Annotated in this window: 100 protein-coding genes, 1 tRNA gene, 2 pseudogenes and 1 CRISPR repeat array (2 of these 104 cut by a window edge); of the genes and pseudogenes, 51 read left to right on the forward strand and 52 right to left on the reverse strand. The window is 56.3% G+C overall.

Translation table 11 applies throughout. The annotated features are described in order from the left end of the window. The 3 genes and pseudogenes from JJL52_RS09550 to JJL52_RS09560 form a co-directional block, all read right to left on the reverse strand. Positions 1-2,452 carry the 5' portion of a hybrid sensor histidine kinase/response regulator gene (locus tag JJL52_RS09550; protein WP_202052181.1) on the reverse strand. The gene continues 308 nt to the left of window position 1, outside the view, so the window shows 2,452 of its 2,760 coding nt (coding positions 1-2,452); it begins with the start codon at positions 2,450-2,452; its stop codon lies off the left edge, out of view. Then, positions 2,449-3,147 carry a GAF domain-containing protein gene (locus JJL52_RS09555; protein WP_202052182.1) on the reverse strand — a complete coding sequence of 233 codons (699 nt, stop codon included), beginning with the start codon at positions 3,145-3,147 and terminating at the stop codon, positions 2,449-2,451. Before JJL52_RS09555 ends, JJL52_RS09550 begins: the two co-directional genes overlap by 4 nt. 18 nt (positions 3,148-3,165) lie before the next feature. Beyond that, positions 3,166-6,350, reverse strand: a pseudogene (locus tag JJL52_RS09560) (chemotaxis protein CheB); the annotation flags it as partial. A gap of 840 nt (positions 6,351-7,190) precedes the next feature. Between JJL52_RS09560 and JJL52_RS09565 the strand changes: the two are divergent. The 13 genes from JJL52_RS09565 (at position 7,191) to JJL52_RS09625 (ending at position 16,275) form a co-directional block, all read left to right on the forward strand. Next, complete coding sequence (locus JJL52_RS09565; protein WP_202052184.1) at positions 7,191-8,501, forward strand: tyrosine-type recombinase/integrase; 1,311 nt, start codon at positions 7,191-7,193, stop codon at positions 8,499-8,501. A 20-nt stretch (positions 8,502-8,521) separates the two neighbouring features. Beyond that, a complete protein-coding gene (locus JJL52_RS09570) occupies positions 8,522-8,962 on the forward strand; it encodes a hypothetical protein (protein WP_202052185.1) in 441 nt (146 codons plus the stop codon). A gap of 79 nt (positions 8,963-9,041) precedes the next feature. Next, positions 9,042-9,320: a type II toxin-antitoxin system RelE/ParE family toxin gene (locus JJL52_RS09575; protein ID WP_202052186.1), complete on the forward strand. Its 279-nt coding sequence runs from the start codon at positions 9,042-9,044 to the stop codon at positions 9,318-9,320. A 9-nt stretch (positions 9,321-9,329) separates the two neighbouring features. Then, on the forward strand, positions 9,330-9,626 hold the full coding sequence (locus JJL52_RS09580) for a HigA family addiction module antitoxin (protein WP_202052187.1): 297 nt from the start codon (positions 9,330-9,332) through the stop codon (positions 9,624-9,626). Between the two features lie 97 nt (positions 9,627-9,723). Next, positions 9,724-10,287, forward strand: coding sequence for a hypothetical protein (locus JJL52_RS09585; RefSeq protein WP_202052188.1), 564 nt, complete (start codon positions 9,724-9,726; stop codon positions 10,285-10,287). 354 nt (positions 10,288-10,641) lie between these two features. After that, positions 10,642-11,460, forward strand: a complete 819-nt coding sequence (locus JJL52_RS09590; protein WP_202052189.1) for a PD-(D/E)XK nuclease-like domain-containing protein — start codon at positions 10,642-10,644, stop codon at positions 11,458-11,460. Continuing rightward, positions 11,460-12,248 carry a recombinase RecT gene (locus JJL52_RS09595; protein WP_202052190.1) on the forward strand — a complete coding sequence of 263 codons (789 nt, stop codon included), beginning with the start codon at positions 11,460-11,462 and terminating at the stop codon, positions 12,246-12,248. The genes JJL52_RS09590 and JJL52_RS09595 overlap by 1 nt, the downstream gene beginning before the upstream one ends. Further along, on the forward strand, positions 12,214-12,654 hold the full coding sequence (locus JJL52_RS09600) for a hypothetical protein (RefSeq protein ID WP_202052191.1): 441 nt from the start codon (positions 12,214-12,216) through the stop codon (positions 12,652-12,654). The genes JJL52_RS09595 and JJL52_RS09600 overlap by 35 nt, the downstream gene beginning before the upstream one ends. After that, complete coding sequence (locus JJL52_RS09605) at positions 12,644-13,774, forward strand: AAA family ATPase (protein WP_202052192.1); 1,131 nt, start codon at positions 12,644-12,646, stop codon at positions 13,772-13,774. The genes JJL52_RS09600 and JJL52_RS09605 overlap by 11 nt, the downstream gene beginning before the upstream one ends. A 165-nt stretch (positions 13,775-13,939) precedes the next feature. After that, positions 13,940-15,274 carry a DEAD/DEAH box helicase gene (locus JJL52_RS09610; protein WP_202052285.1) on the forward strand — a complete coding sequence of 445 codons (1,335 nt, stop codon included), beginning with the start codon at positions 13,940-13,942 and terminating at the stop codon, positions 15,272-15,274. Next, positions 15,271-15,477, forward strand: a complete 207-nt coding sequence (locus JJL52_RS09615; RefSeq protein ID WP_202052193.1) for a hypothetical protein — start codon at positions 15,271-15,273, stop codon at positions 15,475-15,477. Before JJL52_RS09610 ends, JJL52_RS09615 begins: the two co-directional genes overlap by 4 nt. Then, positions 15,467-15,889: a putative PDDEXK endonuclease gene (locus JJL52_RS09620; RefSeq protein ID WP_202052194.1), complete on the forward strand. Its 423-nt coding sequence runs from the start codon at positions 15,467-15,469 to the stop codon at positions 15,887-15,889. Before JJL52_RS09615 ends, JJL52_RS09620 begins: the two co-directional genes overlap by 11 nt. 233 nt (positions 15,890-16,122) lie before the next feature. Then, complete coding sequence (locus tag JJL52_RS09625) at positions 16,123-16,275, forward strand: hypothetical protein (protein ID WP_202052195.1); 153 nt, start codon at positions 16,123-16,125, stop codon at positions 16,273-16,275. A 317-nt stretch (positions 16,276-16,592) separates the two neighbouring features. On the opposite strand, the gene JJL52_RS09630 is transcribed toward JJL52_RS09625, so the two are convergent. Further along, positions 16,593-16,669: transfer RNA gene (locus JJL52_RS09630), tRNA-Met, on the reverse strand. Positions 16,670-16,783: 114 nt separating this feature from the next. Beyond that, positions 16,784-17,263 (reverse strand): SRPBCC family protein, encoded by a 480-nt coding sequence (locus tag JJL52_RS09635; protein WP_236994162.1) that lies wholly within the window; start codon positions 17,261-17,263, stop codon positions 16,784-16,786. A gap of 241 nt (positions 17,264-17,504) precedes the next feature. Between JJL52_RS09635 and rimO the strand changes: the two genes are divergently transcribed. Together rimO and JJL52_RS09645 are read left to right on the forward strand one after the other, a co-directional pair. Continuing rightward, a complete protein-coding gene (rimO, locus tag JJL52_RS09640; protein WP_202052197.1) occupies positions 17,505-18,815 on the forward strand; it encodes a 30S ribosomal protein S12 methylthiotransferase RimO in 1,311 nt (436 codons plus the stop codon). A gap of 191 nt (positions 18,816-19,006) precedes the next feature. After that, positions 19,007-20,056, forward strand: a complete 1,050-nt coding sequence (locus JJL52_RS09645) for a hypothetical protein (protein ID WP_202052198.1) — start codon at positions 19,007-19,009, stop codon at positions 20,054-20,056. Between the two features lie 67 nt (positions 20,057-20,123). On the opposite strand, the gene JJL52_RS09650 is transcribed toward JJL52_RS09645, so the two are convergent. Genes JJL52_RS09650 through JJL52_RS09660 form a run of 3 tightly spaced genes read right to left on the reverse strand, consistent with a single transcriptional unit; the run spans position 20,124 to position 21,999 of the window. After that, entirely contained in the window at positions 20,124-20,333 is a 210-nt protein-coding gene (locus JJL52_RS09650; protein ID WP_202052199.1) for a dodecin, read from the reverse strand. Continuing rightward, positions 20,330-21,010: an N-acetylmuramate alpha-1-phosphate uridylyltransferase MurU gene (gene murU / locus JJL52_RS09655; RefSeq protein ID WP_202052200.1), complete on the reverse strand. Its 681-nt coding sequence runs from the start codon at positions 21,008-21,010 to the stop codon at positions 20,330-20,332. The genes JJL52_RS09650 and murU overlap by 4 nt, the downstream gene beginning before the upstream one ends. Continuing rightward, on the reverse strand, positions 21,007-21,999 hold the full coding sequence (locus JJL52_RS09660) for an aminoglycoside phosphotransferase family protein (protein WP_202052201.1): 993 nt from the start codon (positions 21,997-21,999) through the stop codon (positions 21,007-21,009). Before JJL52_RS09660 ends, murU begins: the two co-directional genes overlap by 4 nt. Before the next feature lie 48 nt (positions 22,000-22,047). Here JJL52_RS09660 and JJL52_RS09665 point away from each other — a divergent pair, with 48 nt between their 5' ends. From JJL52_RS09665 to rnd, 4 genes are all read left to right on the forward strand, one after another. Continuing rightward, positions 22,048-25,062 (forward strand): LPS-assembly protein LptD, encoded by a 3,015-nt coding sequence (locus tag JJL52_RS09665; protein WP_202052202.1) that lies wholly within the window; start codon positions 22,048-22,050, stop codon positions 25,060-25,062. Positions 25,063-25,073: 11 nt separating this feature from the next. Then, positions 25,074-26,360, forward strand: a complete 1,287-nt coding sequence (locus JJL52_RS09670) for a peptidylprolyl isomerase (protein ID WP_202052203.1) — start codon at positions 25,074-25,076, stop codon at positions 26,358-26,360. Positions 26,361-26,407: 47 nt separating this feature from the next. After that, positions 26,408-27,031 (forward strand): DbpA RNA binding domain-containing protein, encoded by a 624-nt coding sequence (locus JJL52_RS09675; RefSeq protein WP_202052204.1) that lies wholly within the window; start codon positions 26,408-26,410, stop codon positions 27,029-27,031. A 62-nt stretch (positions 27,032-27,093) separates the two neighbouring features. After that, entirely contained in the window at positions 27,094-28,257 is a 1,164-nt protein-coding gene (gene rnd, locus JJL52_RS09680) for a ribonuclease D (RefSeq protein ID WP_202052205.1), read from the forward strand. Positions 28,258-28,414: 157 nt separating this feature from the next. Here rnd and JJL52_RS09685 read toward each other — a convergent pair whose 3' ends face one another. The 5 genes from JJL52_RS09685 to adk all read right to left on the reverse strand — a co-directional run bounded on the left by JJL52_RS09685 (position 28,415) and on the right by adk (position 35,106). Beyond that, a complete protein-coding gene (locus JJL52_RS09685; RefSeq protein WP_336885055.1) occupies positions 28,415-31,177 on the reverse strand; it encodes a motility hub landmark protein FimV in 2,763 nt (920 codons plus the stop codon). Between the two features lie 55 nt (positions 31,178-31,232). Continuing rightward, a complete protein-coding gene (locus JJL52_RS09690; protein WP_202052206.1) occupies positions 31,233-32,255 on the reverse strand; it encodes an aspartate-semialdehyde dehydrogenase in 1,023 nt (340 codons plus the stop codon). Between the two features lie 101 nt (positions 32,256-32,356). Continuing rightward, entirely contained in the window at positions 32,357-32,992 is a 636-nt protein-coding gene (gene leuD, locus JJL52_RS09695; protein ID WP_202052207.1) for a 3-isopropylmalate dehydratase small subunit, read from the reverse strand. Then, complete coding sequence (gene leuC, locus JJL52_RS09700; RefSeq protein ID WP_202052208.1) at positions 32,989-34,410, reverse strand: 3-isopropylmalate dehydratase large subunit; 1,422 nt, start codon at positions 34,408-34,410, stop codon at positions 32,989-32,991. Before leuC ends, leuD begins: the two co-directional genes overlap by 4 nt. Before the next feature lie 57 nt (positions 34,411-34,467). Continuing rightward, positions 34,468-35,106 carry an adenylate kinase gene (gene adk, locus JJL52_RS09705; protein ID WP_202052209.1) on the reverse strand — a complete coding sequence of 213 codons (639 nt, stop codon included), beginning with the start codon at positions 35,104-35,106 and terminating at the stop codon, positions 34,468-34,470. A 188-nt stretch (positions 35,107-35,294) separates the two neighbouring features. Between adk and JJL52_RS09710 the strand changes: the two genes are divergently transcribed. Beyond that, complete coding sequence (locus tag JJL52_RS09710; RefSeq protein WP_202052210.1) at positions 35,295-36,545, forward strand: HlyC/CorC family transporter; 1,251 nt, start codon at positions 35,295-35,297, stop codon at positions 36,543-36,545. Between the two features lie 94 nt (positions 36,546-36,639). Here JJL52_RS09710 and JJL52_RS09715 read toward each other — a convergent pair whose 3' ends face one another. Both JJL52_RS09715 and surE read right to left on the reverse strand, forming a co-directional pair. Beyond that, complete coding sequence (locus tag JJL52_RS09715) at positions 36,640-37,299, reverse strand: protein-L-isoaspartate(D-aspartate) O-methyltransferase (protein ID WP_202052211.1); 660 nt, start codon at positions 37,297-37,299, stop codon at positions 36,640-36,642. Beyond that, the gene (gene surE / locus JJL52_RS09720) at positions 37,296-38,054 is read right to left on the reverse strand and encodes a 5'/3'-nucleotidase SurE (protein WP_202052212.1); all 759 of its coding nucleotides are present in this window, start codon (positions 38,052-38,054) and stop codon (positions 37,296-37,298) included. Before surE ends, JJL52_RS09715 begins: the two co-directional genes overlap by 4 nt. A 76-nt stretch (positions 38,055-38,130) precedes the next feature. Between surE and JJL52_RS09725 the strand changes: the two genes are divergently transcribed. Next, positions 38,131-38,700, forward strand: a complete 570-nt coding sequence (locus tag JJL52_RS09725; RefSeq protein WP_202052213.1) for a Smr/MutS family protein — start codon at positions 38,131-38,133, stop codon at positions 38,698-38,700. A gap of 224 nt (positions 38,701-38,924) precedes the next feature. On the opposite strand, the gene truD is transcribed toward JJL52_RS09725, so the two are convergent. The 18 genes and pseudogenes from truD to JJL52_RS09815 all read right to left on the reverse strand — a co-directional run bounded on the left by truD (position 38,925) and on the right by JJL52_RS09815 (position 61,799). Next, positions 38,925-39,950: a tRNA pseudouridine(13) synthase TruD gene (truD, locus tag JJL52_RS09730; protein WP_202052214.1), complete on the reverse strand. Its 1,026-nt coding sequence runs from the start codon at positions 39,948-39,950 to the stop codon at positions 38,925-38,927. A gap of 167 nt (positions 39,951-40,117) precedes the next feature. Further along, positions 40,118-42,427, reverse strand: a complete 2,310-nt coding sequence (locus tag JJL52_RS09735) for a TonB-dependent receptor (RefSeq protein ID WP_202052215.1) — start codon at positions 42,425-42,427, stop codon at positions 40,118-40,120. Between the two features lie 101 nt (positions 42,428-42,528). Next, entirely contained in the window at positions 42,529-43,164 is a 636-nt protein-coding gene (locus JJL52_RS09740) for a response regulator (protein ID WP_202052216.1), read from the reverse strand. Positions 43,165-43,169: 5 nt separating this feature from the next. Next, a complete protein-coding gene (locus JJL52_RS09745) occupies positions 43,170-43,601 on the reverse strand; it encodes a hypothetical protein (protein ID WP_202052217.1) in 432 nt (143 codons plus the stop codon). A gap of 56 nt (positions 43,602-43,657) precedes the next feature. Next, the gene (locus tag JJL52_RS09750; RefSeq protein ID WP_202052218.1) at positions 43,658-44,317 is read right to left on the reverse strand and encodes a hypothetical protein; all 660 of its coding nucleotides are present in this window, start codon (positions 44,315-44,317) and stop codon (positions 43,658-43,660) included. A gap of 261 nt (positions 44,318-44,578) precedes the next feature. After that, a CRISPR array of direct repeats spans positions 44,579-47,355; the repeat unit is 36 nt; unit sequence GCTTCAATGAGGCCCCGGCATAAGGCCGGGGAAAAC. 357 nt (positions 47,356-47,712) lie between these two features. Then, positions 47,713-48,009 (reverse strand): CRISPR-associated endonuclease Cas2, encoded by a 297-nt coding sequence (cas2, locus tag JJL52_RS09755; RefSeq protein WP_202052219.1) that lies wholly within the window; start codon positions 48,007-48,009, stop codon positions 47,713-47,715. Beyond that, the gene (gene cas4g/cas1g / locus JJL52_RS09760; RefSeq protein WP_202052220.1) at positions 48,009-49,730 is read right to left on the reverse strand and encodes a CRISPR-associated endonuclease Cas4g/Cas1g; all 1,722 of its coding nucleotides are present in this window, start codon (positions 49,728-49,730) and stop codon (positions 48,009-48,011) included. The genes cas2 and cas4g/cas1g overlap by 1 nt, the downstream gene beginning before the upstream one ends. A gap of 190 nt (positions 49,731-49,920) precedes the next feature. After that, positions 49,921-51,120, reverse strand: a complete 1,200-nt coding sequence (locus tag JJL52_RS09765) for a hypothetical protein (RefSeq protein ID WP_202052221.1) — start codon at positions 51,118-51,120, stop codon at positions 49,921-49,923. A gap of 138 nt (positions 51,121-51,258) precedes the next feature. Then, complete coding sequence (locus tag JJL52_RS09770) at positions 51,259-51,609, reverse strand: HepT-like ribonuclease domain-containing protein (RefSeq protein WP_202052222.1); 351 nt, start codon at positions 51,607-51,609, stop codon at positions 51,259-51,261. After that, entirely contained in the window at positions 51,599-51,910 is a 312-nt protein-coding gene (locus JJL52_RS09775) for a nucleotidyltransferase family protein (protein ID WP_202052223.1), read from the reverse strand. Before JJL52_RS09775 ends, JJL52_RS09770 begins: the two co-directional genes overlap by 11 nt. A 78-nt stretch (positions 51,911-51,988) precedes the next feature. Beyond that, positions 51,989-52,213: an addiction module protein gene (locus JJL52_RS09780; protein ID WP_202052224.1), complete on the reverse strand. Its 225-nt coding sequence runs from the start codon at positions 52,211-52,213 to the stop codon at positions 51,989-51,991. 106 nt (positions 52,214-52,319) lie between these two features. Continuing rightward, positions 52,320-53,237: a type I-G CRISPR-associated protein, Cas3-extension family gene (locus JJL52_RS09785; protein WP_202052225.1), complete on the reverse strand. Its 918-nt coding sequence runs from the start codon at positions 53,235-53,237 to the stop codon at positions 52,320-52,322. Beyond that, positions 53,230-56,085 (reverse strand): annotated as a pseudogene (gene cas3g, locus JJL52_RS21775) (type I-G CRISPR-associated helicase/endonuclease Cas3g); the annotation flags it as partial. The gene JJL52_RS09785 and the pseudogene cas3g, both read right to left, overlap by 8 nt. A 103-nt stretch (positions 56,086-56,188) precedes the next feature. Then, positions 56,189-57,352 (reverse strand): type I-G CRISPR-associated protein Csb2, encoded by a 1,164-nt coding sequence (gene csb2 / locus JJL52_RS09795; RefSeq protein WP_336885059.1) that lies wholly within the window; start codon positions 57,350-57,352, stop codon positions 56,189-56,191. A gap of 11 nt (positions 57,353-57,363) precedes the next feature. After that, positions 57,364-57,903: a type I-G CRISPR-associated protein Csb2 gene (csb2, locus tag JJL52_RS21570; RefSeq protein WP_202052228.1), complete on the reverse strand. Its 540-nt coding sequence runs from the start codon at positions 57,901-57,903 to the stop codon at positions 57,364-57,366. Continuing rightward, positions 57,903-59,423 carry a type I-G CRISPR-associated RAMP protein Csb1/Cas7g gene (gene cas7g / locus JJL52_RS09805; protein WP_202052229.1) on the reverse strand — a complete coding sequence of 507 codons (1,521 nt, stop codon included), beginning with the start codon at positions 59,421-59,423 and terminating at the stop codon, positions 57,903-57,905. The genes csb2 (JJL52_RS21570) and cas7g overlap by 1 nt, the downstream gene beginning before the upstream one ends. 127 nt (positions 59,424-59,550) lie before the next feature. After that, positions 59,551-60,531: a helix-turn-helix transcriptional regulator gene (locus tag JJL52_RS09810; RefSeq protein WP_202052230.1), complete on the reverse strand. Its 981-nt coding sequence runs from the start codon at positions 60,529-60,531 to the stop codon at positions 59,551-59,553. Positions 60,532-61,178: 647 nt separating this feature from the next. Further along, positions 61,179-61,799 carry a TetR/AcrR family transcriptional regulator gene (locus JJL52_RS09815; RefSeq protein ID WP_202052231.1) on the reverse strand — a complete coding sequence of 207 codons (621 nt, stop codon included), beginning with the start codon at positions 61,797-61,799 and terminating at the stop codon, positions 61,179-61,181. 119 nt (positions 61,800-61,918) lie between these two features. On the opposite strand from JJL52_RS09815, the gene JJL52_RS09820 reads away from it, so the two are divergent. The 4 genes from JJL52_RS09820 (at position 61,919) to JJL52_RS09835 (ending at position 69,079) form a co-directional block, all read left to right on the forward strand. Continuing rightward, on the forward strand, positions 61,919-63,172 hold the full coding sequence (locus JJL52_RS09820) for an efflux RND transporter periplasmic adaptor subunit (RefSeq protein ID WP_202052232.1): 1,254 nt from the start codon (positions 61,919-61,921) through the stop codon (positions 63,170-63,172). Between the two features lie 2 nt (positions 63,173-63,174). Then, positions 63,175-66,375 (forward strand): efflux RND transporter permease subunit, encoded by a 3,201-nt coding sequence (locus JJL52_RS09825; RefSeq protein ID WP_202052233.1) that lies wholly within the window; start codon positions 63,175-63,177, stop codon positions 66,373-66,375. Beyond that, positions 66,372-67,832, forward strand: coding sequence for an efflux transporter outer membrane subunit (locus tag JJL52_RS09830; RefSeq protein WP_202052234.1), 1,461 nt, complete (start codon positions 66,372-66,374; stop codon positions 67,830-67,832). Before JJL52_RS09825 ends, JJL52_RS09830 begins: the two co-directional genes overlap by 4 nt. A gap of 446 nt (positions 67,833-68,278) precedes the next feature. Further along, positions 68,279-69,079 (forward strand): Aq_1264-related membrane protein, encoded by an 801-nt coding sequence (locus JJL52_RS09835; RefSeq protein WP_202052235.1) that lies wholly within the window; start codon positions 68,279-68,281, stop codon positions 69,077-69,079. A gap of 91 nt (positions 69,080-69,170) precedes the next feature. Here JJL52_RS09835 and JJL52_RS09840 read toward each other — a convergent pair whose 3' ends face one another. Beyond that, entirely contained in the window at positions 69,171-69,590 is a 420-nt protein-coding gene (locus JJL52_RS09840; RefSeq protein ID WP_202052236.1) for a cupin domain-containing protein, read from the reverse strand. A 76-nt stretch (positions 69,591-69,666) separates the two neighbouring features. Next, positions 69,667-69,981 carry a DUF29 domain-containing protein gene (locus JJL52_RS09845; protein WP_202052237.1) on the reverse strand — a complete coding sequence of 105 codons (315 nt, stop codon included), beginning with the start codon at positions 69,979-69,981 and terminating at the stop codon, positions 69,667-69,669. A 346-nt stretch (positions 69,982-70,327) separates the two neighbouring features. Here JJL52_RS09845 and JJL52_RS09850 point away from each other — a divergent pair, with 346 nt between their 5' ends. Beyond that, complete coding sequence (locus JJL52_RS09850; RefSeq protein WP_202052238.1) at positions 70,328-71,677, forward strand: cyclic 2,3-diphosphoglycerate synthase; 1,350 nt, start codon at positions 70,328-70,330, stop codon at positions 71,675-71,677. 111 nt (positions 71,678-71,788) lie between these two features. On the opposite strand, the gene JJL52_RS21780 is transcribed toward JJL52_RS09850, so the two are convergent. Genes JJL52_RS21780 through JJL52_RS09870 form a run of 4 tightly spaced genes read right to left on the reverse strand, consistent with a single transcriptional unit; the run spans position 71,789 to position 78,660 of the window. After that, positions 71,789-71,992 (reverse strand): alpha/beta fold hydrolase, encoded by a 204-nt coding sequence (locus tag JJL52_RS21780; protein WP_436231518.1) that lies wholly within the window; start codon positions 71,990-71,992, stop codon positions 71,789-71,791. After that, the gene (locus JJL52_RS09860) at positions 71,961-72,218 is read right to left on the reverse strand and encodes an alpha/beta fold hydrolase (protein ID WP_202052240.1); all 258 of its coding nucleotides are present in this window, start codon (positions 72,216-72,218) and stop codon (positions 71,961-71,963) included. The genes JJL52_RS21780 and JJL52_RS09860 overlap by 32 nt, the downstream gene beginning before the upstream one ends. A gap of 27 nt (positions 72,219-72,245) precedes the next feature. Beyond that, a complete protein-coding gene (locus JJL52_RS09865) occupies positions 72,246-73,313 on the reverse strand; it encodes a response regulator (protein WP_202052241.1) in 1,068 nt (355 codons plus the stop codon). A gap of 10 nt (positions 73,314-73,323) precedes the next feature. Continuing rightward, on the reverse strand, positions 73,324-78,660 hold the full coding sequence (locus tag JJL52_RS09870; RefSeq protein WP_202052242.1) for a PAS domain S-box protein: 5,337 nt from the start codon (positions 78,658-78,660) through the stop codon (positions 73,324-73,326). A 259-nt stretch (positions 78,661-78,919) separates the two neighbouring features. On the opposite strand from JJL52_RS09870, the gene JJL52_RS09875 reads away from it, so the two are divergent. Further along, entirely contained in the window at positions 78,920-79,135 is a 216-nt protein-coding gene (locus JJL52_RS09875; protein ID WP_436231521.1) for a transposase, read from the forward strand. 105 nt (positions 79,136-79,240) lie between these two features. On the opposite strand, the gene JJL52_RS09880 is transcribed toward JJL52_RS09875, so the two are convergent. After that, on the reverse strand, positions 79,241-80,041 hold the full coding sequence (locus tag JJL52_RS09880; RefSeq protein ID WP_202052244.1) for a putative bifunctional diguanylate cyclase/phosphodiesterase: 801 nt from the start codon (positions 80,039-80,041) through the stop codon (positions 79,241-79,243). A 207-nt stretch (positions 80,042-80,248) separates the two neighbouring features. On the opposite strand from JJL52_RS09880, the gene JJL52_RS09885 reads away from it, so the two are divergent. Next, positions 80,249-80,575 (forward strand): helix-turn-helix transcriptional regulator, encoded by a 327-nt coding sequence (locus JJL52_RS09885; protein WP_202052245.1) that lies wholly within the window; start codon positions 80,249-80,251, stop codon positions 80,573-80,575. Between the two features lie 565 nt (positions 80,576-81,140). Here the strand turns inward: JJL52_RS09885 and arcC are convergent. After that, entirely contained in the window at positions 81,141-82,073 is a 933-nt protein-coding gene (gene arcC / locus JJL52_RS09890) for a carbamate kinase (protein WP_202052246.1), read from the reverse strand. 477 nt (positions 82,074-82,550) lie between these two features. Between arcC and JJL52_RS09895 the strand changes: the two genes are divergently transcribed. The 5 genes from JJL52_RS09895 to JJL52_RS09915 are packed head-to-tail and all read left to right on the forward strand — an operon-like array spanning position 82,551 to position 86,502. After that, positions 82,551-83,522 carry a protoglobin domain-containing protein gene (locus JJL52_RS09895; RefSeq protein WP_202052247.1) on the forward strand — a complete coding sequence of 324 codons (972 nt, stop codon included), beginning with the start codon at positions 82,551-82,553 and terminating at the stop codon, positions 83,520-83,522. Next, entirely contained in the window at positions 83,519-83,896 is a 378-nt protein-coding gene (locus JJL52_RS09900; RefSeq protein WP_202052248.1) for an STAS domain-containing protein, read from the forward strand. Before JJL52_RS09895 ends, JJL52_RS09900 begins: the two co-directional genes overlap by 4 nt. Continuing rightward, positions 83,889-84,290, forward strand: coding sequence for an ATP-binding protein (locus JJL52_RS09905; protein WP_202052249.1), 402 nt, complete (start codon positions 83,889-83,891; stop codon positions 84,288-84,290). The genes JJL52_RS09900 and JJL52_RS09905 overlap by 8 nt, the downstream gene beginning before the upstream one ends. Beyond that, the gene (locus JJL52_RS09910; protein WP_202052250.1) at positions 84,278-84,895 is read left to right on the forward strand and encodes a SpoIIE family protein phosphatase; all 618 of its coding nucleotides are present in this window, start codon (positions 84,278-84,280) and stop codon (positions 84,893-84,895) included. Before JJL52_RS09905 ends, JJL52_RS09910 begins: the two co-directional genes overlap by 13 nt. Continuing rightward, the gene (locus JJL52_RS09915) at positions 84,892-86,502 is read left to right on the forward strand and encodes a PP2C family protein-serine/threonine phosphatase (RefSeq protein ID WP_202052251.1); all 1,611 of its coding nucleotides are present in this window, start codon (positions 84,892-84,894) and stop codon (positions 86,500-86,502) included. The genes JJL52_RS09910 and JJL52_RS09915 overlap by 4 nt, the downstream gene beginning before the upstream one ends. 86 nt (positions 86,503-86,588) lie before the next feature. Here the strand turns inward: JJL52_RS09915 and uvrB are convergent, their stop codons facing one another. Continuing rightward, on the reverse strand, positions 86,589-88,595 hold the full coding sequence (uvrB, locus tag JJL52_RS09920; RefSeq protein WP_202052252.1) for an excinuclease ABC subunit UvrB: 2,007 nt from the start codon (positions 88,593-88,595) through the stop codon (positions 86,589-86,591). Between the two features lie 212 nt (positions 88,596-88,807). Between uvrB and JJL52_RS09925 the strand changes: the two genes are divergently transcribed. Further along, positions 88,808-89,989: a pyridoxal phosphate-dependent aminotransferase gene (locus JJL52_RS09925; protein WP_202052253.1), complete on the forward strand. Its 1,182-nt coding sequence runs from the start codon at positions 88,808-88,810 to the stop codon at positions 89,987-89,989. Positions 89,990-90,413: 424 nt separating this feature from the next. Here the strand turns inward: JJL52_RS09925 and JJL52_RS09930 are convergent, their stop codons facing one another. From JJL52_RS09930 to JJL52_RS09940, 3 genes are all read right to left on the reverse strand, one after another. Continuing rightward, positions 90,414-91,388, reverse strand: a complete 975-nt coding sequence (locus JJL52_RS09930; protein WP_236994163.1) for a DUF3137 domain-containing protein — start codon at positions 91,386-91,388, stop codon at positions 90,414-90,416. 31 nt (positions 91,389-91,419) lie between these two features. Then, complete coding sequence (locus JJL52_RS09935) at positions 91,420-91,980, reverse strand: LemA family protein (protein ID WP_202052254.1); 561 nt, start codon at positions 91,978-91,980, stop codon at positions 91,420-91,422. Positions 91,981-92,107: 127 nt separating this feature from the next. Beyond that, on the reverse strand, positions 92,108-93,274 hold the full coding sequence (locus tag JJL52_RS09940; protein ID WP_202052255.1) for an EAL domain-containing protein: 1,167 nt from the start codon (positions 93,272-93,274) through the stop codon (positions 92,108-92,110). Between the two features lie 186 nt (positions 93,275-93,460). Between JJL52_RS09940 and JJL52_RS09945 the strand changes: the two genes are divergently transcribed. Beyond that, a complete protein-coding gene (locus JJL52_RS09945) occupies positions 93,461-93,904 on the forward strand; it encodes a ferritin-like domain-containing protein (protein ID WP_202052256.1) in 444 nt (147 codons plus the stop codon). Positions 93,905-93,993: 89 nt separating this feature from the next. On the opposite strand, the gene JJL52_RS09950 is transcribed toward JJL52_RS09945, so the two are convergent. The 3 genes from JJL52_RS09950 to JJL52_RS09960 are packed head-to-tail and all read right to left on the reverse strand — an operon-like array spanning position 93,994 to position 95,812. Beyond that, a complete protein-coding gene (locus JJL52_RS09950; RefSeq protein ID WP_202052257.1) occupies positions 93,994-94,857 on the reverse strand; it encodes an AAA family ATPase in 864 nt (287 codons plus the stop codon). Positions 94,858-94,873: 16 nt separating this feature from the next. Continuing rightward, positions 94,874-95,299, reverse strand: a complete 426-nt coding sequence (hemJ, locus tag JJL52_RS09955) for a protoporphyrinogen oxidase HemJ (RefSeq protein WP_202052258.1) — start codon at positions 95,297-95,299, stop codon at positions 94,874-94,876. A gap of 3 nt (positions 95,300-95,302) precedes the next feature. Further along, positions 95,303-95,812: a peroxiredoxin family protein gene (locus JJL52_RS09960; RefSeq protein WP_336885056.1), complete on the reverse strand. Its 510-nt coding sequence runs from the start codon at positions 95,810-95,812 to the stop codon at positions 95,303-95,305. Positions 95,813-96,023: 211 nt separating this feature from the next. Between JJL52_RS09960 and serA the strand changes: the two genes are divergently transcribed. The 16 genes from serA to ocd all read left to right on the forward strand — a co-directional run bounded on the left by serA (position 96,024) and on the right by ocd (position 110,900). Next, positions 96,024-97,607 (forward strand): phosphoglycerate dehydrogenase, encoded by a 1,584-nt coding sequence (serA, locus tag JJL52_RS09965; RefSeq protein WP_202052259.1) that lies wholly within the window; start codon positions 96,024-96,026, stop codon positions 97,605-97,607. Further along, positions 97,604-98,245 (forward strand): HAD-IB family phosphatase, encoded by a 642-nt coding sequence (locus tag JJL52_RS09970; protein WP_202052260.1) that lies wholly within the window; start codon positions 97,604-97,606, stop codon positions 98,243-98,245. The genes serA and JJL52_RS09970 overlap by 4 nt, the downstream gene beginning before the upstream one ends. 495 nt (positions 98,246-98,740) lie before the next feature. Then, positions 98,741-99,490, forward strand: coding sequence for a YebC/PmpR family DNA-binding transcriptional regulator (locus JJL52_RS09975; RefSeq protein WP_202052261.1), 750 nt, complete (start codon positions 98,741-98,743; stop codon positions 99,488-99,490). A gap of 6 nt (positions 99,491-99,496) precedes the next feature. Continuing rightward, entirely contained in the window at positions 99,497-100,024 is a 528-nt protein-coding gene (gene ruvC / locus JJL52_RS09980) for a crossover junction endodeoxyribonuclease RuvC (RefSeq protein WP_202052262.1), read from the forward strand. Next, positions 100,021-100,620, forward strand: a complete 600-nt coding sequence (ruvA, locus tag JJL52_RS09985; RefSeq protein ID WP_202052263.1) for a Holliday junction branch migration protein RuvA — start codon at positions 100,021-100,023, stop codon at positions 100,618-100,620. Before ruvC ends, ruvA begins: the two co-directional genes overlap by 4 nt. Continuing rightward, positions 100,620-101,651, forward strand: a complete 1,032-nt coding sequence (gene ruvB, locus JJL52_RS09990) for a Holliday junction branch migration DNA helicase RuvB (RefSeq protein ID WP_202052289.1) — start codon at positions 100,620-100,622, stop codon at positions 101,649-101,651. The genes ruvA and ruvB overlap by 1 nt, the downstream gene beginning before the upstream one ends. 124 nt (positions 101,652-101,775) lie before the next feature. Further along, complete coding sequence (gene ybgC / locus JJL52_RS09995) at positions 101,776-102,192, forward strand: tol-pal system-associated acyl-CoA thioesterase (protein ID WP_436231519.1); 417 nt, start codon at positions 101,776-101,778, stop codon at positions 102,190-102,192. Then, on the forward strand, positions 102,189-102,866 hold the full coding sequence (gene tolQ, locus JJL52_RS10000; protein ID WP_202052265.1) for a protein TolQ: 678 nt from the start codon (positions 102,189-102,191) through the stop codon (positions 102,864-102,866). Before ybgC ends, tolQ begins: the two co-directional genes overlap by 4 nt. Next, entirely contained in the window at positions 102,863-103,303 is a 441-nt protein-coding gene (tolR, locus tag JJL52_RS10005) for a protein TolR (RefSeq protein WP_202052266.1), read from the forward strand. Before tolQ ends, tolR begins: the two co-directional genes overlap by 4 nt. Before the next feature lie 5 nt (positions 103,304-103,308). Beyond that, positions 103,309-104,979 (forward strand): cell envelope integrity protein TolA, encoded by a 1,671-nt coding sequence (gene tolA, locus JJL52_RS10010; protein ID WP_202052267.1) that lies wholly within the window; start codon positions 103,309-103,311, stop codon positions 104,977-104,979. Between the two features lie 267 nt (positions 104,980-105,246). Then, a complete protein-coding gene (tolB, locus tag JJL52_RS10015; protein WP_202052268.1) occupies positions 105,247-106,524 on the forward strand; it encodes a Tol-Pal system beta propeller repeat protein TolB in 1,278 nt (425 codons plus the stop codon). A gap of 221 nt (positions 106,525-106,745) precedes the next feature. Next, a complete protein-coding gene (pal, locus tag JJL52_RS10020; RefSeq protein WP_202052269.1) occupies positions 106,746-107,327 on the forward strand; it encodes a peptidoglycan-associated lipoprotein Pal in 582 nt (193 codons plus the stop codon). Further along, on the forward strand, positions 107,328-108,230 hold the full coding sequence (ybgF, locus tag JJL52_RS10025; RefSeq protein WP_202052270.1) for a tol-pal system protein YbgF: 903 nt from the start codon (positions 107,328-107,330) through the stop codon (positions 108,228-108,230). It begins immediately after the preceding gene. Then, positions 108,227-108,868: a 7-carboxy-7-deazaguanine synthase QueE gene (gene queE, locus JJL52_RS10030; RefSeq protein WP_202052271.1), complete on the forward strand. Its 642-nt coding sequence runs from the start codon at positions 108,227-108,229 to the stop codon at positions 108,866-108,868. Before ybgF ends, queE begins: the two co-directional genes overlap by 4 nt. Before the next feature lie 6 nt (positions 108,869-108,874). After that, a complete protein-coding gene (gene queC / locus JJL52_RS10035) occupies positions 108,875-109,555 on the forward strand; it encodes a 7-cyano-7-deazaguanine synthase QueC (protein WP_202052272.1) in 681 nt (226 codons plus the stop codon). Positions 109,556-109,877: 322 nt separating this feature from the next. Continuing rightward, positions 109,878-110,900: an ornithine cyclodeaminase gene (gene ocd / locus JJL52_RS10040; protein WP_202052273.1), complete on the forward strand. Its 1,023-nt coding sequence runs from the start codon at positions 109,878-109,880 to the stop codon at positions 110,898-110,900. 399 nt (positions 110,901-111,299) lie between these two features. On the opposite strand, the gene JJL52_RS10045 is transcribed toward ocd, so the two are convergent. From JJL52_RS10045 to pabB, 4 genes are all read right to left on the reverse strand, one after another. Beyond that, a complete protein-coding gene (locus tag JJL52_RS10045; RefSeq protein ID WP_202052274.1) occupies positions 111,300-112,679 on the reverse strand; it encodes an L-serine ammonia-lyase in 1,380 nt (459 codons plus the stop codon). Positions 112,680-113,074: 395 nt separating this feature from the next. Further along, positions 113,075-113,776 carry a DUF2959 domain-containing protein gene (locus tag JJL52_RS10050; RefSeq protein ID WP_236994165.1) on the reverse strand — a complete coding sequence of 234 codons (702 nt, stop codon included), beginning with the start codon at positions 113,774-113,776 and terminating at the stop codon, positions 113,075-113,077. Then, the gene (locus tag JJL52_RS10055) at positions 113,769-114,320 is read right to left on the reverse strand and encodes an amino acid kinase family protein (protein ID WP_202052275.1); all 552 of its coding nucleotides are present in this window, start codon (positions 114,318-114,320) and stop codon (positions 113,769-113,771) included. Before JJL52_RS10055 ends, JJL52_RS10050 begins: the two co-directional genes overlap by 8 nt. Beyond that, positions 114,317-115,343, reverse strand: the 3' portion of a protein-coding gene (gene pabB / locus JJL52_RS10060; RefSeq protein WP_202052276.1) for an aminodeoxychorismate synthase component I. Its footprint extends 353 nt past the window's final position; 1,027 of the gene's 1,380 nt are visible here — the last part of the coding sequence; its start codon lies off the right edge, out of view — the gene reads right to left on this strand; its stop codon occupies positions 114,317-114,319. The genes JJL52_RS10055 and pabB overlap by 4 nt, the downstream gene beginning before the upstream one ends.

Here is a 115,343-nt window from a genome sequence, read left to right on the forward strand (position 1 = left end):
GTTTCGCATCTTCCAGTTCGCGAGCGAGCTGCGCCCGGCTTTCACTCAAGGCTTGCTTGGCTAAGATGGCGTCTTCCAGCACGTTAAGCGCGGCGCGGCGTGCATCGCGTTCCTCAAGCGCTTTTTTGTTTGCCTGCCGCATCTGCATCAGCGTGAGAAACGCGTCGACGCGGGTGAGCAGTTCGCGCGCGTTGAACGGCTTGATGAGATAATCGTCCGCGCCTGCCTGCAATCCTTCGACGCGCGCTTCTTCTCCGGCGCGTGCGGACAGCATGATGACGGGCGTGTCGCGGGTGCGGGTATCGGCGCGCAATTCGCTGAGCAGTCCGAAACCGTCGAGATGGGGCATCATCACGTCGGCCAACACCAAATCGGGCGGATTTTCGCGCGCTGCGGCCAGCGCCATGCGGCCGTCCGCCACCGCTTGGACCTGGTAGTGCGCAGATAACAAGCCGGAGACGTAATGCCGCATATCGGCGTTGTCGTCGGCGACGAGGATGCGCGGAGTTTGGCCCTTTTTACCTATGATTGTCGGGTATGGCGCGGGTGAGATCTTGTCGGCAACCACCGGAACGGCGGCGATCACGTCGCCTGGGTCAGCGTCCGGCAGCCACCGCAGAGCCTCCTCGACGAAGGGATTGTTTCCGGCGGGAACAGCAACGGCGGGGTCGCCTTCGACATCGTTGACTTGGTCCGCCGGCAGATGGGCGCGCCCGAACGGCAGTTTGACCGTGAACGTCGTGCCGCGTCCGGGTTCGCTTTCCGCCGTGATGTACCCCCCATGCAGTTTGACGAGTTCCTGAACCAGCGCGAGTCCGATGCCGCTGCCTTCGTGCGTTCGCCCGACCACGTGTTCGACGCGATGAAAACGCTCGAAAATGCGCGGCATCTCTTCGGCGGCGATACCGATGCCGGTGTCACGCACCGTCAGAACCGCGCAAGGGCCTGCCGCACGCATACCGACTTCGATCTCACCCTGAAGCGTAAATTTGAAGGCGTTGGAGATGAGATTCAAGACAATTTTTTCCCACATCTCGCGGTCGACATACACCCGTTCGGGCAGTACTTTACTGGTCACGATGAGACTCATTCCGGCGTGCTCGATGGCCGCGCGGAACACGCTGGCCAGATCCGTCGTGTGCGTAGCGAGATCGGTCGGCTGGTAGGTCGCCCGGACTCGCCCGGCCTCGATCCGGGAAAAGTCCAATAGCGTATTGACGAGCCGCAACAGCCGCAACCCGTTGCGATGGACGATCGTAAGCAGTCCTTTCGCCGACGGCGCAATCTCTGCATCGTTATGCGCGAGCAGTTCTTCCACGGGACCCAACATCAGCGTCAGCGGCGTCCGAAACTCATGGCTCACATTTGAGAAAAAGACCGTCTTGGCGCGATTGATCTCGGCAAGCGCCTCCGCGCGTTTGCGCTCTTCCTCGTAAGCTCGCGCGCTGGTCAATGCGTTCGTCACGCCGTCGCGAAGCGATTGATAAAACGTTCGATACGGCGCATCCAGCTCGCGGCGTGGACTCACGCCGGCCACCAGCAGTGCCAACGGATGCTTGAACCCGGAGGCGTGAATCGGCAACACAAAGGCTTGGCGCACGGATTCGGGATACGGCGGACACACGAGCGGCGGCTCGAACCGCGTGTCGAGTTCGTGCTCTTCGACGATTTGATGTTCTCTCGCCGCCTTTGCGAGCTGCCAAATCTGCGCCTCATCGTCGAGTCCCATAACGGACGGAGCGGCGACAGAGTCCGGTGCCAAGCCCGAAATCCCGGCCAGACGCGCAATTGTCCCTTCCGACTCAAGCAGGTACAGCAGCGCAAACGGCACATCGAGCGCATCATCGGCGAGCGATTGGGCAATGACCCGTCCGGATTCGGCGGTGGTTCTGGCTTCAGCCGTATCGTCGGCTAAGTCACGCACGACTTGGAGCCGTCGTTCGGCGAGCGTTTGCTGCGTCATCTCCGTGACCGGATGAAACACCCCGCCGATATTACCCATTTCGTCCCGAATCGGCGAAAGCGAAAAAGTGAAAAATGTTTCTTCCAGATACCCGTTGCGGTCAAGAAACATGCGTCGGTTGACGAGAAAATCGGTCTGCCCGCGGCTGGCGTTTTCAAACGGACCGCCGATCGCGTCCCACGCCGAAAACCAGCATTCTTTGTAATCCTGCCCCATTGAATGGGGGTGCTTATCACCGCAAATGGGCCAGTAGCCGTCGTTATAGATTTGGACGCGCCCCGGCCCCCAAATGATGTTAATCGGAAAGTTGGAATTGAGCGCGAGGCTGACCGTTGTCCGCAACGCGGGTGACCAGCCTTCGATCGAACCCAGCGGTGTTTTGGACCAGTCCTTTTCCCGAATCAGCTTGCCCATCTCGCCGCCCCCGGCGAGGAAATCGAACACCGCGTCCTGGGCGCCCTGCCGGCTCTTTTCGCGCTTCTTCGTCATTGGTGTTCATCTCCGTCTTTGGGAAGCTCAAATTCCAACGGGTAGCGCTGTTCGCCATCCAGCCGTCTCGACAAGTCGTTGACTTCCTTTTTCAATTCAATCATGCGTAATTCACGTCCGACGACGAGACTGTTGAATCTCGTCAACTCGTCCAGACTCCGGCGCAAACGTTCCTCGGCGCGGGCGCGTTCAATCGCCGCCCAAATTCTTTCGGCCGCTTCCTGCAGAATGGCTATCTCGTCCGGCCTCCATTGGCGAGGGCTGCCGTGATGAATGGCGAAAGCGGCAAGCCAGTGCCCCGCTTTGACAAACGGAATGCAGACGATCGAAACGATCTTGAGCGCTGCGAAAGACGCTAATTCGGCTTCGCTGTAACCGGATTGGTTTCTGATGTCCTCAACGACGAGCGTTTCTCCGCGCTGCAGAATTTTCACCGCGTTGCTGAAGCGGCGCATCGGAAATTCGCCGCTCAGTTTCGGAAATCCCCCTCGCGCATAGCTGTCGGCGATAATCATGGTTTCGTTGTCGATTTCGCCATACTGCACGCAATCCACTTTGAGATGCTCGCCGACGACGCGCATCGCCGCCTGTTGAATTTCAATCGGATCCGACAATGGACGTAACGCGTCGTTCAATTTCAGGAGAAATTCCTGCCGTTCTTCGTCGCGTTTTCTTTCCGTGATGTCAATGCTCACGCCGACGTGACCGAGATACGCGCCGTTTATGCCGAACAGCGGCTGCGCATGATTGTCGAACCATCGCCACTCGCCGTCGTAGCGGCGGATACGGTTCTGATTGTTCCAGGCGCGCCGCTCATGCCCGCCGCCAGATAGTCGGCGACGTAGGCGTCTCGATCGTCCGGGTGAACGAGCGTGTGCCAGCCGATGCCGCGGATCGCTTCGGCGAACATGCCGACGAAATCGAGGAAATGCTGGTTGACGGAAACATTTTCGCCCTGGGCATCGTTATACCAGATGAGCGCGGGAGCAGCGTTTGACAATGTGCGGAATTTCTCTTCCGAATTACGCAGCGCCTCCTCGGACCGCTTGCGCTCGGTGATGTCGTTGAACAGGACGCCGACGCGGTGAAGCGCCGGGTCTCCGATGCGGAAGGCGTAAACATCATAAAAACGTCCGAGTGCTTTGGCCTCGTTTTCAAAACGCATCGGCTCGCCCGTCTGGGCAATCCGCCCGTAAATCTCGAACCAGTGTGCTTCGTGCTGCGGCGCGATTTCGCGCATCAACCGGCCGGCGGCGTTGGCGATACCGGTTTGTCGCTCGAATGACGGGCTGACTTGCAAATAACGGTAATCCACCGGGCGCTCGTGTTCATCGAACAACACCTCAATCGTGCAGAAGCCTTCGTCTATCGACTCGAATAGCGTGCGGTATTGCTCTTCCGATTTGCGCAAAGCCTCCTCGCTCTCTTTCAGCGCCGCCTCGGCCCGCTTGCGCTCGGTGATGTCGGTGAAGGTCATCGCGGCACCATTGGCGGTTTGAGTCGGGTCGAGGTAGGGCCGAATCCGGCGCAAAAACCAGCGGCCGTCCCGATTAACCACCTCCCCCTCCGAAGGCTCGCCCGTACGCATCACGGCGTGTACCTCGCCAATAAAATGCGGGTCGTTGAATTTCGGCACAAAATCGGTGATCTCCCGTCCGATATCGGCGGGTCGAAGCGGAAACAGGGCGTTGATCGCCGCGGTGAACCAGCGGATACGTAAGCTATCATCCAGGAACAACGCCATCACTTCGCCACTGCTGAGCATGTTGCTCTGCGTTTCCAATTCCTCGATTTTGGCGCGCAGCTGCGCATTGACTTTGCCGACTTCTTCATTGCTGAAGTTCAGTTGATCATTGACGGTCCTGAGTTCTTCATTCAATGCCCGCAGTTCTTCACGTGAGCTTTCCAACTCTTCGATCGTAAACTGGAACCCATCGCTCCGCTTCTCAGCCGCTTCTCCCTGGGAGGTTATTGCCGGTTGGGGCTTTCGTCCCTCCTGGGCGCCGGAGGCAAGCGGTGTCGGCACGAACGAAATCAGCAGGCGGGAGCCTTTCTCATCCTCCGCGTCATTTTGGAGCGGGGTAATCCGCAGGCTGAATGGATGCTCTCCCGGTGCGCTGCCCTGAAGCCGATCCACGGTCACGGTCCGGCGCTTCGCGATGGTATCCTCGGCCGCGATGAGCAGATCGGCCACCAGCGCCGGTTGCACGACCTGCAGTAAGTTCAGCGTCGGTTCGCCCGGCGGCAGACGCAGGAAAGCGCGGGTGTCGCCGTAAACGCGCAGAATGTTGAATTGATCGTCGATCAGCACGGACGGCAGGTCGAACCTTTCCACCAGCGCCCGATGCGCATATTCGTCTGCAGCGGCTGTGTTCAACCTCACGTGCTGCGGGCGTCCCCGGTATTTCGGCGAACGGGTTTCGCTGTCTAGGGCAGGACCGGTTTTCCGGTAGATGCACCACGGTCGTGACACGACCTCGAAACCACTGTGCTTCGGAGGCAGGGCTTCTCCCCGCCCGAGGAAAAGATAGCCGCCCAGACGCAAGCTACCCTGTAGCAGCGTCAGCACCTGCTGCTGTGCGGAAGGCTCCAGATAGATCAAGAGGTTGCGGCAGGTGACCAGGTCCAGATCCGAAAACGGCGGGTCCGCGAGCAAATGTTGCGGCACGAACACCAGTTTCTCCCGGAGATGCTTTTTGACCCGATACTTGCCTGCATCGCCATCGAAGAAGCGTGCTAGGCGTTCCGGCGAGAGCGTCTCGACGGCCTTGGCGGAAAAAACGCCGCGGCCGGCGCGGGCGACAATGTCCGGCGACACGTCGGTCGCAAAGAGCTGGAAATCGGTCGACATGTCCCACTGCTCGGCCTGTTCGGCCAGCAGCATCGCAACCGAATAGGCTTCTTCGCCGGAGGAACACGCCGGTGTCCAGACCCGGAGCGGGCGGCCGCCGTCATGGTTCAGGACCAAAGGCGCAATCACCTCCCGAGCCAGTACCTCCCAGGCGTCGGGGTCGCGAAAGAATTCGGTGACATAAATGGGAATATTCCTGATCAGCGATTCCCGTTCGGAAGGATTAGCGCGCAAGAGCTCCGCATAGTCGCGAAAGCAGTCGATGTGGCAAGTATGCATGCGTTGCTGAATACGCCAAAGCAGCGGCGTCAGCTTATAGCCGCTCAAATCGAAGCCGGCCTGGCGGCAGATAAGGTTCACTATCTCCGCGATTTTTTCACTCTCTGCGCAATTGGATTTTGGACGGGGATAGGAAGGCGAGAGGCAGGCCAGCAATTCGGCAGCGATCGCTTCGATCGGCAAAATATGGCTCGCTGCCCCTGCCGCAATCGCCGCAAGCGGCATGCCATCATGCTGCGCAGTCAGAGGATCCTGCACGAAGACCAGGCCGCCCGCCTGCCGGACCCGTATTGCGCCGGCCGCGCCGTCGCTGCCGCTGCCCGAAAGCACGACCGCCAGGGCTTGCGTGCCTTGTTCGGCGGCCAGGCTTTCGAAGAAGGTATCGATGGTGTCGATGCCGGGGCGGACACTGCCGGAAAACGGACGGCTGCGTAAGCGGCCTTCTTCCAAGGCCAGGATCTCACCCGGCGCAATGACATAGACGTGATCGGCTTCCACGGTCATGCCGTCCCGGGCCTCGCAGACGGGCAGAACGGTGGCTTTTTGCAGCAGCTCGACCAGTCGGCTCGGCTGTTCGGGGAGCAGGTGCTGGATGACCGCAAACGCCAGACCGGTCCGATGCGGCAATGCCTTGAACAAGCGTTGCAGCGCTTCGATGCCGCCGGCCGAGGCACCGATGCCGGCGACGGGGAAGTCCGGTGCTTGCCGCCGAGTATTATCGGCCGCGGTCAGTGGAGCCTCGGAAGTCATATTAAGGCTGCTACCCATTGCAAACTGCCCATCGGGTTCCTCTGAGTATCCTCATGGAGCATGAGAGCGACTCGGAGCTACCCAGGGGCTGAAGATTTTTATCGTGAAGTATTTCTTAACTAATTACAAATATTAGCGCTTCGGGCGGAAAATCGCCCTTCGCTAAAGAAGGTCAATGAGAATCTCCTTCAAGAAGATAGGTTGCGGCTGAACTCCTATCCGCATTAGGCATCACGATTAATTAAATAGTTCTGAATATCTACCTTAAAAAGAGTAGTTACCCTAAGCCGATGAGCGGCAAGGATCTTTTTCGGTCTACCATCCATAGTGTAGCGATTGGCGGGTTATAATTTTGATGGCTGTCGTTGGCTGCGATAAATTTCACCGGCTGCAAGGAATCGAATTGAGACGATCAAAATTTAATATTCCTTTTGCCGTATATCCGGCGCAGTGAATAGAAGCCTTAGTATCACAAGGAGAGCGATCGGGCCGCCAAAAACCTAAGTTCTTTAGGGGGCGTTAAACTTGCTATGTATTCCCTAAATTTGTCTACAAAATGCCTATAATTTTTTTGCAGGCAAAAAAAAGGACTTGTGATTTCTCACAAATCCTTGATTTATTTAGTAGCGGGGGCTGGATTTGAACCAACGACCTTCGGGTTATGAGCCCGAACAACTATCATATTATTGCCGTTGACTGACGTTTATTAAAAATATTATTACTACTATTTTCAGCAATTTATTATCACTCACCAAGAGTCACAAATTCCCCAATATTGACAAATATTGACCAAATCGGGTTACATATGGGTTACACGAAACCCATGTAACTTACTCAACCGAACTTCGGGGGTGGTCAATGTCGAAGCTCAAATTCACCTCAGGCCGTATAAACGAGTTCGTCTGCCCGCCAGACAAGCATCAGGTTTTCATTTGGGACAGCGAATCACCCGGCTTAGGCTTACGCGCCACCAAAGGCGCTAAATCTTATATCTACCAAGGCAAACTCAACGGCAAGGCCATCAGGGTTACAATCGGCGATCCGAAGACCTGGAGCATCAAAGACGCCCAGGCCGAAGCACGTCGCCTGCAAACCCTGATCGATGAAGGCAGCGATCCGCGCCAGATCAAGGCAGAAAAAATCGCTCAAGCCGAGGCAGCGCGGGAGCAGGCCAAAGCCGAAGCGATGCGCAACAGCATCATGGTGCAATCGGTTTGGGATGAATACCTAAACCACCACCAATGCTATTGGGGCGACCGTCATTTCAAGGATCATCAAAACCTTTCGCAAGCCGGCGGCCTGCCCAAAAAGCGCGGCAACGGCGTTACCGTGCAAGGCGTTCTCTATCCCCTGCTCCAAATGCGCATGGTCGACGTCAGCGCCAGCGTTCTGAGCGATTGGCAAAAGCAGGAAGCCCAAACCCGCGCCAACAATGCCCGGCAAGGCTTCGAGCTGTTCCGGGCATTCTGGCGCTGGTGCGGCCAGCATAAGGATTATGCCGCTCTAATCGATGCCCAGGCGGTCGAGAATCAAGACCTCCGGAAGAAAGTTCCGAACCGGAAAACCAAAAAATTCGACGTGCTGCAGCGGGCTCACCTGGCGGAATGGTTCGGCGCGATCCGCGGCCTCAGCAATCCGGTGATCAGTGCCTACCTGCAAGGCTTATTACTGACCGGTGCCCGGCGTGAAGAATTGGGCGAGCTGAAATGGTCCGACGTGGATTTCAAACTGGGCGCCATGTGGATCAAGGACAAGGTGGACGCCGAAGGCCGGATGATTCCTTTAACCCCCTACTTGGCCAGTCTGATAAAAGCCCTGCCCCGCCGCAACGAGTGGGTATTCTCGAGCCCCACAGCCGCTGACGGCAAGCTGGCTGAGCCGCGCATTGCCCATACCCGGGCACTGGTAGCGGCCGGTCTCGATCACGTTACCCTGCACGGCTTACGGCGCACCTTCGCCAGCTTGGCCGAATGGGTGGAAATGCCGGTCGGCGTCGTGGCGCAGATCATGGGACACGCACCCAACGCCACCGCCGAACGCCATTACAAGAGCCGGCCGCTTGAATTACTGGCCATCTGGCATGGCAAATATGAAGCATGGATTTTGGAACAAGCCGGCGTGGAGTTTGCGCAGGCCGATCAGGCGCAGGGTTTGCGCGTTGTTAAATAACTTAAATCAGGGGATAAATCATGAGCGATAAAAAAATTAAGTTTGACCTGTCCGAAGACGGAGAGCTTCCTTTCATCAGCGGGAAAACGGGATTTGCTGACATCCTTTCGATTGGAGCATTAGCACACACCAAAAAGCGCGTTTATGAGCCCAATCGCGCCACCCTCCAATACCAAACCGACGAAGCCGGAATGGAGGGGATCATTCACACCACTGAACGGGCTTTAGAAACAATAAACGATATCGTCAATATTCTGGGGCTGCTGCTTGTTGGCGATCCAAACACCATTAACGAGCATGATATAAATAAAGCCGGCTGGTCTTTTGTGGCGCTCAGCGAATTGTCGGCGGCGCTCATCTTTGAAATGAATGAAATGCAATTTGCACAAAAAGGCCTTGCCGACGAAAAGGCAAAGCCCCACGCCGCTACAGTAACAGAGCTTAAAAAAGGGCGGCATTGATCAAGTTACAGCGGTTTTTCCCTGCGGCTGATGTAAAAAGCAGTATTGCAACCTGTAAAGCCTAAAGATACACTAAATCATGATCAAGAGCTTTCGCCATAAAGGAATTCAGCAGTTCTTTGAATCTGGTTCGAAAGCCGGGATTCAAGCAGAACACGCCGGCAAGCTGGCGCGGCAATTGATGGTGCTGAATGCGGCGAAATGTCCGCAGGAAATGGACGTGCCAGGCTGGCGGCTGCATCCGCTCAAAGGCGAGCTGGCCGATCATTGGGCCGTGAAGGTCAACGGCAATTGGCGGCTCACGTTCGCTTTCGAAAGCGAGGACGCGGTTCTTGTTGATTATCAGGATTATCATTGAGGTGTACAGATGACGATGTTCAACCCGCCCCATCCGGGCAGTATTTTGAAGGAAGACGTGCTTCCCGAGCTGGGCATCAGCGTGACCGAAGCGGCACAGCAATTGGGCGTATCCCGCGTGGCACTGTCCCGGTTGATTAACGGCAAAGCCGGCATCAGCGCCGACATGGCGATCCGGCTGGAAGCCTGGATGAAAGGACCGACCGCCGAAAGCTGGGTGCGCATGCAGGCCGAATATGATTTGTGGCAGGCCAGACAAAAACCGAAGCCAGACGTGACGCCGATCGATAGACCAAAGGCGGCATAACCTTTTGCCGCGCCTAGCCCGACGGGGCGAACGCCGGATTCCTTCAACCGGCTGGCGCGGCATCCCAATTGAAGGATTGACGTCTTGAAGGAGGCGCATGAAAAAGATAAAAAAGAAGGAATGGACACTAACGCTTTGTGATGGCAATGGGGCACCTAAACTTGTTGGCGACATGGTTGCTCATTGCGAAATTAATGGAGAGCTTTTATCACTGGGTACGATGTCCCATAACGGCAAATACATTGGAACTATCCAAACCAAATCATCTAATTTTTTACACAAAGACAAAAAACCTAAAACTCCAACTAAATCATTTGCATACGAACTTGCTCATCGTTTGGCAGTTGCTCACTTTACAAATAGAAGGGTAAACAAGGCTGATGAAATGGTCATGGAGCATTTTAATATTTCTGACAGTAAATCAATGAGAGCCGCCAGAAATAATAAAAATAAACCCCAACTCCCCGATTGGTCAGAGCTCCATCTTGTTGGGGGCACTTTGAAAAATAGCTGCATTGCCCTATTGGAGCAGCCAGAAAATTTAAAAATACATGGCGATTCCATTGAATATGACGGCAAAGGTATTGCCTGGATTGGTGCTTCAAACGAACTTATTCTGGGTGGCCTTTCTATCAAAGGCGAGTTAGGCGCGGCGAGCTAATTGCAGACTTCTCAATCAAAAAATTCACCACGGAAAAATAACTTTATCACGTAATATTTCCCCGGAAATATAAAATCAATTCTCAATATCTCCATTAGCAAGGGAAGAATTGATAAATATAGTAGGAATCTCTTTCATAACTTTGAGATAGATTCCTTATAAATTATTACCCACCACTGGACCAAGTAACAAGCCCAACGGTCACAACAGACCAAGCGGCTTTTTATTTGAACCGCAAACCGCAAACTCTCCGCAAACATGCCTGCCTGGAAAACGGCCCTATCCGCCCATCCGCATTAATGGCCGGCTGGCCTGGCGCGTGGCCGACATCAAAAAACTTGTCGGGGGTGCTGCATGAAGCCTACCTTCAAATTCAACCAACCCGAGACCGAATACCGCGCGGCCAAGCCGGAGCTTTCACAGTCCACTATCAAGACCATCCTGGCGCAATCGCCAGCCCACGCCCGCTATCAGCTCGACAACCCGACCGAATCGACACCAGCGCAAAAATTGGGCACGGCCGCCCATTGCCGCATCCTGGAGGGCGACAAGTTCGGCAAACAATACGCAGTCGCCCCGGCATGTGACCGGCGAACCAAGGATGGAAAAGCGATCTATGAAGCGTTTCAATCCGAACATGGCGGCAAACAGATCATCAGCGCCGACGATTTCGAACAAGTCGAAGTGATGGCGGCCGCGATCGATGCGCACCCGCTGGCCGGCGCTTTGTTTCGAGGAGGTTCGGCTGAGGTATCGGCATTCGGCTCAATTAATGGCGCACCAATAAAAGGCCGATTCGATTACCTGCACGACGCCGACGGCGTGATTATCGATCTCAAGACATGCCTGGACGCTTCGCCAGATGCGGTCCAGAAGTACGCGGTCAATTATGGGCTCCACATTCAGCAATACACTTATTCGGAAATTTACCGCAGCATTACCGGCAAAGCCCCTGCAGATTTCGTGTTTGTTTTGGTCGAGAAGAACCCACCGTTCGGCGTGGCGGTCGTCCGGCTTACCGTCGAAGCCGTGAAAGCGGCAAAAACTGAAGTGAACCGGGCGCTCGACCTCTGGCAGCAGTGCGAGAGGTCCGGCTTTTGGCCGGGATATGGCGACAATGTAATTACCGTTGACCTGCCCGCCTGGCAATACAAAAAACTGGAGGCCGCGTAATGAGCAGCGTACTCGAAAAACTCAATGCGCCAGCGACCCAGAAGCCGCAGACAGTCCCGGCCATGCTCAAGCAGCACCAAGGCCGTCTCAAATCGATTGCACCGGCTGGCGTCGATGTGACCCGGTTCAGCGCGGCATTGATGAGCGAGGTTCGCGCCAACCCGAAGCTGGCGGAATGCAGCCCGCTGTCGGTATTGGGTGCCTTTATCAAATCGACTCAGTTGGGGCTTGAGCCGGGCTCGACGCTGGGACAGTGCTATTTTATCCCCTACAAAGGGGAATGCTCGTTACAGATCGGCTACCGCGGCATGATCGAGATGGCATATCGTTCCGGCAAAGTCGCATCGATCACCGCCCGCACGGTTCACGCAAACGACCTATTCGAGTGGGAGCTGGGCACCGAGGAACGCATTACCCATAAACCCGCGTCTGGAGATCGTGGCGCCCTGGTGGCGGTTTACGCTATGGCGAAACTGACCACAGGCGGAGTTCATTTTGAAGTGCTGGACCTGGCCGAGATCGAGAAGGCCAAACGCGCCAGCAAGAGCAGCGGATTCGGCCCATGGAAAGACCACTTTGAAGAAATGGCGAAAAAAACCGCGATCCGGCGATTATTCAAATATCTGCCGATCGGTACGGAGCTAAGCCGCGCGGTTGCCTTGGATGAAAAAGCCGAGTCCGGCAAACAACAAAACGAGGTCGAGGCCGAGCTGGTGCTGGAAGGAGAGTTTCAAACGGCCGGAGGGGGCGGCGATGGCCAAACCCACAAAATTACCACCGTTCGGTAAGTTGCTGATCGAGCGCCAGCGATTCAAAAACCTGCCGTTTCTGGTCTTTATTTGTGTCGGTGCTGGCGCTTGGGAGGCCGCCAAAGCGAGAAATCAAGGCGGCGACACTCAGGCGTTGGTCATGCCGACAGAAAGCCCGGCCGGCGCTTATACGTGGCCGGTTCAGGGCTGTTTGTGCGTGGTCGAATGGCACCAGCCCGCACCCGATCAGATGATTGTCGAACTGGTAAAAGCGTTGCTCAGAGCTGGCGCGGAAAGCGTAGCAGTTTGGCCGCGTTGGGTGGATTACAGCAAACCCGGTATCGAATACGACGCCAGTTTGCCGGCCGGCCGGCGTTGGATACAAACTCGCGAGATGATACGCGTCTACCGGCCGCCCCGGAAGGAGGCCGCGCGTGCTGCCTGAGTCTATCGAAATCGATGCAGACGACCCACCGCCCGCATCGAAGCCCCCCTTCCCTTTAGTATCCGCCGATCAGCTTACCGTCCGGCCCGTTCAAATTCAATGGCTCGTTTCGAACATTCTCGAACGCGGCTCATTGAACCTGTTGTTCGGCGAGCCGGCCGCGGGCAAGTCGCTGTTTGCGCTGGACTGGGCGTTTTGCGTGGCGTCCGGTATCGACTGGCACGGCAACCGGACCGAAGTGGCCGATGTGGTGATTATCGCCGGCGAAGGCTTTGCCGGCATGGCCCGGCGTTTGAAGGCATTGGAGGTCAAGTATCAAGCGCCAGCGCCGGCCCGGTTATTCATCAGCCAGCGGCCGGCCAATCTGATCGACGGGAATAACGCGCAATGGGTGGCCGACAGTATCGCCGTCCTCTGTCCGCGTCCCGGCTTGATCGTGGTGGACACGCTCCACCGCAACATGGCCGGCGATGAGAACAGCAGCACCGATATCGCGCAGTTTGTCGCCAATCTGGACAACTTTCTGAAACCGTTAGGCGCCGCGGTGCTGATCGTCCACCACTCAGGACACAGCACCCAGCAGCGCAGCCGGGGCAGCTCGAGCATTCGAGCGGCGATGGACGGCGAATTCTCGGCCACCAAGGACGGCGGCAGCGTCGTCCTGTCCTGCACTGAATCGAAAGACTTCGAGCCCCTGAAACCGCAGCAGTTCAGCCTGAAACCGGTTGATTTAGGTTGGATCGACGACGACGGCGAGCCGATCACGTCGATTTATCTGGAACATGCCGGCGAAGCGCAGCCCATCACGACCCGGCGCAAATTATCCGCGCGTGATGATGCGATTCTGACGGCGCTCTCGGAAGCGATCGAGAAGCACGGCCTCGAGCCTACCGGCGAAATCAGAGAGAAATTTGCCGGTTTCAAGGGCTGGACCAATGGCGGACGGAAAATTGTTCACATCGACCATTGGCGCGAACGGGCTTACAAATCAATCACCGTTGATGCTGACGGTGAAGCAGCAGGGCCTGCCAAAAAAATGGCGTTTAAAAGATGCCGGGACCGCTTGCTGAATCAAGGCTTTACCGTCGAGTATGGCGGCTATTGCTGGCGCATTGATTAAGTAACAGGGTAACGAACGGTAACAACTGGTAACAGTGTTACGGGGTGTTAGGGAGGTAACGAACGGTAACACACCCCTTTAGGGGTGTTACCGAGTGTTACCCACACCTGTTACCTGTACCTGTACCGTTAAATCAGTTAAGAATTTAAGGAACAGAAAGTGAAAATGACATTAACCAATCAAGCCCGAATCGAGGCTTTGGAACCCGATCTTAAACAGATCGAAAAGAGCTGCACGTTCGACAATCCGAAATTTGCCGAAGCGATCCGGTTCAACCGTTCGACGCGCGGCATCGATCGGCTGATTACCCTATCCAGCCGGAACTCCGACGGAAGCCTGACGATTCCGCTCGGACTGGTAAAACAGATTTGGCGGCGGTATGGGGCCGTGATCGTTGATCAGCGCCGCAGGCACCCGGCCACAATCGCCAGCACGATCGAAACACGGCCTTATCAGGAACGCGCGGTGCTGGCGGCAGTGAGTGCAGGCGGCGGCGTGCTCGTCGCCCCGACTGGCGCCGGTAAAACCACGATGGGCATTGAGTTGGCCGCGCGATTGGGCGAGCGCTGTCTGATTCTGGTCAAATCGAAAGACCTGGCCAAGCAATGGATCGAAGCCATTGCAAAATTCACCGGCCTGCAATGCGGCATGATTGGCGGCGGCCAATGGCAGGAAGGCGACCAATTCACCGTTGCCACCGTGCAGACCTTGGCGAAACATGAGACCAGCCTGGATTATGGCATGGTGATCGTCGACGAATGCCACAACGTACCCGCAGAGCAGGCGTATAGGGTGATCAATCGGCAGGCCGCGCGGTACCGGTTCGGCCTATCGGCAACGCCGCAGCGGCGCGACAACCTCGAAATGATGATTCATGCCGCCCTTGGTCCGGTCGTGGCCGAGATCGAGCAGCACGAAGTCGAAGGAGCGGTTCTGCCGGTCGTGGTGCAAGCACTGTATCATTCATTTGACGGCGATCCGCAAACCTGGACCGAGTTTAATCAGATCCTGGCCCGCGATTCGTTCCGCAACGAGATGATTGTCAACTTCGCCAGCGATGCCGCCAGAAGAACTGGCACGGTCGTTTTGACCGGCACCATCGAGCACGCCGAGCAGTTGCACGCCGACCTGGCGCAACGCTTCGGTAATGCGTTGCTGTTGCACGGGCAATTACCGCCCAAGGTGAGAGCGGCGCGGAGAGCAAGCGCCCAAAACTGCCGGATGATTGTCGGCACGCTGTCGCTGTTGAGCGAGGGGATTGATTGGCCGCATGTAGGCGCGATCGTCTTCGCCGCCCCGGTGTCCGCCGAGGTGAATCGAGAGAACCCGGCCGCCACCCGGCTATTGCAATCGATCGGCCGAGCCCGTCACCCCTTCCCGAATAAGCGTCATGCCGCGGTGATCGATATTATTGACCGCCATCCTTTTGGCTATGCCGCTGCCCGCAAGCGGCGAGAAGTGTATTGCCGCAATGGATTTACCTTGGAAGGCTGGCAATGACGAACTGGACCGAAGAAGTCAGGGCCTTGGCCGACCTTGCGGAAATGCTCATCCTGGCCATGATCGAGGAGATTGCCCAGCCGGACATCAGGCAGATGCAGGCCCTCCACTTGATCACCGAAGCCGGGCAACAATTGTACGCCGCGAGTATCAACTTGAAACCGGACAGCGAACCGGACGAGGTGGGCGACGATGGCGATTAACAGCAGAGCCAAAGGCGCAGGTGCCGAACGCGAGTTTGCCGGGCTGGTGCGGGACTGGACGGGCGTTCGCTTGATTCGCAACCTCGAACAGACCCGCAGCGGCGGTCACGACTTGATTGTGCATCCTGACGAAATCGGGGACGCGGCCAACGCCTTCCGGCAACTGGCGATCGAATGCAAACGCTACGAAAGCGCCAGCGCTGCCTTGATAGAAAAATGGTGGGATCAGGCCGTCGTACAGGCCGAGCAAGCGAAGCTGTTGCCTGTTCTGGTCTATCGTGCCAATCGTTCGCCCTGGCGCGTCGTGGTGCCGATGGCGCTGCTCAATGGCGAACTAAGCGACAGTCGCCAGATCGATTACACGGCAACACTGAGCATGCAAGCGTTTTGCCATGTGATGACCGAACGGTAAGGGTAATGGGTCCTTCCCACCAAAGCCTAATGCGGGTACAAAGGCTCGCGGGCCTCGTGTAGTTAGCATTTTAGAAAGTTACTAAACACCGTTCAGTAATGGGTCCTTCCTGGAGAGCCCCATATGCGGGCACAAAGGCTCGCGAAACCGTTGAATTTTGGGGGGTCCATGGGTCTCGACTACAAGCCGAATATTCCCCCTGACCGCATTGGGCGATGGATCGAGACCAGCGGATGAACGAAGCCGGGATTACTCGGCTTTTTTTGCCAAACGGTTTCCGGGCAGCCGGATACAGCGCCAGCGCTGGCGTTGCCCGGATCGGGGCAAGCAGTGATATGGCGCTTTCAGGAAACAATACTTATATCAAAAATCGTGCCGGCCTGTAATGCTTGTCTAGATTGAATTACAGAGAGTTGGCACGGAATCAAGCTGGGGAAAATATTATGCTTCAAATTGGAAACAATCGTCCGAGCCCCCAACCCCGAGAAACCCATCACCGACCCTGCGTAGCGGAATAGCATCCATGTCGGCTATGGGAATTTGGCGTCGGCACTCAACAATGCGGCGATAAATTCAGCAAATAGGCCTCTTTTTGAGGCATCAAGGTTGATGGTTATTGCTGAAATCCGGTTACACTGGGGTTACACAAAACCATCAGGCGAAAAAAAAGGACTGGTGATTTCTCACAAGTCCTTGATTTATTTGGTAGCGGGGGCTGGATTTGAACCAACGACCTTCGGGTTATGAGCCCGACGAGCTACCAAGCTGCTCCACCCCGCGATTGATCTTTTGTATTATAAGGATATTTGAAAATATTGCAAGTAAAACTCTTATATTTTTAACTCGATATCCATTTACAACTTAAAACTAAGAGCCACGGTGTTTGCCGATGGTTCATAAAGATAATTCCGAATTCCCGGTTAAATGGCGGATCAGGCCCGCTTCCCCGTTTTTCATCACACGCTGATGATTCCATACGAATACCGGTCTGGCGACTCCCGCCAACAGCTTCATCCACGATTTGGCGAGCGAGACGTTCCAGATAAAGATCAGCTCGGTCGCCGCCTCGTTCTCCCGATAGGTCAGCGAGCAATCGCCGCTGCCTATCAGGTCGCCGGTGACTTCGGCAGTGATCGAACGGTAAGGATGCAGTTGAGTAACCCGCAATTCGAACGCCAGATCGTAAGGCAAACAGGTCCGCCAGAGATAACGCCTGACATTGTTGATACCCAATGAATTACCCGCCGCCGTCTCGTCGACTATCGCCACATAATCCCACCAAGCCGGCCAATTCTCGGTCGCAACCAGAGATGCCCACACTCTCTCGACCGGGGCGGGAATCAACCAGCGCGTGGTGAGCGAAAAATCGGACATTCGCACTCTTATCAGCTCCAAATTTTTTGTACGTTGGACGATTATAACTTTCCGAAAATTCCCGCGCCCCGAACGCTGATACGCTATGGCAAGTGCATAATATGAGAAAGGGACTCATGCGCCGCGTATCGAAGCGTGCATTTATTTTTATACAAAAAATTTATAAAAAACAAACTTTTCAATTTTTAATCCCGTCCACACTCATATAAACTACGCAGGTTTTTATACTCATGAGAAAAGAATGACTGCTCCGAATATTGGATTTATCAGCCTGGGCTGTCCGAAAGCGCTGGTCGACAGCGAGCGGATTCTGACCAAGCTGCGATCCGAAGGCTATACCATTTCGCCCACTTATAAAGAGGCCGACCTGGTCGTCGTTAATACCTGCGGCTTTATCGATGCCGCAGTCGAGGAATCGCTGGACAGCATCGGCGAAGCGATCGCCCAGAACGGCCGGGTGATCGTGACCGGCTGCCTCGGCGCCCGGGAAAGCGAAATCCGCGCCAGGCACCCTGAAGTCCTGAAAGTAACCGGCGCGCATGCGCTGGAAGAAGTGATCGCCTCGGTGCACGAATATCTGCCGCCGCCGCACGATCCGTTCACCAGCCTGGTCCCACCGCAAGGCATCAAACTGACGCCGCGGCACTATGCCTATCTAAAGATTTCGGAAGGCTGCAACCACCGCTGCACCTTCTGCATCATTCCTTCGATGCGCGGCGATCTGGTCAGCCGGCCGGTCGACGAAGTGCTGCGCGAAGCCGAACGCCTAGCTTTGGCGGGGGTCAAAGAGTTACTGATCGTTTCGCAGGACACCAGCGCCTACGGCCTGGATCTGAAATATCAGCCGTTCGACTGGAAAGGCCGGCAGGTACGCACCCGTTTCTACGAGCTGGCCGAAGCGCTCGGCGAACTGGGCATCTGGATCCGGATGCATTATGTCTATCCTTATCCGCATGTCGACGAAGTGATCCCGCTGATGGCCGAAGGCAAAATCCTGCCCTACCTGGACATTCCGTTCCAGCATGCGAACAGCCGGATTCTGAAACTGATGAAGCGCCCGGCGGCCACTCAGAACAATCTGGAACGGATCAAGGCCTGGCGCGAAATCTGCCCGGACATCACCCTGCGCAGCACGTTTATCGTCGGCTTTCCGGGCGAAACCGAGGAAGAATTCGAGGAACTGCTGCAATTCTTAACCGACGCCCAGCTCGACCGGGTCGGCTGCTTCGCTTATTCGCCGGTCAAGGGTGCAGCCGCGAACGACCTGCCGGATGCGGTGCCGGAAGCGGTCAAGGAAGAACGCCTGGCGCGATTCATGGCGCATCAGGCCGAGATCAGCGCCGCCCGCCTGCAGCAGCGGATCGGGCGGGTGGAAACCGTACTGGTCGACGAAGTGGTCGAAGAAGGCGCGGTCGCCCGCAGCCAGGCGGACGCACCGGAAATCGACGGCCAGGTCTACATCGACGGCGCCGCGCATCTCAAAGTCGGCGATCTGGTACAGGTCGAACTTGAGGAAGCCGACGATTACGATTTATGGGGCCGGCTGATATGAAGTAATCCGCCTGACACCAGGCGGACTCAGTACTCGAAAAAGCGCAGAGACGGCAGACTCTCCTTTCCTGCTCACAGAGGATCGGCCGGTTGCCGTCTTCGCCGCCCACGATAAATTCGGGGAAATTTAATGCTTTTTGCTTATTAAGGAACTAATCAATTAATTAATAAATTTTATGCGGGGACCGATTTATGTCTGCTCAAGCCGTTTCTTCTTCACAAGATTATTCAGCATCGACCAGGATGACCGTATCCTTCCGGCTAATCCTGGCGCTCTATCTGATCATTCCACTCTGCGTACTGCTCCAGTTATTCGACGGCTGGTTCTGGCATAATTTTCTGAAAGAAAATCTGCCCAGCAATACCGGACATTTTCTGCTGTATCAGATTTTATTCGGCACCCCGCATATCCTCGCCAGCGCGATTTTATTATGCAGCCACGGTGATTATTTCAAACTTTACAAGCCGCGCCTCTTCCGGATGACGCTCGCGCTAGCGGTCGTCTTCGGCATCGGCAGCCTCTACCTGCCTTACTACGCGCTTTACGTCGGTGTCGCGGCCTGGACGGTGCTGCATGTACTGAAGCAGCAGCACGGACTGGCGCGGGGGGTGTGCAGGCTGCCTTCGCCGCACTTCTATCTCCTGCTCGGTTTGAGTGTCGCCGCGGGCCTCCTGATTTATATCGGTATTTTTTTGAATGCGCGACTGACGCCGGAGCAGACCGGCTGGATCACGCTGGCCGCCGGCAACCTCTGCGTGCTGCTCGCGCTCGGCACACTGTATAGCCAGCGTTTTGTCGCTTCCGCCTTCGGCAAGTGGTTTTTATGGTCGAATACCTTGCTGGTCCTGAGCAGTTATTACCTGTTCGTCCAGCAATATTATTTCCTGGCAATCCTCGGCCCCCGACTGGTACACGATACGACCGCTTACTTCTTTTATGTAACACACGACTACAACCGCCACCATAAACAGCCGCAGAACTGGCTCTACCGCCAAGCCAAAAGCTGGCATGTACACTGCTTTGTCGTCCTGCCCGCACTCTCGTTCGGACTTGCCTTCGTACTGCAGACCTACGGCGACCAGCTGATCAACCTGATCACCAATTACTGGTTCGGCGTCGAGATTCGCAAGGCCGTTACCTTGGGACTGCTCGGCTATTTCGGATTGATGCACTATTACACCGAATCGTTCACCTGGAAACAGGATTCGCCTTACCGGCGTTATATCTCGTTCAGCAAGTGAATGCTTGGCTTTTCGCCATCCCGGAGAAACCTGCCGGGCTTTAAAAACCTGGCAGGTCTTTCGCGGCTTACTCGATCAGCGAAAAGCCGACTTTGATCGTGACCTGCCAGTGCGCAATTTTGCCGTTTTCGATATGCCCGCGCGTTTCAACCACCTCGAACCAGCGCATGTTCTGGACCGTTTGCGAAGCGCGGGCAATCGCATTTTCGATCGCATCCTGCAGGCCGACCGTCGATGACCCGGTCAATTCGATTTTTTTATAAACATGGTCGCTCATGGGGATACTCCTGTCTGGGAATAATAACTATCGAGAGTCTGCAGACGCTCGGGAGTTCCGACATCCATCCAGAACCCGTCATATTTCTGCCCCGACACCCGCTGCCGGGAAATCGCCCGGCGCAACAGCGGACCGAGCTTGCTGACGCCCGGCGGCACCTGCTCGAACAAAGCCGGATGGTAAACGCCGATTCCGCTGAAGGTAAACGGTTCCTCACCGTCTTCTACGACCCTACGCTGCCCGTCCAGCCCGAAGTCGCCCTTGGGATGATGCGCGGGGTTATCGACCAGAATCAAATGCGCCAGATCCACCGGCACAGCATGCAGCATGGCGAACGGAAAATCGGTCGCAATGTCGCCGTTCACGACCAGGAACGGTTCATCCCCCAGCAGCGGCAATGCATTGACGATGCCTCCGGCGGTTTCGAGCGCCTGCTCGCCTTCGGGAGAATAGCGGATGCGCGCGCCGTAACGTTCCCCATCGCCAAGCGCCGTTTCGAGCTGTCTGCCGAGATGCGCGTGATTGATTACGATCTCGGTAAATCCGGCCTCGACCAATCGGCCGAGCGTATGTTCGATCAGGGCTTTTCCGGCCACTTTCAAGAGCGGCTTCGGCGTGTGGTCGGTCAGAGGGCGCATGCGTTCGCCCCGGCCTGCGGCCAGAATCATCGCCTTCATGCGGCCGTCTCCTGCAAAGGCAAAACCTGCGTCCGCAAAAAATCTCCGAATTCGGCAAATTCCGGATAGGCATCGGCCTGCGTCAATACATAATTCAGCGTCCGCGGGATATCTCTCAAATAGCCCGGCTTACCGTCGCGCAGGTTCAAGCGCGCAAAGATCCCAACCGCTTTCAAATGGCGCTGCATGCCCATCCAGTCGAACCAGCGCCTGAACTGCCCAAGGCTGCAATCGATCAGCCGGGCATCGAGCAAGCGCCGGTAGTAGCCGCTCATCCAGTCGTCGACCCGTCTCTCGGGCCAGGCTACGTAGCAATCCCTGAGCAGCGACACCAGGTCGTAAGTGACCGGCCCGACCACCGCATCCTGAAAGTCCAGTACGCCGGGCGAATCCGCCTCCAGTATCATCAGATTGCGCGAATGGTAATCGCGGTGCACGCAGATGCGCGGCTGTTCCAGCGCCGAGGCGATCAGCTTCTCGTGCAGGGATTCGCGCACTTTTGCCGGCATCTCGACATCGAGCCACTGCCCCAGAAACCACTCGTCGAAGATGCCCAGCTCGCGGGTCAGCAGCGCGCGATCGTAAACCGGCAGGCCGCAGGCCGAAATTGACGTTCCCGTCTGCAGCCGGAACAGAGCGTCCAGCGCCTCCCGGTACAGCCATTCGGCGTTCTCCGGACTTATCCGGCTCAGAAAATCGCTGCTCCCAAAATCTTCGAGCAGCAGAAAACCGTCTTCCGGATTTTGTGCGAAGATTTCCGGTACATAGACGCCGGCTTCTTTGAGCAGACGGTTGACTTTGACGAATGCCGCCACGTTTTCTTTCTCGGGCGGCGCATCCATCACGACGAACCGGCCTTCCGGTCCTTCGACTCTGAAGTAGCGCCGGAAGCTGGCATCGCTGGAGGCCGGTTCGCAACTGGCTATCGTCATCAAAAGATCATGCCGAAGCCAGTCGAGCAGGGCGATGATTCGCAAATCTTCAATCATGAGGGGCAGATTAGATTAGTTTATTATGGTCAGATAAATTAAGGTAAAATGGCATTCGGCATTTTAGTCTATTTACAAACCGTCCCGCTACTGATCTCCCAATACCGCATGCATTTTTGCTTCATCCTGTTTTTTTTCGCATTCCTGCTGACGCCGGGGTTTGCGGATGATGCCGCCTGGAATTGCCATCAGGACAAAAACAGTAATGAATGGGTTTGTACCGGCGAAAAAGCTCCTCCCGCTGCCATTCCGGAAGAGAAAGACGAACCGTTAGCGCAGCAACCCGCAAGCTCAACGCCCGCAGCCCAACCTGCGGTGAAAGAAACTGCGGTCAGCGAACCGGCGCCTGCCCCGGTTCCGGTTCCGGTTCCGCAAACGATCACCGAAGCCAAGTCTCAGCCTGAAGCAGTCGCCGAAAAAAAGATTCCGGTCAAATCGACGGTGCGCAAGGCCATCCCCGTCAAGAAAAACCTGCAGCAGGAAGATACCCGGCAGGCCGGCTGGCATTGCAAAACCGCCGAAGGCGGCCAGGACTGGAATTGCAACCTGACCGGACCCGACCCGAAGGGGCAGCCGCATGTCGTGAGCACCGAAACCACCGGATTCAGTGTGCTGGGCCCTGCGTTCGACGCCAAGCAGGAACAGATTTTTGCCAACCTGAGATCAAACCTGAAATACGATCCTTGGGCTCATTGCAGCATCGAGCCGGGGGCGGCGCCGGTATTTACGCCGCGCAGCCATTTACGCGACGTATCGCCGCTGGATGTCAATGCCGATTACGGCGAAGTCTTCGAAAACGAAATCAGCAGTTACCGGGGCAACGTCGAAATTACCCGCGCCGACCAGCATTCGTTTTCGAATACCGCACAATACGACACCGTATCGCAAACGCTCGATCTGCAGGGCGAGGTGTACTACAGCGAGGACAACCTGTCGATTTACAGCAACTCCGCCAGCCTGAAACTGGCACAAGACCAGGCGACGCTGCGGAATGTGCAGTTCATCAATCCGTCCGCGCCGCTCAGAGGCCGCGCCTCGGCGGCATACCGGGAAAGCAAGGTGCTGTCCCGCTATAAAGATGTCGCTTATACAACTTGCCCGCCCGGAAATACGGACTGGGTGCTGCATGCTTCCGACCTGAAACTGAACGACGCGACCGGCAAGGGCGCCGTCAAGAATGCCTGGCTCGAATTCAAGGGAACGCCGGTTTTCTATTCACCTTACTTGTCGTTTCCTGTCGACAACAGACGTTTATCGGGTTTTCTTGCGCCCACTTTCGGCAGTACCCAGCTCAGCGGCTTTCATTTCTCGGCCCCTTATTACTGGAATATCGCGCCTAATTATGATGCCACTCTCAGACCCCGCTATTTCACGAAGCGCGGCATCATGCTGGCGGGCGATTTCAGGCTTCTGACCCCCTACTCGAACAGCAAACTGGGACTGGAGTTTTTACCAAACGACGAACTTCGCGATACCTCGCGTTTTCTCGGATCACTCAAGAATACCAGCCATTTCGGCCCGTATGTCAGTTCGAACATGGACCTGAATTATGTTTCGGACAAAGAATATTTCGGCGAACTCGGTAACGCGCTCAGCTTCCCTAATTTCAGTCATATCAGAAGCATTGCCGATCTGGGTTACCGCAACCCGGACATGGGCGTCTCTCTGGTGGGCCGCGTCGAAAACTATCAGACGATCGATAAAACTTTGACCGGTTACAACCGTCCCTATCGGCGTCTGCCCGAGATCGATCTGAACCTTGATCATACCTTCAACTTCATGCCGCTGACTGCCAACCTGGACAGCGAATATGTTAACTTTAGCCATGATGATCTGGTCAACGCCCAGCGCGTCAATGTCAAGCCGTCGGTCAGCGCGCCGCTGCAAGCCGAATGGGGTTTTTTGATGCCCAAGGTTTCGATACAGCATACCGATTATCAGCTCTCTGAAAAAAACTTTGTTCCTCCACCTAATGTCGTGCCGGCGAGTTGGCCAAATACGGTTACACGCACTTTACCGATCTTTTCTTTAGACAGCGGGTTAACCTTCGAGAGGGAACTGGGCAAGGCCGGCTCGTCCATGAAGCATACGCTTGAACCCCGGCTTTTTTATTTATATATTCCGAAAAAAGATCAAAATAACATTCCTTTATTCGATACGTCTCTCTACGATGTATGGTTCAGCAATCTGTTCAGGGAGAACCGCTTCAGCGGTACCGATCGGATACAGGACGCGAATCAGATTACGGCGGCGCTGACAACCCGGTTGATCGATTCAGAAACCGGCCTGGAAAAAATGAAATTGAATATCGGCCAGATCATTTACTTCCAAGACCGCGAAGTCACCGCACCGCTCAGGATCCGGAATCTGCCCGATTTCGTGACAGTTCCGGAACAAGGATTCCAAATGCCGATCGAAACTGACGGCGTGTCGCCGCTGATCGCCGAACTCAGCAGCCAATTCTCGGATCATTGGTCCGGAGAAACGGGCATTCAATGGAACCCGGAGAACAATGACATCGTCAGAGGCAAGGCGATTCTGCATTTTGTGAACGAAGCCGAGAAAATTCTGAACCTCGGCTTCCATTATCGACGAACTGACCTGGTAGAACGAACCTTGCTTGCGAACAGCTCCATTTGGGGCCCTTCCGTACAAGCTTATAATGCAGCACTCCCTTCCGGGGTGCCTTCCTATAATCCGCTAACGGATCCTAACGTACTGCACAGTACGGACCTGGTGCAGAGCGACATCAGTTTTCGCTGGCCGTTGTTCAATAATTGGTATGCCGTCGGCCGGTGGCAATATTCCTGGCTTTATAATAAAACACAGGAAACCTTTTTGGGCGTCGAGAAGGAAAACTGCTGCTGGCGTTTTCGTCTGATCGGTCGCCGTTATACTAATAACATCAATACGGTCAACAGCGCGGTTCAACAGCTCGCCGAAGGCACCAGTCAAACAGGTCTTTTTTTCCAGATAGAACTCAAGGGATTGACCGGCCTAGGGGAAAGTCTTGACCAATTCTTTGAACAAAGTATTTTCGGTTATCAAAAACCGACCCAATAATCGCAGCCGTGATGAAACAGTTTTTTATTGCGTTTTTTCTGCTCCACCTTCTGATAGTCACCGGCACAGCCCGCGCCGAAATACTCGACACGATCGTCGCAATCGTCGAGGATGACGTAGTATTGGAGCGTGAACTGGAAAAGGAGTCCTATATAATCGCAGAGCGGATGCGTTCATCGAATGTCGCGATGCCGTCTGCGTCGACCTTGCGACATCAGGTGCTGGAAAAATTGATCATCGACAAACTCCAGAGGCAACTGGCTGAAAAAGCCGGCATTACAGTCAGCGATGAAATGCTGGACAGCTCGGTTACCGAGATCGCGCGCAACAACAACATGAGCCCCGAGGAGTTCCGAAACGAACTGATCAACCAAGGCATGGCCTATAAAAGCTTCCTGGACAATGTGCGCAACGAAATCATGATCAATCAGTTGCGCGCTCGCGAAATCGGCGCGCGAATCAAGGTCACCGACCGGGAAATCGAGCACTACCTCGACACCCAGGGCAAAATCGGCGCCGAGTCGGTGCAATACCGCTTGGGACATATTCTGGTTGCAGTGAAAGAAGGCGCATCCGCTACCGAAATCCAGGCGGCCCAAAGCAAGGCTTCCGACCTTGTCGCGAAGTTGCGCCGAGGCCAGGATTTTACCCATACGGCGGTCAGCAATTCGGACGACGATAATGCGTTATCCGGCGGCGATCTCGGCTGGCGCAACCTGAACGAAATTCCGACCCTTTTTGCGGATGCTGCGCAAAAAATGTCCATCGGCGAGGTTTCCGATCCGATACGCAGCCCGAGCGGCTTTCATATCATCAAGCTGATCGACTCGAAAGGAACCGATAACCACACGGTCACCAAAACCGAAGTCCGGCATATCCTGATCAAAACCAACGAATTAATCGACGATAACGAAGCGAAAAAACGCCTCTTGGCGCTAAAGACCCGCATCACCGATGGCGACGATTTCGCCGCGCTCGCGCGTGCGCATTCGGACGATAAAGGCTCTGCCCTGAAAGGCGGCTCTTTGGGCAAAGTCAATCCCGGCGATTTGGTCAAGGAGTTCGAGGAAGCCATGAACCGGCTTGCTGTCAAAGAAATCAGCGACCCCGTTCAAACCCAATTCGGCTGGCATTTGATTCAGGTGCTGGATCGCGAGACGAAAGATAATAGCGAAGAGCACCAGAAAAATCTGGCTCGCGAAGCGATACGCAAACGGAAAATCGAAGAAGAAACCGAACTCTGGATTCGCCGAATTCGAGATGAAGCCTATGTCGAAATCTACGAAGACAGGCTCTAACCGAGAACAGGCACCGTGTTGGCTGCCATGATCATGCCGATAACGACTTGTACCTTTCACGCGACCGCTACTATTCCAGGATGAACGATACCCCCAAAACCGGCCTGCCTGCAGGATTGAATAGACAATTACAGCAGATTATCACCCTCGAAGATCTCGAAGTTCAGCGCGCCCATTTGAAGAAGCTCTGCGAGGCCGGCAGCGGAGTCGATTTTCTGGATTGCGCCGCTGCCCTGCTGTTTCTGCTGCACCCCCCGGCAAGCCTTCCGGATAAGGCCAATGATGCGCTCCAGCCCCAGCGGATTCAGGCTCCGCGGCAACCGATTCCGCAATATTTGAAAATGGTGCGCTATCGGCTTGATGTCGGGCGCCAGCATCAAATTACAGTGGAAGAGATCAAGAAAGTGCTGGTTGAAGAGTCAGGGGTTGATAAGAACAATATTGCCTATGTCGACATTCAGGATTTCCATACCCTGATCGAACTGCCCGATGAAATGCCGCCGGACATCTTTCAGCATCTGAAAACGGTCGAGATCAACCATCAAAAACTGGGCATTCGGCGAGTAAAAAATCGGCGTGCGAAAAAACACGGCAAACTTCGCTACGGGCGCAATCGCCAGCCGGTTGTCCGACAACAGCCTGAAGCGGCCAGCTTCTCAGGTAAAAACTGAACCCGTTGCGTGTTTATTTAGAGATTATCGGCGATTGATCGCCTCCATTTAAGGTTCGAAACGTGAAGACCACGGCCATTGAATATATTGACGCCCCCGCACAGCTTGCCGAACTCTGCACCCGTATCCATTCGGCTCCCTGGATTGCCATCGATACGGAGTTTCTGCGCGAAAAGACTTATTACCCAAAATTCTGCCTGCTGCAGATCGCCACGCCTGAGTGGGTGGCATGCATCGATCCGATCGCACTTCCCCGGCTCGATGAACTATTCGAGGCCCTGTACAATCCCGGCATCGTCAAAGTGCTGCACTCCAGCCGGCAGGATCTGGAAATATTTTATCAATTGACCGGCAAGCTGCCCTCGCCGATCTTCGATACGCAAGTCGCGGCGCCGCTGCTGGGTTATCAGGACAATCCCGGGTATGCGATGCTGGTTTCGCACCTATTGAATGTAAACCTGAACAAGGCGCATACGCGCGCCGACTGGAGCAAGCGCCCGCTCACCGAAGAGGAAATCCAATATGCGGCGGATGATGTAATTTATCTGTGCCGAATTTACCAGATCATGCGCGACAAACTGAGCGCCTTGGGCCGGCTCGATTGGCTGCAGCCGGATTTTGCCGAGCTTTCCAATCCGGCCCTTTATGAAGTGCTGCCTGGGCATGCCTGGCGGAAAATCAAGGGCAAAAACAAACTGACAGGCAAACAGCTCTCGATCATTCAGGCGCTTGCAGAATGGCGCGAAAGCACCGCTCAAAACGAAAACCGCCCCAAAGGCTGGCTGCTCCGCGACGAACTGCTGTTCGACATCGCCAAACTGCAACCGGAAACGGTAGCCGATCTGGCAAAAATCCGCGGCATCAACGAACGCACAGTCAGCCGTTACGGCACGGTTTTATGCAAAATCATCGGCGAGGCCAAAAACCGTCCGCCCATCCCTCTGCATGAAGACGGGCGCCCGCTGAAAAAAACCCAGCAGCAGGAAGCCATCGTTGACCTGTTAACGGCGATCGTCCGGATCCGGGCCGAGGAAAACGCCTTGAATCCGAATATTCTCGCCACACGGAAGGATTTGGAATCCTTACTTTTCAACAATGACGACGGTGAGTGCCTGCTGCTGCACGGATGGCGTTACAGCATGGCCGGCAAGGAGCTGCTCGGCATATTAAGAGGTGAATTGCTGCTGGGGATTAAAGAGGATAAATTGGAGATTATTGCCAGATAAGCGCTTCGCAGCACAAAGGCCGGGCACCAAAAAATGTCGAGGGACAGCTCGCGTTGTAAGCCTTAAAAACCGCGACGCCATCGGCATTCCGGGGAAATGAACGGCACCCGGAAAACGGCAAATCCCTCTTTTTCCGGGATTAGACAATAACGGACGTTTACATCAACTCATTAAGCAGAACTTGCGCCAATTTTTTTTGTTCGGCGCTGCCTTTTTCCAACACTTCCGACACAATATCCCGGGCCGACTCATTGTCTCCCATATCTCGGTAGGCTCTGGCCAGATCCAGTTTGGTTTCCAGTTCGTCCATATCGGTCAGATCGGCTACGCCAGTCATTTCAAGCGGGTCGTCTTCTGCCTCGTCATTTCCGAGCGTAGAGAAATCGAAATCGAAATTGAAATCGTCGCCTAAGGCGATCTCCGGCTTGTCATCGTCGGCTTCTTTCGTCAGATTGAACTGGTCTTCGATAGCGAGTGCGAGTATTTCATCGTCTTGCTTATTTTTTTCAGCGGCGCTAAATCCCGTATCGAAATCGAGAGGCTCGAAATCAAACTCCTTGTCAGCCGCCGGGGAGAATTGCAGATCCGCCGAATCAGCTTGACTTTCCTGAACTTCCGACTCGCCTGCAAGGCCGGGAAGTTTATCCAAATCGAAGTCGATGCTTTCATTATTCCGCGGCTCATCCTGCTCAGCCGTTTCGTCGAAGGAAAAACCTTCGAGGTCGAAATCCGCAAAATCCTGGTCGACAACAGGAGCGGAAGCTTGCGGCGATTCGCTAATTTTCGTAAAGGACGCATCGAATTCAGAGGTATCGAACGCTGCCGGTTCGAAATCAGCGTCGAACGGCATGTCGAAATCGTCTTGCCCAGGCACATCCTGCTTGGCAAGGCTGACCGCCTCCGTCTTGCCGGTAACGGAACCGTCTGTATTGGAGGCGGGAGCCGACTGCAAAGCAAATAGGGCCGAATCAGGGCAGATTTCACGTCCCATTTCGGCCGCTTTTCCCCAGAAAACATTGTCCTGACCCTTACCGGCCGCGGATAATTCTTTTGCAAACGCTTCGAAACCCGACTTATTTTCAGCAGCGTAATAAATTTCCAGCAACTTCAGTTTGCATTCATCGCGATCGGGATAGTTCGTAACCGCGTTGCGCATCAGCTCTTCTGCCTGTTGATAACGCCCATAGGCCAGATAAACGTCAGCCTCGGAAATAGGATCGATTTCGCCTTGATCGCTATCGAAAGCATCAAAATCGCTCGGCGTGAACTCGCTCAGGAAAGAACTCTCGCCGACCGGATTGACATCGTAGGCGGTACTCTCATTCAATGCCGGCACAGAAAAAGTGGAGTCGCTCTCGGGCGCTTTATAAATTATCGAAGGCGAAAACATGCTTTCGGTGTTGAGCGAAGCTTCGCCTGCCATTTTACGCCGCCGCCACCAAAAAAGTCCCAGCAGCGCCGCAATGCCGGCGCCGCCAATCCCTATCAGATCCAACGGCAGAGGTTCTTCCACCGGTTCAGGCGCCGGAGCGGAACGAGGAACCGGCTTTTTAACGGCAGCGGGTTCCGGCGGATGCGGCGGCAGCGCCGGCTGTTCCTGAACAATCGCCGGTGTTGTCGGCTTCACCGGCTGTTCGTCGGCGACGTTCGGCTGCACAGCGGCTATCGGCGGCGCCGGTTGGGCAGGCTGGACGGACGCTGCCGCCTGTTCTGCCGGCAACGGCTGGGCTGGCGCAGCCGATGCTTTAGAGGCCTGTTGCACCTGGTCTTGCAACGCGGCTAACTGCTGTTCCTTGATCGCTAATATGGCCTGCATTTTTGCCAGTTGCTGTTCCAGCGCGGCCATTCTTTCCTGCATTTCCCCGTTTGCCTTGTCGCCGGCAGTTCCCGCCTCTGCTTTATCCGCTTCGGACTTAACCGCATTCTGTTCCTGGCCCGGGGTAATGACCGCTTTCTCCGCAACATTCGCTTCCGCAGGCGCCGCCAAAGTCAACTGGTTATCGATCGGTTTTTCGGCAGGCGTTTCCTGTTTCCGAACCGCTTTCGCCACCTCGGAAGATACAGGCTGTGACCGGTTCTTCCAGGCTTCCCGCTGGCGATTGTATTCGGCCAGCGCTTCTTGGTGCGACAATTTGACGACCGCCTCGCGCTCCGGAATTTTGAGCTTCACCTTTGCCAGCAAGGCATTCACGTTGTCTTTATAGAATGCCTGCGGATTGGCCTGATAGATCGCGATCATCATTTGCTCGACTGAAACCTTGTACGGCCTGCTCGCTTTCTCGGCAATGGTCCACAGCGTATCGTTCTGCCGGGTCGGCCCGTAGACGCCTTTGACGATGTCGTCCTTAGGCACTCGGCGCACCGGGTTCGGCGCCATCGCGGCCGAATCCGGAATCACAGGACGCGGTTCCGGAGCGTAGGAGGGAGTTACCGGGGCGGTCGGAGCCGGAATGATTGGCGCACTCGCGATCGTTTCGGGAACCCGAGTAACAGGAACAACAGGCTGCACATAGGCGGCCGGCGGGTCGACCATCAGCGAGAACTGGCGATAAGAAGTGCCTTTCGGCCAGGTAACCTGCAGCAATAAGTCTAAAATCGGCTCTTTCAACGCTTCGCGCGACCTGACCTTGATCACTGCCGAGCCGTCGGGCCGGACTGCCGGTTCAAAACTGATGTTCGAGAGGAAATAAGACCAAGGTACGCCGCGTTCGTCGAATTTATCGGGAGGCGCAAGGCTGACCTTCACATCGGAAATCCTCTCGCCCGCCGACAGCATCAAGGAAATCTCGGCATCCAGATTTTGATTGAGGGCCGAATGCAATTTTATTTCCCCTACGCCTAGAGGATAGGCGCTCGCCGGGGCCAATAACGACAATACCGCTAAAGTCCTGGTCAAATTGCTGACGTTACTCTCTTTCACAATGCTTACCTCGGTCTACGCCGCGAACAGTTGAAACACTCTGTTAAAGCTTAGACTAGATGTAATTTTTTACCAGCACCTCGGCGATTTGGACACTGTTCAAAGCCGCGCCCTTGCGGACGTTGTCGCCCACCACCCACAAGTCAAGCCCCAGCGGATGGGAGATATCTTCGCGAATCCGGCCGACAAAAACTTCATCGTGCCCCGAAGACTCGGTCACTGCGGTCGGCCAGCCGCCGTTTTTTCGTTCATCCACAACCTTTACGCCGGGCGCATGTTCAAGTAAATCTCTAACTTTTTCAATGCTGATCTTTTGCCGTGTCTCGATATGGACCGCTTCGGAATGCCCATAAAAAACCGGCACCCGAACCGCGGTCGCATTGACCTTGACGGAAGCGTCGCCGAGGATTTTCTGGGTTTCCCAAACCATCTTCATTTCTTCTTTGGTATAGCCGTTATCCAGAAATACGTCGATCTGCGGCAATACATTGAAGGCGATCTGCTTCGGATAAACCTTGCTTTCGATCGGCTGGCCGTTCAGCAGCCTCGCCGTCTGGGTCGCCACCTCGTCGATACCCTTTTTACCGGTGCCGGATACGGCCTGATAAGTACAGACATTGATCCGGTCGATGCCGACCGCATCGTAAATCGGCTTCAAAGCGACTAACATCTGGATTGTGGAACAATTCGGATTCGCGATGATGCCGCGGTTTTTATAGTCGGCGATCCTATCCGGATTGACTTCCGGAACAACCAGAGGAATATCGTCTTCATAGCGAAAATGCGAAGTATTGTCGACGACGATGCAGCCTGCCGCCGCCGCTTTCGGCGCATATTCGGCGGATACCGAACCGCCGGCAGAAAACAGGCCGATCTGTACTTTCGAAAAATCGAACGTCGCCAGATCCTCGACTTTCAACATACCGCCCTTGAACGGAATCCGTTTGCCGGCCGACTTGCTGCTGGCCAGCGCATACACTTCGCCGACCGGAAAATTGCGCTCTTCGAGAATCGACAGCATCGCTTCGCCGACCGCACCGGTCGCGCCAACCACTGCCACGTTATAAACTTTTGACATTGAACAACCCTTGGAAAACAGCCGAAGCACGGCCCATTCTGAAAAACAAACGACGGCGGATGAAGCCCCGGCCCCATCCGCCGCAGGAAAGGACTTTGGGATCAGTTCGTGAACAGCCACGGCGCGCGCTTGGCGCGTTTGGCCTCATACTCCCGGATTTTGTCCGCATGCTGCAGGGACAAAGCAATATCGTCGAGCCCGTTCAGCAAACGGTATTTGCGCGTCTCGTCGACATCGAAGCGAATCGACCGTCCGGCCGGCGTGGTGATCGTTTGCGCAGCCAGGTCGATCGTCAGGCGATAGCCGGGGACCAGCTCCTGAAACAGGCTGTCCACCTCGGCCGCCGGCAGCGCGATCGGCAAGAGACCGTTCTTGAAGCAGTTATTGTAAAAAATGTCCGCAAAGCTCGGCGCGATGATCGCACGGAAACCGAAATCTTCCAGCGCCCACGGCGCATGCTCGCGCGACGAGCCGCAGCCGAAATTTTCGCGGGTCAAAAGGATTTCCGCGCCTTGGTATTCCGGCTGGTTCAGAATGAAATGCTCGTTCAACGGCCGCGTCGAGCAGTCCATATCCGGCTCGCCGCGGTCGAGGTAACGCCATTCGTCGAACAGGTAAGGACCGAAACCGGAACGGCGAATCGATTTCAGGAATTGTTTCGGGATGATCGCATCCGTATCGATATTCGCCCGGTCAATCGGCGCAACCAATCCAGTTATTTGTGTAAACGCTCTCATTGACGTACCTCTTTTTCCCAAGTGCTCACATCGACAAAATGACCCGCGATCGCAGCCGCTGCCGCCATCTCCGGACTGACCAGATGGGTGCGCCCGCCGTAACCCTGACGACCTTCGAAATTGCGGTTCGAAGTCGACGCGCAGCGTTCGCCCGGCTCCAGCCGGTCCGCATTCATCGCCAGACACATCGAACAACCCGGATCGCGCCATTCGAAACCGGCCTCGGTGAAAATCTTGTCCAGCCCCTCCGCTTCGGCCTGTTGTTTGACCAGACCGGAGCCCGGAACAACCATTGCCAGCTTGATGCTCGATGCCACTTTTTTACCTTTCGCCACCGCGGCCGCCGCACGCAAGTCCTCGATCCGGGAATTGGTGCACGAACCGATGAAGATCTTGTCGAGCTTGATGTCGGTAATCGCTTGTCCGGGTTCCAGATCCATGTACTTCAACGCCTGGATCATGCTTTGCTTCTTGACCGCATCCGCTTCAAGCTCGGGATTCGGCACTTTGTCGTCGACCGAAACCACCAGTTCCGGGGAAGTACCCCAGGTCACCTGCGGCCGGATCGAGGCAGCGTCGATATCGATCACCTTGTCGAATTTCGCATCGGGATCCGAATGCAGGTTCTGCCACATCCGTTCCGCCATGAACCAGTCGTTGCCTTTCGGCGAATAAGGACGGTCGCGGTAATAATCGATCGTCACCTCGTCTACGCCGATCAGGCCCGCGCGTGCGCCGGCCTCGATCGCCATGTTGCAAACGGTCATCCGGCCTTCCATCGACAATGCGCGAATCGCCTCGCCGGCAAATTCGATCGTATAGCCGTTGCCGCCGGCGGTGCCGATCTTGCCGATGATGGCCAGTACGATGTCTTTTGCGGTCACGCCCGGCCCGGTCTTGCCGTTGACCCGGATCAGCATGTTTTTGGCTTTTTTCTGCACCAGGCACTGGGTCGCCAGCACGTGCTCGACCTCGGACGTGCCGATTCCGAATGCCAACGCGCCGGACGCGCCGTGCGTGGAGGTATGCGAATCACCGCAGACGATAGTCATGCCCGGCAAGGTCGCGCCCTGCTCCGGACCGATCACATGCACGATACCCTGGCGTATGTCGGCCATGTTGAACTCGGTGATTCCGAATTCGGCGCAGTTCTTTTCGAGGGTTTCGACCTGCAAACGGGAAACCGGATCGGCAATGCCCTTGTCGCGATCGGTGGTCGGGATATTGTGATCGGCGACCGCCAGGTTCCTGTCGGTGCGCCACGGCTTGCGGCCGGTCAGGCGCAGGCCTTCGAAAGCCTGCGGCGAGGTGACTTCATGCACCAGCTGGCGGTCGATATAAATCAATGAAGACCCGTCTTCCTCGGTATGGACGACATGATCTTCCCATAATTTGTCATATAAAGTTTTACCCGGCATAGCTCTTGTGTGTAGTTGGGCCGATGGGTACGGCGGAATGAATAATAACGATGAACCTTAATCGAGAACGGCCAACAGTTTGGCGGTAATTTCTCCGACGTCGCCGACACCGGCAACCGTGGCGAATTTGGCGGTTTGACCCTCGGCGGAATAATAGCCGACCAGCGGTTTGGTCTGTTCGTGATAAACCTGGAGGCGTTTGCGAACCGTTTCTTCCTTGTCGTCGTCGCGCTGGATCAGCGGCTCGCCGGTCACGTCATCGATGTTATCGACTTTCGGCGGATTGAAAATCACATGGTAGCTGCGTCCCGAGGCAGGGTGGACGCGCCGGCCGGCCATCCGCTTGACGATTTCCTCGTCATCGACGGCGATTTCGACGACATGGGTAATGTCGATGCCCATCGCCTTCAAGCCTTCGGCCTGTGCGATCGTGCGCGGGAATCCATCCAACAAAAAGCCGTTGCTGCAGTCATCCTGGGCGATGCGCTCCTTGATCAGCCCCAGAATAATATCGTCCGACACCAGAGCGCCCGCATCCATCACTTTTTTGGCTTCAATCCCCAAAGGCGTTCCCGCTCTGACCGCGGCACGCAGCATATCGCCCGTCGAAATCTGGGGAATGCCGTATTTTTGAGTGATGAATTGAGCCTGAGTCCCCTTGCCGGATCCCGGGCTCCCTAAAAGGATAATGCGCATGAAATAACTCCCGATCATTTTTGCGTCGTTAAAAAATGCTTTCAAATTAAGAAGCTTGACCGCATATTCTATAACAGTTCAGTTTTAAACTGTTGTAAAATTTGTTAGCTTTATTTGAAGGATGTCTTGACAAAAATTTCTCAATTCGTAGAGACTAATCACTTCCCAAATAAAAGAGATTCTCTTACTTGAACGACTTACCTCTCGGTTTACTTTGGGCCTTGCTGGCCCTGATGCTCGTCTTATCCTCATTTTTTTCCGGCTCCGAGACCGCATTGATGATGCTGAACCGGTATCGGCTGAAGCATCTGGTCAAATTGAAGCATAAAGGCGCCAGCAAGGCCCATCATCTACTGCAGCGCCCCGACCGTTTGATCAGCCTGATCCTGCTCGGGAATGTCTTCGTGAACATCGCCGCCTCCTCGATCGCCACGGTGATTGCGATCCGGCTCTATGGCGAAGACGAATCGGTCATTACGATTGCGGCGGTTTTGCTAACGATCGTGGTGTTGATCTTTTCCGAAGTCACGCCGAAAACCCTGGCCGCGGTAAAGCCCGAAGCGCTGGCATTTCCGGCCGCCTGGATCTACGTCCCGCTTCTGAAAGCCGCTTACCCGCTGGTATTGAGCATCAACCTGACCGCAAACCTGCTGCTCCGGATGGTCGGCGTCCAGGTCAGCAAAAACAGCCACGAAACCCTGAACAAGGAAGAACTGCGCAGCATCGTCACCGAGGCGGAAAGCCTGATTCCCTCGCGCTACCAGAAAATGCTGCTCGGCATTCTCGATCTCGAATCGGCGACGGTCGAAGACATCATGACCCCGCGCAACGAAATCTACGGAATCGACCTGGAACTGCCGATCGAAGAAATCGTCAACCAGATCAGGAACAGCCCGCACACGCGTTTGCCGGTGTATAAGAAAAGCATCGACCGGGTCGTCGGATTTTTACACCTGCGCAATGTGCTGGTAAAAATCAATCAGGAGAATTTCGACAAACAGATGCTGATGAATGCGTTGACCAAACCGGCCTTCATTCCGGACAGCACGCCGATCCACAACCAGATTCAGCATTTTAAGATGGAAAAGTTGCGGATCGGCCTGGTGGTCGACGAGTACGGCGACGTGCAGGGGCTCGTAACCCTCGACGATTTGTTGCAGGAAATCGTCGGCGAACTGGTCACCGACGAAATAACCGTCAAGAAACAACCCGACGGCAGCTATCTGGTCGATGCAGGCATCACGATCCGGGAATTGAATCGGCTGATGCAATGGGAACTGCCGACCGAAGGCCCTAAAACGTTGAACGGCCTGATCATCGAATTCATGGAAACAATCCCCGAGGAAGGTACCAGCATCAAACTGCACGGTTACCCGCTGGAAATCATCCAAAGCGACCAGAGCGCGGTCAAGCTGGTCAAATTTTTAATCGAACAATAAAGATAGCCTTATGCGGCATGGCACAGTCATCCTGTTTGCGCCAAAACAGGGGTAACAAATAAGGCGAACGCCACGCCGATGCACAAAACCGATTTCATTCCCGGCCGGGCAGAAACGGTACGAAAGTCACGGGCTCGAGTTCTTCAATCTCATAGCCGTTCTCGGTCCTGAACACCCGCTGCAGTTCCTGCCTGCCGCCCCGCCCGATCGGAATGATCATCACACCGCCGACCGCCATTTGTTCGAGCAGCATTTCGGGAATTTCGGAAGGCGCCGCCGCCACCAGAATCCCGTCATACGGCGCGTGTTCGGGCCAGCCCCAGCCGCCGTCGCTGTGCAGATAGCTGATATTCTTCAGCCTCAGGCTCCATAAATGATCCTTGGCCTTCTTATGCAGCGGCAGGATCCGTTCGACCGTATACACATGGTCCACCAACTGCGCCAGAATCGCGGTCTGATAGCCGCAGCCGGTCCCGATTTCCAGCACTTTGCCGGGACGCCCGAATTCAAGCAGCAATTCGGTCATCTTGGCGACGGTATAAGGCTGCGAAATGGTCTGGTTGAAACCGATCGGCAGCGCCGTATCCTCATAAGCCCGGCTCGACAGCGCTTCGTCCACAAAAATATGCCGCGGCGTCCGGCTCATCACATCCAGCACTTTGTTGTTGCGGATGCCCTGTTCGAGCAGGCGCTTGGCCATCCGTTCCCGGGTCCGCCGCGAAGTCATGCCGATGCCTTGCAAGGTTGAATTCATGCGCAAGCCTCCCCGGAAAGCCAGTTTCTAACCATATTGACTCTATCGTACCAAGTCAAATCCAATTGCAGCGGCGTAATCGAGACAAACCCCAGGCTGACGGCATGAAAATCGGTCCCCGGCCCCGCGTCCTGCTCCGCACCGGGCGGGCCTATCCAATAAATCGACCGTCCGCGCGGATCCCGCTGTTTGATTACCGGTTCCGACTTGTGCCGCTGGCCCAACCGGGTCGCCCGGTAGCCCTGAAGATCGCCGGGCGCGACGTCCGGCACGTTCACGTTCAGCAGGGTATCGCGCGGCAACGGCTTGTCGATGAGGCGCTTCAACAGCACGACCGCCACCTCGGCCGCCGTTTCGAAATGCTGCGGCTCTTCGTTGCAGGCCAGCGAAATCGCCACCGCCGGCAAGCCCAGAAAGCGCCCTTCGGTGGCTGCAGCGACCGTGCCCGAATACAGGACATCGTCGCCCAGATTCGCGCCGTGGTTGATTCCCGCGAACACCATGTCCGGTTCCGGTTCCAGGAGCCCCGTAATGGCCAAGTGCACGCAATCGGTCGGCGTGCCGTCGACTTTGATGAAGCCGTTGTCGGCCACGTGCGCGCGAAGCGGCATTTCCAGAGTCAGCGAATTGCTGGCCGCGCTGCGATTGCGATCGGGTGCCACGACCGAGATATCGGCATAGGGGCGCAAGGCGTCGGCCAGCGCGGCGAGCCCTTCGGCCAGATAACCGTCATCGTTACTCAACAAAATATGCATTTATGGTTAGCCCAAAAGCGGAATCCGCTATAAAATCTCAAAATATTAGCAACAATGCCCCATAAAATCAGCTTTCGTGACAAAAAAAATCCCCGATTCCGAGGACAGCGAACTGTTCCGTCTCGCCATCGGCAAGGTACGTGCGATCAAGGACGACAAAGTACGGCCGGGTAGCGGCGAAAAACCGAAGCCGTACCCGAAACATCAACCCGCCGAAGCCGAAAGCCGCCTTGCCGAACAACAGAACTACGACCTGGATACGGTCAGCATCGAAGACCGGCTCAGCTATCTGGCGCCGGGGGTACAGAAAAACGTGCCCGCCAAAATGCGCAAGGGCCAGTTCGGACTGGACGCCGAAATCGACCTGCACGGCCTGACCGGCGAGGAAGCGAAACGCCAACTCCTGGCGTTCCTGCAACGCGCGGTGATCGATGGCTGCCGCTGCGTACTGATCATTCACGGCAAGGGCTACCGTTCGCCCGACAATCTGCCGGTTCTGAAAAACAGTCTGAACCTCTGGCTGCGCCAGCACCAGGATGTACTGGCCTTCTGCTCGGCAAGACCACAGGACGGCGGGGCGGGCGCAGTGCTGGTCCTGCTCAGGTTGTCCGAAAAATTCGCCAAAAGAGACGAGCTGCTATTTTAGGAAAGATTCGTAGGGTGTGCTGAACGCAGTGAAGCGCACCGAACATTCTATATTCCATTGTAGGGTATGCTGCGCGTACCATTTTTTAAAGCGTTTTAACAAAAGACTATCAAGGTACGCTCAGCGTACCCTACGGAATTTTCCACCCCTACGCACGCATCGTAAAGCCATGTAAACATGGGCAGAGAATATGAAAGGAAAGACAGATTACCAATGACGACGGCTCAATCATTCCAATCGATCACCTCGCGCAGCAGCGCCGTCGCATAACTGCCGGCGGGCAGCGAAAAGCGCAACTGCAGCCGGTCATCCGAGAACTCCCATGCCAAATCCGGCACGTTGACCCGCAGCGCCCGCCGTTCGATTTCGACGCCGCTGTCCTGGAGCCCCTCCGCCAGTTCGGGAAGGCGCCCGATCACTTCAGCTTCGAGCGCCGCTACCGCCTCCGTAACCTCGCTGTCGCCTCGCCCCCAGAGGACACCGGTCGGATGGATTTCTCCGGCCTCGACGCGTCCCGCTATCGCCCGATCCAGGGCATCGGCTTTAAAACGGCTGTGCGACTGGTCCAGCATGCAGATTTCGCCCGGCAGCGGGCGATTCCAGGTCCGTTGCTCGACGCGGCTCGCCAGCACCTGATTGAACAGGAACGAACGCGCCGCCGACAGATAAAGGCTGCGCTGCTCGCGGCCGGCCTTCTTCCCCTGAAACAGGGCCAGCGCCTGCTCGACATTGCGCCCCTGATGCCCGAAACGCTGTTCGCCGAAATAGTTGGGGATACCCGAAACCTTGAGCGCATTCAACTGCGCTTCGGCTTTATCCCGATCGCCTTGCCAATCCCTAACGGTCAAACCGAAACGGTTACAGGATAAAGCGCCGCGCTGCAGTTTGCGCGCATGGCGGGTCGCCTGAAGCACTTCGATCGAAGCCGAGGCGAACGCGGCCCAGTCCGGATCGGCTTTGCCCGGCAGCCAGACGCTGAACCATTGGGTGGTGACCGCGTGGCGGTCCTTGAGCCCCGCAAAGCCGATGTCGCGCTGCCTGACATCCGCAAAACGGGCCAGTTGCCGTGCCACATAGTCGGTATTCTCGCCGGTTTTGCGAATCTGCAGGAAAGCATGCTCGCCCGTTCCGGACGGCTCGAACGCCAGCAATTCTTCGACGATGAAGTCTTCGGGAAAGGTACGGATGGTGCCCCGGCCCGAAGGGCCGCCGTATGCAAAAGGCCAGGCAGGAAGGATAAAATGAGACATTTCAAATCGGCGTAATTTACCATGCCTCTCACCGGGAATACAAAGGCGGCAGCGCCGATCCGAAACGGTTTATTCCGGCAAGATCTCCCGCCTCTCCGGTAAGCTTGCCCGCGAATGAATGATTTTACGCAGCATTCTCCAAAGAATGCTGCGTTATTTTTGTCGTTTTACAAGGTGATCCGCACGCCGACCCACCCTGCCCTGGGCGCGCCCGGCGATACGAAGCGGGGATTGTTGAACGCATCGCCCAACACTTCGTCCGGCTGGCCGAAAGTCCCGAACGAGTTGTAGTGGTTGTCGAAGATGTTGTCGAGCTTGCCGAACACGGCGAAGTGCTTGTTGAACTTGTACTCGGCCCGCGCGTTGAACAGCCAGTAGCCCTGCAACTGGCTGGTCAGATTCGCCTCGTCGCCGCGGAAAAACTGGTCGCTGCTGTACAAGCCGTCGATCGCCAGCGACAGCCGCCGCCAGAGCTCGACGCCGACCGATGCCTTGAAGATATGTTCCGGTATGCCCGGTATTTTGTCGCCGCGCTCGACGACCGCCGCCTGATCGTTATTTAATGGATTTTGAATCAGGAAGCTATCCAGGTAACGCGCATTCAGGTAGGTATAATTCGCCGAAAAATTCCAGTCGTCGATCGTGCTGAACAAGGCCGGAATCAGCGAGTTCACGCCCGCTTCCACGCCGTAGCGGCGGGTCTGCCCCACGTTGCTGAAAAAACCCTCGCTGATGCTGTCGCCGCTGCGATGGAATATGATGTCGTCATGATTCGTCGTATGGAAATAGCCGAGATTCCATTTGGTATCGCCTTTGCCGATCAGCTTGTTGAGGTCGCCGCGGAAACCGCCTTCCCAGGTCTTCGCGACCACTTGGTCGAGCGGCGGATCGGACACGAACGCATTCGGCAGGCGGCACGGATCGTTCGGATCGGCGCAGCTCAGCTCCATCGGCGTCGGCACCCGGGACGATTCGCCGTAGCTGCCGTACACGCCCAGATGATCGAAAATTTGGTAAGTCAGGCCCGCGGACGGATTGAACCGCTCGTAGCTGTGCTTACTGCTCAGCTTGTCCTCGCCGTCTTCCCCGATATACTGGTTTTTCATCGTGATGCTGACATGGTTGTAGCGGCCCGCCAGCGTCGCGGTCAGTTTGTCGGTGAGCGAGAAACTGTCGCTCAGATAAAAGCCGTAGGTTTCGGTCACCGTATTCAGTCGCACCCTGGCGTCTTCCACCAAAATGCCGCTGCCGATCGTGCCCCGGTCGGGCGTCAGTTGCGCCAGTTCGGTATCCGAACCGAAATGCACGTCCGCGTAATCGTAGCTGCCGCCCACAAGCAGATTGTTTTTATGCCCGAACCAGTCGTGGTCGAACATCGCCTGCAGAGTGCCGCCGCGGCTGCGGTTGTAGGTTTCGCTGGTGTTTTGGGTCGCGCCCTCGACGCTGTCACTGGCCGCAATTTGATTGCCGAAAACATCTTGGGCGATTTGACCGTCCCCGTTGCACAAAAACGCGTCATCGAACGCGCATTCGTCAAAATCGCTGTCGTCGCCGTTGAAGGTCCGGATCCGGTTCTGCCGGTAATAGGCGTTGGCGCTCAGCTCGATCTTGTCGGTCAAGGCATAGCTGCCGGCCAATTCGGAGAAAAACATCCGGGTAATGGTCTGGTCGGGATGGGTGAACACCGCGTTCCGGTCGATCTGCTGCAGTTGAACCGGCGCCGCGCCGTTGCCGCGCATGTCGTTGTCGTTCGCGCCCAGGGTCAAATCGAGATTCGCCCGGTCATTACGCCAGCTCAGCGTACCGAAAACCTGATTGGCCTCGGTCGGCGAAAAATTGCGCCAGCCCTGTTCGTCGAAATGGTGCAGGTCGATGAAATAGCCGAAGGTGCCGTTGTTCCAGCCGCTGCTCAGCTCTTCCGAATGCCGGTCCCAGGAACCGCCGTACGCCTCGAACTGATGTTTCGGCGCCGAAAAGCCGGTCTTCGTTTTCAGCGAGATGGCCCCGCCCAGGCTGTTCAATCCGTACAGCGGATTGGAGCCCGGATACAGCTCCATCGTATCGATCGCGCCGCGCGGAATCAGGTCCCAGTTGACCGTATCGCCGAACGGCTCGTTGAAGCGGACGCCGTTCACGTAGGTCGACAGGCCCTGCGGCAACCCCAGCAAAGGGGAAGCGACGAAACCGCGGTAATAAACATCGGGCTGCAGGGGATTATTTTGCGCCTCGTTCACATGCACGCTGCCGAGGTGGCGGTTCATGTACTCGGACAGGGAAATGCTCTGAGCCTTTTCCATCTGTTCGGCATTCGCGGTCTGGATATTCGCCGCTACTTTTTTGGCGTCGATACCGCTGCCGGACAGCGGCGCCACATCGATCACTTCGACTACGTCGAGATTTTCGGGCTGCTCTTCCTCAGCTACGGCAGCCGACAGCACGGCCAGGTAACATAAGGAGATAGAGACGAGTCGGTTCATGTATTCTTCTTTTTGGATAAAAAATGCCGGCCATCTTAGCCAAATCATTTTTCCGCTGCCAGCCGTCAGCCCAAAAAAGGAAATTTTCCCGACCCTTCAACTTAGAGGATTTTCAAACCGATCGCCAGCCGCGCCAGTTCGGCAGCCGTATTGACTTTCAGCTTGGCTTTGATCTGCGTGCTGTAATTCGCCACGGTCTTGACGCCCAGGCACAGCTCGTCGGCCGCTTCGTGCGTGGTCAGTCCCTTGGCGAGCAGGCGGAACACGTCGAACTCCTTCGGCGACAGCGCCGCCAGCAGCGCCTGATAATCCGGCTGCCCGGCCCGGAACGCCGCATCCGAGGCTTTCAATCCGGCTTCGATGTAATCTTCGCCTCCGGCAATGGCCTGCACGGCCGTAATCAGCATTTCCGGCGCGCTGCTTTTGGTAATGTAACCTTTCGCGCCGGCCGCGAGCGCCCGCTCGACATAGACTTTCTCGTCATGGATGCTGAACACCAGAATCTTCGCTTCGGCATCGCGCGCGGTAATCCGGCGGATGCCTTCCAGCCCGCCGATTCCCGGCATCGACAAATCCATCACTACGACATCCGGCCGAAAGTCTTCGTACAGTTTGCAGGCTTCCTCGCAACGCGACGCTTCGGCCACGACTTCGATCGCATCGACCGACGCCAAGAGCAGCCGAAAACCGGCCCGCACCACCGCATGGTCATCGACCAGCAAGACTCTGATTTTCATAACCCTTATATTCCAAATGCATTGAATATCCGCAAAAACAGCCATCCCGACAGGCCGGTTGCCGCGAGCAAGGCAAACGCCGCCGCCTTTAAGGCGCGCGCACTGAAAATTGCCGTTTTACCGCGCACTACCGGCGCATCGCGAAACAATCGGCAGTCCGGAGGCGGATATTCACCCGCCTTATACACCTTGCCTCCCAGTCTCCAAAGATATATCGCCAAACCGCCAAGCGGCAGCAACGAGACTGCCGCCAACAGAATCAGACCGATACGGAGCCGCCGCTTTAACTCGCCGGGTTCGGTTAATAACGCTTGGGGCAAACGTTCGAGCCAGTTCTCGAAGCCGACGATCAACAAGCTGCCGATGGCACCGACCGCAAGTACCAGCAGCAGCGCCCGCTGCTGCGCTCTGGCGTCCGCTTTACGCATGTCGGTCATTCTTTCTCCAGCATGGGAGCGGCAATGAAAAACGGCCGCCAACTAGCCGACAGCGATTATTCGGGCAAATCCGCTGCGCAGCTTTCGACCGCCGTGACCGAATAAGCCGTGGTGTTCGTATCGGCGTCAACCGCGCGCAGTTTTCTGATGAAATCCCGAAAGGCGTTGGGCGGAGCGAGATCGCTTTCTTCCACGCAACTCGAAAACCCGCCTTCGATGCCGTAGCCGTAGACGACGAACAGAGAAATCACATTGTCTGCGATCGCCTTGCCGATCGTCTTTCTCACCTTGCGGAAAGCCTCTTCGTCCACGCCGGGCCCGATGCCGCCGATATGGATTTCGGCCGCCTTGCCTTCGAACGATACCTCGCGCTCGCACGGCGCTTCTTGCGCATCCGGCAAGTCGTCAAGTGCCTGGAAGCCCAGCTCGGCCGCATCGCTCAAGTCTTTGGCGGGAATGTCGTACAGATTCAGGCGACCGGTTTCGGCGCCGCAGACCGCCGGATAAATCAAACCGTCCGTCCCGCAACGCGCCTGCCTGGCCGGAATATTCGCCTGCGCCAGTTCTTTTTTCATGGTTTTGAGGGCGATGCCTGCGCTCTCGCACTGGATAGCGCCGCTGTATTTTGCCACCGTCACCCAACCGCTTTCCGCCTCGGCCGCAAACGCCGCCGTCAGCCCCAAGCCGAGCCCCAAACAAAACTTTAACCGGTACATCATGAAGCCTCCATTGAAAAGCCGTATCGAATTCGATCGTTAACGTCATATTTTCTCGCAAAAGCCGGCCCGGCCCCGCCAGCCGCAAAGAATCCGATACATTAGAACAAAGACATCACGTTGACAATCCTTCGATTGCCGGCATGTAAAAGCGTTCGGCGCCGAGACCACGAAAAACTTGGGCAAAATGATCCGGCACTAATCTCGCCGCGAAGTCCTACCGGTTCTGAAAGTTTCGTGCGGCATATCAGGGGTTCTAAAACACTGATGAAGCCCCGGCATAAGGCCGGGGAAAACGCAGTGCCCGTCAACAAATTAACTGGCGCGGCAAAGTAGCTTCAATGAGGCCCCGGCATAAGGCCGGGGAAAACACAGGAAAGGACCGTTGGCGTTGGAACAAACAAACCGCTTCAATGAGGCCCCGGCATAAGGCCGGGGAAAACGTTTGCCGTGACAGAACGGCCGGACGGACTGAGATCGGGCTTCAATGAGGCCCCGGCATAAGGCCGGGGAAAACCGACATAATGGCCGCGGAAGACTTCGAAACCATGCTCGCTTCAATGAGGCCCCGGCATAAGGCCGGGGAAAACCAGAATGGCGCCAGGTCGATCATGCCTTTGCTCCGGGCTTCAATGAGGCCCCGGCATAAGGCCGGGGAAAACAAAAAGCTTTTCAAGCGCATTACAAACCCTTGGGGGCTTCAATGAGGCCCCGGCATAAGGCCGGGGAAAACCTAAGCTGCCTGTGCGGCAGCGGACTCTGACAGCGCGCTTCAATGAGGCCCCGGCATAAGGCCGGGGAAAACCCCAAACCTTCCTGCGGCAGCCGCCGCGTTTTCGAGCTTCAATGAGGCCCCGGCATAAGGCCGGGGAAAACTTCCCACGAGCGCGCGGGTGTAATAATGCTCCGGGGCTTCAATGAGGCCCCGGCATAAGGCCGGGGAAAACCACGGTAGTGCAGCCCGATAACGCCGCAATCACAAAGCTTCAATGAGGCCCCGGCATAAGGCCGGGGAAAACTTCGGTGGCCGGATAGGGATAACCCTTTGTCGCATAGGCTTCAATGAGGCCCCGGCATAAGGCCGGGGAAAACCCAGCCATCCGTACCGGCGTCCCTGGCGTTTCATCGCTTCAATGAGGCCCCGGCATAAGGCCGGGGAAAACGGCGCTTTATGAAATTATTCCTGCCGGCTCCGGCGGCTTCAATGAGGCCCCGGCATAAGGCCGGGGAAAACGACTTCTAGTTTTTCTTGGTCTCCATCAAATGAAATAGCTTCAATGAGGCCCCGGCATAAGGCCGGGGAAAACCTCCTTCGCATATTGGCCGCCAGTCCCCCCACTGCTTGCTTCAATGAGGCCCCGGCATAAGGCCGGGGAAAACAAGGTGAGAGCAAGATGTTATACCTCCAACCAAGTCGCTTCAATGAGGCCCCGGCATAAGGCCGGGGAAAACCTGGTTTTCGGCATTACCGTCGCCTGCGATTCTTAAAGCTTCAATGAGGCCCCGGCATAAGGCCGGGGAAAACCTTGATGCGCCGGTCTTTCTCAAAGAGCCTATGCAGGCTTCAATGAGGCCCCGGCATAAGGCCGGGGAAAACGAAAGGCGGGCAAGGCTCCCTCGAGTTCGAAATCAGGCTTCAATGAGGCCCCGGCATAAGGCCGGGGAAAACTCCGGACCCCAGTTGAGAGTACGACCTGGCAATAGGCTTCAATGAGGCCCCGGCATAAGGCCGGGGAAAACGCCGCCATGATCGCGGCCAGCGAAGCCGCCGACCAAGCTTCAATGAGGCCCCGGCATAAGGCCGGGGAAAACTCGCCCGCGTTCAGCAGTTCGCCGATCACATGGAACAGCTTCAATGAGGCCCCGGCATAAGGCCGGGGAAAACTGCCAATGTGTAGCAACTTGCTACACTCCGGCAAGACGCTTCAATGAGGCCCCGGCATAAGGCCGGGGAAAACGATTTGCTTCTCGCCGCAGCACGGACAGCGCGTCCAGCTTCAATGAGGCCCCGGCATAAGGCCGGGGAAAACTAGTAAATCTTGATGACAAGTACTACCTGCTGGACTGCTTCAATGAGGCCCCGGCATAAGGCCGGGGAAAACTGCAGCGTGCTTTGCAACAAGGCCTGAGTTATCTCTGCTTCAATGAGGCCCCGGCATAAGGCCGGGGAAAACCAGGGGGTGTAATCGTACCGGGAGGCCTGCAGCTTTGCTTCAATGAGGCCCCGGCATAAGGCCGGGGAAAACCATAGCGGTGCTTTTAAGAGCTCCTAAACCTGTTACGCTTCAATGAGGCCCCGGCATAAGGCCGGGGAAAACTGAAGATCTGGCGCACGTGGGCGCGCGTGTCCTGGCTTCAATGAGGCCCCGGCATAAGGCCGGGGAAAACAATTCGTTTCGTGTCAGGATGTTCATGTTATTCACCTGCTTCAATGAGGCCCCGGCATAAGGCCGGGGAAAACGAGCCCTGCGGCCATGTGGCGCATGACCGATTCCATGCTTCAATGAGGCCCCGGCATAAGGCCGGGGAAAACCATTTCCCGATCTGCGGCGTAAGCCGAGCACTTGAGGCTTCAATGAGGCCCCGGCATAAGGCCGGGGAAAACAACCGGCGCCTGCCCCGGTTCCGGTTCCGGTTCCGCGCTTCAATGAGGCCCCGGCATAAGGCCGGGGAAAACGTCGAAGACTAATCCGTAGTATTTTCCAGCTCCGACGCTTCAATGAGGCCCCGGCATAAGGCCGGGGAAAACGATCTATGAGCACATGACCCGGTCCGTCGACCGGCGGGCTTCAATGAGGCCCCGGCATAAGGCCGGGGAAAACCCGTAACGCGGAACAGCGCTGCCCTGCGCTGTTGGCTTCAATGAGGCCCCGGCATAAGGCCGGGGAAAACAAGGCACACACAAACTGCAAAGCGACGCTCTAACTAGGCTTCAATGAGGCCCCGGCATAAGGCCGGGGAAAACCGCCGGGATCGGGCTGTACATGCTCTGTGCGGACGGCGCTTCAATGAGGCCCCGGCATAAGGCCGGGGAAAACAGCCCGCGCTGAAAGCCTTGAAAACCAAGGCTTAGCGCAGCCAAATGCGAGCGCTGACCTAACCGGCGCCTCAGCAATTATACATAACCCGTAACCCAAACCCATACCCATTTGTAATAACCTGATTTTTAAAGAACAATTCTTCGCGAGCGCTGCCGCTGATTTTTGCGCCACTGCAGCGCTCGCCCGGAACCGGCAAAAAATAGAGCCATCGGCAATTGCTCCATGCATTGTGCTCTCGATCGCTTGTTCCCGACGCGATCTACCTCCCTCATCCATGAGGTCGTCGATCGCTTGTTCCCGACGCGATCTACCTCGCCCTTCCTTGGGCTCGTACCTTCTACATCCCTGTAGTCGTCACACAATCACCGGCTGACGTTCCAGCATTTCAAATTCTTTGCCCAAGCTGACCACTTGCGGCTTGACCGATTCGGCGGGCCCCACGTTGATAATCAGAACATGATCCTCGGTATGATGAATGATGCCGTCCAGCAGAGCGATCAATTCGGCATGGCGCTTACGGCTCAGGCGGCATTGAAAAACCGATAGCTGCAGCCAGTCGCCGTAGCCTTTCATCAGCTTGAACACGCGCCGCCAGCGCTTCGGATCGCTGATATCGTAAGTGACCAGATACAGATATTCGTAAGCCGCCATCAGCGTGTCGTAAAGTTGGGATACTCGGCCAGCTCGCCGAGCAGATAGCGGCCGAACAGCCGCGCCTGAATTTCGAACAAGCGCCGGTATTCGGTCTTATATCCGAACAGCGGATGCGTGACTTCCTGCGCCAAACGGCGTTCGAAAGCCGCGATGAAGCGTTTGCGCCCTGCTTCGTTCAACGCCACACTGCCGGCTGCACTGATAAAATCGCTCGGACGCACTTCGCCGTTGTTGATCACCTGCAGCACGGTCGAATCGGCGACCAGGGGACGGAACGGCTCCATCAAATCGAGCGCCAGGGCCGGACGGCCATAGCGCGGCTGGTGGTAGAATCCCCGGTAGGCATCCAGTCCGACCGCACTCGCATTCATCGTCCAGGTCCTGACCAGCATCGAATAGGCGAAAGACAGCAGCGCATTGACCGGATCGGTCGGCGGCCGGCGGTTGCGGGTTTCGAAATCGAAACTCATCTGCCGGGGATCGTCCGATTTTTTGATCAGCTTGTCGAATGCGCCGAAATACTCTGCCGCGGCCGCCCCTTCTATCCCGAGCAATTGCTGCAGGTCGGTCGCGCGCTGGGATTTTTCGCCCAGCGCCTTTAACCGGTCGAGCAATGCGTCGGGCTTGTCATCGCCGCGCCAATTGCGCCGAAGCAGCGTCCGGCAATTCTGAATCTTCGCACGCACCAGCCCGCGAGCAATCGCCAAACAGGTATGCTCTTCAAAGCTGGCGCGATATTGCGCGGTACGCAGTTCGACGTTCTTGTGCCCGGTGCCGACGGTATGGCCGATGAACCAGCCGCCGTAGGTATGCCAGCTGACCGGAATATTGCGCTTCATCAACTCCTGCAGACACGGCGTCGTGATATAGACGTTGCCCATCACCACGACCTGAGACACATCGATCAGCCGCGCGCTCTGCACCAGCGTATCGTCGACGCTGATTTCCAGCTCCTCCGCATTCTTCGCGATCTTGCCTTTGTACGCCTGCACATACACCGGCAGCGCCTCGTCGCGCATCACCGCCAGCGGCCTGGGCTCGATGTCGCCGCCCTGCAGAAAATTGACCTCCTCGGGCAGGCAAATGCCGACCAGCGAACAGCGCGGACATTTCGGACTGTCGACGAGCGGCTGCGGAATATGACCGCCTGCCGCGATCAGGCGCAGGCCGTTGACCGCGTTCATCGTCAAATCCTGCAAATCCTGATCGAATTCCACCCGCACCCGCTCGCGGCTTTCGGCAAAATACAGCTCGCCTTCCTCGCAAACGTAACCGTGCTCCTTCAACACCAGCCCCTGCACGCACAACTGCACGCGTTCGGGATCGTAAGCGTTTTTGGCGATATGCGGGGGCTTGCCTCGCTTGTAGTCCACCGGCGTAACCCTGCCGTCTTCGGCTTCAAGCAAATCCAGCTTGGCGATCAGCCCCAACCGGTTCGACGACAAGGTAATCGAACGCCCGTGCAGCACCTCATGTTGCTCGATTTCATCCGCTTCCGGGAAATTCCGCGCCGGCTTATCCACGCGCCGATGCGTATGATCGCCCTCCACCGTATCCGCCGACGCCGCCCATTCGCCCTGCACCCATTCCAGATACGCCAGCCGCGGGCAATACTGATACTCGTTCACCATCCTCGCCGGCAACAGCGGCATGTCGCCGCCGAGTTCCGGGAACGGCATCGGGAGTTCGAGTTGGAGAGGTGTGTCGTTTTCCGGCATCGTGGCGATTTGATTAAAACATTACCGAATGAACCTGTAAGTTGAAGAATAGCCTAGAATCCAGGGTTTTTCTTAAGTAACAACAGATTCATTAATTCTGCTTTGCCAAATTTGTTCAGGGCCGTCTGGAAGCGCGTATCCAGGGCCAAAGATAACAAATTCCACAATAATGAAACGCAGTTTCTTTCAATCAAGTATTTTGAGGCATCCATAAATAGCCCTGCAACCAAAGCGTACCTTCCATGTCGGCGCCCACTACCGGCGCCTCATCGCCTTGCCAGTCGCGGCGCGTGATGACGATATCAAGATTAACGTCTTCGGTTTCGTAATCGGATAAACGCAATACGGTCACCCGCACCAGCCAACCGTCCTGCCCCAAAAAGTCCGCAAACGGTTTGACGCTTTTGACCGGACCGCGAAAGCTGTGGTCATCGTTATCCCAATCCGTTATCGGCAGCAAAGACGCCATGCCTTCCAAGCAAAGGACCGTTGGCAACTCGGCGGGCTCGCCATCGTCGTGATCGCCGGTGAGCAGCGTTCTCCAAGCGAGAACGTCGGGATTCGGCGAATAAGGCAATTCCATTAATCGCGCAGGTTGAGCCGAATAGGCCAAGCCGGTCAGAATAAAGTCGTAATGTCCGCCCTGCCGGTACCACAGCCGATTGGTGAGAAAATGCGCATCGAAGAAGGTAATTTCCGCTTCTCCCAAGCCTGCCGTAATTTGAGCTTCGACACCGCTCTCCCAAACCTTGACATGATTCAACGTCAGCGTGTGCTGAATGCCCTCCGACCAAAAAGGGTAAAGACTGGCCATTTCCGTGGTTTTGTTATCGGCATTGATGCGGCAAGTCAAAATAACGCCCCGCCGCTGCATGGGCCAAACCAGATGAAATCCCTGAAGCCATTTTGACGGCAATTCTTCTGGCACCGGTCGATGAAGACCGAAACCTTCCATGATCTGCGCCTGTGCCAGCATTTGCGGCAAGTTTCTGAGCACTTCCGCCGCTTCGTCGACGAAAGGCTGCCAGTGTGAACCCATCGAGTGGGCTGCCTCTCCTTCTTCGAAATCAAACGTGGATTCCGGCCAAAGGACAGGATCCGAAAGAGCCTTTCGCGCCTGGGATTTGGCCTCTTCAAGCCAGACCGACTCCGCGTCAAGACTCCAGGGGCTAATGTCTGCCGTTTCCCACTGCAACAATATGTTGCCTTGTGTTTCAAAACGCAAACCGATATAGACCATGCCGACGTAGGTTACCATGCCCGGTCCGTGAATTCTGTGGATAATGCGGTCGTTTGGCGAGTATGAGTGATTTTGCGGCATGCGAAGCTCCGTTTGGTCAAACAGAATTATTCTGAAGCGGCGTAACTTCTTCCTAATCGACATAAACATCCCGAGCTCCCAAATGGCTGCCGAATCCTGGTGCCAAAGAACCTGTAATCGGTTCAAGGAGTTCAAGCCGCCGAAATGTTGGGACGGAGTTACAAACTCCGCCCCGAGTGAAGGCTCTTAATTGTAGAAGGGCTCCTGTCAAGGCATATCGGACTCATCCAGAAGTTGAGTGACAGTGTCGTAAAGAGCCGGCAAAGACATTTCAATGGTATGCCAAACCGTTAAATCATTCACGGAGGCGTAACCGTGAATCAACAGATTGCGAAAGGCAACGATTTGCGGCAATTCGGGAATGCGTTCAGCCCAGCGCGGTTCGATTTTGCCGAGTTGATTCAGCGCTTCGCCAATGATCTCGAACTGCCGTTCGACGGCGGAACGTAACAGCAAATTGCCGGCGTAGTCACCGTAACTTCTGCCCTCGACAAACTCCAAAATGGCGGCGGCCGCCTCGCGTGCATCCCAGAGATAGGCACGAGGGTCACGCTGCATAGACTACCTCGCGGCTTCGATCGATGCCGGCCTGGACGTATGGATTTCTCAAAGCGGACGCTTCCGCCAGATCGACTTCGCAACCAATAATGCGCGCCAAATCGCTTCGAAAATCGAAAAAAATTTTTAAAGAAGGGCTATCTGGCGAAGACGAAAATTCCACCAGAAAATCCGCATCGCTTACACCCGGAGTAAAATCGAGTCCGCGCGCCGCGGAGCCGAAGACTTCCAGGCGCCGCACGCGATAACGCCGGCAAAGTTCGGCGATGGCCGGTTGGTGTTTTTGAATAAGTAGATGCATAGTATTTTTAAGTCCGTGGTTGGATACGCTTTACTTTATCCAAATGCTCGGTTCGCGCCTGCGGGTGAAAATAGTAATTCACTTCAGCAAGGACCGGGCTTCCCGATCGACTTCATCGGCGGGTATGCGTACTGCCTCCCCTCGATCCAGTTCATCGGCGCGACGCGCAACCTCTTGAAACCAAAGCTGTTCGACCTCGGCTTCGGTCAAGGTGTCGAGACTGGACAACAATTGTTCAGCCAATTCTGCCCGCTCTTGGGGAGAAAGCAGCAAGGCTTCACAGCGAATGGTTTCAATGTTCATAACAATTTACCTCTATTAAAGCCTTAATTTTAGAGTAGGCCAACGTAGCTAATTCATCGGGCATTGTAAAGCCGCTTGGGCATACAATAAGGTTATCGAACCGCCTTCAAGCAGGGAAACTAGGAGTGAAGTTTTTGTAATACTGGTTTGGCGCTATTCGTCCGCAACGATAAATTTGGATTACTCCTCGTTGATTCAATTCTGCTCTCGACGGTATCGGACAGTGAAGTTCGGGAAGTGAAATTAAGGATCGTATTGAATCGATTCCCAGCGGCGAATCCCAGATAGGCCAAGTAAAAAATGAGCGTCTTCCGTTTTCGTAAAAGCCGGTAGTCATAAGTTTATTTTTGCAAGGCATAGCCGGAAAGAGCGCCATTGCTTCAATCGCAAGAGCATTGGCTCCACGTATCGTTTGTGGACCATATTTTTTGTTAGTTTGTGAACTTGGGTCATGCCAGCGCAATGCATACCGCTGATCTTCGAGAGGATCCCACCGTAAACTAAAACCTTCATCCCTATAGTCCCATATTTCAAATAATGCTCGTTGTAAAACATCAAAATCTGTTGCTTGGCGAATTGCAATAGCGTAGGCAGTTAGACCTTGTCCCGCCGCATCGCCACTTCTAACCATCCGAAAATCTGTACTTTCAAAAACTTCCTTATCTTTTATAACCTCGCTACCAAATGCCGTAAGCAAATCAGCCGTTCTTCTATCTTTTTGGGAACAAAAATTCTGAGTGTCGCGAAGTGCCCCGGTAAAACTCCCTATAGCAAATGGCAATTTTTTATCGATCTCGAATACAGTCATGGGCATATTGGCCAATTCTTGATTCAACGATTCGACAAAAACATATTTATCATTTCCACAATTCCATAATGCAGGGCGTAATGCTCCGGAAATAGGCATCCATGACAAACGAACATTGGAAAATAGCCTTGCACTAACAACGAGTGTTCCTAACGCAGCTAAAAATCCTAATGGATTAGAACCGTCCAATCCTTTTAATTTGAGAAAATCATTCATTTTCAACATCCTCTTGGTGTAATTCCTCCCATTCACTCCGTCGATGATCTGCCAGGCGTAAAATAGCCTCCAGCCAAGCCAAACCCCACCAACCGAAATGCCGGGTTAATCGCCAGAATCTTTCCGAAACGCCTGAATCCAAACGTTCAAGGTTAGTAGGGCCTTGATACTCTAATGTCCAATTCTTCCAATCGATGACAACGTCGGGGACTGTCTCGTCGATTATCACCGGTGCAAAAGGACGGCAATATCCATGATGGCTTTCCACCAGATGCAAAACTAAATCGCGTAACAGATCGTCGCTCGGAAGCAGTTCGGGACATTTTTCCATTAATCGGGTTGACAGTAGTTCATGTCTCCCACCTTTGGGGTAACCGCTACGTTTTCTCGCTTTCTCGCTTTCGCGACGGCTTTGCAGCATTTCGGGGGATTTGGCTAACAATTCTCCTAATCCCAACGGAATACCGCCCCTTAACCACGCCTGAAAACGAGGATCGACTTTGCCTAGATCATGACCGGAAGCGGCCAAAGTCAAGACATCGACGATGGGTTGAGGCAAACCGCAACCCATAGCAAATTTGTGAGCCCATTCAGCAACACCATCAAGATGAATGAATAGATTTTGCTTTATGGCGGTGCCGGAAGCGGAAATGTCGGATTCATCGCTGAATAAGTCAGGTTCATCGGCTTCCTCCGCTCTGGGCAGAGGCTGTTTGCTTAAAGCAACCAAGCCTTCGAGCGGATGAAGCAACACACTGATCTTGTTTTTCTTGTCCGCCAAATGTCCGGTTATAAACCGTAACCATTTAGGTGCCGCGGTTTCATCTGAAACATCTCGTAAAACTTGGAGCAGGTCATCACGCAAGTCATCGGCATCCTCTTCGTAGCGATCTTTTGCTTGGCGGAGCAACTCTCGCAAGTGGTTTACACTTTCGCATTGCGGCCAATATGCAATCAAATCGGGATGAAGCCTAAGCACTGCTTTAGCACGTGCTTGAGCGTTTGCCCGGTCTCCCCAGTCCAGCACCGGCTGACCGTTTTCATGCCGGGAAAAATCGCCTAATGTTTCCCATCCGCCGAGTTTTGCCGGGATAACCAAAACATCACCGGGGCGTAACTTCTCAGGATCAAGCAACATTTCTGATTCTTCCGGACTGTTCCAACGAACGACCTTGCGTTTTAGCGTTTGATTTACTTCACCATCGGCTTCTATTTCGCCTTCTAAATCCGATTGTTCAGACCGGCTGGAATCGTCTCCGGTTAACCAACGGCGCATATAATGGATCGGAACAGCCAAACATTCGGCAGCAGACGGCGGCACCAAGGACAGAATTTCTTTCCAACTTTCTTGCGTTGATCCTATTTCCAAATCGGCCCGCCAACACACTTGTACATCGGCGGAACGGTTACCAGGCCCGTGCAGAAAAACTCCGACATCAGGCGTCGGTTGTGGAATAGGCGAGGTTTGCGCCCAGCAATCGACGTGAGCAGGCAGCATGATCGGCGCATGAAGATCCGGCGCATTGAGCTTTTGCAACTCGTCAGGTTCCGGTAACCGATCAGAAAGCGCCGAAACACCCATGTCGAGACTTGGCTGCTGGTTTAACCATTCCCAAGTTGCGGCAAGCGCTTTACCGTAAATTAGGTCTTCGTAACCGGCTTTGGCTTGATCGGCGCTTATCAAAATGGCGGCCGAGGCATCAAAAGGCCGCCCCATCCGATTCAAGCGGCCAAAGCGCTGACGTAGCGCGTCAAGACTGGCACATTCAGAGACCAGCACATCAAAATCCAGGTTGGCACCCACTTCCAAAGTCTGCGTGGCGACAACGAAAATGGGATGTTCGAGGCGTCTATTCCGGGAGTGTTCGGCGGACAATTCAGCCAAGCGATCGGTTACGGTTTCGTCTTTGTCGATCGGGCGCATTCGCCCAGTTAGAAGAATGGCGGCATTGCCGTGTTTATCCTTCAACAGCCGCCAGGTTTCTCGCGCAATTGCCACGCGGTTGCAGAAGATGACGATTGCCGGCTTCCCTTCGTTTGAGAGTACAGCGTTTCCGGCTAATGCTCCGGCTTTTTTTACCAATGCCGATGCCATTTCCTCGATATATTTGTCGCCCTTGGCTTTTGGAACCAATTCTAAGTCGACTAGCTTGCTTGCAAGCTGTCTGTCTCCCAAAGGATGGCCTTTCGTTTGCGGTTCTGCGGATTCATCTATGAATACATCCGTCAAACCTGCTGGCGGTGTAGCGCTCATCACCGCCCCATGGAAAGGTGTAGTGATGGCTGAATCGCTCCATTGCCGGTATTTTTTAACAGCAATTAAAGTATCGAGAAAGGGTTGGGCACAATGCGCTTCGTCCAGCAAAATCAGAGCGTCATTGCCGGTCAGCCCGGCGTGAATCGGCCATGTACCGGAGCCTGGTCCATAAGCTCGGAATAACAGGCGCGAACCCAATTGATCGACAGTACTGGCGACGATAGTCGGTTGTATGGGGCTTTTAGCCCAAGCATTGGAGCGGTACATGCCGCCGCGCAACTGAAAAACCGCAAGGGGAGTATCGCTGCCCGCAAGTTTGCGCAGTCTGCCCGCGACTTTCTTCAAAATGCCGCTGTCAGCATTTTTAAGTTTGTTCGCAAGTTTCCTCGCTCGCTCATAGGCCTCATCGACAATGACCCGCCTATCGACCACAAAGAATATACGGCGAGGCGCGCTTAACGGTAAACCTTGATCCAATCGGTCAGCTTGAACCGCCAAAGCAAACACGGCAATATCAATACAGGCGGTTTTCCCGGATGCAGTAGACAACTGAATGGACTCAGGCCAAACTTGCTCCGTATTTTCGATGACACGTTTTGCAAGAGCCGTTTACCAGGCGAACGGCGTTCTCCGTTCTCTTCCGGGCTCGCTCCAGAGCGCTTCGAAATATTCCTGAAAATGACTGAAATTCAAATCAGACATTATCTTTTCCTCCCTGTAGCGGCAAAGGCCGGCACAAGCCGTATCCGCGAAAACGACCGGCACCGACCACCACAGGCCCCCGTACTTCCTCATCGAATAGGATGACGGCGTGGACATGATGCATGCGCCCGCCGTCTTTTTTCCGGGTTATCGGGAAAAACTCGTTACTGCGCGGTACGCCTTGAAACATCGAAACCGGATGCAGCACAACATCTACCGGACGAGGCAGACCTATACGTTCGCAGCCATCCTTTACGGACTCCGCCGCTTTATCCCATTTATCGGGTCCGTCAAAATGACGATCCAACACGACCGGCGTAACGCTGGCCCATTGTTTGGAAGGGTATGTCCAGGTTTCAACTTGCAGGTTCCACGGCGGCGATTCGCGGGTATCGAGTTCAACAGAACATTCCAACCATTGACCATCGAATAATTTGATTTTTCGAGGCTGCCAATTGTCCGGGTCGCGCAGCCACGGCTCAAGGAATAGCGCGGTTTCTTTCATATCGACATTGCGCGGCAATGCCAGTGCTATGCCCAATAGTCGGCCATCGGCATGTTCCTCGCCGACAAACGGCATTGGCAACAATGCGAGATGAGGCAGCAGAGACGATGCGCCGTTTTCAGTGTGTCCGCATAGCCATTCCGGCATCGGTTTGGCCCTGCCCTTTAACAATGCTCCCCGCAATGCTTGTGTCAGTTTTAACACGCTCTGTAATCCCAGACGTTTGCCGGTTAATTTGAGAACGATCAGATTGGAATCGAAAACACTACTTGGTAAATTCTGATTAACTGTTTCTCTATCGGCTCTTCGGTAGCCTTGCCAAACGCCGGGATCGTCAGGTCTTAGACTTTTCGGTTCTTTGCCACCATAAGCTTCCAGTTCGCTATCAATTCGGATGAGTTCCGCATCTATCGAAGCAATTCTTTCTTTATAAGGTAATTCCGCCACCTTCTTTTCCGCACCGCGCAGACCGGCAGTATTACTTTTGCGCTCGGCATCTAGTGTTTTTCGCTGCTCTGTCAAGGTTTTCTTGGAATCGACAGCTTTACAATAAGAGATAACAGTCTGCCGGTTATAACGTTCTTCCAGATACTGCAAACGGCCTTCACAAGCAATTCTCATCTTGGCGACAGCAGGCCCATCAGTGGGAATCCAATCAGATTTTAGCGGCGGTCTTCAAGCCACATTTGAACCAGCGAAGCTGAATGTCCCACCGAAGTCACCTTCCGACTTAAATCAATAAGGGCTAGACGATGTAGGTCAGGTATTTTGACGGGCCAAATGAGATGAACAACGGGATTATGAGGGATGGCGATAGGGAAGGAACGAGGTTGCCGCAACCGATATTCGGCGAGTAAATACAAACCGGCTGCTTTGAGATCATCCAATTGTGTATTGGCATTATCTTTTAATTCGTCGATTTTCTTTTTTCCGGCTAATGCGACATCATTGATCGGAACGTAACTTATCACCGTTTTGCGAAGTTCAGCGCCGCTTGCCGCAATTTGGGGCGGCACGGATATTGACTCCAGCCAGCGTAAAGCTTCGCCTTCCTGTTTATCCTGCCCGGTTTCAAACCAAGCCGCTGCCAAAGCCATAAACACTCTGCCCGGGTGTGGCGGCCATTCGGCGACTTCCTTCTTCGAGCCATCCGAAGCCGCCATTGCCCACCCGTTCAGGTAACGGATGCCGAGACTGAACATCAGTCGTCTCCTTCTACTTGGTGCATGTTCAGTTCCTGGCTTTTCTTGACCAGTGCAAACAAGTCTTCCGACGGCACAACCGAGATTTCATCTTCCCAAGGTAAACACAGTGCTTTTGCCTCTTCTATAGCATCGTTAAACAGCTTTACAGCGGAATCACCATCAAGAACGTAAGTTTTAGGCGGCTGTCCAGGTACATCCAACAACTCCCAGATAAACTCCTGTTGTGCAAACAATTGGCAGCGGGACCGTAAGTCAGCCCCACCTTCCCGCGACAAAACAGCAGCAGCCAACCCCAAGGCGGTCAAAACACAACGGGCCGCCAAATCAACGCCTTGATCCGAATCTGTTGAACCGTTCAAAGGAAAGCGTAATCGTCTTATACACGCTAGCGACAACACTGTGGTTTGAACAGCTTTGGCAATGCTAAACCCGCCTTTGATACGCGCCTTCCTGACGATTTTTCCATTCTCTAAAGTGACTTCGTCATAGATAATGTTGTTATTGTTGTCTCTTGCATAAGCAAAATCTGGAACCACATTGCCGTGGTTAATTTTTGAAGGTGCGCCTTGGTCTTGATTTTTCTCTTTATCGTAAGAGACTAATTTTCCCTTACTGAGTCCAGTGACTTCGTCATAGATAATGTTGTTATTGTTGTCTCTTGCATAAGCAAAATCTGGAACCACATTGCCGTGGTTAATTTTTGAAGGTGCGCCTTGGTCTTGATTTTTCTCTTTATCGTAAGAGACTAATTTTCCCTTACTGAGTCCATAAAGTGCTGATTTTTCATCTTTCCCGTCTTTGATTTTTTGAGCTAATTCCTCGTTCGTTGTCCAATCCCCTTTTTCTGTACGAAATATCGGCCCCGAAGCCCGCACTATACCCAGTGGGTCAACCCGGCTACCGGTATTCACACCGTCCATTACGCCCCACCCCACTATTTCGGATACCAGCGCCCGCTGGAATTTAGTCCCAAGACCACCGCGCGGTCCGGTTGAATCCCAAATACCGAACACCAGCGCGGTCGGACATAATCCAAATAAACCGGCTGCGTTACGCACATCGGCATTATCCAATATCCTACCTTTTTCGGATTTACGAAACGTGACATCGCCGAGTTTGCTATCTCGGAAAATCGCATCCGCTGCCCGATGCGGCGCTTCCAGACTGGTGACTGTAAAGGACTTGTACTCTGGATCGTCGAATTGGAATTTCGCTGTTATGACCGGCAATTCGATTCGTCTTTTACCTTCTTTATTTCGGGTTCTCCAGGCATCCAACAATGCCGACTCCATTCGGTTGGCTTGAGACTGGACGGAATCCAATAAAACACAATCAACGATTTCCCCGGTATCGGGAATGATGCGTTTTTCCGTCGCATATTTTCCGCCTTCGTAAGTCGGCGGAAACACTTTATCACCCGGCCCTCCCATAGGCTGATATTCGGTAATGCAACGGAATGCGGCAGCATGGCCGGAAACAGCTTGCTTCAATTCGTCCAGTGTTAGTTGTTGAGCCATTATTAATTTCCTCTTCTATGAAAGTTATGTGAATACCCTCGGAGCGAGAGCATCCCGAAGCACCTAGATTTTTGCGTTTGTCTTTTTATCATACCTACTGTCTCATTCCATGAGCGACAATTAAAAATTATCCCTTCCAATACATCACTCGCATCTTCTCGACCTGCTCAACGACAGCCGCCACCAGAAAATCCGGCCCCCTCAACTCCACGTCCGCCCCATACTTCAAAATATCCATCAACAACTCCCGGTGATCGTTGAACGGAATGCGAAGCTCGAAGCGGCCGTCGTCAAGCCAATTCGCTTGCTGTTCGGGATGCCAGCATTCATCGGATATCCAGCGCGCGCGTTCGGTGGAGAAGATCAGCACGGCGATATGCCGGGCGGCACCGGAGAAAATGCCGTAGGCGGAGGCGAAATAATCGTGTAGTTCGGATTCGGGCAAGGTAACGGCATCGTCGGGCAGGATTTCGGCGCTTTCGATTTTATCGACCGCGAAAATGCGCAGTTCCTCGCGCAGGTGGCACCAGGCGTCGAGATACCAGTTGTCGCGGTAGCAAAGGATATTTTGCGGGGAGACGTCACGGCAGGTACGCTCGTTGCTGCTGCGGGCGCGGTACTCGATGCGGAGGCGCTTGCCGCCGAACAGGGCGGCCGCGGCGTTCAGAAAATGGCGGCTGTCGCTTAGTCGCCTGCCGCCGAGGGTCAGAAATTTGATGTTGGCGAGTTTCGGCTTGGCGGCTTCGGGATGCAGGGCAAGCAGTTGTTCGATGCGGCTTTGCAGGTGCCGGATTTGCTCCTGAAGCATGCCGGGGCCGATCCGGATCAGGAGGTGCTGGCAAATCAGCAGGCCGTGCAGTTCGTCGGCGCTAAACCAGAGCCCGGGCAATTCATAGGGATGTTCGCCGTTACGGCGGTTGTAAAAATAACCGTTGCGTTTCTTGTCGTATTCGACCGGCGCGCCGAGATAGTCTTCCATTTCTTCCAGCGCCCTTGCCACCGTGGCGCGGGAACATTGCAATTCCTGCTTCAATGCTTTCATCGAGATCGGTGTTCGGCGGTTCGCGAACAGATTGTGCAATCTGAAGATTCTGTCGAAGCGATCCATATTTTTTAACCCTTAAACTCGATGATCGTGGCGCGTTCTTCCACGATGAGAGGTAAGAAAACCCGCAACGGCCTGGCAGATTAAAACTTTGAAACAAAGACAGTTTACTAGAACCGGTCCTCTGCGTATATTAACTGCGGAAGATGAAGCAAGCTAGAGCGTAGACAGGTAGTTTAGGAATTCCGGAGGCTGGGCAATGCCGTAAAGGATCTGGCCGATATTAACTTCCCGGTAGGGGTGGCAGACCTGCCAGGTTTTTAAAACCCGGCAGGTCTTGGGCCGGGAAGTGATTTGGAGCCGAATCCTAAGTTAAGAGATAAAGACAGCTGTAGGCCGGCTAAGCGCAGCGCATCCACCGCACGATTGCCGGATGCGCTGCGCTTAGCCGGCCTACAGGGTATTTGCCTCTTAACCAAAGGAAACGCTGAATAAGCCACAGCCCTGCAATAAACCCGTCGTCAGTCATGCGGAAATATCTAGATATAGGCGAGCCGGCTTACGCCGGGCCTCTTGCATTATGAAGCACCAATTGGGGGGCGGCTCCGAGGCCGCGGGAAAGGGATCGCGGGAAGTATAGGCTTCAGTCCGTCAAACGATAACGCGATTGCCCTGGTTTGATGCCTAGAAGGCCTTGGCGGCCGTGCCTCTCATTTTCTCTCCGCCGCGCAGCCGTAAAGAAATAAGCGGACGGCCTGCTTCGCCCAGGCTTCGATTTCCGCTTCCGTCGGCGTGTTTTCCAGTCCAAGCTGCAGCTTCTGGAAACGCTCGCTGCGGAGGCAACTCAGGAATTGGTCCGCCAAAACATGCGGATCAACGGGGATAATCCGCCCCTCGGCCTGCTGCCGGGCAAAATACTGCGTCAAATGTTCGAGAGTCCGCTTTGGCCCCTGCTCGTAAAACTGCGTAGCAAGATCCGGAAAACGCGGCGATTCGCCGATCAGGATCGAACGCATGCGCACGACATCAGGGCTAGTGATACGAAACAGGAATTCTTTGGCGAAAGCGGCAAGCGCGGTTTCCGGCGATCCCTGCAGGGACAGCGTGCCGACGAACTGGTCGCTGCAGCGCCTGATCAGCGCGCCGAACAAGCCGGCTTTGCTGCCGAACTGGCTGTAGATCGTCCGCAAAGACACCCGCGCATCTTTGGCGATCGCTTCCATGCTGAGATTTCCGTAGCCGTGTTCCAGAAATAGCGTCAACGCCGTATCCAGCACCCGGTCGCGGCTTAAAAGTTCGCTGCCTTTGGCAGGACGTCCGCATTTGATCATGAAGTGTTGCTCATAAAACAGTTTCTGATGGGAGATTATAAAGAAATTAATCGTAATTCGAAATAAATGGTAATATACATTACCGTTTTTTAAATCCACTTCATCACGGGCAAGAAAGGATGATAAAGAATACTCGCCGGCCAATCGTTCTCCAACGCAACAGCCTTCCCCTGGAATTGTCCACTGTCCTATCCGAAGGCACCCTTTTCTTAGGCCGCCTCCGCATCCGTCTGGGATATCTGGCCGGGCTGGCCGCAATAGCCGCCCTTGCGACGGCCGGCGGCTGCAAAGATGCCGGGGCACCCGGTGCCCAGCCGCTCCAAGGCCCTTCTCCCAACGTAAAAATCGCCCGGCCCGTGAGCCGCACGGTGACCGAATGGGACGAGTACACGGGCAGGATCGAAGCGGTGGAAGCGGTCGAAGTACGCGCACGGGTCAGCGGCTATCTAGACAAGGTCAACTTCAAGGACGGCGAGAAAGTCCGGAAAGGCGACCTGCTGTTCGTGATCGATCCGCGCCCCTTCAAGGCCCAGCTCGACTATGCGTCGGCGGAGCTGGAGCGGGTCAAATCCAGGAAAGAACTGGCAGCAAACGACCTGGAACGGGCCGAGCGGCTGTTCAAGGTCAAGGCGATCTCCAAAGAAGAATATGACGCCCGCCAGAAAGGCTTGCGCGAGGCTTCGGCGGTGGTCGCCTCCGCCGCTGCGAATGTCGAAACCGCGCGGCTGAATCTCGAATATACGCAGATACGCGCACCGATCGACGGCCGCATCAGTAGAGAACTGATCACGGTCGGCAACCTGGTCAAGACGGACGACACGCTGCTGACCACAATCGTATCGACCAACCCGGTCTATGTCTACGTCGATGCGGACGAACGCGCGGTACTGAAATACCGCCGGAAAAACGGACGCACGGCGGTCGGCATCGAGGGAACGCCGGTGGAATTGGCGCTGGCCGATGAAAACGACTTTCCGCACCGGGGCATGCTCGATTACATCGCGCCCCGCGAAGATACGGCCACCGGCACGATCACGTTGCGCGGCGTCTTTCCCAATGATGACGATTTCCTGAGGCCCGGCTTTTTCGCAAGGTTGCGGGTGCGCCTCGGCGAGCCCTATCCCGCCCTGTTGATCCCGGATCAGGCGATCGGCACCGACCAGGCCAACCGTTTCGTCTGGGTCGCAAATCCGAATAACGAAGTGGAATACCGTACGGTCGAATTGGGCGCGCATATCGGACAGCTGCGCGTGATCCGGAAAGGGCTGAAGCCTGAAGACTGGGTCGTGATCGAAGGCCTGCAAAAGCTCAGGCCCGGCCTCAAGGTTACTCCCGAAAAGATTTCGCTCGCCGAAACCCAACCGGGACAATAATCATGGGCCGATTCACCGACTTCTTCATTGGCCGGCCGATCTTCGCCTCGGTTTTATCGATTTTAATCGTACTGGTTGGCGGCATCGCCCTGATCCAGCTGCCGATTGCGCAATATCCCGAAATCGCGCCGCCCACCATCCAGATCAGCACGGTCTATCCCGGCGCGAACGCGACGGTCGTTGCCGAGACGGTCGCCACGCCGCTCGAACAGGAAGTCAACGGGGTGGAGGACATGCTGTACTTGTCCTCGCAATCGACCAACAGCGGCAACATGGCGCTGACCGTCACCTTCAAGCCGGGCACCAACATGGACAAGGCGCAGGTGCTGGTACAGAACCGGGTCGCGCTGGCCGAGCCGAAACTGCCCGAAGAAGTGCGGCGCCAAGGCATCAGCGTGAAAAAACGCAGCCCGGACCTGAGCCTGGTGGTCAACCTGATTTCGCCGGACAAGCGCTACGACAGCGTTTATTTGAGCAATTACGCCCTGCTGCAGTTGAAGGACACGCTGGCGCGGCTGCCGGGCGTCGGCGATCTCGCGATCTTCGGCGCGCGCGATTACAGCATGCGCCTGTGGCTGAACCCGGAAAAAATCGCCGCGCGCAACCTGACCGCGAGCGATGTGGTAAAAGCGATCCGCGAACAAAACGTACAGGTGGCGGCCGGCGTAGTCGGCCAGCAGCCTGCCGCCGAAAAGACCGATTTCCAGTATACGATCAGTACCTTGGGGAGGTTGACCGAGCCCGAGCAATTCGCCAACATCGTGATCAAACAGGGCCCCGAAGGCCAGATCACGCGACTGAGGGATGTCGCCCGAATCGAATTGGGTGCGAAGGATTACAATTCCGGCCTGTTCCTGGACGGCGAACCTTCGGTCGGACTCGCGGTTTTTCAGCTGCCCGGCTCCAATGCGCTCGAAACCAAGGAAGCGGTGATGGACGCGATGGCAAAGCTGAAGAAAAACTTTCCCGAAGGGATGGACTACGTGCTGGTCTACGACACCGTCGTGTTCGTTCAGAAGTCGATCGAAGCGGTGGTGAAGACCTTGTTCGAGGCCATCCTGCTGGTCGTGCTGGTGGTGGTGATCTTTTTGCAGAACTGGCGGGCAACCGTCATTCCGCTGCTCGCGGTGCCGGTTTCGCTGATCGGCACATTCGCGGTAATGGCTGCCCTGGGCTTGTCGTTGAACACGCTGTCGCTGTTCGGGCTGGTGCTCGCGATCGGGATCGTCGTCGATGACGCGATCGTGGTGGTCGAAAACGTCGAGCGCCACATCGCGCTGGGCCTGAGGGCTCGGGAAGCGGCGCGCAAGGCGATGTCCGAAGTGGTCGGGCCGATCATCGCGACCGCGCTGGTGCTGGTCGCGGTGTTCGTGCCGACCGCGTTCATTACCGGCGTGTCGGGCGCGTTCTACAAACAGTTCGCGCTGACCATCGCGGTATCGACCCTGATTTCGGCGTTCAACTCGCTGACCCTGAGCCCGGCGCTCTGCGCGCTGCTGCTGGACCGGGCGCACGGCGACAAGGACTGGTTTACGCGCCTATTCGACCGCCTGTTCGGCCGTTTCTTCACCGTATTCAACCGGTTTTTCGACCGCTTCAGCGAAGGCTACGCGCGCCTGGTCGGCCGCCTGATCCGGATGACTGCGGTCGTGCTGGTTCTTTACGTCGGGCTCAACGGGCTGAACTTTCTGGCGTTCGAGAAAGTGCCGACCGGCTTCATTCCGCAACAGGATCAGGGTTATCTGATGCTGTATGCGCAGCTGCCCGACGCGGCTTCGCTGAGCCGCACGCAGGCCGTGGTGCAGCAGGCGACGAAAATCGTGCGGGATACGCCGGGGGTGAACCATGTGATCGCTTACGCGGGTTGGTCGGTAATCTCAGGCTCCAACCAGTCCAATGTCGCCACCCTGTTCGCGCGCCTGAAGCCTTTCGAAGAGCGCGCCGGACGGCCCGAGGTGCATGCCGACGCCGTGGTCCAGCAACTCAAGAAACGCCTGGCGGCGGTGGAGGATGCGCATATCGCGGTATTTCCGCCGCCTCCGGTCCGCGGCATCAGCACGATCGGCGGCTTCAAGCTGCAAATCCAGGACCGCACCAATGCAGGGATCGCCGAGCTGCAGCGGGTGAATGCGGAAATGATCGCCAAAGGCAACCGGCAGCCCGGCCTGGCCGGCCTGTTCACAACCTTCCGGGCCGACGTGCCGCAGTTGTTCGTGGATGTGGACCGCACCCGCGTCAAGGCGATGGACGTACCTTTGCAGGAGGTTTTCGATACCTTGCAGATCTATCTGGGCTCTGCGTACGTGAACGATTTCAACGCCTTCGGACGAACCTACCAGGTAGTTGCCCAGGCCGATTCCGAATTCCGCCTGCGGCCCGAGGATATCGCCGAACTGAAGACCCGGAACGCGAACGGCGGCATGGTACCGCTGCGCTCTTTGGTAGAAGTCGAGGACATCAAGGGACCGGACAAGATCACCCGCTACAACATGTATCCCGCGGCCGAGATCAACGGCAGCACCCTGCCCGGCGTCAGCTCGGGCCAAGCGATCGAACTGATGGACAAGGTTTTGAACGCGGAACTGCCGCGGGGCTTCGGCTACGAATGGACCGAACTCAGCCTGCAGCAGGTGCTGGCCGGCAACGTCGCGCTGCTGGTGTTCCCGCTCAGCGTGATCTTCGTGTTCCTAGCGCTGGCGGCCCAGTACGAGAGCTGGTCGCTGCCGTTCGCGGTGATCCTGATCGTGCCGATGTGCATCCTGTCCTCGATGGCGGGCGTCTGGATGAGCGGGATGGACAACAACATCTTCACCCAGGTCGGCTTCATCGTCCTGGTCGGCCTGGCCAGCAAAAACGCGATCCTGATCGTCGAATTCGCCAAGCGCCGGCATGAAGAAGGCTTGAACCGCTTCGAGGCCGCCGTCGAGGCCTCCCGAATCCGGCTGCGTCCGATCCTGATGACTTCGTTTGCGTTCATCATGGGCGTGTTTCCGCTGGTGGTTGCCGAAGGCGCCGGGGCCGAATCGCGCCGGCTATTAGGTACCGCCGTATTCAGCGGCATGAGCGGCGTCACCTTGTTCGGCCTGCTGTTGACGCCGGTCTTTTATGTCACGGTGCAGGGCCTGGCGCAACGTATGGCATCGTCAAAATCAAAAACCGGCCCTGCGCCGGCCGATCAACCTTTCTCCGGCTCCAAGTCATGATTCCGCTTATCGATACTCCGCACGCCAGGCTGTTGCTCGGGAAAGGCTTTTTGTCGCTCTCGCTGTTGGGCATAATTGAACTCACCGGCTGCGCCGTCGGGCCCGACTATCAGGCACCGGCAACCTCGGCGCCGCCGGCTTTTTCGCATGCCGCGCTCGACGGGTATTCGGACCGGAAAACCCAAAAAGACTGGTGGAAACTGTTCGGGGACGCCGAACTGAACACCCTGGTCGACCAAGCCCTGCAGCATAATTACGATCTGCAAAGCGCGCTTGCCAATCTTCAGGAAGCCCGGGCGCTGTACCTGGAGTCCGGGCTGAATCTGGCGCCGATCATCACTTCCCATGCGAACTACACCGACCAGAAGCGCAGCGTCGGTTCATTGAACAACCGGAATTTCGTACCCCGCGGACTGAAACTCTACAGCGCCGGCTTCGACGCGTTCTGGGAAGTCGATTTCTTCGGCCGCGTGCGCCGCGACATCGAAGCCAGCCACGGCGAGGTCGAGGCGCAGGAAGCCAGTCTGCGCGATCTGCAAGTGAGCGTGATCGCCGAGGTCGCCCGCAACTATTTCGAACTGCGCGGGCTGCAGAATCAGCTGGCCGTCGCGCGAAAAAACGCCGCGAACCAGGCCGAAACGCTGGAAATCACGCAAGCCCGCCTCGAAATCGGCCGCGGCACCGAGCTGGATACCTCCAGGGCCTCCGCCCAACTGGACTCGACCCTCGCCACCGTTCCGCCGCTCGAAACCGCGGTCAAACGCGCCATCCATCGGCTCGGGGTACTGACCGGCCAGACGCCCGGCGCGCTCGACGCGAAACTGGCGCAGCCTGCGCCGGTCCCGAAACTGCCCGAAAACATCGCGATCGGCAGCCCGTCCGAGCTGCTGCGCCGCCGGCCCGACATTCGGATCGCGGAACGGACGCTGGCGGCGGCGACCGCCCGGATCGGCGTCGCGACCGCCGACCTGTTTCCGCGCGTGACCTTCGTCGGCACCTTGTCGCTGGAAGCGAGCACCCTGTCGGGGCTGGGCGCAGCCGGTTCCGACGCCTATTCCGCGGGGCCGCGCATCAGCTGGGCCGCGCTGGACCTGGGCCGCGTCTATGCCCGGATCAAGGCCGCCGACGCGAACGCCGACGCCAATCTGGCCCAATACCGGCAAACCGTGCTGAATGCGCTGGAGGAAACCGAAAACGCACTGGTCGCCTATGACCGGGAGCGCAGCCGCCGGGCGCACCTGCGAGCGGCGGCGGAAGCCAGCGTAAAAGCGCAAGCGTTGGCCCACTTGCGCTTCGATGAAGGCATCGCCGATTTTCTGACCGTGCTGGACATCGAGTCGCGGCTGCTGCAGGACCAAAGCCAGCTGGCTCAAAGCGAAACCGCCGTGGCGACTACCCTGATCGCGATTTATAAAGCCCTGGGCGGCGGCTGGGAAACGCTGCCGGTAGAAAAATGACCCGGCGTCATGGAAGCGGCCGATTTAAAGCCTTGCCCTTCCGATGCGCAGCGCTTGCAGGTTTTTGTTTGCTCGCGAGAATTCATTGTGTATGATAAAAGCCAGTAATTCAGCCTTGTTCGCGGCTTATTTTCCCGAATTCCGGCTCTATGGGCAGGATAAAAAACGGCTTTCCGAAGGATTAAAAACCGTCGATCGAATCGCGAACGGCTAATTTGTTTCGCCTGCACCAAGATGGCGGCTTTGCGTAGACGTCCTTGAAAAATTCCGGCTTCTCTCTATACGCCGCACGTTGCGGCTGTGGAACAGGCCGGAAGAGGCATAAAAATTATTATAATCGCCCTCCTTTTCCGTCTCGGGAATTTCCTACCAGAATACGCGTTTAGCTTGTCTTTTTGACCGGCGAAATCTTGACCGGCTTTTCAACTACCGTAGGGACCTGATCTATGGAAACCAATGCAGCACCCCATGCCCATGACCATCCGCTCAAGGGACTCAATCTGGTCAGTTTTTCGACTTCGCTAAAACTGTTGTTCAGCGGCTATCTGACGACCGTTGGGGTCGGCTATCTGATCGCGCTGACCCAGATCCTGTTTACGCACGGGATGGCCGACGGCAAATTCGGACTCTCGTTCGACGACATCGTGTACAGCTATTACGGCGACCGCACCAGTTCTTCGCTGGAAGGCAAACTGAATGGATCGATGAAGGACAAGGCGCCAGATGAAGACCGCTTCCGAATCATCCAATGGGTTCGCGACGGGGCTGACGAAAAGGAATACACCGTCTACATCAAGCCGATCATCGACGACCACTGCGTGATGTGCCATAACGCGAACGCCGGCTCGTTGCCCGACTTCAGCAATTACGAAAACCTGGCAAAATACGCCAGCACCAATACCGGCGCGACCTTCGAAGCACTGGTCCGGGTTTCGCATATCCACATCTTCGGGATCAGCTTCATCTTCATGTTCGTCGGCCTGATCTTCAGCTTCAGCACCGGGGTGCCGAAGCAATACAAATACGCCGCGATCAGCATGCCGTATGTATTCCTGTTAGTCGACATCGCTTCCTGGTGGCTGACCAAGCTTTCTCCGCACTTCGCGATCTTTATCGTGCTGGCCGGGGCGGGCATGGCGATGTCGTTCGCTTATATGTGGTGCGTGTCGATGTATCAGATGTGGTGGGTTGGACCGGTACTGCATCAGGAAGACGCCAGGAACGCGCTGCTGCGAGAGGATGATTAGCCCAGCGTCTTTCTTCGTCCCGCCGCCGTTCTCCGGCGGCTCTCATTAGGCTTGTGAGGCTTGCCGAAAAGCGTTCGGCGCATCGGCAGGCTTACCTAGACGGAAGCGCCGGCGATACGGCACCCGCCCGGCGCGAAGCCCGGTCGCCGTCGATGTCTTCGTACGCTTCGCTCGTAAAACGAGGCGTGCAAACGGCAAGAAAGATCAAATCGCCTGCTCCGGTATTGGCAATCCTCTGGGGGTAGGACGGCGGAATCGACACAACATCGCCGGGACCGACATCCTGTGGCGGCAGACTGCCGATTTCGACCCGTCCCCTTCCCTCAAGAATCACATAGCGTTCCGCCGTTTCCCTGAGCCGATGCCAGCGCGTCGTCACGCCGGGCGCTACACGCGCCCGCGCGATCGATACCGCCGGATCGTCCGGCGTATTCGACAATTCGACGATAAAACATTTCTCATCCGTATAGAACTCCTGATCGGGATCGAAGCGCTTGACGGTCTCTTTCATGACGGTATTCCTTAAGCCGGCCGGCAGCCTGAACGGTAAAATGAAACGGTAAATCGATCCGGATGTAAGTTTAACGCTAATCCGGATAAAATCCTTCGTCCAGAATTTTAGACATTTCCCAGGGGCATTTCCTGGGCAAGACATCTTGCTCAATCCCCATCTCCCTGGCCGCATTCATGCAGGCTTTGGCGTAAGCATGGTGGAGCATCTGGCCGAGCTGCGGTTTCAGGGTTGAATTATCCTTCAGCATGTAAGCCGCACTCTCGCGCTGGCTTTCCAAAATCGCCTGCCAACTGCGGCCCCGGCGCGCCGGCTGATATTTCCATTTGAGCAGATGCACCAGCAACAAGGTCAACCGTTGTTCAAGCGCCCGCTTGTCACTACTTCCCATCCACGTTACTCCCGCACGGCGGCTTCGCCGGAACCGGCGGCAAAGCGCCTCTCGATAAAATTCCGCTGGCTCCCGCATCAAGCTATAAAAAATCTGCCTGCCGGATACCCATTGGAAATTCCGCACCAGACGAATTTTTCGATCAATCTTCCTCTTATTCGTTTAATGATCCGAACGAAATTTTGCTTGCAACGGCTGTCCGGTAAAATCCTTTTCCGACAGAAAGGAGATTCGGATATGGCGGCCATCGCCAGGTCAAAATACCTGAGCCCGTTGAGGAGAATCCCAATCAATGCCCTCCGGATTTATAATGGGAACGTCTTATCGACAAACCGCCGAGAATTCTATGAGCACTTCAGAACGGCGCACCCGGCTGCTGATCATGGGCGCGGCCGGGCGCGATTTTCACAACTTCAATCTCGTTTACCGCGACGATCCGGCCAGTGAAGTCGTCGCCTTCACCGCGGCGCAGATTCCGGACATTGCGGGCCGCCGCTATCCGGCCGCACTGGCCGGCCCCCTGTATCCCGAAGGCATTCCGATCGTCGATGAAGCGGAACTCGAATCCCTCTGCCAAACGTACCGGATCGACCAGATCGTTTTCTCGTACAGCGACGCGCCGCACAGCGAGGTAATGCATGCGGCCTCGACCGCGCTCGCGCAAGGCGCCGATTTCGTCCTGCTGGGCCCGAAGCGGACGATGTTGCAGGCCTCGGTGCCGGTGATCGCCTGCTGCGCAGTGCGCACCGGCTGCGGCAAATCGCAAACGACGCGCTGGCTGTCCGAACGGCTGAAGGTGCATGGACTGAAAACCGCGGTGATCCGGCATCCGATGCCTTACGGGGACCTGGAAAAACAGGCGGTGCAGCGTTTCGCCGGCCGCGCCGATCTCGATGCAGCCGATTGCACGGTCGAGGAACGCGAGGAATACGAGCCGCACCTGGCCTTGGGCAATACGGTGTTCGCGGGGATCGATTACGCCGAGATCGTCGCACGCGCCGAACGGGAGGCCGACATCATTCTGTGGGACGGCGGCAATAACGATTTTCCTTTCGTACATCCGGATCTGCTGATCGTGCTGGCCGATCCCTTGCGGCCCGGACATGAAGACTCGTACCATCCCGGCGAAACAGTCTTGCGGATGGCCGACATCGTGCTGATCGGCAAGGTCAATTCGGCGAAGGAGGCGGATGTGCGGCGGGTCGCCGAAGCGGCTCGGCGCCTGAATCACCGCGCGCCGATCCTGCACGCGGCATCGGTCGTGCAACTGAGCGAACCGGAAAAGGTGAGGGGCAAACGGGTGCTCGTGGTCGAAGACGGCCCCACCCTCACGCACGGCGGTATGGCCTACGGCGCCGGCTATGTCGCGGCAACGGAAGCCGGGGCTGCAGAGATCGTCGATCCGCGCGCCTTCGCAACTGGGGAAATCGCCGACCTGTATCGCCGTTATCCCCATATCGGGAAGGTGCTGCCGGCCGTAGGATATCATCCGCGGCAGCTGCGCGCCTTGCAGGAAACCATCAATGCCGCTTCGGCCGACGCGGTAATCGCCGCAACGCCGTGCGACTTGGCGGCGCTGATCGCCATCGACAAACCGGTTGTCCGTGCCGGCTATGAATTCGCGGAAATAGGCGAGCCCTCACTGAGCGGTCTGATCGACCGTTTTCTGAAAGACAAAAAGCTACTTTCGGCTTAAAAGCAAGTGTCGGCGCATATTGATACGACTGCCCGGATGCGGGAGGCAGAGCTCGCAGAATGTGCCGACAGGAGACGTATCGAGTGCCCTTCAGGGTATCAATCATGAGCGTTAACTCGACAGAACGCTTCGTTCCTCAGCGTATCCTACGGCCCTTACAGCATTCAAATAACGCGGAGCCTCCCCCCCGGCTACGACCGATGGATTTTTGTTCGCCGCCAATGCTGCGATCATGGAGCCAAGGGAATGGCCCACCAAAACGATTTCACGCGCACCCAAGACTTCACAAATCCAATACATCGTCGGCGTAGGCATTCAAGTTCGGATAATGCGACTGAATAAAGTATTCGCGCAGCGAACGGCCGGTACCGGCATTATCGAGTAGCACCGTGCGGAACGCATCGGCAAAGGCACCGGCAACATCTCCCCATACGCTTTGGTCCGTACCAAAACCGGGGATGAACACCATCGTTGCGGCGGCATCCAGTTTACCGGTAACGGTCACGGCATTTTTTTGAATGGGGTCATACTCTCTAAACATTCACTACAACTACGCCCTACCAACCGTTCATGTTTGAGTTGATGCAATGCCTTTGCGATTATCAACGGCCCATTTTAATGATGATTGGGTATCCCATGATAAATCGCCCGTTGTCTCCCGGTTACTCCATTGGTTCTGGATCTCCAGAATGGAGGGCAAAACCTTGAAAAAATGTGCCACTAACTCAGGATCAAACATTTGGCCGGCTTGTTCGCGCATGTAGCTCAATATACGGTCTAGCGGCCAGGCTTGCTTATAAGGCCTTACCATGAACAGCGCATCAAACACATCGGCAATAATCACAATCCGGGCCGATTCCGGAATGGCTTTGCCGGCCAAGCCGTCGGGATACCCGGTGCCATCCCATTTTTCATGATGCCGCAGCGCAATCTCGGCTGCCATTTTAAACAACGGTGCCTGGCTTTTCGACAGGATTGCATACCCCATTCGGGTATGCGACTGCATGACGGCCCGTTCCTCCGGATCCAGCTCGCCGGGTTTGCGCAAAATCGCATCGGGCACGCCGATTTTGCCCATGTCGTGCATAGCCGCGGCCAGTTCCAGCAGGCCGCATTGATCCGCATCCCATCCCCAGCTTTTTGCCAACACGCGGGAATAAGCGGCCATCCGCCAGATATGCACCCCGGTATCGCTATCGTTGAAATGACCGGCATCCCCTAACATGAACACGGCTTCCCGGTAACTCTGTTCCAACTGGGCGGCGCGCACCAAGGATAAGTGAGTCTTAACCCGTGCTTTGACAATTTCCGGGCAAACCGGTTTGATCAGATAATCGACACAACCGGCCGCAAAGCCTTCTTGCTCACTGCCCATTTCAGCCAGCGCGGTGACGAAGATCACCGGAATACTATCAAAATTGGGATCCGCCTTCAGGCGCCGACACACCGTGTAACCGTCCATATCCGGCATGTTAATGTCCAGCAATATCAGCCTGGGGCAATGTTTGGCCACGGCTTTGAGGGCCTCCGTGCCGCTGTTGGCAAAGACCAGACGGTAGTCGGGCTCAAGAATCTGGCCCAATTTGGCTAAATTAACCGGTTCATCGTCAACGATCAAAATAGGTCGGTGGGGCATGCTATTACTCTCACTTGGGGTTAGGGTTAGCCTGAATCCGGTCCAATACCGCTAACGTTAACACTTCCGCTGCGCGAAAATCAAACATCATCAGTTTCGCTTGAATATCCGCTAACTGCGTTTCCGGCAATCGATTCTGCAATTTTGCCAACACCGGCTTGGCCACGGCCGGGTTGTCCTGATCGAGCGCTTGCAAGAGTTGTTGCAACAGTTCGACCAACGCTTCGGAATTCGCAGGCTCCAGCGGCTCGGCCGCGTTTGCCAATGACACGGCCGTCTCCGCCGTCCAATCCGCGATCGCCGCAGCGGTCTGATCGATTCCCGATTGCAGCGACTCGATCATAGGCGCGCGAAAGTTTTTCTGTCTTAAGGCCGTCTCCAGCGTTTGGGCAGCCACCGCGACGCCTTTCAGCCCCAAGGAGCCGGCAGCCCCCTTGAGTTTGTGGACCAAAGCAACAGCCTCCGGCAAATCGCCTTCGGCGATCAATTGGGCGAGGTGGGTGCCGCAGGCCGCATAGTGCTCGACAAATTGGCGCAAATAGTGGCGATAGACCTGGTCATTGCCCCACTGCTGCCGCGCCTCGTCCAGGGCGATAGCGGGCCATTCCTCACTCTTGGATTCGTCTGCTGGTAGTCTCGGCGTTAAGCCAGACGAGAATTTAGCTTCATCCGATTTAAACTGCTGCAACGGGTGTCCGGTCAAACGCTGAATGATTGTCAGCAGATGATGGGCATTGAAAGGCTTGCTGACAAAATCATTCATACCCGCGGCGCGTGCCAGCGCTATATCCTCTTCAAATACGCCCGCCGACAGCGCCACGATTGGCAGGGTTTGCCAATGAGGGTCTCGGCGCAGTATTCGCGTAGCCGAATAGCCATCCATCACCGGCATCTGCACATCCATCAAGATGATATCCACCTTGTCCGGATGGGCATTCAGCCAATCTATAGCCTGTTGACCATCCCGCGCCAAACTGACGAGCGCCCCTTGGTTTTTCAGGATGATTTCCACCAATTCCAGATTGATCTCACTGTCATCCACCACCAGCACATTGATGCCGTGAAGGGTCGGCATCTGGGCGCTCGTTTGATGCGGGCTTCGTGATTGGAGACAAACGGGACGTCGCCCAATGATTTCCGCAAGCGTGTTATATAAAGCCGATGCCGTCAGGGGTTTACTCAACACCGCATTGACATACTTTGATTCCGGTCGGGCCAATACAATCTCACGATCGGCAACTGTAACCATAATAATGATGGGAGCGGTCCCGGCCCTCCCCTCATCGCGCGCTAACGCCTCGCGCATGCGTCGCGCGGTCACCAAGCCATCGAGATCAGGCATCTGCCAATCCAGCAATATCGCATCGTAGGAAATGGCTCGATCCCGCTGAGCCAGCAGCTGAGACAGGGCAGCCTCCCCGGAAGCAACAGTCTCGGCCTGCCAGCCGAGACTGTTGATGATGTTGGCCAACGCCGCGAGCGCCTGCTCACTGTCATCCGCTACCAGCAAACGCAGTGCTACGAGTTGGCTCGAGGAAGGCTCTACAGCTACAACACGCGGCAATGGCAATTCAAAACTGAATTCGCTGCCCACGCCTTCCACACTCGTCAACTCCAGCTTTCCGCCCATCAATTCCACGAGCTGGCGGCTGATAGCCAAGCCCAAACCGCTGCCGCCGAAGCGGCGCGTAATGGAACTGTCGGCTTGGCTGAAAACCGAGAAGATTTCGGCTTGTTTCTCGCGTGGGATCCCGATCCCGGTATCCCGCACCCGGAAGCGGAAACGTTCCTGATCGCTTCCTGCCTGAATCAGATCAATGCATAACTCCACATCGCCCTGGTCGGTGAATTTGATTGCATTGGCCAGCAGATTGGTCAACACCTGCTGTAAGTGTTGGCGGTCGCCCAGCACACCGTCGACGTTCGGCGGTGGCGTGATGATCAATTCCAGGTGCTTGTCACGAGCGAGCGTCATCATCAGCGAGGCTAAGTTATCCAACAGCTCGGGCAGATGGAACGGCGCAGATTCTATATCGACCTTGCCGGCCTCGATTTTGGAGAAATCCAAAATGTCGTTAATGATGTTCAGCAAGGTGTTACCCGCATGGTGTATCTTCTCGACCAGGGCTTGGCTTTCCCTGTCAAGTGCACGCTGTTGTAACAACTGACAGAAGCCCAGCACCGCATTCATGGGCGTGCGGATTTCGTGACTCATGTTCGCCAAAAAACGGGTCTTGACCATTGACAAACGTTCCGCCTCCAGCCGCGCTTGCTCCAATTCTGCCGTACGTTCATGCACCAATTCTTGCAAGTGGTAACGGTGACGCTCAAGCTCAAACTCATTGCGTTTACGCCGACTGATGTCCAGTTTGATTGCGACAAAATGTTGGAGGCACTGTTCACTATCGAACACCGGGGTAAGGGTCTGCTCTTCAGTATAAAAACTCCCGTCCTTGCACTGATTGACCAGTTCGCCTTGCCAGAGTTTACCTTGCCTCATCGACTCCAGCATTGCCTGGAAAGCCTCTTGGCTGGTGATATCAGTTTTAAGCAACTGATCCATGCGATGACCGATCGATTCGGCGCTGCTGTAACCGGTTAGCACCGAAAAAGCCGGATTGACCCATTCAATTACCCCAACGGCATCGATGATCATGATGGCATTGGCCGCGGCATTGAGCGCGCTGCTTTGCAATAACAGCGTCTGCTCGTCGCGTTTGCGCTGACTAATGTCCTGCACCGTCGCCACCCGGTACAACAGATTGCCATCAATATCCTTGACGCTGACGAGATCCACTTGAACGTCAAGCTGTGAACCATCATCCCGGCGATATTTTGATTCGAAACGAATTTGACCCAATCGGTCAACGTCCTCCAAATGCCGGATTACTTCATCAACCCGCTCCTCGGGATACAGTTCCAGAATCGGCAAACCCTGCAAGTCTGCCGCCGATGCGTGTCCGGTCAGCTTGGCGAAGGCAGGATTGCAAAATTCGATGGTATTGGTTTTGGGATTGCCGATCACGATGCCCTGCGCGCAATATTGAAAAGCATCGGCCCAGCGCTGGCGTTCGTTTTCCGTGTGTTTTTGCTGCGTGATATCCTCGGTGAAAATAGCAATGCCGCCGATTTCACCGAGCTTGGTGAGCCAGGGTCTGACCTCCCAACGCAACCACTGCTGCTCGCCGTTGCTACGAACGAAACAATCGGAATCGTTTTTGATAATTTCGCCGGACAAGGCTTGACGATGAATCTGTTTCCAATCCTCGCTGATTTCAGGGAACACGTCATAATGACAGCGGCCAATGAATGCCTGGTCTTGCAGATGGTAGTTCTCAAGCCAGCGATTGCTGGCCGCCAGATAGCGCATGTTCCTGTCGAACATGGCCAGCGCCGCCGGCGCGTACTGAATAAATAAACTCAGCTTGGCCTGGCTTTCCAACAGATCCTGCTCGATTTTCTTGTTCGCGGTGATGTCCTGATGAATGCCTATCATCCGCGTCGGTTTACCGCGCTGGTCGCGATCAATGGCGATGCCGCGGGCGAGAATCCAGCGATAAGTGCCATCGCGGTGTCTGAGTCTATGCTCGATCTGATATGTGTCGGTCTCTTGACTAAGATATTGCTCAACCGCAGCCATGACTCTATCTAGATCATCCGAATGTATGCGCCTCTGCCACTCCCCGAAACAATTGGCTATTTCTGCGTCGCCAAATCCCAGCATGGACTTCCATAACCTGGAAAAAAATACCTCGCCGCTGGTCACATTCCAGTCCCATACCCCTTGATCACTCCCCTCCAGCGCAAATTGCCAGCGAGCTTCGCTTTCTTGCAGCTTTTGTTCGGCCAACAATTGCTCGGAAATATCTCGAGCCAGAGTGACATCGATGGGGCGACCGTTGAGTTGCAAGCACTGTTGGCTGAGTTCTACCCAGAAGACACTGCCATTTTTGCGCCGGTGTTGCCTGACGATGCCCAAGTGATTGAATATCTTATGGAGATGTGGGTTTGACGCATTGTCCTGTTTGGCTTGCTGTTGCATGATCGCATCTGGCGACTCGAGATCTTTGCTGGTCATCGCCACAAATTCGTCGCGGCTATAACCGTAGCTGGCCGTCGCTGCCTGATTCGCATTCAGAATCGCTTGGGTTTGCGAGTCACAAATCCATAACGGCAATGGATTGGCTTCAAACAATTGGCGATAACGCTGTTCGGATTCTTTTAAAGCCAGCTCAGCACGCTTCATATCGTGAATATCCGTACAGGTCCCAAACCATTTTCGGATCACGCCCTGGGCATCTCGATCCGGTACCCCACGGACCAACCACCAACGGTATTCGCCATCGTAACGCCGCAAGCGGCACTCCAGTGAATAGGAGGATTGGTGATGGACAGCATTCTGCCAGGCATCCCAGGCCTTCTGCTGATCTTCGGGATGAAATGGAATAATCCAATCGTGACCGTAGCTTTGCTCTACGGTCAAACCGGTATAGGCGGTCCACTGCTGGTTACAGAAAATGTTCCAGCCATCGGGCCGGGTAATCCAGACGATTTGCGGCACAGCTTCGGCCAACTGCCGAAAATCGCGTTCGCTATCGCGCAAGGCTTGTTCCTGTTGGCGGCGCTCGGTAACGTCCAGTATGATCCCGCGATAGGCAACAGCTCTGCCGTCCATATCGCGCACCGGCTTACCGTTCGACATTAACCAACGCGACTGGTTTTCAGGGCGATTGGCTACCCGCCATTCGACGTTGAAATCCTGTTCATGTTTTACTGCATCCCAGAGGTGGGCTTCGACTTCGGCCAAGTCATCCGCATGGACAGTGCTCGCCCAGTTTTCGTAGCTGGATGGCAAGGAGGGTTCTACACCGTACAGTTGACGCAGCGTGTCCGACCAGGTAATACGGTTGCCTGCCAATTCCCATTCCCAAAGGCCCGCATGCGATGAAGCCAGTGCTAACGCCAAGCGTTCCTGATCGGTTTTGCTGCCTTGCTCTACCAGCACTTGGAGAGATGCTTGGCTGCGCCTGAGCCGCTCGAAAACCAGCCCGAACATGATCCCCATCGTACTGAATACCAAGCTAAAAACAATGTATTTGGATTCGCTTAATTCAAAGCTGTGATAAGGCGGGATGAAAAAATACACGCCCAACAAAGTGGAAACGATTGTGGCGATGACGCCCCCCCAAAGCCCTTCCAGCCAAGCGCAGACAAACACCGAGGGATAAAGTAATAACCAGGGCGGACTATTTATTATAAAGTTGTATTGGACGAGTGTTGCCAGGACCGGAACAAGTGCAGGGTGGGTGAGGCGCAGAATTCGCAGATATTTGCTAAATAAACTCATAAGTCTCTTGTTTCAGGTTGGGATAGCGAAGCTCGGACTACGCCAGCCATCCCTCGGCCTCAATTCGCGGTAAAGTACACATTCATTTTCCACTTGAATGCTTATACGAGCGTTGTATGCCAAAAGCAAGTATAAGCAGCATCGGCAAATTTATCGACGAACCGTTCTGTAAATTTATTTAACCTGAGAGCTGTCGGGCTTTTTCGCGAGAGCAAAACGCCAACAGGCTTCAAAGCGATGGCGGATTGCCTAGCGGCGAATCCGCCTTACCGGGTTACAACCCGGCGATAGCGTGATCTGTGACAATCTGCCAGCCCATAAGGTGGCCGAGGTCGAAGCCATTATTGAAGCGTATGGGACTACTTTGAAATACCTGCCACCCTATAGCCCGGATCTGAACCTGATCAAACAGGGATTCGCGAAAATCAAAGCCCTGCTGTGCAAAGCCGCGGAACAGACCATCGATCAGCTTTAGCAGACCCTCGGCACACTGCTAAATGAAATTCAGGCCGAGGAATGCCAACACTATTTCGAAAATGCAGGCTATGCTTCTAACTAAGAGAGAAATGCCCTAATTTCTTCATGCGGACAATACCTCTTGCGCTAACAATCGCGTCAATTCGCCATAGCTGACAGGCGGACTGAAATAAAATCCCTGCACCGAATCGCAACCGCAATGTCGTAAATAATTCAACTGTTCCTGAGTCTCCACACCTTCGGCAATAACCTCCAAGCGCAAACTTTTCGCCATGTTGACCATCGCACTAACGAGGATGCTTGCGTCATTGTTGCCAGAAAGTTCCTGAATAAATGAACGGTCTATTTTTAACTTATCCAGCAGCGGCAATTTCATTAAGTAACTCAGCGACGAATAACCGGTACCAAAATCATCGATTGAGAAATGAATGCCTAAATCCTTGCATTGCTTCATAAAATTCAGCATGACGGCATGATTATCCATCATCACGCTTTCGGTCAACTCCAATTCCAATCGGCTGCCGGCAATGCCGTTTTGAGCAAGAATGTTACTGATTTTGTTAAACAGCGCACCTTCCTGCAACTGGCGCAAAGACAAGTTGACCGATACTTTAAGCGGCGCAAAGCCCGACAGTTGCCATGATTTCATGTCTTCGCAAGTCCGCCGCAACACCCATTCGCCTATCGAATTGATTAAACCGCATTCTTCCGAGACGGGAATAAAATCGGCAGGAGAAATCATGCCGCGTTGCGGATGCCGCCAACGAATCAAAGCTTCAACGCCGATAATTTGCTCAGTGTTTAAATCGACTTGCGGTTGGTAATAAACCAAAAATTGCTCTTCTTCTATCGCCTTGCGTAGTTCGCGTTCCATGACCAAATGATGTTCATGGCGCTTGTTCATTTCTAAATCGAAAAATGAAGTAAGTTTGGGATATTTTCACTATAACGTCCCCCCGAGAAACTAGGTAAAGCCCCAATTAATTTATGTATCAATCCAATCTGTTGATTAACAACAGATTGGATTCTGGCATATCCAACCAAACAAGTCAACTCTATTTGTTGAAAATTAATCAGCATATAAGGTCTATAAATGGAGTCACGGAAATCCTTGGCGGCGCGCTTGGGAGCGAAGATTGCCACATTGAGAAAAGCGCGGAACTGGACTCAGGCCGATCTGGCCGAGCGCGTTGGCGTGGACACTGAAACTATTTCTCGCTTCGAGCGAGGGGCAACGCTGCCTTCTCTAGTGACCCTGGAGAAGATCAGTCGCATCCTGCAAGTAGGTGTCGGTGAACTACTGACTGAAACATCGGTGCAACCCGACGATCAGGCATCGATGCTGAGCTTATGGCTCGCGGAACTGGACGAGGCCAACAGAGCCTTCGTCATTGACCTCATCAGGCTTACTTGCGATCACCTGCGCCAAGATAAGTGACAAACTGCTTGCGCTCCCCTATTCCGCAGGAGCACATGGGGATGAGCCTAAAAAGGAAGCCAACTCTTGAGCGCTGACTGTTTGGCGGCTGCAATTATCTGATCTATTGATTTTCGTGCTAAATCTGGACTTGGATTTGCTCCAATAAAGAGCTGTAGAGCTGTAGGGCTTTTTCGCGAGAGCAAAACGCCAACAGGCTTCAAAGCGATGGCGGATTGCCTAGCGGCGAATCCGCCTTACCGGGCGCATGGCGCGACTGTGCCAATGCAATTGCAGCCTGGGTAGCAGCACGAGCTTGTGGGCTGTTCTTCCAACACGAGGAGCCCACGATAACCGAGGCTTGGGAAACGATATCCGGTGCATTGGCTTTGCTCAGATGGGCCAGTGATTCAAACCCCCATTTGTTCAAGGCGAGCCACCACCATAGGACCAACACCTTTCACGCCCAGCAAGGCCTTACGTTCTTCCGGGGGAAATGGCATGGGAATCCTCCATGGGTGCATAACAGTTATTATCCAGGTCGGGCTAATATACGTCTTTTTCCAGCACACTATCAAAAGAGGCATTAATCCCACTCGCGAATACCGTCGATTTGCGGAGAAATGCGCGTGCCGGCGGTACCGGCCAGAATCGCGGCCGCATCCCGCAGTTGCCCGATAAAGGCCGTACCGCCGGTCGTTTCCGCGAATTCGCAGGCCGCCGCGATCTTCGGCGCCATCGAACCGGGAGCGAACGCCATCTGCCGGGCCTTGACGGCTGGAATGACGCGCAACGCGCGGGCTTCCGGCGTTCCCCAATCCCTGTACACCGCATCGGCGTCGGTCAGCATCATCAGCACGTCGGCACCAAGCTCGCGGGCAAGCAGCGCGCTGGCCCGGTCCTTGTCGATTACCGCCTCGATGCCCTGCAAACGGCCCCGCTCGTCGCGCACGACAGGAATGCCTCCGCCGCCGGCGCAGATCACGACGACACCGCGATCGAGCAGCAGCCTGATTATGTCGATCTGCAAAATTTTGCGCGGCAAGGGCGAGGCCACGACGCGCCGATAATGCGCGCCATCCTTGGCGATGCGCCAGCCCCGCTCCTGTGCCAGCCGTTCGGCCTCGGCCTTCGTATAAACCGGACCGATCGGCTTGCCGGGCGACCGGAAGACCGGATCGTCGGGGTCGACCTCGATTTGGGTCAGAAGCGTGGCGCAAAGCCGATCCGAAGGCAATACGTTGATCAGCTCCTGTTCGATCAGATAGCCGATCATGCCTTCCGTCTCGGCATCGAGAATATCCAGCGGATAGCTTGCGTCCGGCTTATCGGCGGCGCTTTGCAGCGCCAGCAGGCCGACCTGGGGGCCGTTGCCGTGCGTGACAACCAGATCATGCCCACCGGCCAGCGGCGCCAGGGACTCCACCGCCGTTTTAATATTGCGGCGCTGGTTTTCGGGTGTTAGTCTTTCGTCGCGGCGTAACAGCGCATTGCCGCCCAATGCGATGATCAATCTCATAATTTATTTGGACGCAGCAGTTGTCATGTTTTTCCGGAAAATCCGGCAGGAGCATTCAAAACCAAAGCCTATCGACCCGGGCCCAATGTCGTCAAGATAAGCTGGAACCAAGCCTCTTAATATGGAGTGACAAAGCGAGCTTTGTCATCCGGTTTCGTCATTTGCAAAGCCAGCTTTGCAACGCCTCGAAGCGGAACTTAACGGCATTGCCCTCAGGCCCGATCTCGATTATTGTAGCGTTTCCCGCCGGCACCGGACAGTTGGACCGGAGCGCCGGCAAACAAATCGAACAAATTCCGGACGGCCGTAATCTACAGTCACAAAAGCGTCTGAAATTCAGCGGCCTCGCCCGGGTTTTTGCTAGACAGGCATAGGATAAGGCGGTAAAAAATCGAGAAGAGAATCCAGTATTGACGACCTATCCCACAATGACCTCACGCCGGTGAAGGCCGGCATCCAGAGCAGGAGGAACCCCAGATGGCTGAACAAACGAATCAGGACTCAACAAAGTCGCTCATGGAGGAAATAGGCATTACCGACCGGGAAATCGCCAACCGCTGTGCATTTCTGGAATTAGGCGAAAAAGATATCAAAGAATTGCTGGGCATCGATCCGGTCGCCGAGGCGTACGCGGATCCGGTCATCGAAGATTTTTACAAACATCTCCTGAATTTCGAGGAAACCCGGGTATTCTTTCAAGACCGCCAAGTGCTGGAGCGGGTCAAGCGCGCTCAGAAACAGTATTTCGCAAGGCTTACGCGGGGCAATTACGATAAGGATTATATCGAAGACCGCCTCAAAATCGGCGCCGTGCACGAACGCATCGGCCTGCCTGTCAAAGCCTACCTGGGCATGTACAATTTCTACCTTAGAAATGTCGCCGCCCGCCTTTTCGATGAATATAAAAACGACCGCGAAAAAGCACTGCGGGCGTTTCTCTCGCTGTTGAAAGTGGTTTTTCTGGACATGGGCCTGGCGATCGATACCTACATCAACCGCCGCGAACAACTGATCGGCAAGCAGCAGGAAGCCATGCGCGAGCTTCCCACGCCGGTGCTGCGGGTCCGCGAACGGCTCCTGATATTGCCGGTTGTCGGGGTGCTCGAATCGTACCGCGCTCACCAGCTAACCGAACAGTTGCTGGAAAGCATCGGCACGACCCGCGCCAAAGCCGCGATCGTGGATATTACCGGCGTCCCCGTGGTGGATTCGAGGGTAGCCAATCATCTCTTGCAGACGGTCAGTGCGGCCCGATTGATGGGGGCGACCGTGATCCTGACTGGCCTGTCCTCGCAAATCGCGCAAGCGCTGGTTGCGATCGGCGTGGACCTGAGCCAGGTCAAAACCACGGTCGACCTACAGAGCGGCCTGGAAGAAGCGGAACGGCTGCTGGGCTATCGTCTGGTTCCCGCAGGCGATAAGGCCCGTTCCGATCAATTGCATCCATGAATACTTCCATCCTGAAGCAAGGCCCTTATCTGATCGCCATCCTTCAGGCCGGACAATCCGATTCGGACCTGCTGCAACTTCAGGAGACGCTGCTGGAACAGGTGGGCCGATTCCGCTCGCGCGGCGTGATTCTGGACGTCACGCTGCTCGACGTGATGGATTCCTTCGCCACGCGTACCCTGCGCGGGATTGCCCAGGCGGTCAGCTTGCGCGGCGCCGAAACGGTCATCGTCGGCATTCGCCCCGAAATCGCGTTTGCGATGGTGCAATTGGGTCTGGATACGCGCCTGTCCGGAGTGTTAACCGCCCTGGATCTGGAAGAAGCGCTCGCGATCCTGAACCGCCGCTGCCGGGAGGGAATGTGCCGTGACTGACGTAGTCCAAATCACGGTCCGCTCCGACGCCGATATCATATTGGTTCGGCAGCAGGCGCGCATGCTCGCCAAAGAATTAGGGTTCTCGTCCAGCGACCTGACCTTGATCGCGACCGCACTTTCCGAACTGGCACGCAATATCGTCGAATATGCCCGGCAGGGAGAAATCGTATTGAGCCAGATCCGGCAAGGCAGCCGGCGCGGCATTACGATTATTGCACGCGATCGCGGGCCGGGAATCGCCGATATCGAACGGGCCATGCTGGACGGCTACTCGACAGGAAAAGGGCTGGGCCTGGGGCTTCCGGGCGCCAAACGGCTGATGGACGAGTTCGAGATCACTTCCAGCCTGGGTCAAGGAACTACCGTAAAGGCAACCAAATGGGCACGCTGATCGAGCACGGTATCGCGGCACGTACTTTCCCGGGAGAACGGTTCTCCGGCGATTATGCCGTGGTCAAGCCTTTTGCGCATGGCGTACTGGCGGCGGCCATCGACGGCTTGGGCCATGGCGAAGCGGCAAAAGCGGCTGCGGAACTCGCGGCGGATATCGTTGAACGGCATGCCGAGGAAGAGCCGGTCGCGCTGGTTGAGCGCTGCCATCGGGCACTCAAGGGGACACGCGGCGCGGCGATGAGCCTGGCTTCGATCCGTGAGTCCGGGATGATGACCTGGCTGGGCGTGGGTAATGTCGACGGCCGCCTGCTGCGCATTTTCGACACGCCGCCCAGCCGCGAAACGCTGTCGACGCGCGGCGGCGTCGTCGGCTATCAGCTGCCGCCGCTGCACGCCTATCGGCTTTCCCTGATGACGGGGGACTTATTGATTTTTACGACGGACGGCATCAACAGCGGTTACGGAAAGCGATTTCTCGCTGCCGATCCACTGTTGCGCCGCCAGCCGGTACAGGACATCGCCGATCGCATTCTGACCCGTTTCGGGAAAACGACCGACGATGCCGTGGTCCTCGCCGTTCGGTACCTGGGTTCAGTTTCATGAAAGACAACGTTAACGACATCACCCAAATTTACACGGAAGAATTGCGGGCCTATCTGGCCGAAGGCGGCGAGGCCCGGCTCGAGCGCGCTTATGAAATCGGCCGCCGGGCCGTCGAATCCGATATAGGCGTGCTGGACATGGAGACGATCTTTCGCGCAGCGCTGGAATCGGCCCTGCAAAGCCTATCGAATCCCGCACAAATTCTGCGCACAGTCGGAAAGGCGGCGGAATTCTGGTCGGAAAGCCTCGCTCCGTTCGAGATGACGCATCGCGGCTACCGTGAAGCCAACAACGAACTGCGCCGGCTTAACAACATGCTGGAAACCGAAATCGACGAGCGCAAGCGCGCCGAAGCGGCACTGCAGAAAGCCCACGACGAACTGGAACAACGGGTCCGGCTCCGCACCGCCGAACTGGCGGAAGTCAATCGCAACCTGCAGGCGGAAATCGTCGAACGCAAACGCTACGAGGAAAGATTGCTGCTGCGCGACCGCGCGATCGAGGCCTCCAGCGCGGGCATCATCATCACCGACGCCACCAACAGGAATAATCCGATCATCTACGCCAATCCCGCGTTTTCGCGGATGACCGGTTACAGCCGGGAAGAACTTCTCGGGCTCAGCCCGCGCATTTTGCAAGGCCCTGAAACCGATCCGGAAGCCGTCGAAACGTTACGCCAGGCGCTGATGGAGAACAAGCCCTGCCTGACCACTTTAAAAAATTACCGCAAGAACGGCACGATTTTCTGGAACGAACTGTTCATTTCGCCGGTATTCGACAGCCGGGGCAATCTCACGCATTGGATCGGCGTGCAGACCGACGTGACCGAGTTGCGGCGGGCCGAGGAAGAGCGCCATGAACTGGAACTCGCCAAACAGATTCAGTTGTCCCTGCTGCCCGACGCGCCACTGCACGTCGAAGGGGTGCTCATCGCGGGTTATTGCCTGCCGGCGACGCATGTGGGGGGAGACTATTTCGATTATTTTTACGGCCAGGACGCGATCGACATCGTAATTGCCGACGTCTCGGGACATTCGATGGGGGCTGCGCTGATCATGGCCGAAACGCGCAGCACCTTAAAAGCGGAAGCCCTGCGCGCCCTGCATGTGCATCCCGAATCGGGAAAGCTTGAGAACGGAACAGGCGATATTCTGCGCATCCTGAACGCCCTGCTTTACGATGACCTCAGCAAGGCCGAGCTGTTCATCACGATGTTCTACATGAAGTACAATCCGGCCACCCGGAGGCTGAGCTATGCGAACGCCGGCCATAACCGGCCGCTGCTGTTGCCGGCCGGCAAAACGGTTTGCTGCGAGCTGGATGCCGAAGGGATTATCTTCGGAGTCACCAAGGAAATCCAATTCGAAGAAAAAAATATTGTATTGGATCCCGGAGACATGGTGTTGCTCTATACCGACGGCATTACCGAAGCGCAGAATCCGAAAGGGGAGTTTTTCGGCACCGAACGCCTGGCCCGGCTTTTTTCCACCCTGGGAACCAAAAAGCCGCAAGAAATCATCAATACGATCGCGAAAGAACTGCAAACCTTTGCCGAGAGCAGTTCTTTCGCGGATGATGTGTCGATGGTCGTTCTCAAGGTCCTGTAGCCCCTTGATGCGCTTCACTTCGTTCAGCCCATTCTACCCTGCCATGAGCGCCGGATGCGCTCCGCTCACCCGGCCTACGCAATCATCTAAACCGTCGCCTGCTCCTGCATCATCCTGATCTCGTCGCGGATTTTTGCCGCCTGCTCGAACTCCAGGTTCTTCGCGTGCTGGTACATCGCGTCTTCGAGCTGTTTGATCTTCTTCGCCAGCTGCTTCTGGGTCAACGGCTTATATGGCGCCGCCGGTTCGGCAACCCGCTTCGCATTGCCCGGGATCGCAAGTCCCGCCCCGGGTATCGCGGTCTGCAGAATGTCGGTGACCGATTTATACACGGTCGCGGGGATAATATTGTGCGCCTCGTTGAAGCGGTGCTGTTTGTCGCGGCGACGTTCGGTTTCCTCGATCGCCTGCTGCATCGATTTGGTGATCCGGTCGGCATACAGAATCGCCTTGCCGCGCACGTTGCGGGCGACCCGGCCGATCGTCTGTACCAGCGATACAGTCGAACGCAGAAAGCCTTCCTTGTCCGCGTCGAGGATCGCCACCAACGACACCTCCGGAATGTCCAACCCTTCGCGCAGCAGGTTGATCCCGACCAGCACGTCGAACTGGCCCAGGCGCAAGTCGCGGATGATTTCGACCCGTTCGACCGTTTCGACGTCGGAATGCAGGTAGCGCACGCGGATGCCGTGATCGGTCAGGTATTCGGTCAGGTCTTCCGCCATCCGTTTGGTCAATGTCGTGACCAGCACCCGCTCCTGCAGATCGATCCGCTTGTTGATCTCGGACAGAAGGTCGTCCACCTGTGTCGTCGCCGGACGCACTTCGACCTCGGGATCGAGCAGGCCGGTCGGCCGCACCACCTGATCCACGACGGCGCCGGAATGCGCCCTTTCGTATGGCCCCGGCGTCGCGGACACGTAAATCCGCTGCGGCGATTTCAGCTCGAATTCGTCGAAGGTCAGCGGCCGGTTATCGAGCGCGGACGGCAGGCGGAAGCCGTATTCGACCAGCGTCTCCTTGCGCGAGCGGTCGCCCTTGTACATCGCGCCGATCTGCGGGACCGTGACATGGCTTTCGTCGATGACGATGATCCCGTTCGCGGGCAGGTAATCGAACATCGTCGGCGGCGGTTCGCCGGGGCCGCGGCCGGACAAGTGCCGCGAATAATTTTCGATGCCGGAGCAATAGCCCATCTCCATGATCATCTCGATGTCGAACAGGGTGCGCTGCTCCAGGCGTTGCGCCTCGACCAGCTTGTTCAACGAACGTAGTTGCTCCAAACGCTGCTTCAGTTCGACCTTGATTTTCTCGACCGCGTCCAGCAACTGCTCGCGCGGCGTTACATAATGGTTCTTCGGATAGACTGTGTAGCGGGCCACCTGGCGCAGGATTTCGCCGGTCAAGGGGTCGAACAGCGACAGGCGCTCGACTTCGTCGTCGAACAGCTCGACGCGCAAGGCTTCCGAATCGGATTCGGCCGGGTAAATATCGATCACGTCGCCGCGCACCCGGTAAGTTGCGCGCCGGAGGTCGACGTCGTTGCGGGTGTACTGCATCTCGGCCAGGCGGCGGATGATCGCGCGCTGGTCAATCATATCGCCCTTAACCAGGTGCAATACCATCTTGAAATAGGATTCCGGCTCGCCCAAGCCGTAGATCGCCGATACGGTTGCGACCACGATCGTATCCTCGCGCTCGATCAGCGCCTTGGTCGCGGACAGCCGCATCTGTTCGATGTGCTCGTTCAGCGAAGCATCCTTGTCGATATAGGTATCGGACGCCGGCACATAGGCTTCCGGCTGGTAATAGTCGTAATACGAAACGAAATATTCGACGCTGTTTTCCGGGAAGAATTCCTTGAACTCGCCGTAAAGCTGCGCGGCCAGCGTCTTGTTCGGCGCCATCACCATGGCCGGGCGCTGAGCCTGCTGGATCACGTTCGCGATCGTGAAAGTCTTGCCCGAGCCGGTCACCCCGAGCAGGGTCTGGTGCAGTTCGCCGTCGCCCAGCCCCTCGACCAGTTGCGCGATCGCGGCCGGCTGGTCGCCGGCGGGCTGGAAGCGGCTGTGGATTTTAAATTCTTTTTTCACTCGATCTTTCTCAAAAAACCGTCTTTCGGTAACGGATAAATCATGATGTAAGCTGGGTTGGAGCCTTGCGGAAACCCGGCAGGGGGCGCTATCGAATCGCTGGGTTTCGTTCCTCAACCCAGCCTACGAAACTATAAAAACCGTTTTTTTGTCAATGGGTCAATAGAGTATAATTTGCGGCATTTTCAGATACTGATTTTACACGGCGGAACATGAGCATCAAACTATCCCACAGAGTTCAGGCAGTCAAACCTTCTCCGACCCTGGCGATTACCGCCCGGGCCGCACAGATGCGCGCGGCCGGCAAGGACATCGTCGGCCTGGGCGCGGGCGAGCCCGACTTCGACACGCCGGAACACATCAAGGCCGCCGCGGTCGAGGCACTGGCGAAAGGCTTCACCAAATATACTGCGGTGGACGGTATCGCGAGTTTGAAGAAGGCGATCGTCGATAAGTTCAAAAAGGACAACGGGCTCGAGTATCAGCCGAAGCAGGTTCTGGTATCCTGCGGCGGCAAGCAGAGCTCGTTCAACCTGACCCAGGCCCTGTTGAATCCGGGCGACGAAGTGATCATTCCTGCTCCGTTCTGGGTATCGTATCCGGATATGGTGCTGCTCGCGGACGGCGTGCCGGTCATTATCGAGACGACCCAGGCGCAACGCTTCAAGATCACACCCGAGCAACTGCGCAAGGCGATCACTCCGAAGACCCGGCTGATCTTCATCAACAGCCCCTCGAACCCGTCCGGGATCGCCTATACGCTCGACGAACTGAAGGCGCTTGGCGACGTATTGAAGGACTATCCTGAGATCATCATTGCAACGGACGACATGTACGAGCATATCCTCTGGCAGCAGGGCACATTCGTAAACATTCTGAACGCACATCCGGACCTGTACGACCGCACCGTGGTGATGAACGGCGTCTCGAAGGCCTATTCGATGACCGGCTGGCGGATCGGCTATGCGGCGGGCCCCGCCGACCTGATCGAGGCGATGACCACCGTGCAGTCGCAGAGCACTTCGAACCCGACCTCGATTTCGCAAGTCGCGGCCGAAGCCGCGCTGATCGGCGACCAAAGCTTCATCAATGACATGTGCGTCGAATTCAAGAAGCGCCATGATTACGTGGTCGCCGAATTCAACAAGATCGACGGGATCGACTGCATCGAAACCGACGGCACATTCTACGTGTTTCCGAACATCGAAAAGCTGCTTGCCCGTCTGGACGGAATCGACGACGATCTGGCGTTTTCGGAATACCTGATCGAAAAGGCCGGCGTCGCGCTGGTACCGGGTTCCGCATTCGGCACGCCGGGCCATATCCGGATTTCGATCGCGACCAGTATGGCGAATCTCGAAAAAGCGATGGAGCGGATCCGCAACGCGGTCTGACGTTTTTCAAGCTCAAGCGTAGGGGAAGATTACGATACGCAAGCTAACGCTTGCCTCGTTGAAAAAGAAGGGCAAGCTCGGCCTCCCCCTTTGAAAAAGGACAAACTATACGACTTCCTCCCCCTTTGAAAAAGGGGGATCGAGGGGGATTTATTTGATAAATCTCCCCCAACCCCTCGGCAATCGCTCCTGCATTGCCCTCGATCGCTTGTTCCCGACGCGATCTACCTCGCCCTTCCTTGGGCGCGTACCTCTGTCCATAGACCACCCTTTAGTGGTGGCATCCGTGCAGTCGTCTTTTTCAAAGAGGGGGACTGTAATTATTAGGCAACCCAGATTATTGGTTGCCCAAAAGCGGGCAACCTACATGGCGCATCCCTATTTTAATGCCTCTGGGTACGCCGGAGCCTGGGAACGACAGCCTTTACACCTTCCCCCAAATCCTCAAATTCAGGTTCAGGTCGTCCACGATCCCCGCAACCAGTGCCAGATAGCGGAAGTATTCCCGCAAATACCCCGACTGCATGCCGCTCGAAAAAATCTTCGGCTCGAACAGATTTTTATTGACCGACAACGCCAGGAACAATTTCGAATGGATGAAGGAAATATGGACCTGAGCGCCAGCCTTATTCCTGAAGTTGACCAGCCGTTCCATCAGCGATGGCGACAGAATGTAGCGTGCCTCGACCTGATCGGTGCCGTATACGGTAAATAGCTTTTCGAATTCCGGGTTTTCCAGTTCGACGATCTCGCCGCGGCCGAAACTCCATTTTTCGAAGAATTTGCCGATCCCTAAAATGCTTTCTCCGGCATCGGGCACCACATAAGTTTTGCCCAGAAATTGCTTGTTGAAATCGGCAATGAAGAAAATGCCTTTAAAAACGGTCTCCCAGCGCGTCTGCCGCCGCCCTTTCGAATCGGTCGTTTCATGTTTTTCCTGATGCCAAAGTTCCGAGAAGCGCAGACGAGTCGCGCCAAGCACGCCTTCGACCAGATCGTCTCCCTCGAAACGGTCGATCCGGTTTCTGAAAATGTCGGATTCCCGGTAATCGTCTTCGCCGATATGGCGGTGCGGATAATAACCGAGATTCGGGTCGATCAAAGCGACCAATTCGCGAATCACGCAATTCTTGAATTCGGCCGTATAGCCCCTTTTCTTTTCGCTGAAACGGTAAAACTGATAGAGCGCAGCGATCCCAAACGGTGCCGCCGCCAATAAATAAACGGGCTGACCGGTCCTGAACAGCAACGCGAAGCCGGGCGCACTCGCCAGCAAAAACGCAACGCCGGTCCAGAACTGCGCCAGCAGCGCTTTGCGTTCCGGCTCCAGATCGCGCAATACGGGCGCCAGGTTATTGCGGTAAAGTTTGATAAAGTCGTCGGCCGAATTCATAGGCATCGAGCATTTTTACGGGAGAGGCGGATCGGGCTCAACTTCTGAACAATTCCCTGGCGCTGATGTTCGTCCTTTCTTCTTCGGGAATCTCGATATAGGCCTTCAGGGAATAATTCATCATGCCGGCCAGCAGGTTCGTCGGAAACTGTTCGCAGGCATTGTTATAGCTCATTACTGCGGCGTTGTATGTTCGGCGCGCCGCAGATATCTGTTCCTCGATTTCGTTCCAGGCAGCTTGCAGTTGAATGAAGTTCTGATTGGCTTTCAATTCGGGATAATTCTCGACCTGGACCATGACCCCGCGCATCGCCTGACCGATTTGATTATCGACCTGGATTTTCTGATCGGAAGGTAGAGTTGAATCGGCCGCCCGGCTCCTGAGCTCGGTGACCCGAGTCAGCGTTTCGCGCTCGAAGTCCATGTATTGCTTCACTGTTTCGACCAGATTCGGCAGCAGGTCGTAACGCTTTTTCAGCATCGCGTCGAGCGCGCCGAACGCATTGCCGACCGCATTCTTTTTCGCAACCAGCGCGTTATACAGCAAAACGAAAATCAGGATCAGGAACAACAGAATGCCGAGAAATATCGCGATCATGGGAAACTATCCAAAAATAAATTCAACAAGGGACAGGCTGCAAGCCGGGTTAGGCGTAGCAAAGGCGTCGCCCCAGAAGCATAGATCAGCACGGCTGAAATACAATAATCAAGCGTCTGAGGCCATGTTACAAAGGAAAAAGTTCGATCGCAGGCTTCGGAAGCCCGAAAAAATTGCCTTGTGCGAATGCCGCGCCGCTGCGTTTCAGAATTTCGGCCTGATTGGTGTTCTCGACGCCTTCGCCCAGGGTCAGGGCGCCCAGTTTTTTAACGGCATGAATGGTTCCCCGCATCTGGTGCTCCACCTCGGCGCTACGGCCGATTCGGCTGATCACGGTAATGCAGAGTTTCACGATTTCGGGGCGCATCGTTTCGACTGTGGTCAAATCGAAGAAACCGCAGCCGGTATCATCGAGCGACAAACGCAGCGCCGGGGGAAACAAGGCGGTAACCGCATCGTGCAGCCCCGCCACCGAAGCGACCGGCACATGCTCGGTGAGTTCGAACACCACGCGCGGCAATAAGGGACCGATCTTGGGGTCGCGGATAAACTGGCCGAATTCGGGCGACATCAGCAGCGCCGGCCCCAAATTTACCGAAATCCATAACGGTTCGGGGATCGCATTCAGCCACTCAATCGACCTTCGCAAACAGGCCAGCTCCAGCATGTCGGTTAACTTGTGATAGCGGGCCGCGCCGAACAATCCGTCCGCCAGATGTACCGCCGAATCGACCGGGCCGCGCGTGAGCGCCTCGTAGCCGACAATGTCGCCGTTTTGCAGTTCGACGATCGGCTGAAAATAGCTCAACAGTCCGCCGCCGTTGACCAATTGCCGTAAATACTCCTCCGAGACATCGACCTGCATCAGGCTGGCGCCGGTTTCCTCGCTCAATGCCCGGTCTACCGCTCTATTGATCAAGTCGGGATCCTTGGCCTCCGTCTCGGCGATGATCAGATTGAAACCCTGGCGGCTGCCGGTGGCGTGGCCAAAACAGCCGACCAGCAGGTCGCGCATCATCAGGGCGCCGGTTTCCCGTAAGACCGGCAACTGCTCTTCCATGTCCGTCCGCATCAGCGACGCCTTCTCGACGAACAGGCAATACCAGCGGCCGAACGCGGGAGAAGCGACTCCGCCGCTGCGTTGGTAACGACCCAGCAGTTGTCTGCAGAATTCCTCGATGCCGCGGGTCAAGTCGGCATGCGCGACCGCTACGACCGCCGATCCGAACACCGCGCGGAAATGCTCCGGATCGTTCAATTGCACAGCAAGCACATAGTGGCGTGAGTCGGTCATCGAGCGTCCTGTCGTACAAAACTCCGGTTTTATAACAGACCGGCGTGCAAGTCAACGCCGGAATCCCAGTTACCGGTTCGGCGACTCAGTCCTGTGATTGCCGGCCATGCCTGACGACCCGAAGTCGCAAAATTCCGCCAAAACCGATATAGTAAGGTTTTCCTTGTTTTGCTTTAGGAGGCGGATATGACTCATAACGGATTCGATAAAGACGAAGTCGTCACGGTGCTGAACAAGATTCTGGAAACCGAATTGGCCGGCGTGGTGCGCTATACCCACTATGCATTGATGGTAGTCGGCTACGGGCGCATACCGATCGTCGGCTGGATGCGGGAGCAGGCGGCCGAATCGCTGCGGCATGCGAACGAAGCGGGCGAACTGATCACGCTGCTGGACGCGCACCCCTCGCTCGGCATCGGGCCGCTGCTCGAAACCCATAAGCATGACGTCGGCGACATCCTGCGCGAGTCGCTCGACCATGAAATGCTGGCGCTATCGGCCTACAATACCCTGCTCGACTTGGTCGCAGGCCACCATGTCCTGCTTGAGGAATACGCCCGCAGGCTGATCGCGCAGGAAGAAATGCATCTGGGCGAAGTCAGGAAAATGCTGAAGAAGCCCGGCGGATAAAAGAAAAGGCGTTCAATGAGAAGCCTTTCCGCTTGCCGGAGCGGGCACGTCCGTTTGCCCGCTCCGGCTGCGGCCAAAACCGCAGGGCGTTAGGCGCCGATCCCCATCTCCGCTTCCCAGGCTTGCCGGACCGACGGCGGCACGGCGCCGGCAAGTTCGCTGAATCGGCGTTTCGGATCCGCCGTATCTTCGGTCAGAATGCGCGCAGGCAAAAGATCGATACCGGCCCGGCGCGCGGCCAGCGCTTTTTTATGGCCTTCCGCAATATAGATCAGGCCGTCGTGCACAAATACCGAAATCGGTTGATTGAAGTCGAAGTCCGGATTCGCCGGCTCGTCCGCCTCCGGTTCCGTGGCATGCGTCGGCGACAGTCTCCGAGGATCCAGCCAGAGCGCCGGGAAAATCTCTCCCTGATTCCGTTTCTCAAAGCATACGTAGATCTTTTGAGCGATCGTTTCCGGCGCCGTATAAGACGTATCGACAATCAGGTCGTAATTCTGGTAAAGCCTGAAGTGGACATTGTACAGTTTGTAGAAGCGCTGGTCTTCGTAGCTCTGTCGCTTCAGGTTGTTCTGCAGCGTATCCTCCAGCGACGGATTGTGCTCGTCGCTGCGCCCCGCTCCGAAGACCCGTTCCGCGCCGATCAAGGGATCAACCGACAAATACACCTTGAACGCGGCCGGAATGAAATGCCAGGCCAGCCGCGAGTCGATGATCAAACGGTCCTGAGTCTTGCCGGTTTCGATCACATAGCTGTCGATCTCGTCGTCGACGCTGCGGTCGGTTTCCGAAATCTTGTTCAGTTCGAGCGTGGTCAGGCCGCGCCGTTCCGCAATCGCGCGCTGAATTTTGCCGGTGCCGATGATATCGAATTCAGTCAGTTTTTGCAGTTCCGCCGCGACCGAAGACTTGCCGCTGCCGATGTCGCCGGACAGGGTAATAATGTGTTTCATGGATTAAAAATAGCGGTTAAAAAGGTTTGATCACGGCCAGAATCACGATGCCGAACAGGAACAGCACCGGCACTTCGTTCATCCAGCGGAAATAGACATGGGTGTGGCGGTTGCGATCGTGTTTGAAGTCGGCGAGCCATTTGCCGCACAACGCGTGGTAGCCCACCAACAGCGCCAACAAGGCCAGTTTCGCATGCAGCCAGCCGCTGGCCCGGTAAAGCGCCCAGGCGTAATCGGCCAGCATCCAGACGCCGAACAGCAAGGTCAGCAGCATGCCCGGCGTCATGATGCCGTAATACAGCTTGCGCTCCATGATCTTGAAGCGCTCGCGGCTGACGCTGTCCGAACTCAGCGCATGGTAAACGAACAAGCGCGGCAAGTAAAACAACCCGGCAAACCAGGTGACCATGAATATCAAATGAAACGCTTTTAACCAAAGCATGACTCATCCTTTGTTCAACATCGCGGCAATTCGGCTTTGCCACGCGGAATAGTCGAAAACGCCGACCGATTTTTCGGCGATCCTGCCCTCGGGACTGATCAGAAAAGTCGTCGGGGTAAACTGCACATTGCCGAACGCCAGCGCATGCGCCGAGTTAAGATCCAGCGCGACATCATAGGGCAATTGCCTATCCCGTGTCATTGCGACGACATGGCTGGGCGGATCGTAAGCCATCGCCACCGCCACGATTTCCAGCCCCTGGGGATGGAACCGCCGGTACAGATCGATCAAATGCGGAATCTCGAGCATGCAGGACGGACAGTCGGTCGCCCAAAAGGTCACGATCGCCGGCTTGCCGCGCCACGCATGCGAAGCGATCTGCTTGCCGGTAATCGTGGTGAAAACCACGTCCGGCGCCGTGCCGCCCATCCGGGACAGCGCCGCCCCGATAAGCCATGCGGCCAGAACCAGCATCGGCAAACCGAACAACAATCTCGCCTTGGACAATCGCAAACCCCTTTCCCGCCTGCCCTTCGAAATTTCCGATTATACCAAATCCCGCCCGAAGCCGGGCGAATAGTCGTCCAAGAAATACGGAAGGGGGTGCCCCCTGCAAACCGGCGACGCAATTTTCGCCCCTGTTTCAAAGCCCATACCGGGAGCCAGGCAAATCTGCTAAAATGGCGCCTTTTAAGTACGTATCCCTGCGGCCACTACCATCGACATGAAAAGAATCCTCATCTCCGACAAATTATCCGAAGCCGGCATCAATTACCTGACCGAACAATCCGGCATCCAGGTTCACATCGAAACCGGGCTCGACGAAGACGGTTTGTGCAACATTATCGGAGATTTCGATGCGCTGTTGATCCGCAGCGACACCAAGGTCACGCCGAAAGTACTGCAGGCCGCCAAGCGCCTGAAACTGATTGGCCGCGCCGGCATCGGCGTCGACAACGTCGACATTCCGGCTGCGACCGAAATGGGCGTGATCGTGATGAATACGCCCGATGCGAACGCCACCACCACCGCCGAACTGGCGATCGCCCACATGATGTCGCTGAGCCGGAAGCTGCCCACCGCCGACAGTTCGGTACGGGCCGGCAAATGGGAACGCTCCAAATTGATGGGCGCGGAAGTCGCGCATAAAACGCTGGCGATCCTCGGCTTCGGCACGATCGGCCGGATCGTCGCCCAACGCGGCCACGGCCTCCGCATGAAAGTAATCGCGTACGATCCGTTCGTCGCGCCGGAAATTTTCGCCGACCTCGGCGTCGAAGCGGTCGGCCTCGACGATCTGGTCAGCCGCGCCGATTATCTGACCCTGCACTGCCCGCTGATTGAAAAGACCAAGAACATCATCGGCGCCACCCAGCTCGGCATGATGAAAAAGAGCGCCCGGATCATCAACTGCGCACGCGGCGGCCTGATCGACGAAAGCGCGCTGTACGAGGCATTAAAGAACGGCCGAATCGCCGGCGCCGCGCTCGACGTGTTCGAAAACGAACCGCCGGCCGGCTCGCCCCTGCTCGAACTCGACAACATCGTCTTCACGCCGCATCTGGGCGCCTCAACGACCGAAGCGCAGGTCGCGGTCAGCGTCGAAATCGCGCGCCAGGCGATCACCTTCCTGCAGACCGGCGAAGCAATCAATGCGATCAACCTGCCGCGGCTATCCGCCGAAGAACTGCAAAAATCCCAAGACTACATGAATCTGGCGACTAAACTGGGCAAAGTCGTAGTCGGGCTTACCACCCAGCCGATCGAAAAACTCGAAGTCGCGCTGTTCGGCCGCGCCGCCGACGTCGAAACGCGCCCGATCTCGGTCGCTGCCTTAGTCGGCGTACTGGCCGATCAGTTCTCGACGCCCGTCAACCGGGTCAATGCCGAAAACATCGCCAAACGCCAGGGTATTTCGCTGATCGAGTCGAAAACCACCGAGACCGAAGACTACGTGTCGCTGATCCGGGTCACCGGCCACAGCGCGAACCAGAGCATCAGCGCGGCGGGCGTCCTGCTCGGCGGCCATCATCCCCGGCTGATCAGCATCAATCATTTCGACATCGAAGTGGTGCCGGAAGGCACGCTGTTGATCACCCGGCATGACGACCGGCCGGGCGTGATTTCCGCGATCAGCGCGGTACTCGGCAATGCGAATATCAACATCACCCGGATGCAGGTCGGCACCGCCGACAGCCAGCAGCAGGCGATGGCGGTGATCAGCGTGACCGAACCGGTCGGCGCGGACATCCTGCAGCAGCTGCACAACGTGCCGCCGGTGCAGCAGGTCACCCAAATCAACTTATGAGTTTCGGCATCGTCTGTTTCGACTGCGACAGTACGTTAAGCCGGATCGAAGGAATTGATGAATTGGCCGGCCGCGCCGGCATCGGCGAAGCGATGGCCAGGCTGACCGACGCAGCGATGAACGGCGAAGTGCCGCTCGAAGCGGTCTACGAAAAACGGCTGTCGCTGATTCGGCCGGATGCGGACAGCATCGACTGGCTGGCCGGGCTGTACATTAGCGAAATGGTCGAAGGCGTCGCAGACGTATTCTCGGCGCTCGCCGCGCACGGCAAGGAACTCCACATCGTCAGCGGCGGCCTGCGCCAGGCAATCCTGCCGCTAGCCGGGTTTCTCGGCGTACCGGAAAGCCATGTGCATGCAGTCGACATCTATTTCAACGCCGACGGCAGCTACCGCGATTTCGACCAGACCTCGCCTTTGGCCCGGACCGGCGGCAAGGCGCAAATCTGCCGGGACCTCAAACGGCCGCAAACGCCGCTGGTGCTGATCGGCGACGGCAAGACCGACATGGAAGCCAGGCAGGAAGGCGTCAGCGTGATCGGTTTCGGCGGCGTCGCCGCGCGGCCGATCGTACGGGAACTGGCGGATCATTTCGTCGAAGGGCCGAGTTTGGCGGCGGTGTTGAAACACATTTTATAGTTAGATTTCTTTAAAGAGGTTTTGCGAGGACTGTTTCAACTGACTTTCGTGCAGTCTTTTTTCCTTATTGCATTGAGAAGCAACGTGACGGTTCTTGGGTCGTTCTGAATCGCCAATACAAACCGGTTGGATTCAACACCAGTGAATACATCAGTTACGAAAAGTTTCCAGTCTTTGCGAAACTGAAGGGTATTGGACCAACAATCGCAAAGAAGTTGTCTTACAGTGGTGAAGTCTCAGGTGATCGAATTTATCTTTACAACGATGGCTGCGTTCCTACCCACAGCCAGGAAAACATGACAACCTATCTTGAGAAATTAGCAATTCTTGCCAAGCTAGACCTCACTAGAGAATCGTAAAGGTCGTTTTAGAATCGTAGGGTACGCTGTGCGTACCTTAACAAAATCGGCCCCGTCTGAAAGACTTAAAAACGGTACGCACAGCGTACCCTACGATTATTGTTTTATTTAAGAGATTCGTTACAAGAGAACAACAATGGCAGGACACAGTAAATGGGCTAACATCAAGCACCGCAAGGCTGGACAGGACGCCAAACGCGGTAAGATCTTCACCAAGCTGCTGCGCGAAATCACCGTCGCGGTCAAATCCGGCGGTCCCGACGCGGGCAGCAACCCGACCTTGCGCACCGCCATCGACAAAGCGCTCGGCTCGAACATGCGCCGCGACACGATCGACAATGCAATCAAAAAGGCATCAGGCGCGCAGGAAGGCGCCAATTACGAGGAAGTTCGCTATGAAGGCTACGGCCCCGGCGGCACCGCGGTGATGGTCGAATGCCTGACCGACAACCGCAACCGCACCGTCAGCGATGTCCGCCATGCGTTCACGAAAGCAGGCGGCAACCTCGGCACCGACGGCTCGGTCGCCTACCTGTTCACCAAAACCGGCATGCTGAGTTATGCGGAAAGCGTCGATGAAGACGCGCTGATGGAAGCCGCCCTGGAAGCCGGCGCGAACGATGTGGTCACCAACGACGACGGCTCGATCGACGTGATGACCTCGCCCGAAGACTACCTCGCCGTCAAGGATGCGCTGATCGCCGCCGGCTTCACGCCCGACAACGCGGAAGTCACGATGCAGGCCTCGACCCAGACCGAACTCGGCCCCGAAGATGCGGAAAAGATGCTGCGCCTGATCGACCGCCTGGAAGATCTCGACGACGTGCAGAACGTCTATTCGAACGCGGACATCAGCGAAGAGATCATGGCCCAGTTCGCAGGCTGACCCGTTTTGCATTCCAATGACACAGAGAGCCAAACCGTCCGAATTCTCGGGATCGACCCCGGCTCGCGCGTGACCGGCTACGGCATCATCGAACAGGGATTGAACGACTGCCGCTACATAGCGAGCGGCTGCATTCGGGTTCAGGCCGATTATTTTCCGGACCGGTTGAAACAGATTTTCGATTCGGTACTCGAAATCATTGAAGTTTACCGGCCCGAACAAATGGCGATCGAACAGGTATTCATGCATAAAAACGCCGATTCGGCGCTGAAGCTCGGACAGGCGCGCGGCGCAGCGATCTGCGCGGTGCAAACCGCCGATCTGCCGGTCTTCGAATATGCGGCCCGACAGGTCAAACAGGCGCTGGTCGGCAAGGGCAACGCGGAAAAAACGCAGGTGCAGCACATGGTCAAAATTCTGCTCGGCATCCAGGGCGAGCTGCAAATCGACGCCAGCGACGCGCTGGGGCTGTGCCTGTGCCATTCGCACCACCGCCAGACCGCGCTGCGGATTCGCCGGAGCACGATGCGATGATCGGCTTTCTGCGCGGTATTCTGGCTCACAAGGCCCCGCCCCTGCTGCTGCTCGATGTGCACGGGGTGGGCTACGAAATCGAAGCGCCGATGACCACGTTTTACAACCTGCCGGCGGTCGGCAGCGAAGTTAAACTGTATACGCATCTGGTCGTGCGCGAAGACGCGCATAGCTTATTCGGTTTTTCCAGCGAAGCCGATCGGACATTGTTCCGAAGCTTGATCAAGATCAGCGGCGTCGGCCCGAAGCTGGCATTGACGCTGTTGTCCGGGCTGACCGCGGATCAGTTCCAGCGCGCAATTCACGAAAACGATACGCATGCTTTAGTGCGCCTGCCCGGCGTCGGCAAGAAAACCGCCGAGCGCCTGATCATCGAAATGCGCGACCGGCTTCCCGAATTCGGCGGAGAGGGTCCGCTCGATATCGGCATCCAGGTCGGTCCGGCCGGTAACTCGCCCAAACAGGAAGCGATCAGCGCTCTGTGCGCCTTGGGCTATAAGCCGCAGGATGCGGCCAAAATGGTGCAGAACGTCGCGAGCGACGGCAAACGCTGCGAAGACATCATCCGGCTGGCGTTGCAAGGGGCGGCGCGATGATCGAAAAAGACCGCCTGATCACGCCGCACAGCCGGCTCGACGAAGAGCGGCAGGACCGGGCGATCCGCCCGAAAAAACTGGCAGACTACATCGGCCAGGAAGAACTGCGCACGCAGATGGAAATCTTCATCAAAGCCGCAACCGCGCGCCGGGAAGCGCTCGACCACGTGTTGATTTTCGGCCCGCCCGGCCTCGGCAAGACCACGCTCGCGAACATCATTGCGGCCGAAATGTCGGTCAATATCCGCCAGACGTCGGGGCCGGTGCTCGAAAAGGCCGGCGATCTGGCCGCCCTGCTGACCAATCTCGAAGCGCACGACGTGCTGTTCATCGACGAAATCCACCGGCTCAGCCCGGCAGTCGAGGAAATTCTCTATCCGGCCATGGAAGACTACCAGCTCGATATCATGATCGGCGAAGGCCCGGCCGCCCGCTCGATCAAACTGGATCTGCCGCCGTTTACCCTGGTGGGGGCGACGACCCGGGCAGGACTTCTGACTTCGCCGCTCCGCGACCGCTTCGGGATTGTGCAGCGGCTCGAATTCTACACGATCGACGAACTCGCCAAGATCATCACCCGCTCGGCCACTCTCCTGAACATCGCCATCGAACCGAACGGCGCGCTGGAGATCGCCAAACGCGCGCGCGGCACGCCGCGGATCGCCAACCGGCTGCTGCGTCGGGTGCGCGATTTCGCCGAGGTCAAAGGCTCGGGCGTCGTCTCCGAACAGATTTCCGTTCAGGCGCTGGACATGTTAAAAGTGGATCATAACGGCTTCGACGCGTTGGACCGAAAATTGCTTTTGACGATGATAGAGAACTTCGGCGGCGGACCGGTCGGGCTGGATACGCTGTCCGCCGCGATCAGCGAGGAACGCGGCACGATCGAAGACGTGCTGGAGCCGTACCTGCTGCAGCAGGGATTCATCATGCGCACGCCAAGAGGGCGAGTCGTGACGCAGAACGCCTATCTGCATTTCGGCTTGAAGCCGCCCAAGCGGCTCGGGACTTCGCTGGATCTGTTCGAATAAGTCTACCGGCTTGGAATCCGAGCGGCAAAGCCGCCCATTCCCGGTTCCGTTCAGCTGCCTCGAAACTGCCGTACCGTTCGTTGAATAAATTACGCTTGAATCAAAAAAATTTAACCTTATCATGATGCAAGGTGATAAACCTATAAAAAAATTTAACTGGCCGATTCGCGTCTATTACGAAGACACCGACGCCGGCGGCGTCGTGTTTCACTCGAATTATCTGAATTTTTTCGAGCGCGCCCGAACCGAAATGCTGCGCGCATTCGGCCATGAGCAGGACGCGCTGAAGGCCGAATACGGCATGGTTTTTGTCGTGCGTTCGTTGCAGGTCGATTATTTGAAGCCGGCCCGCTTCAACGACATGCTGTTCGTCAGCGCCAGCATCACCGAAGCGAAAAAAGCCAGCCTGGTCTTCGAGCAGGAGATCACCCGCGGCAACACTGTTTTATGTCAGGGCATCTTCCGCATCGCCTGCCTCGATGCGAGTGCGATGACCCCAAAAGCGATTCCTCAACATTTGTTTAAAACCATTGAAGAATGAACACTGACTTATCGATCCTCCACCTCATCAAGGAAGCCAGCTTTGTCGTCCAATTCGTAATGGCGCTGCTGGTTTCGGCCTCGCTCGCCTCCTGGACGTTTATCTTTTCCAAACGGAAGGAACTCAAACGCGCGATTACGATCACAGACGAATTCGAGGCCGAATTCTGGTCGGGCGTCGCCCTCGCCGAACTTTACCGCAAACTGACCGCCAAGGGCTTCGAACCGGAAGGGATCGAAAAAATCTTTCTGGCCGGCTACAAGGAATTTTCCCGTATGCGGCAGGCAGGCAACGTCGAACCGATCGTTCAGGTCGAAAGCGCGCAGCGCGCGATGCGCATCGAATTGTCCCGCGAGCTCGACCGTCTCGACGAACATCTGCCTTTTCTGGCCACGGTCGGCTCGACCAGCCCTTATGTCGGCCTGTTCGGTACGGTCTGGGGGATCATGAATTCATTCCGCTCATTGAGCAACGTCAAGCAGGCGACGTTGGCGCAGGTCGCGCCCGGCATCGCCGAAGCGTTGATTGCGACCGCGATCGGCCTGTTCGCGGCGATTCCCGCCGTGATCGCCTATAACCGCTTTTCGACGAATCTGGACCGGCTCATCGGCCGCTACGAATTGTTCGTCGAAGAGTTCGTCGTATTATTGCAAAGACAGGCGCACCAGAAATGAGCAGAAAAAACGGCCGACGCAGAAAACCGATGGGCGAAATCAACGTCGTCCCTTATATCGACGTCACCCTCGTCTTACTGATTATTTTCATGATTACGACGCCGCTGTTGCAGACCGGCGTCAAAGTCGATCTTCCGGAAGCCGAATCGGCGGTGGTCGAACCGAAGAACGATCCTCCCTTAGTGCTGACGATCCATAAAGAACCGGCGGGAGACTACAAGTATTACATTATGTGCTGCGACAAAGAGCAGGAACCTATCGAACGTGAAGAGGTCGACGGCAAAGTATCGGCGATCCTGGCCGAAAAACCCGAAACGCAAGTTTTGATCGAAGCCGACAGAGACGTCGATTACGGCACGGTTGTTACAATGATGGCCGGTCTGAAGAATAGCGGGGTGCCGAATGTCGGCCTGCTGACCCGGCCCGAAGAAAACTGAGCGGGATGAACACGAGAAAATACTCCTGGCCATTCGTACTGGCCCTGGCACTGCATATTTCGATCGTGCTGCTGTTCATCCTCAGTACGCTGTTCAAACTGTCGGATGATGCGGGGCCGCCGCAACCGGAAATCATCCAGGCCACCGTCGTGGAACAACCGCCCGAACCGGCATCTTCCAAAGCGAAGTCCGAACCCGCGCCGGAACCGGTTCCCGAGGTAAATCAGGCGGCCGAAATGCAGAAAAAAGCCGCCGCGATAGCGGAGGCTCAGGCGGCGAAGGCCCGGGAAGCGGCTGAAAAAGCCGCCGAAGAAAGAAAAGCGCAGGAAAAAGCGGCCGCGCTGAAAGCACAGAAACTGGCCGAGGAAAAAGCCAAAGCCGAAGCGGAAGAAGCCGCGCTGAAAGCGAAAAAATTGGCCTCCGAAAAAGCCGAGGCGGAAGCGAAAGCCAAGGCCGAGGCGGAAAAGGCGGCCGAAGCGAAAGCGCAAAAACTTGCAGCCGAAAAAGCGGAAGCCGAGGCCAAAGCGAGAAAACTGGCGGCGGAAAAAGCGGAAGCCGCCGCCAAAGCCCAGGCGGAGGCGGACAAGGCCGCCGCCGAAAAAGCCCAAAAACTGGCGGCCGAAAAGGCCGCCGCTGCGAAGGCCAAAGCGGAAGCCGAAGCGAAAGCCAAAGCGGAAGCCGAAAAACTGGCTGACCTGAAAGCGCAAAGGCTCGCAGCCGAGAAAGCCGAACGGGAACAAGCCGCCAAAGCCAAGGCCGAAGCGGAAAAGACCTCCGCGGAGAAAGCCAAAAAGCTGGCCGCCGAAAAAGCGGCCGAAGAAAAGGCTAAAAAGCTGGCCGCGGAAAAAGCCGCCGAGGAAAAAGCTAAAAAGCTGGCAGCCGAAAAAGCCGCCGAGGAAAAAGCTAAAAAGCTCGCTGCGGAAAAAACCGAGGCGGCGGCGAAAGCCAAGGCCGAAGCGGAAAAAGCCGCCAAAGCGAAAGTCGAGGCCGAAAAAGCAAAAAAACTGGCCGCAGAGAAAGCGGCCAAGGCCAAAGCGGAAGCCGCCGCCAAAGCCCAGGCGGAGGCGGACAAGGCCGCCGCCGAAAAAGCCCAAAAACTGGCGGCCGAAAAGGCCGCCGCTGCGAAGGCCAAAGCGGAAGCTGAAGCCAAAGCCAAGGCGGAAGCCGAGAAAGCGAAAAAATTAGCGGCTGAAAAAGCGGCGGCCGCTGCGAAGGCGGAAGCGGAAAGAGCGGCAGCAGCCAAGGCCAAAGCGGAGGCTGAAGCGAAAGCCAAGGCGGAAGCCGAACGCGCTGCAGCCGAGGCAAAAGCGAAAGCCGAAGCCCAATCCAAGGCCGAAGCGGAAAGAGTCGCCCAGGAAGCGAAAGCCAAAGCCGCCGCAGCACAGGATGCCGTCAAAAAAGCGATCGACGCGATCCGTATGAAGGTCAACCGCAGCTGGATTCGTCCGATGTCGATGAAGCCGGGCTTGAAATGCAAAATCCGAGTCAGACTGATGTCCGACGGCACCGTGATCGAAGCGGAAGTGGTTGCCTCCAGCGGCGACGAAATTTTCGACCGTTCGGCCGAGAATGCGGTCAACAAGGCATCGCCGTTGCCGGTGCCTCAGGATAAGGATGTGTTCGCGAAAAATTTCCGGTCGTTTACGTTCACTTTCGATCCCGACCGGGGGGCTTAATTAATATAAGACTGCTCTGCGTAGGTTGGGTTAGGCGTTAGCCGTAACCCAACGAAATCGAAGACGGCAATGTCGGGTTACGCTATCGCTAACCCAACCTACAAATGCGTCCCCACGCCGGAGCGTGGGAACGATGAGAAGCTCACAGGTAGGGTACGCTGCCCGTACCTTTATTGGAAGCCCGATCGAGTTCGAAAGTCGATACATGGTACGCAGAGCGTACCCTACACATGATAATATTTTGAAAGTGTTTTGAGAGGTCTGCGTGTGAAGAGAATAAAGAAAATCGTCATCATCGGCTTGTTAGGTCTATTCGCGCCGCTGCTGCGCGCGGAAATGGACATCGAAATCACCGAAGGCATCGAAAGCGCGCTGCCGATCGCCGTCGTACCGTTTGCGCAGCAAGGCCCCGCGCCGGTCAGCATCAGCAGCGTGGTCAGCAACGACCTGGGGCACAGCGGCTATTTCAAGCCGATGAGCGAACAATACATGCCGGGGCGCCCGACGACGCCCGAAGCGATCCAGTTCGAGCAATGGAAATCGGTCGGCCAGAATTACATCGTAATCGGCCAGGCGATCCCGGCCGGAAACCAATACAATGTGCAGTTCCAGTTGTTCGACGTAAATAACGGCAGCCAGCTGCTCGGCTACCGGATGACTTCTTCCGCCCAGGATTTGCGCCGGACCGCGCATCACATCAGCGACCTGATCTTCGAGAAACTGATCGGCAAAAAAGGCGTGTTCAGCGGCCGTATCGCCTACATCACCAGCAGCGGCCAGGGCGCATCCGCGACGCACCGGCTGCAGGTCGCCGACGCGGACGGCTTCAATCCGCAAACGATCGCGACTTCATCCGAACCCTTGATGTCGCCGTCCTGGTCGCCGGACGGACGTAAAATGGCTTACGTCTCGTTCGAAAGAAAAACCGCGGCAATTTATGTCCAAACGCTCGCGACCGGGCAGCGGGTGAAAGTCGCCGAATTCCCAGGCATCAACGGCGCGCCGTCCTGGTCGCCGGACGGCAGCAAGCTCGCGCTGACCCTGTCGAAGGACGGCAGCCCCGATATTTACGTGCTGAATCTGATCAACAATTCGTTGACCAAAATCACCAACAGCACCGCAATCGATACCGAGCCGACCTGGTCGCCCGACGGCAGCACGATCGTCTTCACTTCGGACCGCGGCGGCAAACCGCAGCTTTACCGGGTTTCGAGCCAAGGCGGTTCCGAAAAACGGATCACCTTCTCCGGCAGTTACAATGCGCGCGCCAGTTTCTCGCCGGACGGCAAAAACATCGCGATGGTACACGGCAACGGCAATGACTACCGGATCGCAGTGTTGGATGTCGCGAGCGGCACGATCAACGTGCTGACCAGCGGCCCGACCGATGAATCGCCCAGCTTCGCGCCGAACGGAGACTTGATTTTATACGCTTCGCAGCGCGGCAGCGGCGGCTATCTGGCAGCCGTTTCGCTCGACGGCAAGATGCAGCAAAAACTCGTCTTCGACAGCAATGCGGTCAGAGAGCCCGCCTGGTCCCCGTAGATTTTACCGTCGTTCCCACGCTCCGGCGTGGGAACTTAGCCTGTCTTGAAGGGTATAAATGTCATTTCATTGCGATCCGGAAGAATGCCCGGACGCAGTGATTTTTTTGCTGATAAATAAGAGACCCTCCATCCGCCCGGTACAGATCCGGCCGAATTGACCAATTGGCGCCCCCCCTTTTTTCTTGTACAATTATTGCCTTATTTTTCGGGATCTTAACGATGAAATTAAATAAAACACTCTTAGCTTTAGCAATAAGCGTCCTATTTTTGACCGCGTGCAGCGATGACGAAGCCGATCAAGCCCTGACCGACGGTTCGCAAATGGGTGCAAGCGGCATTAACGATGCCTCGACCGGCGGCCTTAACAACGGAGCCGGCCTTGGCGGCTCGCAATTCGGTTCGGGAGCGGGAGGTGCCGGAGGTTACGGAAATAGCCGCTTGGGCCCCGAATTTTCCGACCCGAACAATCCGCTGTCCAAATCGACGATTTATTTCATGCTGGACAGCAGCCAGATCCAGCCGGATTTCGAGCCGGTCATCGCGGCGCACGCCCGCTACCTGGCCAACCATCCGAACCAGCGGCTGGCTCTGGAAGGCCATGCCGATGAACGCGGATCGCGCGAATATAATATTGCTTTGGGCGAAAACCGCTCCAAATCGGTCGCAAACCTGATGCGGGCGCAAGGCGTCTCCGACGGTCAGCTTGATCTGGTCAGCTATGGCGAAGAAAAACCGGCCGCGTTCGGCAGCGACGAATCCGCCTGGGAACTCAACCGCCGTGTCGAATTGGTTTATAAGTAAATGAAAATGCGTCCCTTGCTGATGTCGGTCTTGGCCGGCAGCCTCTCCGTCAATGCTTGCGCCTGGGCGCTGGCTCCCGTAGTCAATGACCCGAACGTTCCGGCAGGGATGATGCCGAATCCGAACGTGCAGGCCGCTGCGTCGAGCAAGACTCTGTACGAGTTAATGAACCGCATCGATCAGCTGCAGAACGAAGTGCGCGAACTGACCGGCAAGGTCGAGGAGCAGTCTTATCAGAACTCCGAGCTGAAAAAACGGCTAAGTACGATGTATTCGGATTTTGACGAAAGAATGCAAAATCTCGAAAGTAAGGTGTCGGGCGGCGCGCCGGCTACGGGCACCCCTCCGGCCGGCGAAAACGCCGGCGATGCCGAACAGCCTGCCGACCTGGACGCCATGCAGCCTTCCGGCGAAGCGCAGCCGGCAGAAACCGGCCAAGCGCCTGCCGAGGCAGCGCAGGCTCCGGCGAATGCCGAGGCCCCACCGGCCGTTCCGCCTGCCCCAAGCGAACCCGCTGCCGCAGTATCGGGAGACCAGGAATACAAACAGGCCTACGACGACCTCAGAAACGGCCGTACCGCGCAATCGATCGAGGAATTCAAGGCCTACCTGGGCAAAAACCCTGCAGGCCCGTTGTCCGGCAACGCGCAGTACTGGCTCGGCGAAGCCTACCGGGTCAATCAGGATTTCAGTTCGTCCCGCGCCGCCTTGCTGAAGGTATTGGAAAGCTATCCCGACAGTCCGAAGGTGCCTGACGCGCTGTTGAAGCTCGGCTACATCGAAATCGACCTGAACAACAAGCCGAAAGCCGGCGAATATCTGAACCGGGTCGTAAACGAGTTCCCGAACACGAACGCGGCACGTCTGGCGGCCAAAAAACTGCAATCAATCTCCGGCCAGTGAGTTCTCTCCGTATTACCGAAATCTTTTATTCGCTGCAAGGTGAGTCGAATACGGTCGGGCTGCCGACCGTATTCATCCGGCTGACCGGCTGTCCGCTCCGTTGCGTTTATTGCGATACCGAATACGCCTTCAGCGGCGGCAAGAAGATCCCGATCGACGACATCCTCGCTCAAGTCGATGCTTACGGCACGCCGTATGTCACCGTCACCGGCGGCGAGCCGTTGGCGCAGCCCGGCTGCCTCGACCTGATGACGCGTCTGCTCGACAAAGGCTACACCGTCTCGCTCGAAACCAGCGGCGCACTCGATATTTCGAAGGTCGACCCGCGGGTGATCAAGGTGATGGACTTGAAAACGCCCAGCTCGGGCGAACTGGGCCGAAATCTTTACCAAAATCTCGATTTTTTGGACCGCAAGGACCAGATCAAATTCGTAATCGGCAATGAAGAAGATTACGCCTGGTCGAAGGCCGCCCTGAACGATTACAATTTACCGGAACGTTGCCAGATTCTGTTTTCGCCGGTAATGGGCAGGCAAGACCCGACCGATCTGGCCGAAAAAATCCTTGCCGACCGGCTGCCGGTCCGCTTCCAGATTCAACTGCACAAACTGCTGTGGGCCGATGCCCGCGGCAAGTAATTCTGTATGCAAAAAAAAGCGATTATCCTGCTCTCGGGCGGGCTCGATTCGATTACCGTTCTGGCGCTGGCCCAAAGCCAGGGCTACCTTTGCCACGCGCTCAGCTTCGACTACGGACAGCGGCATAATGCGGAACTGGAGGCCGCCAAACGCATCGCCGAGCACTACCGGGTCGCCGAACATAAAATCATTCCGCTGGGGCTCGGCGCGATCGGCGGTTCGGCGTTGACCGACGACCACATCCCGGTGCCGACCACGCCGCAAGCCGGCATTCCGGCCACCTATGTGCCGGCCCGCAACACGATCTTTCTGGCGTTCGCGCTGGGTTGGGCGGAAGTACTCAACGCCCGCGACATTTTCATCGGCGTGAATGCGGTCGATTATTCCGGCTACCCGGATTGCCGGCCCGAATTCATTGCGGCGTTCCAGAAACTGGCCGATCTGGCGACCAAGGCGGGCGTCGAAGGCGATCATTTTACGATCCACACGCCGCTGATTTCATTGAGCAAGGCCGACATCATCAAAACCGGCCTGGCTTTGGGCGTCGACTACAGCCGAACGGTATCCTGTTATGCGGCCGATCCGGACGGCCGCGCCTGCGGCCTGTGCGATGCCTGCCGTCTGCGTAAAAACGGCTTCGCCGCTGCAGGCATCGAAGATCCTACCCGTTACCGGCCGACCCTTTAGCCCAACCGTTGAGGCAGTTCGCTCCGGCTTTCAGTGCAGGAAACGGCCGCGTAGGTTGGGCTGACGCCAGGAAGCCCAACAGATCGGGGTTTACAATACCAATCCTTATGCATCTCTCTTCTCGAGCCAATGCAAATCGGCTATCCTGGCAATGGCCCCGGCGAGTCCTTTCCAAATGCCGAACGCCTTCGCTCAAGACTCCACGAGGGCTACCCCGAACCAGTCCGATTTGAACCCGCTCGCACGGCGTTTGTCATAAAATTTCCGCATATAAGCTTCTCCGATTCCAACCCGAACGGAGCGTGCGCTCAAAATACTCCACATGAAAGTCATCACCGCCCGAAACATACAAAAGCTGATCGCTACAACCGGGATCGAAAGCTTTTTCGACCGCCTGATCGCCGCACTCGAACAGGACTTTCGGCACTGGCATGACTTTCGAAAATCGTCCCGCCACGCCACCCACTATGCCCAGGGCGTGATCGAACTGATGCCCTGCGCGAGCGGCCGTTACTATGCGTTCAAATACGTGAACGGCCATCCCGGCAATACCCCCTTGGGCAAACTCAGCGTGATCGCCATCGGGCAGCTCAGCGACGCTCTCACCGGCTATCCCCTGCTGCTTGCCGACATGACGCTGCTGACCGCATTCAGGACCGCCGCCACCAGCGCGTTAGCGGCGAAGTACCTGGCCCGCCCCGATGCCGAAACGCTTGCAATCATCGGCACCGGGGCGCAGGCCGAATTTCAGGTTCTGGGCTTCAAACGGCTTTTCCCGCTTAAGGAAATCCGGTATTACGACAAAGCCCCCCAGGCGATGGCCAAATTCGCGCACAATCTTGAAAACTCGGGTTTCCTCCTGACTCCTGCAGACTCGGTCCGGGCAGCGATCCGGCAGGCTGATATTGTAATCACCGCCACCGCCGCGCACGGCCGGCAGCGGTTATTCGGCTTGCAGGACCTCGCGCCGGGTACCCATCTGAACGCAATCGGCGGCGATCGCCCCGGTAAGACCGAACTGCCTGCGGAACTGCTCGAAGCCGTGAAGATCGCGGTCGAATATCTGCCTCAATCGCTCGCCGAAGGCGAAGTGCAGCAATGCGCGGCGGATCGCGTCCATGCCGAATTGTGGGAACTTACGGCCGGCATCAAGCCGGGCCGTGAGTCCCGCGAAGAGATAACCCTTTTCGATTCGGTCGGTTTCGCGCTGGAAGATTATTCGGCCCTGCGTCTGCTTTACGAACTGGCTTCCGAGCATTCGCTAGGCGAGGAGCTGGAAATACTGCCGGAACCTGCTGATCCGAAAGACTTGTTCGGGCTGTTCAATCCCAACCGCGCCGGCTAAAGGCGCCATTGCAAGAACAGCAGGCAACCTCCGCAGGTTAGCGCGCATCGTCCAGGCTATCGACCGCAAGCAATTCCTTCCCTTTAGGAAGCCCTGAATAAACCGAAGAATCTCTTCCTCCCGGAGAAGGGCAACGCCAAGTTACCGGGCTGTAGGCCGGATAAGCGAAGCGCATCCACCCTATGATCGCCGGATGCGCTTCGCTTATCCGGCCTACGCAATATCTTGACTTAACAGACATGAAGCCGCTTTCATCGCCCCGAAAAATGAAAATACCCAAGGGCACTCGATGCGCTTCACGTTGTTCAGCACATCCTACTGGGTATTTTCACGGTAACGGCATTGCACAAAGGGAGAAGCGGCTTATTCGAAGCTTCCTTAAGACACGAGAACGACTTGTCAACATTCGATCAGATTCACCGCCAGCCCGCCGCGTGAAGTTTCCTTGTATTTGGTCTTCATGTCGGCGCCGGTTTCGCGCATCGTCTTGATCACCTTGTCCAGCGAAACGAAATGGCTGCCGTCGCCGCGCAAAGCGATCCGCGCCGCATTGATGGCCTTGACCGCGCCCATCGCATTACGCTCGATGCAGGGCACCTGCACCAGCCCGCCGACCGGATCGCAGGTCAGGCCGAGATTATGCTCCATCCCGATTTCGGCCGCGTTCTCGACCTGCTCCGGCGTGCCGCCCAAAACCTCCGCCAAAGCGCCGGCCGCCATCGAACAAGCCACACCGACTTCGCCCTGGCAGCCGACTTCGGCCCCGGACAGCGAGGCATTTTCCTTGTACAGAATCGCGATCGCGGCTGCGGTCAGGAGGAAGCGGATCACGCCCTCCTCGCTGGCGCCCTCGCAAAACCGCCAGTAATAATGCAGAACGGCCGGAATGATCCCGGCGGCGCCGTTGGTCGGCGCGGTCACTACCCTGCCCCCGGCGGCGTTTTCCTCGCTGACCGCGAGCGCGAACAGGTTCACCCACTCCAGCGTTCCGACCGGCAGGCCGGGCGTCTGCCTCGGAATCTCGCCGATCAGCTGCTTGTAAAGATTCGCCGCGCGTCGCTTTACTTTCATCCCGCCCGGCAGGATGCCTTCTTCGCGTATGCCCCGTTCGACACAAGCCTGCATCACCCGCCAGATGTTCAGCAACTGTTGCCGGACCTGATTTTCGCCCTGCCAGGCTTGTTCGTTATGCATCATCAATGCGCTGATCGGCTTGTGGTTCGCCGCGCACAGCTTCAGCAAGTCGGCACCGGTTTTAAACGGATACGGCAGACGCTCATCGTGATGGGTCAACTTGTCGGCCGCCGCTTCCCTGCCGGTCACCACGAAACCGCCGCCGACCGAGTAATAATCGGCCAGCAAAAGCTCTGTGCCCTTGTCGTCGAAAACGGAAAACCGCATCCCGTTCGAATGATAGGGCAGCACTTTCCGGTGAAACCGCAAATCGGCCTGCTGATCGAAACGGACCGGATAGCGTTTTAACAAGCGGATCGTGCCGGCTTCGCGAATCGCGGCCAGGCGTTCGGGAATCATCGCCGGATCGATCAAGTCCGGCGCCTCGCCTTCCAGGCCGAGCAGCACCGCTTTGTCGGTACCGTGCCCCTTGCCCGTCGCGCCCAGCGAACCGAACAGTTCGATCTGCAGCCGGTCGATCCTGTCCGCGACACCCTGCTGCTCCAGCTTGTTCGCAAACGCCATCGCCGCCCGCATCGGTCCGACCGTATGCGAACTGGAGGGGCCGATGCCGATCTTGAAAATGTCGAAAACGCTGATTGCCATGGTTGCCTGCGAAAAATGCCGAAGAAAAGATTCAGTAAAGGGAAGTTATGCCTTTACGAAGACAGAAAGCAATGACTATGCCAATAGAAGGGATATTTAACATATTAGACCGGGCTGCGTCCGCTCCCGTTCTCGGCTCGAAAGCCTCCTGATCAAAGTGTCGAGGCATTACCGTCCAAAGAATGACGTTTGAAGATATGCACCGGCCTGCAAAACACCAGCCTCGGAGTTCAAAGCTGGCTTTGAAGAGTTTGCTTTGAACATATATTCAGGAACGGTCCAAAGCGGATTTGGATCCTACCGGCCCGTTTACCGGTTCGGGCTATCCGAAGGGCATAACGACGAGCGCGGGAGCGTGGGAACGATGTCACCGAAAAATGATATCGTCCCGATCCTTAACGCGGCGGACCCGGCAGCGCCTTCCGGTCGGACAGCATCGCCACGAAACTGCTGGCCTCGGCGATCGTCTGCTCCATCGCCTGGATCAACTGGGCGATATCGATCCCGATCACGACGAATTCGTTTTGCAGCGCGGCGATCGCCTGCGCGTTCAGATTATGCTTCAGGTACAGGACCTGATCCTTGAACGCGGACAAGACCGGATGGATTTTCGCTTCGGCCGTGCGCAGAGATTTGATCAAGCGTGCGTAATTCTGCCGGGCCAGCCTGAGCTGTTGCTTGCTGTGGTTCTTGAGCGTGCGGCTATTGTATTCGTTGAGTTCCTTTTCCCACTCGGCGAACAGCGCCTCGCTGACTTCTTCGATCGCCCGGATACGCGCGCTGACCGCCTCGGATTTCGTGCGGCAGAACTGGTATTTCCGGTTCAACTGATGATAACGGTGTTCGAGCAGCGCATCGTTCACGTTCACCAGCATCTTGAAGCGCTGCAGCGCGTCCTCGAATTCGTTGCGGGTTTCCCTGAGGCTTACACAAGCCTGCTCGACCTGATGCACCACAATCGCGCGCTTATGGTCGCCGCCGATCGTTTCCCGGGCGTTGTAATAGACCGATTTGATTTGTTTCAGGAATAAGCGCCGGATAAACGAGACGGCATAAGCCATTAAGTCGCCGTCCGCCGGTTTATTGGATTCAGCCATTCAATGTACTTTGATTGATGAGTGTTATTTTAAAACGCGCGTCTGCCAGATACGCGCAAAACGCCTTATCGACAACCTGACGCTCGGCCAGTTCCGCAAGGCTTGTGCCGGCGTCGATTGCGGCGGATTTTACCAGGATCAACTCCTCGGCCGAAAGCCGTCCCGCCAGCCAGGCCGCGAGGCTGTCGGAGGTGATGTCCCAAGTGGCGGGAACGCCCGCCTTGTCGAGCTCGTCCGGGTCGGGGGACCAAATCGATATGCCCGTGAAGCGGCCAAAATCGGCGACCCGCGAAATGATCCGCCAATCCGGCTTCAAGCCGTTGCACAGCAGCGCCATCTGCTGCATCGCCACAATCGCCATCCGGTGCGCGGTGGAATCGCTAAATCGCCAACGCTGCTGCGCGGCCCGGACCCGGTCCGCGAACAGGCCGCCGCCCGGCACCACCGCCACCGCCCTGCCCGCGAATTTTCGTTCGATAGCCGCGAGGCAATCGGCCAGCGTACCGGCCGCTTCGAGGCTGCCGCCGAGCTTGACCACGATCATCGCTTATCCGAAAACTGCCTGAGCAGATCGAGCAAGGCCGCCGCCTTATCGAAACATTCCTGGTATTCCTCTTCGGCGACCGAATCGTTGACGATCCCGCCGCCGGCCCAAAAGCGGATCTCACCGTGCGAATGCACCAGCGTGCGGATCGCGATATTGCTGTCCATATTGCCGTCGAAGCCGATGTAGCCGATCGAGCCGCAATAGACGCCGCGCCGGTTGGGTTCGAGCTCTTCGATGATTTCCATCGCGCGGATTTTCGGCGCGCCGGTGATCGATCCGCCCGGAAAACAATGTTTCAACAAATCGAGCGCGTGCTTGCCGTCGGCCAGCACGCCGGTGACCGTGCTGACCAGATGGTGCACGGTCGCATAAGTTTCGATCGCGAAGATCTTCGGCACCCTGACCGTGCCCGGCTTGCAGGTCTTGCCGATATCGTTGCGGAGCAGATCGACGATCATCAGATTCTCGGCGCGGTCTTTCGGGCTGTGCCGCAGAATCCGCATCTGCCGGCGGTCCTGGCGCGCGTCCGCTTTACGGGGTCGCGTGCCCTTGATCGGCTTGGTTTCGACCACGCCGTCGGTCAGTTTAAGAAAACACTCGGGCGAGGAGCTCAGGATCTGCACTTCGGGAAAATTCAGGTAAGCGCTGAACGGCGCCGCATTCAACTCGCGCAGTTTCCGGTAGGCGGTCCACGGATCGCCCTCGCAATCGGCCGAAAAACGCTGCGATAGATTGACCTGGTAACAGTCGCCTTCGGTCAGATAATGCTTGATCCGGTCGAAGGCCCGAAAATAGCCGGCCTTGTCCATGTTGATCCTGATCTCGCCGCGCACCCGAAACGGCGCGGCCTGATGTGCCTCAGGCAGGCGGCTGAAGCGTTCAATCAGGCGCTGCCAGCGGGCCGGATCGCGCTCGATGCCGGCCAGATAGCTTTTCTTCTCGTGGTGGTCGACCACGACCGCCCATTCGTAAATCCCGACCGCCATTTCCGGAATATGCTCCCGATCGGCCGCGAGCGCC

The sequence above is a fragment of the Candidatus Methylomicrobium oryzae genome (genome assembly GCF_016745425.1).
GTDB lineage: Bacteria > Pseudomonadota > Gammaproteobacteria > Methylococcales > Methylomonadaceae > Methylomicrobium > Methylomicrobium oryzae.

Bases quoted from the DNA above. Each gene is read 5' to 3' on its own strand.
- JJL52_RS09580 (WP_202052187.1), top strand. From the start codon at position 9,330: ATGACGATGTTCAACCCGCCCCATCCGGGCAGTATTTTGAAGGAAGAC.
- JJL52_RS09940 (WP_202052255.1), bottom strand. From the start codon at position 93,274: ATGACCGACTCACGCCACTATGTGCTTGCTGTGCAATTGAACGATCCG.
- JJL52_RS09775 (WP_202052223.1), bottom strand. From the start codon at position 51,910: ATGCATCTACTTATTCAAAAACACCAACCGGCCATCGCCGAACTTTGC.
- JJL52_RS09850 (WP_202052238.1), top strand. From the start codon at position 70,328: ATGAGCACTTCAGAACGGCGCACCCGGCTGCTGATCATGGGCGCGGCC.
- JJL52_RS09935 (WP_202052254.1), bottom strand. From the start codon at position 91,980: ATGATCGCGATATTTCTCGGCATTCTGTTGTTCCTGATCCTGATTTTC.
- JJL52_RS09865 (WP_202052241.1), bottom strand. From the start codon at position 73,313: ATGCCCCACCGACCTATTTTGATCGTTGACGATGAACCGGTTAATTTA.
- JJL52_RS09900 (WP_202052248.1), top strand. From the start codon at position 83,519: ATGAATACTTCCATCCTGAAGCAAGGCCCTTATCTGATCGCCATCCTT.
- JJL52_RS09620 (WP_202052194.1), top strand. From the start codon at position 15,467: ATGGCGATTAACAGCAGAGCCAAAGGCGCAGGTGCCGAACGCGAGTTT.
- surE (WP_202052212.1), bottom strand. From the start codon at position 38,054: ATGCATATTTTGTTGAGTAACGATGACGGTTATCTGGCCGAAGGGCTC.
- JJL52_RS09820 (WP_202052232.1), top strand. From the start codon at position 61,919: ATGATAAAGAATACTCGCCGGCCAATCGTTCTCCAACGCAACAGCCTT.
- ruvA (WP_202052263.1), top strand. From the start codon at position 100,021: ATGATCGGCTTTCTGCGCGGTATTCTGGCTCACAAGGCCCCGCCCCTG.
- JJL52_RS09860 (WP_202052240.1), bottom strand. From the start codon at position 72,218: ATGTTTAGAGAGTATGACCCCATTCAAAAAAATGCCGTGACCGTTACC.
- JJL52_RS09565 (WP_202052184.1), top strand. From the start codon at position 7,191: ATGTCGAAGCTCAAATTCACCTCAGGCCGTATAAACGAGTTCGTCTGC.
- murU (WP_202052200.1), bottom strand. From the start codon at position 21,010: ATGAAGGCGATGATTCTGGCCGCAGGCCGGGGCGAACGCATGCGCCCT.
- JJL52_RS09665 (WP_202052202.1), top strand. From the start codon at position 22,048: ATGGCATTCGGCATTTTAGTCTATTTACAAACCGTCCCGCTACTGATC.
- JJL52_RS09745 (WP_202052217.1), bottom strand. From the start codon at position 43,601: ATGACCGACATGCGTAAAGCGGACGCCAGAGCGCAGCAGCGGGCGCTG.
- JJL52_RS09610 (WP_202052285.1), top strand. From the start codon at position 13,940: ATGACATTAACCAATCAAGCCCGAATCGAGGCTTTGGAACCCGATCTT.
- JJL52_RS09845 (WP_202052237.1), bottom strand. From the start codon at position 69,981: ATGGGAAGTAGTGACAAGCGGGCGCTTGAACAACGGTTGACCTTGTTG.
- JJL52_RS09910 (WP_202052250.1), top strand. From the start codon at position 84,278: ATGGGCACGCTGATCGAGCACGGTATCGCGGCACGTACTTTCCCGGGA.
- JJL52_RS09585 (WP_202052188.1), top strand. From the start codon at position 9,724: ATGAAAAAGATAAAAAAGAAGGAATGGACACTAACGCTTTGTGATGGC.
- JJL52_RS09815 (WP_202052231.1), bottom strand. From the start codon at position 61,799: ATGATCAAATGCGGACGTCCTGCCAAAGGCAGCGAACTTTTAAGCCGC.
- JJL52_RS09810 (WP_202052230.1), bottom strand. From the start codon at position 60,531: ATGGATCGCTTCGACAGAATCTTCAGATTGCACAATCTGTTCGCGAAC.
- JJL52_RS09740 (WP_202052216.1), bottom strand. From the start codon at position 43,164: ATGAAAATCAGAGTCTTGCTGGTCGATGACCATGCGGTGGTGCGGGCC.
- JJL52_RS09970 (WP_202052260.1), top strand. From the start codon at position 97,604: ATGAGTTTCGGCATCGTCTGTTTCGACTGCGACAGTACGTTAAGCCGG.
- JJL52_RS09780 (WP_202052224.1), bottom strand. From the start codon at position 52,213: ATGAACATTGAAACCATTCGCTGTGAAGCCTTGCTGCTTTCTCCCCAA.
- leuC (WP_202052208.1), bottom strand. From the start codon at position 34,410: ATGCCGGGTAAAACTTTATATGACAAATTATGGGAAGATCATGTCGTC.
- cas2 (WP_202052219.1), bottom strand. From the start codon at position 48,009: ATGGCGGCTTACGAATATCTGTATCTGGTCACTTACGATATCAGCGAT.
- JJL52_RS09635 (WP_236994162.1), bottom strand. From the start codon at position 17,263: ATGTCCGATTTTTCGCTCACCACGCGCTGGTTGATTCCCGCCCCGGTC.
- JJL52_RS09625 (WP_202052195.1), top strand. From the start codon at position 16,123: ATGAACGAAGCCGGGATTACTCGGCTTTTTTTGCCAAACGGTTTCCGG.
- tolQ (WP_202052265.1), top strand. From the start codon at position 102,189: ATGAACACTGACTTATCGATCCTCCACCTCATCAAGGAAGCCAGCTTT.
- csb2 (WP_202052228.1), bottom strand. From the start codon at position 57,903: ATGTTCAGTCTCGGCATCCGTTACCTGAACGGGTGGGCAATGGCGGCT.
- JJL52_RS09840 (WP_202052236.1), bottom strand. From the start codon at position 69,590: ATGAAAGAGACCGTCAAGCGCTTCGATCCCGATCAGGAGTTCTATACG.
- JJL52_RS09750 (WP_202052218.1), bottom strand. From the start codon at position 44,317: ATGTACCGGTTAAAGTTTTGTTTGGGGCTCGGCTTGGGGCTGACGGCG.
- ybgF (WP_202052270.1), top strand. From the start codon at position 107,328: ATGAAAATGCGTCCCTTGCTGATGTCGGTCTTGGCCGGCAGCCTCTCC.
- JJL52_RS09570 (WP_202052185.1), top strand. From the start codon at position 8,522: ATGAGCGATAAAAAAATTAAGTTTGACCTGTCCGAAGACGGAGAGCTT.
- JJL52_RS10050 (WP_236994165.1), bottom strand. From the start codon at position 113,776: ATGGCTGAATCCAATAAACCGGCGGACGGCGACTTAATGGCTTATGCC.
- JJL52_RS09590 (WP_202052189.1), top strand. From the start codon at position 10,642: ATGAAGCCTACCTTCAAATTCAACCAACCCGAGACCGAATACCGCGCG.
- JJL52_RS09595 (WP_202052190.1), top strand. From the start codon at position 11,460: ATGAGCAGCGTACTCGAAAAACTCAATGCGCCAGCGACCCAGAAGCCG.
- JJL52_RS09650 (WP_202052199.1), bottom strand. From the start codon at position 20,333: ATGAGCGACCATGTTTATAAAAAAATCGAATTGACCGGGTCATCGACG.
- JJL52_RS09895 (WP_202052247.1), top strand. From the start codon at position 82,551: ATGGCTGAACAAACGAATCAGGACTCAACAAAGTCGCTCATGGAGGAA.
- ocd (WP_202052273.1), top strand. From the start codon at position 109,878: ATGAAAGTCATCACCGCCCGAAACATACAAAAGCTGATCGCTACAACC.
- JJL52_RS09715 (WP_202052211.1), bottom strand. From the start codon at position 37,299: ATGAATTCAACCTTGCAAGGCATCGGCATGACTTCGCGGCGGACCCGG.
- leuD (WP_202052207.1), bottom strand. From the start codon at position 32,992: ATGAGAGCGTTTACACAAATAACTGGATTGGTTGCGCCGATTGACCGG.
- JJL52_RS09670 (WP_202052203.1), top strand. From the start codon at position 25,074: ATGAAACAGTTTTTTATTGCGTTTTTTCTGCTCCACCTTCTGATAGTC.
- cas4g/cas1g (WP_202052220.1), bottom strand. From the start codon at position 49,730: ATGCCGGAAAACGACACACCTCTCCAACTCGAACTCCCGATGCCGTTC.
- queC (WP_202052272.1), top strand. From the start codon at position 108,875: ATGCAAAAAAAAGCGATTATCCTGCTCTCGGGCGGGCTCGATTCGATT.
- truD (WP_202052214.1), bottom strand. From the start codon at position 39,950: ATGTCTCATTTTATCCTTCCTGCCTGGCCTTTTGCATACGGCGGCCCT.
- JJL52_RS09835 (WP_202052235.1), top strand. From the start codon at position 68,279: ATGGAAACCAATGCAGCACCCCATGCCCATGACCATCCGCTCAAGGGA.
- JJL52_RS09690 (WP_202052206.1), bottom strand. From the start codon at position 32,255: ATGTCAAAAGTTTATAACGTGGCAGTGGTTGGCGCGACCGGTGCGGTC.
- cas7g (WP_202052229.1), bottom strand. From the start codon at position 59,423: ATGGCTCAACAACTAACACTGGACGAATTGAAGCAAGCTGTTTCCGGC.
- JJL52_RS21780 (WP_436231518.1), bottom strand. From the start codon at position 71,992: ATGCCTACGCCGACGATGTATTGGATTTGTGAAGTCTTGGGTGCGCGT.
- JJL52_RS09825 (WP_202052233.1), top strand. From the start codon at position 63,175: ATGGGCCGATTCACCGACTTCTTCATTGGCCGGCCGATCTTCGCCTCG.
- JJL52_RS09785 (WP_202052225.1), bottom strand. From the start codon at position 53,237: ATGAATGATTTTCTCAAATTAAAAGGATTGGACGGTTCTAATCCATTA.
- JJL52_RS09870 (WP_202052242.1), bottom strand. From the start codon at position 78,660: ATGAGTTTATTTAGCAAATATCTGCGAATTCTGCGCCTCACCCACCCT.
- JJL52_RS09830 (WP_202052234.1), top strand. From the start codon at position 66,372: ATGATTCCGCTTATCGATACTCCGCACGCCAGGCTGTTGCTCGGGAAA.
- pal (WP_202052269.1), top strand. From the start codon at position 106,746: ATGAAATTAAATAAAACACTCTTAGCTTTAGCAATAAGCGTCCTATTT.
- JJL52_RS09645 (WP_202052198.1), top strand. From the start codon at position 19,007: ATGTCTGCTCAAGCCGTTTCTTCTTCACAAGATTATTCAGCATCGACC.
- JJL52_RS09600 (WP_202052191.1), top strand. From the start codon at position 12,214: ATGGCCAAACCCACAAAATTACCACCGTTCGGTAAGTTGCTGATCGAG.
- JJL52_RS09975 (WP_202052261.1), top strand. From the start codon at position 98,741: ATGGCAGGACACAGTAAATGGGCTAACATCAAGCACCGCAAGGCTGGA.
- JJL52_RS09735 (WP_202052215.1), bottom strand. From the start codon at position 42,427: ATGAACCGACTCGTCTCTATCTCCTTATGTTACCTGGCCGTGCTGTCG.
- tolR (WP_202052266.1), top strand. From the start codon at position 102,863: ATGAGCAGAAAAAACGGCCGACGCAGAAAACCGATGGGCGAAATCAAC.
- adk (WP_202052209.1), bottom strand. From the start codon at position 35,106: ATGCGCATTATCCTTTTAGGGAGCCCGGGATCCGGCAAGGGGACTCAG.
- JJL52_RS09660 (WP_202052201.1), bottom strand. From the start codon at position 21,999: ATGATTGAAGATTTGCGAATCATCGCCCTGCTCGACTGGCTTCGGCAT.
- JJL52_RS09770 (WP_202052222.1), bottom strand. From the start codon at position 51,609: ATGCAGCGTGACCCTCGTGCCTATCTCTGGGATGCACGCGAGGCGGCC.
- ybgC (WP_436231519.1), top strand. From the start codon at position 101,776: ATGCAAGGTGATAAACCTATAAAAAAATTTAACTGGCCGATTCGCGTC.
- JJL52_RS09930 (WP_236994163.1), bottom strand. From the start codon at position 91,388: ATGCCTATGAATTCGGCCGACGACTTTATCAAACTTTACCGCAATAAC.
- JJL52_RS09765 (WP_202052221.1), bottom strand. From the start codon at position 51,120: ATGTTTATGTCGATTAGGAAGAAGTTACGCCGCTTCAGAATAATTCTG.
- JJL52_RS09575 (WP_202052186.1), top strand. From the start codon at position 9,042: ATGATCAAGAGCTTTCGCCATAAAGGAATTCAGCAGTTCTTTGAATCT.
- tolA (WP_202052267.1), top strand. From the start codon at position 103,309: ATGAACACGAGAAAATACTCCTGGCCATTCGTACTGGCCCTGGCACTG.
- JJL52_RS10045 (WP_202052274.1), bottom strand. From the start codon at position 112,679: ATGGCAATCAGCGTTTTCGACATTTTCAAGATCGGCATCGGCCCCTCC.
- JJL52_RS10055 (WP_202052275.1), bottom strand. From the start codon at position 114,320: ATGATCGTGGTCAAGCTCGGCGGCAGCCTCGAAGCGGCCGGTACGCTG.
- JJL52_RS09925 (WP_202052253.1), top strand. From the start codon at position 88,808: ATGAGCATCAAACTATCCCACAGAGTTCAGGCAGTCAAACCTTCTCCG.
- JJL52_RS09945 (WP_202052256.1), top strand. From the start codon at position 93,461: ATGACTCATAACGGATTCGATAAAGACGAAGTCGTCACGGTGCTGAAC.
- arcC (WP_202052246.1), bottom strand. From the start codon at position 82,073: ATGAGATTGATCATCGCATTGGGCGGCAATGCGCTGTTACGCCGCGAC.
- hemJ (WP_202052258.1), bottom strand. From the start codon at position 95,299: ATGCTTTGGTTAAAAGCGTTTCATTTGATATTCATGGTCACCTGGTTT.
- JJL52_RS09950 (WP_202052257.1), bottom strand. From the start codon at position 94,857: ATGAAACACATTATTACCCTGTCCGGCGACATCGGCAGCGGCAAGTCT.
- JJL52_RS09915 (WP_202052251.1), top strand. From the start codon at position 84,892: ATGAAAGACAACGTTAACGACATCACCCAAATTTACACGGAAGAATTG.
- serA (WP_202052259.1), top strand. From the start codon at position 96,024: ATGAAAAGAATCCTCATCTCCGACAAATTATCCGAAGCCGGCATCAAT.
- JJL52_RS09615 (WP_202052193.1), top strand. From the start codon at position 15,271: ATGACGAACTGGACCGAAGAAGTCAGGGCCTTGGCCGACCTTGCGGAA.
- rimO (WP_202052197.1), top strand. From the start codon at position 17,505: ATGACTGCTCCGAATATTGGATTTATCAGCCTGGGCTGTCCGAAAGCG.
- JJL52_RS09880 (WP_202052244.1), bottom strand. From the start codon at position 80,041: ATGAACAAGCGCCATGAACATCATTTGGTCATGGAACGCGAACTACGC.